At 64.9% G+C, this 82738-nt stretch carries 79 protein-coding genes and 1 tRNA gene; 43 read left to right on the top strand and 37 right to left on the bottom strand.

Annotated elements, in window-relative coordinates:
• Positions 1-294: 294 nt before the first annotated feature.
• Together HYH07_RS00005 and HYH07_RS00010 are read right to left on the bottom strand one after the other, a co-directional pair.
• The gene (locus tag HYH07_RS00005) at positions 295-1488 is read right to left on the bottom strand and encodes an acetate/propionate family kinase (protein WP_220000522.1); all 1194 of its coding nucleotides are present in this window, start codon (positions 1486-1488) and stop codon (positions 295-297) included.
• 7 nt (positions 1489-1495) lie between these two features.
• Positions 1496-3910, bottom strand: a complete 2415-nt coding sequence (locus HYH07_RS00010) for a phosphoketolase (protein ID WP_220000874.1) — start codon at positions 3908-3910, stop codon at positions 1496-1498.
• Between the two features lie 209 nt (positions 3911-4119).
• Between HYH07_RS00010 and HYH07_RS00015 the strand changes: the two genes are divergently transcribed.
• From HYH07_RS00015 to HYH07_RS00025, 3 genes are all read left to right on the top strand, one after another.
• A complete protein-coding gene (locus HYH07_RS00015; protein WP_220000523.1) occupies positions 4120-5283 on the top strand; it encodes a PA0069 family radical SAM protein in 1164 nt (387 codons plus the stop codon).
• An 83-nt stretch (positions 5284-5366) separates the two neighbouring features.
• Positions 5367-6140 (top strand): ribonuclease HII, encoded by a 774-nt coding sequence (locus HYH07_RS00020; RefSeq protein WP_220000524.1) that lies wholly within the window; start codon positions 5367-5369, stop codon positions 6138-6140.
• A gap of 99 nt (positions 6141-6239) precedes the next feature.
• Positions 6240-7748 (top strand): glycosyltransferase family 39 protein, encoded by a 1509-nt coding sequence (locus tag HYH07_RS00025; RefSeq protein WP_220000525.1) that lies wholly within the window; start codon positions 6240-6242, stop codon positions 7746-7748.
• Positions 7749-7889: 141 nt separating this feature from the next.
• On the opposite strand, the gene HYH07_RS00030 is transcribed toward HYH07_RS00025, so the two are convergent.
• The gene (locus HYH07_RS00030; protein ID WP_220000526.1) at positions 7890-8702 is read right to left on the bottom strand and encodes a uracil-DNA glycosylase family protein; all 813 of its coding nucleotides are present in this window, start codon (positions 8700-8702) and stop codon (positions 7890-7892) included.
• A 136-nt stretch (positions 8703-8838) separates the two neighbouring features.
• Between HYH07_RS00030 and HYH07_RS00035 the strand changes: the two genes are divergently transcribed.
• From HYH07_RS00035 to HYH07_RS00045, 3 genes are all read left to right on the top strand, one after another.
• Complete coding sequence (locus HYH07_RS00035; protein ID WP_057757162.1) at positions 8839-10500, top strand: electron transfer flavoprotein-ubiquinone oxidoreductase; 1662 nt, start codon at positions 8839-8841, stop codon at positions 10498-10500.
• 308 nt (positions 10501-10808) lie between these two features.
• Positions 10809-12605 carry a tetratricopeptide repeat protein gene (locus tag HYH07_RS00040; RefSeq protein ID WP_220000527.1) on the top strand — a complete coding sequence of 599 codons (1797 nt, stop codon included), beginning with the start codon at positions 10809-10811 and terminating at the stop codon, positions 12603-12605.
• Between the two features lie 87 nt (positions 12606-12692).
• A complete protein-coding gene (locus HYH07_RS00045; RefSeq protein WP_220000528.1) occupies positions 12693-13577 on the top strand; it encodes a 4-(cytidine 5'-diphospho)-2-C-methyl-D-erythritol kinase in 885 nt (294 codons plus the stop codon).
• A 134-nt stretch (positions 13578-13711) separates the two neighbouring features.
• Here HYH07_RS00045 and HYH07_RS00050 read toward each other — a convergent pair whose 3' ends face one another.
• The 4 genes from HYH07_RS00050 to HYH07_RS00065 all read right to left on the bottom strand — a co-directional run bounded on the left by HYH07_RS00050 (position 13712) and on the right by HYH07_RS00065 (position 17809).
• A complete protein-coding gene (locus HYH07_RS00050) occupies positions 13712-14581 on the bottom strand; it encodes an alpha/beta fold hydrolase (protein WP_220000529.1) in 870 nt (289 codons plus the stop codon).
• 134 nt (positions 14582-14715) lie between these two features.
• Positions 14716-15978 carry a beta-ketoacyl-ACP synthase II gene (gene fabF / locus HYH07_RS00055; RefSeq protein ID WP_220000530.1) on the bottom strand — a complete coding sequence of 421 codons (1263 nt, stop codon included), beginning with the start codon at positions 15976-15978 and terminating at the stop codon, positions 14716-14718.
• 1 nt (position 15979) lies between these two features.
• Positions 15980-16495, bottom strand: a complete 516-nt coding sequence (locus tag HYH07_RS00060) for a helix-turn-helix domain-containing protein (protein ID WP_220000531.1) — start codon at positions 16493-16495, stop codon at positions 15980-15982.
• Between the two features lie 306 nt (positions 16496-16801).
• Positions 16802-17809, bottom strand: a complete 1008-nt coding sequence (locus HYH07_RS00065; RefSeq protein WP_220000532.1) for a polyprenyl synthetase family protein — start codon at positions 17807-17809, stop codon at positions 16802-16804.
• A gap of 132 nt (positions 17810-17941) precedes the next feature.
• On the opposite strand from HYH07_RS00065, the gene HYH07_RS00070 reads away from it, so the two are divergent.
• The 6 genes from HYH07_RS00070 to glyS all read left to right on the top strand — a co-directional run bounded on the left by HYH07_RS00070 (position 17942) and on the right by glyS (position 23611).
• On the top strand, positions 17942-18169 hold the full coding sequence (locus tag HYH07_RS00070) for a DUF2007 domain-containing protein (RefSeq protein WP_220000533.1): 228 nt from the start codon (positions 17942-17944) through the stop codon (positions 18167-18169).
• The gene (locus HYH07_RS00075) at positions 18162-18929 is read left to right on the top strand and encodes a tRNA1(Val) (adenine(37)-N6)-methyltransferase (RefSeq protein ID WP_220000534.1); all 768 of its coding nucleotides are present in this window, start codon (positions 18162-18164) and stop codon (positions 18927-18929) included. Before HYH07_RS00070 ends, HYH07_RS00075 begins: the two co-directional genes overlap by 8 nt.
• A 216-nt stretch (positions 18930-19145) precedes the next feature.
• Positions 19146-20054 (top strand): S49 family peptidase, encoded by a 909-nt coding sequence (locus HYH07_RS00080; protein WP_220000535.1) that lies wholly within the window; start codon positions 19146-19148, stop codon positions 20052-20054.
• Positions 20055-20158: 104 nt separating this feature from the next.
• Positions 20159-20350 (top strand): hypothetical protein, encoded by a 192-nt coding sequence (locus HYH07_RS00085; protein WP_220000536.1) that lies wholly within the window; start codon positions 20159-20161, stop codon positions 20348-20350.
• Positions 20351-20576: 226 nt separating this feature from the next.
• Positions 20577-21512 carry a glycine--tRNA ligase subunit alpha gene (locus HYH07_RS00090; RefSeq protein WP_220000537.1) on the top strand — a complete coding sequence of 312 codons (936 nt, stop codon included), beginning with the start codon at positions 20577-20579 and terminating at the stop codon, positions 21510-21512.
• Entirely contained in the window at positions 21512-23611 is a 2100-nt protein-coding gene (gene glyS / locus HYH07_RS00095; RefSeq protein ID WP_220000538.1) for a glycine--tRNA ligase subunit beta, read from the top strand. The genes HYH07_RS00090 and glyS overlap by 1 nt, the downstream gene beginning before the upstream one ends.
• Positions 23612-23956: 345 nt before the next feature.
• Here the strand turns inward: glyS and HYH07_RS00100 are convergent, their stop codons facing one another.
• Positions 23957-24310: a DUF1236 domain-containing protein gene (locus tag HYH07_RS00100; protein ID WP_220000539.1), complete on the bottom strand. Its 354-nt coding sequence runs from the start codon at positions 24308-24310 to the stop codon at positions 23957-23959.
• A gap of 221 nt (positions 24311-24531) precedes the next feature.
• On the opposite strand from HYH07_RS00100, the gene HYH07_RS00105 reads away from it, so the two are divergent.
• From HYH07_RS00105 to HYH07_RS00115, 3 genes are all read left to right on the top strand, one after another.
• Positions 24532-24687, top strand: a complete 156-nt coding sequence (locus tag HYH07_RS00105; RefSeq protein WP_083514732.1) for a DUF3096 domain-containing protein — start codon at positions 24532-24534, stop codon at positions 24685-24687.
• Positions 24688-24800: 113 nt separating this feature from the next.
• A complete protein-coding gene (gene ppdK, locus HYH07_RS00110; protein WP_220000540.1) occupies positions 24801-27680 on the top strand; it encodes a pyruvate, phosphate dikinase in 2880 nt (959 codons plus the stop codon).
• Positions 27681-28228: 548 nt separating this feature from the next.
• Complete coding sequence (locus HYH07_RS00115) at positions 28229-29689, top strand: cell wall hydrolase (RefSeq protein ID WP_220000541.1); 1461 nt, start codon at positions 28229-28231, stop codon at positions 29687-29689.
• A gap of 181 nt (positions 29690-29870) precedes the next feature.
• Here the strand turns inward: HYH07_RS00115 and nadC are convergent, their stop codons facing one another.
• From nadC to nadA, 3 genes are all read right to left on the bottom strand, one after another.
• Entirely contained in the window at positions 29871-30749 is an 879-nt protein-coding gene (gene nadC / locus HYH07_RS00120) for a carboxylating nicotinate-nucleotide diphosphorylase (RefSeq protein WP_220000542.1), read from the bottom strand.
• Positions 30750-30760: 11 nt separating this feature from the next.
• On the bottom strand, positions 30761-32371 hold the full coding sequence (locus HYH07_RS00125) for an L-aspartate oxidase (RefSeq protein WP_220000543.1): 1611 nt from the start codon (positions 32369-32371) through the stop codon (positions 30761-30763).
• 153 nt (positions 32372-32524) lie between these two features.
• Positions 32525-33628, bottom strand: a complete 1104-nt coding sequence (gene nadA / locus HYH07_RS00130) for a quinolinate synthase NadA (protein WP_220000544.1) — start codon at positions 33626-33628, stop codon at positions 32525-32527.
• A gap of 341 nt (positions 33629-33969) precedes the next feature.
• On the opposite strand from nadA, the gene HYH07_RS00135 reads away from it, so the two are divergent.
• From HYH07_RS00135 to HYH07_RS00165, 7 genes are all read left to right on the top strand, one after another.
• Complete coding sequence (locus HYH07_RS00135; RefSeq protein WP_220000545.1) at positions 33970-35220, top strand: MFS transporter; 1251 nt, start codon at positions 33970-33972, stop codon at positions 35218-35220.
• A gap of 42 nt (positions 35221-35262) precedes the next feature.
• A complete protein-coding gene (locus HYH07_RS00140; RefSeq protein WP_220000546.1) occupies positions 35263-36249 on the top strand; it encodes an MDR family oxidoreductase in 987 nt (328 codons plus the stop codon).
• A 113-nt stretch (positions 36250-36362) separates the two neighbouring features.
• Complete coding sequence (locus HYH07_RS00145; RefSeq protein ID WP_220000547.1) at positions 36363-36977, top strand: hypothetical protein; 615 nt, start codon at positions 36363-36365, stop codon at positions 36975-36977.
• A 163-nt stretch (positions 36978-37140) separates the two neighbouring features.
• Positions 37141-37401 carry a DUF6894 family protein gene (locus HYH07_RS00150; RefSeq protein WP_220000548.1) on the top strand — a complete coding sequence of 87 codons (261 nt, stop codon included), beginning with the start codon at positions 37141-37143 and terminating at the stop codon, positions 37399-37401.
• Between the two features lie 283 nt (positions 37402-37684).
• The gene (locus HYH07_RS00155; RefSeq protein ID WP_220000549.1) at positions 37685-39415 is read left to right on the top strand and encodes a methyl-accepting chemotaxis protein; all 1731 of its coding nucleotides are present in this window, start codon (positions 37685-37687) and stop codon (positions 39413-39415) included.
• Positions 39416-39558: 143 nt separating this feature from the next.
• Positions 39559-41265: a methyl-accepting chemotaxis protein gene (locus HYH07_RS00160; RefSeq protein ID WP_220000550.1), complete on the top strand. Its 1707-nt coding sequence runs from the start codon at positions 39559-39561 to the stop codon at positions 41263-41265.
• 323 nt (positions 41266-41588) lie between these two features.
• The gene (locus tag HYH07_RS00165; protein WP_220000875.1) at positions 41589-43277 is read left to right on the top strand and encodes a methyl-accepting chemotaxis protein; all 1689 of its coding nucleotides are present in this window, start codon (positions 41589-41591) and stop codon (positions 43275-43277) included.
• A gap of 60 nt (positions 43278-43337) precedes the next feature.
• Here the strand turns inward: HYH07_RS00165 and HYH07_RS00170 are convergent, their stop codons facing one another.
• The 6 genes from HYH07_RS00170 to HYH07_RS00195 all read right to left on the bottom strand — a co-directional run bounded on the left by HYH07_RS00170 (position 43338) and on the right by HYH07_RS00195 (position 50077).
• A complete protein-coding gene (locus HYH07_RS00170; protein WP_220000551.1) occupies positions 43338-46046 on the bottom strand; it encodes a DUF2339 domain-containing protein in 2709 nt (902 codons plus the stop codon).
• Between the two features lie 47 nt (positions 46047-46093).
• Positions 46094-47056, bottom strand: a complete 963-nt coding sequence (locus HYH07_RS00175) for an NrtR DNA-binding winged helix domain-containing protein (RefSeq protein ID WP_220000552.1) — start codon at positions 47054-47056, stop codon at positions 46094-46096.
• Positions 47057-47285: 229 nt separating this feature from the next.
• Complete coding sequence (locus HYH07_RS00180; protein ID WP_220000553.1) at positions 47286-47792, bottom strand: tyrosine phosphatase family protein; 507 nt, start codon at positions 47790-47792, stop codon at positions 47286-47288.
• Positions 47793-47967: 175 nt separating this feature from the next.
• Positions 47968-48582: a YfbR-like 5'-deoxynucleotidase gene (locus tag HYH07_RS00185; protein ID WP_220000554.1), complete on the bottom strand. Its 615-nt coding sequence runs from the start codon at positions 48580-48582 to the stop codon at positions 47968-47970.
• Entirely contained in the window at positions 48579-49205 is a 627-nt protein-coding gene (locus tag HYH07_RS00190; protein WP_220000555.1) for a DNA-3-methyladenine glycosylase I, read from the bottom strand. Before HYH07_RS00190 ends, HYH07_RS00185 begins: the two co-directional genes overlap by 4 nt.
• The gene (locus HYH07_RS00195; RefSeq protein ID WP_220000556.1) at positions 49202-50077 is read right to left on the bottom strand and encodes a folate-binding protein YgfZ; all 876 of its coding nucleotides are present in this window, start codon (positions 50075-50077) and stop codon (positions 49202-49204) included. The genes HYH07_RS00190 and HYH07_RS00195 overlap by 4 nt, the downstream gene beginning before the upstream one ends.
• Positions 50078-50173: 96 nt before the next feature.
• Between HYH07_RS00195 and HYH07_RS00200 the strand changes: the two genes are divergently transcribed.
• The 5 genes from HYH07_RS00200 to HYH07_RS00220 all read left to right on the top strand — a co-directional run bounded on the left by HYH07_RS00200 (position 50174) and on the right by HYH07_RS00220 (position 54277).
• The gene (locus HYH07_RS00200) at positions 50174-51508 is read left to right on the top strand and encodes a dihydroorotase (protein WP_220000557.1); all 1335 of its coding nucleotides are present in this window, start codon (positions 50174-50176) and stop codon (positions 51506-51508) included.
• Positions 51509-51678: 170 nt separating this feature from the next.
• Entirely contained in the window at positions 51679-52554 is an 876-nt protein-coding gene (locus tag HYH07_RS00205) for a sulfurtransferase (protein WP_220000558.1), read from the top strand.
• Between the two features lie 90 nt (positions 52555-52644).
• Positions 52645-53334: an RNA polymerase sigma factor gene (locus tag HYH07_RS00210; RefSeq protein ID WP_220000559.1), complete on the top strand. Its 690-nt coding sequence runs from the start codon at positions 52645-52647 to the stop codon at positions 53332-53334.
• Between the two features lie 84 nt (positions 53335-53418).
• Positions 53419-53952, top strand: a complete 534-nt coding sequence (locus HYH07_RS00215; protein ID WP_220000560.1) for a DUF4142 domain-containing protein — start codon at positions 53419-53421, stop codon at positions 53950-53952.
• A 13-nt stretch (positions 53953-53965) separates the two neighbouring features.
• Positions 53966-54277 (top strand): cupredoxin family copper-binding protein, encoded by a 312-nt coding sequence (locus HYH07_RS00220; RefSeq protein WP_220000561.1) that lies wholly within the window; start codon positions 53966-53968, stop codon positions 54275-54277.
• A 41-nt stretch (positions 54278-54318) separates the two neighbouring features.
• Here HYH07_RS00220 and HYH07_RS00225 read toward each other — a convergent pair whose 3' ends face one another.
• The 4 genes from HYH07_RS00225 to HYH07_RS00240 form a co-directional block, all read right to left on the bottom strand.
• Complete coding sequence (locus tag HYH07_RS00225; protein WP_057757219.1) at positions 54319-54585, bottom strand: hypothetical protein; 267 nt, start codon at positions 54583-54585, stop codon at positions 54319-54321.
• A 170-nt stretch (positions 54586-54755) separates the two neighbouring features.
• Complete coding sequence (locus tag HYH07_RS00230; RefSeq protein ID WP_220000562.1) at positions 54756-55133, bottom strand: TIGR02301 family protein; 378 nt, start codon at positions 55131-55133, stop codon at positions 54756-54758.
• 19 nt (positions 55134-55152) lie between these two features.
• Positions 55153-55614 carry an NUDIX hydrolase gene (locus tag HYH07_RS00235; RefSeq protein ID WP_220000563.1) on the bottom strand — a complete coding sequence of 154 codons (462 nt, stop codon included), beginning with the start codon at positions 55612-55614 and terminating at the stop codon, positions 55153-55155.
• Between the two features lie 16 nt (positions 55615-55630).
• Positions 55631-56128 (bottom strand): hypothetical protein, encoded by a 498-nt coding sequence (locus HYH07_RS00240; RefSeq protein ID WP_057757225.1) that lies wholly within the window; start codon positions 56126-56128, stop codon positions 55631-55633.
• 61 nt (positions 56129-56189) lie between these two features.
• Here HYH07_RS00240 and HYH07_RS00245 point away from each other — a divergent pair, with 61 nt between their 5' ends.
• Entirely contained in the window at positions 56190-56954 is a 765-nt protein-coding gene (locus HYH07_RS00245) for an SOS response-associated peptidase (RefSeq protein WP_220000564.1), read from the top strand.
• 119 nt (positions 56955-57073) lie between these two features.
• On the opposite strand, the gene HYH07_RS00250 is transcribed toward HYH07_RS00245, so the two are convergent.
• A complete protein-coding gene (locus tag HYH07_RS00250; RefSeq protein WP_128962227.1) occupies positions 57074-57490 on the bottom strand; it encodes a Tautomerase enzyme in 417 nt (138 codons plus the stop codon).
• Between the two features lie 105 nt (positions 57491-57595).
• Between HYH07_RS00250 and HYH07_RS00255 the strand changes: the two genes are divergently transcribed.
• Positions 57596-58156, top strand: coding sequence for a TetR family transcriptional regulator (locus tag HYH07_RS00255; RefSeq protein ID WP_220000565.1), 561 nt, complete (start codon positions 57596-57598; stop codon positions 58154-58156).
• 139 nt (positions 58157-58295) lie between these two features.
• Here the strand turns inward: HYH07_RS00255 and HYH07_RS00260 are convergent, their stop codons facing one another.
• The 6 genes from HYH07_RS00260 to HYH07_RS00285 all read right to left on the bottom strand — a co-directional run bounded on the left by HYH07_RS00260 (position 58296) and on the right by HYH07_RS00285 (position 64002).
• Positions 58296-59489 (bottom strand): CaiB/BaiF CoA-transferase family protein, encoded by a 1194-nt coding sequence (locus tag HYH07_RS00260; protein WP_220000566.1) that lies wholly within the window; start codon positions 59487-59489, stop codon positions 58296-58298.
• A 35-nt stretch (positions 59490-59524) separates the two neighbouring features.
• Positions 59525-60454 carry a glycine/sarcosine/betaine reductase selenoprotein B family protein gene (locus tag HYH07_RS00265; protein ID WP_220000567.1) on the bottom strand — a complete coding sequence of 310 codons (930 nt, stop codon included), beginning with the start codon at positions 60452-60454 and terminating at the stop codon, positions 59525-59527.
• Positions 60455-60536: 82 nt separating this feature from the next.
• Entirely contained in the window at positions 60537-61118 is a 582-nt protein-coding gene (locus HYH07_RS00270) for an NUDIX domain-containing protein (protein ID WP_220000568.1), read from the bottom strand.
• A 9-nt stretch (positions 61119-61127) separates the two neighbouring features.
• Positions 61128-61559, bottom strand: coding sequence for a GNAT family acetyltransferase (locus HYH07_RS00275; protein WP_220000569.1), 432 nt, complete (start codon positions 61557-61559; stop codon positions 61128-61130).
• Between the two features lie 2 nt (positions 61560-61561).
• A complete protein-coding gene (locus tag HYH07_RS00280; protein ID WP_220000876.1) occupies positions 61562-62989 on the bottom strand; it encodes an FAD-binding oxidoreductase in 1428 nt (475 codons plus the stop codon).
• Between the two features lie 23 nt (positions 62990-63012).
• A complete protein-coding gene (locus HYH07_RS00285) occupies positions 63013-64002 on the bottom strand; it encodes an L-threonylcarbamoyladenylate synthase (RefSeq protein ID WP_220000570.1) in 990 nt (329 codons plus the stop codon).
• 68 nt (positions 64003-64070) lie between these two features.
• Between HYH07_RS00285 and HYH07_RS00290 the strand changes: the two genes are divergently transcribed.
• A tRNA-Pro gene (locus HYH07_RS00290) sits at positions 64071-64147 on the top strand.
• 186 nt (positions 64148-64333) lie between these two features.
• On the opposite strand, the gene HYH07_RS00295 is transcribed toward HYH07_RS00290, so the two are convergent.
• A complete protein-coding gene (locus tag HYH07_RS00295; protein ID WP_220000571.1) occupies positions 64334-64660 on the bottom strand; it encodes a hypothetical protein in 327 nt (108 codons plus the stop codon).
• 212 nt (positions 64661-64872) lie between these two features.
• Complete coding sequence (locus HYH07_RS00300) at positions 64873-65097, bottom strand: hypothetical protein (RefSeq protein ID WP_220000572.1); 225 nt, start codon at positions 65095-65097, stop codon at positions 64873-64875.
• 270 nt (positions 65098-65367) lie between these two features.
• On the opposite strand from HYH07_RS00300, the gene HYH07_RS00305 reads away from it, so the two are divergent.
• The 6 genes from HYH07_RS00305 to HYH07_RS00330 all read left to right on the top strand — a co-directional run bounded on the left by HYH07_RS00305 (position 65368) and on the right by HYH07_RS00330 (position 70130).
• Positions 65368-66327 (top strand): N-carbamoyl-D-amino-acid hydrolase, encoded by a 960-nt coding sequence (locus HYH07_RS00305; RefSeq protein ID WP_220000573.1) that lies wholly within the window; start codon positions 65368-65370, stop codon positions 66325-66327.
• A gap of 275 nt (positions 66328-66602) precedes the next feature.
• A complete protein-coding gene (locus HYH07_RS00310; RefSeq protein WP_228749132.1) occupies positions 66603-67157 on the top strand; it encodes a TetR/AcrR family transcriptional regulator in 555 nt (184 codons plus the stop codon).
• A 69-nt stretch (positions 67158-67226) separates the two neighbouring features.
• Positions 67227-68420: an MFS transporter gene (locus HYH07_RS00315; RefSeq protein ID WP_220000575.1), complete on the top strand. Its 1194-nt coding sequence runs from the start codon at positions 67227-67229 to the stop codon at positions 68418-68420.
• A 141-nt stretch (positions 68421-68561) separates the two neighbouring features.
• Positions 68562-68981 carry a DUF4118 domain-containing protein gene (locus HYH07_RS00320; protein WP_220000576.1) on the top strand — a complete coding sequence of 140 codons (420 nt, stop codon included), beginning with the start codon at positions 68562-68564 and terminating at the stop codon, positions 68979-68981.
• Between the two features lie 134 nt (positions 68982-69115).
• A complete protein-coding gene (locus HYH07_RS00325) occupies positions 69116-69313 on the top strand; it encodes a hypothetical protein (protein WP_220000877.1) in 198 nt (65 codons plus the stop codon).
• A 604-nt stretch (positions 69314-69917) separates the two neighbouring features.
• The gene (locus tag HYH07_RS00330; protein WP_057753734.1) at positions 69918-70130 is read left to right on the top strand and encodes a hypothetical protein; all 213 of its coding nucleotides are present in this window, start codon (positions 69918-69920) and stop codon (positions 70128-70130) included.
• A 143-nt stretch (positions 70131-70273) separates the two neighbouring features.
• On the opposite strand, the gene HYH07_RS00335 is transcribed toward HYH07_RS00330, so the two are convergent.
• Positions 70274-71107, bottom strand: a complete 834-nt coding sequence (locus HYH07_RS00335) for a universal stress protein (RefSeq protein WP_220000577.1) — start codon at positions 71105-71107, stop codon at positions 70274-70276.
• 212 nt (positions 71108-71319) lie between these two features.
• Between HYH07_RS00335 and HYH07_RS00340 the strand changes: the two genes are divergently transcribed.
• Together HYH07_RS00340 and HYH07_RS00345 are read left to right on the top strand one after the other, a co-directional pair.
• Positions 71320-72867 (top strand): Do family serine endopeptidase, encoded by a 1548-nt coding sequence (locus HYH07_RS00340; RefSeq protein ID WP_220000578.1) that lies wholly within the window; start codon positions 71320-71322, stop codon positions 72865-72867.
• A 276-nt stretch (positions 72868-73143) separates the two neighbouring features.
• Complete coding sequence (locus HYH07_RS00345; RefSeq protein WP_220000579.1) at positions 73144-73506, top strand: hypothetical protein; 363 nt, start codon at positions 73144-73146, stop codon at positions 73504-73506.
• Positions 73507-73518: 12 nt separating this feature from the next.
• On the opposite strand, the gene HYH07_RS00350 is transcribed toward HYH07_RS00345, so the two are convergent.
• Both HYH07_RS00350 and HYH07_RS00355 read right to left on the bottom strand, forming a co-directional pair.
• Positions 73519-73785, bottom strand: coding sequence for a DUF6496 domain-containing protein (locus HYH07_RS00350; RefSeq protein WP_220000580.1), 267 nt, complete (start codon positions 73783-73785; stop codon positions 73519-73521).
• Positions 73786-73860: 75 nt separating this feature from the next.
• Positions 73861-74073: a DUF3072 domain-containing protein gene (locus HYH07_RS00355; RefSeq protein ID WP_220000581.1), complete on the bottom strand. Its 213-nt coding sequence runs from the start codon at positions 74071-74073 to the stop codon at positions 73861-73863.
• Positions 74074-74187: 114 nt separating this feature from the next.
• Here HYH07_RS00355 and HYH07_RS00360 point away from each other — a divergent pair, with 114 nt between their 5' ends.
• The 4 genes from HYH07_RS00360 to HYH07_RS00375 all read left to right on the top strand — a co-directional run bounded on the left by HYH07_RS00360 (position 74188) and on the right by HYH07_RS00375 (position 75514).
• Entirely contained in the window at positions 74188-74397 is a 210-nt protein-coding gene (locus HYH07_RS00360; RefSeq protein ID WP_220000582.1) for a hypothetical protein, read from the top strand.
• A gap of 24 nt (positions 74398-74421) precedes the next feature.
• Positions 74422-74631 carry a hypothetical protein gene (locus HYH07_RS00365; RefSeq protein WP_220000583.1) on the top strand — a complete coding sequence of 70 codons (210 nt, stop codon included), beginning with the start codon at positions 74422-74424 and terminating at the stop codon, positions 74629-74631.
• Positions 74632-74665: 34 nt separating this feature from the next.
• On the top strand, positions 74666-74866 hold the full coding sequence (locus tag HYH07_RS00370) for a hypothetical protein (RefSeq protein ID WP_220000584.1): 201 nt from the start codon (positions 74666-74668) through the stop codon (positions 74864-74866).
• An 87-nt stretch (positions 74867-74953) separates the two neighbouring features.
• On the top strand, positions 74954-75514 hold the full coding sequence (locus tag HYH07_RS00375; RefSeq protein WP_220000585.1) for a type 1 glutamine amidotransferase domain-containing protein: 561 nt from the start codon (positions 74954-74956) through the stop codon (positions 75512-75514).
• Between the two features lie 65 nt (positions 75515-75579).
• Here the strand turns inward: HYH07_RS00375 and HYH07_RS00380 are convergent, their stop codons facing one another.
• On the bottom strand, positions 75580-75816 hold the full coding sequence (locus HYH07_RS00380) for a hypothetical protein (protein WP_057753714.1): 237 nt from the start codon (positions 75814-75816) through the stop codon (positions 75580-75582).
• Positions 75817-75912: 96 nt separating this feature from the next.
• On the bottom strand, positions 75913-76269 hold the full coding sequence (locus tag HYH07_RS00385; RefSeq protein WP_228749134.1) for a hypothetical protein: 357 nt from the start codon (positions 76267-76269) through the stop codon (positions 75913-75915).
• Positions 76270-76325: 56 nt separating this feature from the next.
• On the opposite strand from HYH07_RS00385, the gene HYH07_RS00390 reads away from it, so the two are divergent.
• The gene (locus HYH07_RS00390) at positions 76326-76547 is read left to right on the top strand and encodes a hypothetical protein (RefSeq protein WP_220000586.1); all 222 of its coding nucleotides are present in this window, start codon (positions 76326-76328) and stop codon (positions 76545-76547) included.
• On the opposite strand, the gene HYH07_RS00395 is transcribed toward HYH07_RS00390, so the two are convergent.
• Positions 76544-78037, bottom strand: coding sequence for an HWE histidine kinase domain-containing protein (locus HYH07_RS00395; RefSeq protein ID WP_220000587.1), 1494 nt, complete (start codon positions 78035-78037; stop codon positions 76544-76546). The two genes, HYH07_RS00390 and HYH07_RS00395, sit on opposite strands and share 4 nt — an antisense overlap.
• A gap of 14 nt (positions 78038-78051) precedes the next feature.
• Positions 78052-82738 (bottom strand): HAMP domain-containing protein (locus tag HYH07_RS00400; protein WP_228749135.1); only part of this gene is annotated, 4687 nt, incomplete at its 5' end.

An 82738-nucleotide genomic window follows, 5' to 3' on the forward strand; every position in this document is an offset into this window, starting at 1 on the left:
GCCGGATGTCTCGGCGAGCGAAGTCTCGTAGGGTGGGCAAAGGCGCACTTGCGCCGTGCCCACCACTGTCCGGTATCATAAAAAGTGGTGGGCACGCTTCGCTTTGCCCACTCTACGATAGTGTCCCCACGGCTTGCAGCACCGCGACACAATGCCGTGCGATCGTCAGTTCCTCGTTGCTCGGTATCACGAAGACAGCGACAGTCTCGTAGGGTGGGCAAAGGCGCACTTGCGCCGTGCCCACCACCTGTCCGGTATCATAAAGGGTGGTGGGCACGCTTCGCTTTGCCCACCCTACGATACTGTCCCCACGGCTTGCAGCACGGCAACGCAATGCCGTGCGATCGTCAGTTCTTCGTTGGTCGGGATGACGAAGACAGCGACAGCACTGTCCTCCGCATTGATCCGCTCGCGGCCCTTGTCATTCGCCGCTGCATCGATGCGCACGCCGAGCCAGGCGAGCCGCTCGCCGATGGCGCTGCGGATTTCATTCGCATGCTCGCCAATACCGCCGGTGAAGAGGAGGCCGTCCAGGCCTCCCAGCGTGTTGGCCATGACAGCGATCTCCTGCGCTGCGCGGAAGCTGAAGAGATCGACCGCCTCGCGCGCGGACGCCTCGCTGCTCGCCAGCAGCGTCCGCATATCCGCGGAGAGGCCGGAGACGCCCAGCAGCCCTGACTCGTGATAGAGCAGATGCTGTAGATCTTCGCTCGTCATCTTCTCATGCTGGAGAAAATAAAGCAGCACGCCTGGATCGATCGCCCCGCAGCGGGTGCCCATCACGAGACCATCGAGCGGTGTCAGTCCCATTGTGGTGTCGACGCCGCGGCCCTCGCGCATGGCGCAAAGGCTCGCGCCATTGCCGAGATGGGCGATGACGACGCGCTTCGTGGCGAGTTGCGGCGCGATCTCGGCGAGCCGGCCTGCGACATATTCGAATGAGAGCCCGTGGAAGCCGTAGCGCCGCAGGCCTTGCACCTCGTAGCGCTTCGGGATCGCGAAGCGATTCATTGGCGGCGTCATGCCGTGATGAAAGGCGGTGTCGAAACAGGCGATCTGCGTCAGCGCAGGCCGGATCGTTCTGACCGGGTGGACCGGTGCGAGGCACCGCGGCTGATGCAGCGGCGCCAGCGGCGTCAGCGCCTCCAGCTTGGCGTAGACCTCGTCAGTCAATTCGACCGGGCCTGAATATTCCGGGCCACCATGAACGATGCGGTGACCGACCGCGCGCAGGCGGTGATGACCGAAGCGGTCCTCGACGAAAGCGAGCACGTCGGCGAACAGATGGCCGCCGTCGGCATCCGTCGCCTCCCGCTGCGTCTCGAACAGGGCCTCGCCCGATGGGCTCTTGGCCACCAGCCGCGGCTTCGCCTCGTGCTCGTCAAGCAGGCCCTTGCAGAGCAGGGCAGGTTCACTGCCCGAGATCTCGAACAGGCCGAACTTGATGCTCGACGAGCCCGCATTGAGGACGAGGACCGCGTCCGCCATGGCGCCGTCAATCGCCGGCTTCGGCCGGCGTGGTGCCGCCGGCACTGTTCTGCCAGACCCATCCTTGAATGTCCGGCATGTCCTCGCCGTGCTCGCGTACGTAACGCGAATGCTCGATCAGCTTGTCGCGAAACTGTTGTTTGACCTGTGCGGCTTTGGTCGACAGGCCTGGCACACGCTCGATCGCCTCGATGGCGAGGTGGTAGCGGTCGAGTTCGTTGAGCACGACCATGTCGAACGGCGTCGTGGTGGTGCCTTCCTCGGCAAAGCCGCGCACATGCAGGCCGGCGTGGTTGGTGCGGTTATAGGTGAGGCGGTGGATCAGGTGGGGATAGCCGTGATAGGCGAAGATGACGGGCTTGTCCTTTGTGAACAGGCTGTCGAAATCGCGATCGGACAGGCCATGCGGATGCTGCTCCCTGGGTTGCAGCGTCATGAGGTCGACGACGTTGACGACGCGGATCCTTAACTCCGGCAGCGCCTTGCGCAGCAGGTCGACGGCGGCGAGCGTCTCCAGGGTCGGCACATCGCCGGCGCAGGCCATCACCACGTCGGGTTCGCTGTTCGCGTCCTCGTTGCCGGCCCAGGTCCAGATGCCGATGCCGGCATCACAATGAGTCGCGGCCTCCTGCATCGACAGCCATTGCGGCGCCGGCTGTTTGCCGGCGACGATGACGTTGATGCGGTTATAGGTGCGCAGGCAATGATCGGCGATCCAAAGCAGCGTGTTGGCGTCGGGCGGGAAATAGATGCGGACGATGTCGGCCTTCTTGTTGGCGACGAGATCGACGAAACCCGGGTCCTGGTGGCTGAAGCCGTTGTGGTCCTGGCGCCAGACATGCGAGGTCAGGAGATAGTTCAGCGAGGCGATCGGTCGTCGCCATGGCAGGTGCCGCGTCACCTTCAGCCATTTGGCGTGCTGGTTGAACATGGAGTCCACGATGTGGATGAAGGCCTCGTAGCAGGAGAAGAAGCCGTGCCGTCCGGTCAGCAGATAGCCTTCGAGCCAGCCCTGGCAGAGGTGCTCGCTCAAGACCTCCATCACGCGGCCGTCCTGTGCCAGATGCACATCGTAAGGCTCGATCGGCTCCATCCAGACCCGTTCGGTCGCATCGAACACGGCATCGAGCCGGTTTGATGCGGTCTCGTCAGGACCCATGATGCGGAAATTGCGCTCCCCGGCGTTGAGGCGGATGACGTCGCGCAGGAACTTGCCAAGCTCGCGTGTGGCTTCGCTTGTCACGCCGCCGGGCCGCGGCACCTCGACGGCAAAGCTGCGGAAGTCGGGCAGCTTCAGCTCCTTCTTGAGCAGCCCGCCATTGGCGTGCGGGTTGGCGCCCATGCGTCTGTTACCTTGGGGCGCGAGGGCCTGAAGCTCGGGAATGAGCGCGCCGCTCGCGTCGAACAGCTGGTCCGGCTCGTAGCTGCGCATCCAGTCTTCGAGAATCTTCAAGTGAGCGGGGTTCTCGCGGCAGTTCGCGACGGGCACCTGATGCGCGCGCCAAAAGCCTTCGACCTTTTTCCCGTCAACCTCCTTCGGGCCGGTCCAGCCCTTCGGGCTGCGCAGCACGATCATCGGCCAGCGTGGCCGCTCCACGCTCGCACGCCCGTCGCGGGCGTGCTGCTGGATCGAGCGGATGCTGGCGATCGCGACGTCGAGCGCATCGGCCATCACCCGGTGCATCAGTTTGGGATCGTCGCCTGCGACGAACAGCGGTTCATGGCCGAACCCGCGGAACAGATCGCGGATCTCGCTGTCGGGCATCCGGCCGAGCACTGTTGGACCCGCGATCTTGTAGCCGTTGAGGTGCAGGATCGGCAGCACGGCGCCATCATGTGCGGGATTGAGGAACTTGTTGGAATGCCAGGACGCTGCCAGTGGGCCGGTCTCGGCCTCACCGTCGCCGACGACGCAGGCAACGATCAGGTCAGGATTGTCGAAGGCAGCGCCATAGGCGTGCACCAGCGCGTAGCCGAGCTCGCCGCCTTCGTGGATCGAGCCCGGCGTTTCCGGCGCGGCATGGCTAGGGATGCCGCCGGGGAAGGAGAATTGCCTGAACAGTTTTCGCAGTCCGTCCGCATCGCGCGGGATGTCAGGATAGACCTCGCTGTAGCTGCCTTCGAGATAAGTGTTCGCCACCATGCCCGGGCCGCCATGGCCGGGACCGCAGACATAGAGCACGCTCAGGTCCAGCGCGCGGATGACGCGGTTGAGGTGCGCATAGATGAAGTTCAGCCCCGGCGTCGTGCCCCAATGGCCGAGCAGGCGCGGCTTGATGTGCTCGGGCCGGAGCGGCTCGCGCAGCAGCGGGTTATCCAACAGGTAGATTTGCCCGACGGAGAGATAGTTGGCCGCACGCCAGTAGCGATCGAGGAGATCGAGGTCGCTGCTTGCAGCGGACTGATGTTGTTGAAATGTCATGATCATGCCGACCTTCGCCCGGGATCGTCATCAACCGGGTTCCGGCGAGATCGATCCTTCCGCCGCATCAAACGGGATCGAGGTCACGCGGTGTTGCGTGAGGTCAAGGGACCGCGCGCGAAGTTTGGGCAGCCTACTGTGCATGGGGTTGTTTTCCCGTTTTCGATTCTTGTTCTTGATTTGTTCCTTTGGCGTGCTATCTTGAATGCATGAGTCCAGCTTCTTCTTCTGCTCTCAAGCACCCGCCGGTCACGGCGCCCTCCGAGCCGGCGGGTGCGCCTTCTGACTTTCCTGAACTGGCGGTCGCCATCGACCGCCAGCGCAGGCGGGGGCGGGGCGCCCAGTCCAACGCCAGTGGCCGCTATGAGGCCGAGGCGCGCGTCGCCTTCGACGATGGCTGGCAGAGCCTGGACGATCTGCCGCCGTTCAAGACCATTGTCGGCGTCGACACCTCGCGCAAGGTGATCACCCGCAACGACTCGCCCGACATCGGCTTCGACCGTTCAATCAATCCCTATCGCGGCTGCGAGCATGGCTGCGTCTATTGCTTCGCGCGGCCGACGCACGCCTATCTCGGCCTGTCGCCGGGGCTCGACTTCGAGTCAAAGCTGTTCGCCAAGCCCGAGGCGCCTGTTCTGCTCGAGAAGGAGCTCGCGGCCGCAGGCTACGAGCCGCGGATGATCGCGATCGGCACCAACACCGATCCCTACCAGCCGATCGAGCGCGAGCGCAAAATCATGCGCGGCATTCTGGAGGTGCTGGAGCGCACCGGCCATCCCGTCGGCATCGTCACCAAGTCAGCGCTGGTCGTGCGCGACATCGACATTCTCGCCCGCATGGCCAAGCGCAACCTTGCCAAGGTCGCGATCTCGGTGACCTCGCTCGACCCGAAGCTCGCACGGACCATGGAGCCGCGCGCCTCGACGCCGCCGAAGCGGCTGGAGGCGCTGAAGCAGCTCTCGGAGGCCGGCATCCCCACCACGGTGATGGTCGCGCCCGTGATCCCCGCCCTGAACGATTCCGAGATCGAGCGCATCCTCGACGCCGCGGCGCATGCCGGTGTCAAGGAAGCCTCCTACGTTTTGCTGCGGCTGCCGCTGGAGGTGCGCGATCTCTTCCGCGAATGGCTGATGGCGAATTATCCGGACCGCTATCGCCACGTCTTCACCCTGATCCGCGACATGCGCGGCGGCCGCGACTACGATTCGAAATGGGGCGAGCGGATGAAGGGCACAGGCCCGATGGCCTGGACCATCGGCCGCCGCTTCGAGATCGCCTGCGACCGGCTTGGGCTGAACAAGCGCCGCTCGAAGCTGACGACGGATCATTTTACCAAGCCGAAGCAGAACGGCGAGCAGCTCAGCCTGTTCTGAGGCGGAAGGGGCGGCGCTGAATAACGGGAATTGCGCGGAGTTCCCGGTTGCGCCGGCGAGCCGGCTTGCGCACGATCCCGGCCATGATTCGGGACAAGTCCGCCAAGAAGCCAGTCAAGGATGCGCCAGAAAAGGCCCCTGAGAAGAAGGCTGCGCCTGTCAAGGCAAGTTTCCGCCGCGAGCGCGCGCTGATCAAGCGGGGCATCTGGCCGGTCGCGGGCTGCGACGAGGCCGGCCGCGGGCCGCTCGCCGGCCCCGTGGTCGCGGCTGCGGTGATCCTGGATCCTGATCGCATCCCGCGCGGCATCGACGATTCCAAGCGCCTGACGGCGGAAGAGCGCGAAAAATTGTTCGACAGGATCTGCGCCACCGCGCAGGTCTCCGTCGCCGTCGCTTCGCCCGCGCGGATCGACCGCGACAACATTCTGCGCGCCTCGCTGTGGGCGCTGAAGCGCGCGGTGGTCGCGTTGCCCGAGGCTCCGAAGCTCGTCTTCGTCGACGGCCGTGATCGCCTCGACACGGCTTGCGACTGCGAAGCGGTGATCGGCGGTGACGGCATCGTGCTCTCGATTGCGGCGGCCTCCATCGTCGCCAAGGTGACCCGCGACCGGCTGATGTGCGCGCTGGCGCAGGATTGCCCCGGCTACGGCTTCGAGCAGCACAAGGGCTATGCCGTGCCCGAGCATCTCGACGCGCTCGACCGTCTCGGCCCCACCATCCACCACCGCAGCTTCTTCGCCCCCGTCGTCGCCGCCCGCGCCAAGCACATGCCCTGGACCGTCGAGCCGGTGCAGGATCTGTTCTCCGTCGCCGAGGTTGCGACCGCAGTTGAAATCGATGCTTCAGCGGGCCTCTAGCGCAGACCGAAGTTGCCACGACGCGTGGCGCGCTTTATCAAAACAGCTGTGAGCGAATAGGGCCGGCTGGACGGGTTGGCTGCATCTTGCGGGCGTTGCATGCGGTTTACCTCCCTGGTCATCGAGCTCATTCGCGCCCGGCCGCGGTTGATCGTCTGGATTGCCGTGCTGCTGCAGGCCACGATGTGGCTGCTGGTGGCGCTGCTGTTCTACCGCAGCCCGCCCGGCAATCTTGCGACCCTGCTGGCCTTTGGCCGCGAATATCAGGTTGGCACTGATCTCGGCCCGCCGCTGTCGCTCTGGCTCGCCGACATCGCCTATCGCGCCGCAGGCGGCCATGTCTTCGGCGTCTACGTCCTTGCCGAGCTCTGCGAGATCGCGACCTTCATTGCGCTGTATCATCTGGCGCGGGCCGTGATTGGCAGCCAGCAGGCGGTGCTCGCCGTGCTGCTGACCATGACGGTGCTGGCCTTCTCCTCGTCCGCGCTCGACTTCGGCCCCCTGGTCCTCGCCCGGCCGCTCTGGGCGCTGCTGCTGCTGCATTCCTGGCAGATCATCGGCCAGCGTCGCGGCAATGCCTGGTTCGCCTGGTCGATCGAGGCGGGCCTTCTGCTGCTGACCACGCCGGCTGCGATCTTCCTGCTTGCGCTGCTCGTCATCTTCGCGCTCTCGACCGCCGGCGGCCGCCGGACCTTGCGCGCGCTCGATCCGCTGTTCGCGCTCCTCGTCGTCGCCGTGCTGGCGCTGCCCTATGCGGTCTGGCTCATGCGCGCCCAAACGCTGGCGCTGCCGGCCTTGCCGCAAACGGCCGACCTCGGCGGCCGTGCGATCCACGCCGCCTGGCTGCTCGGTGGGCTGGTGTTTGGCGCGATCGCGGTGCCGGTGCTGAGCTTCCTCAACACACCCCTGTTCGCCGGCAAGAGCGAGGAGGCGCCGATCATCTACCGCCCGCCGGTCGAGCCGCTCGCTCGCAACTTCGTCTATTTCTTTGCACTCGCGCCGGCGCTGGGGGCGGTCCTGATCTCCGGCCTGTTCGGGTTCGAGACGGTCGTCGGCGGCGCCGGCGTCGTGCTGGTCATGTCGGGCCTCGCCATGGTCGTCATGGCGGGCGATCTCATCGCCATGCGCCGCGCGCGGATGTTGCGCACGGTATGGGCGGCGGCCGTCATCGCCCCTGCCGCCGGCGTCGTGCTGGCCGTGCTGTTTCTGCCCTGGATCGGCACCGGCGAGATCGCGACCTCGATGCCGGCGCACGCGATCTCGGATTTCTTCGACGAGAGCTTTGCCCGCCGCACCAACCATCGCCTGCGCGCGGTCGCCGGCGAGACGCAGCTTGCAAGCCTGATCACGCTGCATTCCGGCCGGCCGCATCTCTTCATCGATGCCCGTCCTGCGCGCACACCGTGGATGTCACAGGCAAAATTCAGCGAGAGCGGCGGCGTCGTGGTCTGGCGTGCGTCCGATACTGGCGGCACCCCGCCGCCCGAAATTCTCGCGCGCTTCCCCGGCATCGTGCCCGAAGTGCCGCGTGCCTTTGAATGGCTGGTCAACGGCCGTCAGGGATTGCTGCGCATCGGCTGGGCGATCGTGCGGCCGAAGGGGGCATAAACAGGCGTCATTCCGGGGCGCGGCGAAGCCGCGAGCTATGGTGCGCAATTGCGCACCTGAGAATCCATTCATCCATTTGCTCTGCCGCTCCATGGATTCCGGGTTCTCGCTTCGCAAGCCCCGGAAAGACGGCGTTTGTGGTTAGGCCGGTCCCTGCGCCAACGCCTTCGCAATCGCCCGCAGATCCTGCCAGGCCAGCCGCTTGTACGACGGCGAGCGCAACAGATAGGCCGGGTGGAAAGTCGGCAGCGCGCGGATGGTGCGTTGGCCGGTGTCGTAATCGAACCAGCGCCCGCGCGTGCGCATGATGCCCTCACGGGTCGAGAGCAGTGTCTGCGTCGAGGGATTGCCGAGCGTCACCAGCACATCCGGGTTCACCAGCTCGATATGGCGCTGGATGAAGGGCAGGCACACTTGCGTCTCCTGCGGTGTCGGCGTGCGATTGCCCGGCGGTCGCCAGGGGATGACGTTGGTGATGTAGGCCGTGCTGCGGTTCAGTCCTATTGCGCCTATCATCAAATCGAGCAGCTTGCCGCTGCGCCCCACGAACGGCAGTCCCTCGATGTCCTCGTCGCGGCCCGGGGCCTCGCCGACGAACATGATGCGCGCCTGCGGATTGCCGTCTGCGAAGACCAGCCGTGTCGCCGTGTGCTTGAGCGCGCAGCCTTCGAAGTTTTGCATCAGCTCGCGCAGGGCCTCGAGCGTCGGCGCCGTGCGTGCGGCCTCGCGCGCCGAGGCGATCGCAACGTCGGGCGCCGGTGCGGCCTCGCCGCGCATCACCGCAGGCGCGGCGACAGGCCGCGGCGCTTCGGTCAGCACCGTGCGAGGGGCGGGCGGCGGGGCGTCTAATTCCGCCAGACGGTCGATCGGTTCCTCTGCGAGCGCGCAATCGACACCGGCCTCCAGATAGAAGGCGAGCAGTTCACGGACGGTGGGTGCGGGCTCGGGGATCATTGGGAAAGTCAGACTATTAGTTCATCTTAAGGCGCCTTGCATCCCAGCGGAACGCATTTCCGTGGTTGTCCTACCCGGAAAAATCGGAAACAAGGGGGCGCAAATGACAAGGAACCGTCTCAAGGGCTGAGATCAGATGAGCATCGAAGAACTTCCCCCGCGCGAATCCATGGAATTCGACGTCGTCATCGTCGGCGCCGGCCCCTCGGGCCTGGCCGCAGCGATCCGGCTGAAGCAGCTCAACGCCGATCTCAACATCGTCATCGTGGAGAAGGGCTCCGAGGTCGGCGCGCATATTCTCTCCGGCGCCGTGATCGATCCGGCCGGGCTCGACAAGCTGATCCCCGACTGGCGCGAGGATTCGGATTGTCCGCTGAAGACGCAGGTGAAGGACGACCGCTTCTACTGGATGACGACCGGCGGTGCGATCAAGCTGCCGAACTTCATGATGCCGCCGCTGATGGACAATCATCACTGCTATATCGGCTCACTCGGCAATGTCTGCCGCTGGCTGGCGCGCAAGGCGGAGGCGCTCGGCGTCGAGATCTATCCGGGCTTTGCCGCCGCCGAAGTGCTCTACGACGACAAGGGCGCGGTGAAGGGCATCGCCACTGGCGACATGGGCATCGGCCGCGACGGCAAGCCAAAGGACTCCTTCACCCGCGGCATGGAACTGCTCGGCAAGTACACGCTGTTCGCCGAAGGCGCGCGCGGCAGCCTGACCAAGCAGCTCATCAACAAGTTCGCGCTTGATGCCAAGAGTGAGCCGCCGAAATTCGGTATCGGCCTGAAGGAAGTCTGGCAGATCGATCCCGCCAAGCATCAGAAGGGCCTGATCCAGCATTCGTTCGGCTGGCCGCTCGACCTGAAGACCGGCGGCGGCTCCTTCCTCTATCATTACGACGACAATCTCGTCGCGGTCGGCTTCGTCGTGCATCTGAACTACGAAGATCCCTATCTGTCGCCGTTCGACGAATTCCAGCGCTTCAAGACTCATCCCTCGATCCGCGGCACGTTCGAGGGCGCCAAGCGTCTTGCCTATGGCGCGCGTGCCATCACCGAGGGCGGCTATCAGTCGGTGCCGAGGCTGACCTTCCCCGGCGGCGCGCTGGTCGGCTGCGCGGCCGGCTTCGTCAACGTGCCGCGCATCAAGGGCGTGCACAATGCGATGGGCACCGGCATGCTGGCGGCCGAACATGTCGCGGCGGCGCTCGCGGCGGATCGTGCCAATGACGAGGTCGTCGACTACGAGAACGCCTGGCGGTCCTCATCGGTCGGCAAGGACCTGTTCCTGGTCCGCAACGTCAAGCCGCTGTGGTCGAAGTTCGGCACTGTCCTGGGCGTCGCGCTGGGCGGCTTCGACATGTGGTGCAACACGCTGTTCGGCACCTCGCTGTTCGGCACGCAGTCCCATGCCAAGCCCGATCGCGCGACACTCGATCCGGCCCGGCAGCACGCGCCGAAGAACTATCCGAAGCCGGACGGCAAGATCTCGTTCGACAAGCTGTCCTCGGTGTTCCTGTCCAACACCAACCATGAAGAGGACCAGCCGGTCCATCTGAAGGTGGCCGACATGAACCTGCAGAAGACCTCCGAGCACGACGTCTTCGCCGGTCCCTCGAATCGCTATTGTCCGGCCGGCGTCTACGAGTGGGTCGAGGAGGGTTCGGGTCCGCGCTTCCAGATCAACGCCCAGAACTGCGTCCACTGCAAAACCTGCGACGTGAAGGACCCCAACGGCAACATCACCTGGGTTCCCCCGGAGGGTGGCGGCGGCCCGAACTACGAGGCGATGTAAGAGCGGCGTCGGGTCACCAAGCGTGATCCGGCGCAGGTTCGCCGTGAGGACCCGGCTGCGGCTCCCGGCCGCGGCCACGATAAGGCCATAGTACCGTCGTCTTGGGGCTCTCTTGACGGTCACTTGAACCGTTACTTGGCCGATTTGGGGCGTGCGGAGGGGATCGCCCGGTCCGAATCCTTGCGGTGAGGCGCCAAAAGCGGCATTGTCCCGACCCGACGGTTCCGGGTCACATGTCGCCGGCCGCGTTCGCGCGCGAGACGGCCTTTGCTTTAAACCCAGGCACTACCAACTCAAGGCGAGCCCTGATGTTTTCAAATCGTTTCAACCGCTGGACTGCTGCTGCCATCGTTCTTGCCGGCTCCGCGATCGTGGCGGTCCCCGGCGCGGTGCTGGCGCAGACGCCGGATCATCCGGCCGACACGGCGGCGCAGTTTCCGACCCGAAACGATCTGAAATCGCTCACCACCGCCGGCAGCTATCTCGCCGCCCGCCACGCCAGCGTCGAGCGCGATGCGACCTCGGCTGCCGCCTTCTATCGCTCTGCGCTGCGGACCGACCCAAAGAACAACGAGCTGCTCGACCGCGCCTTCATCTCCTCGGTCGACGACGGCGACATCGACGAAGCGGTCAAGCTCGCCGAACGCATCCTCACCATCGACAAGACCAATCGCGTCGCGCGCCTCGTGGTCGGCGTGCATGACCTGAAGTTGAAGAAATATCCGAGCGCGCAGAGCAACATCAACCAGTCGATTCGCGGACCGATCACCGATCTCGTCGCGACGCTGCTCTCGGGCTGGGCCGCCTATGGTGCAGGCGATGCCAAGGCGGCGGTTGCCACCATCGACAAGCTGGCGGGCCCGGAATGGTATCCGCTGTTCAAGGACCTGCACACCGGCATGATCCTCGAGAACGCCGGCAAGGAAAAGGAGGCGGGCGTCCGCTTCGAGCGCGCCTACAAGCTCGACGATTCCATGCTGCGCGTGACCGAAGCCTATGCGCGCTGGCTGTCGCGCAACAAGGACGCGGCCTCGGCGACCGCGATCTATGAGGCCTTCGACAAGAAGCTCGCCCGTCATCCGCTGATCGTGGAAGGTCTGCGCGAGACCAGGGCCGGCAAGAAGCTGCCGTCGCTGGTCGATTCCGCGCAGGCCGGCGCAGCCGAGGCGCTCTACGGTATCGGCGCCACCCTGACCCGCCGCGGCGGTGAGGATCTGGCGCTGGTCTATCTCCAGCTCGCGCTCTATCTGCAGCCCAGTCATCCCCTGGCCCTGCTCTCGCTCGCCGATCTCTATGAATCGGTGAAGCGGCCGCAGATGGCGATAAAGATCTATGAGCGTGTGCCGTCGTCCTCGCCGCTCAAGCGCAACGCGCAGATCCAGCTCGCCATTGACCTGGATTCCGCCGACCGCAGCGACGAGGCGATCAAGATCCTCAAGGGCGTGACGGCCGAGGACCCCAAGGATCTCGAAGCCATCATGGCGCTCGGCAATCTCCAGCGTGGCCGCAAGAAGTTCGGCGACTGCGGCGCGACCTATTCGCAAGGCATCGACGTGCTGCCGGCAGGCAACGACAAGGCCAACAGCGTCTGGTACTATTATCGCGGCATCTGCGAGGAGCGCTCCAAGCAGTGGGGCAAGGCCGAAGCCGACATGAAGAAGGCGCTCGAGCTGCAGCCTGACCAGCCGCATGTCCTCAATTATCTCGGCTATTCCTGGATCGACCAGGGCGTGAACCTCGACGAAGGCATGAAGATGATCAAGCGTGCCGTCGAGCAGCGTCCCGACGACGGCTACATCGTCGACTCCCTTGGCTGGGCCTATTACCGTATCGGCAACTACGAAGAGGCGGTGAAGAACCTCGAGCGCGCGATCGATCTCAAGCCCGAGGATCCCACCATCAACGACCATCTCGGCGACGCCTATTGGCGCGTCGGCCGCACGCTGGAAGCCAAATTCCAGTGGGCGCATGCCCGCGACCTCAAGCCCGAGCCGGACGATCTGCCGAAGATCGAAGCCAAGATCGCCAACGGCATGACCGAGGACAATTCGAACTCTTCAGCCGCGCAAGCGGACAAGAAGAAAGACGACGGCAAGGGCGGCTAGGCTGCGCATGATCCGGAAAAGTGTACTTGCGGTTTTCCGACCCAGATCATGCGCACAACGAATGAAGTGAGTGGGGGCGTATCGCCGATGCCGGCGTTGATTGAAGAAGGGCGCGCGAAGGTCAACTTGAGCCTTCGCGTGGTCGGCCGTCGTGCTGACGGCTATCATGATCTCGAAAGCGTGGTTGCGTTTGCGGATTGTGCCGACCGGCTGACTCTGGAGCCGGGCGACGAACTCACGCTCGCCACCACAGGGCCACTCGCAGCGGCCTGCGGCGAGACCTCAGACAATCTCGTGTTCAAGGCCGCCAAGCTGCTGGCCGATGCCGTGCCGAATTTGAAGCTCGGCGCCTTCGCGCTCGACAAGGTCTTGCCGGTTGCAGCCGGTATCGGCGGCGGCTCGGCGGATGCCGCGGCGGCGCTGCGCCTGCTCGCGCGTCTCAACGATCTGTCGCTCGACGATCCCCGCCTGCAGGCGGTCGCGCTGGCGACCGGCGCCGATGTGCCGGTGTGCCTGCTCTCGCGCGCCTGCGACATGACCGGCGTCGGCGAGCAACTGCTGCCGCTGGCGTTGCCCAGCATGCCCTGCGTGATGGTCAATCCACGCGTGCCGGTTGCGACCAAGGACGTGTTCAAGGAATTGGGACTGCGCAACGGCGAATTGCTGGTCGGCGCGACCGCTGTGCTCGAAGCGCCGGCCTGGCCGGAGGCGGGCGCGTCGATTGCGGATTGGGTCAAGGTTCTTGAAACGGTCCCCAACAATCTCGAGGCTCCTGCGCTCCGCATCGAGCCTGTCATTGGCGAGGTGCTGGGCGCTTTGCGCGCTTCCGCCGGCGTCAAGCTGGCGCGCATGTCCGGCTCGGGCGCGACGTGCTTTGCGATCTATGGCGCGGCAGCCGACGCGCATGCCGCCGCAGAGAAGATCCGCAGCGATCACCCCGGCTGGTGGGTGCATGCGGGGACGTTGAGCTAGGTATTTCCTCCGCGACGGTCCCGTAGACGGTCTCGTAGCGTGGGCAAAGGTGCGATAGCGCCGTGCCCACGATCTCTCGCCAATTGCGACAGGTGGTGGGCACGCTATGCTTTGCCCACCCTACGGCAGCGGAGCTAGTCGATGCTCTCAAGCCCAAGAAATTTCCGAATCTCACCCAGCACCTCGTCCGGCTTGTCGTGCTGCAACCAGTGCCCGGCGCCGGCGATGGTCTCGATCCGCGCCTGCTGGAAGTAGCGCTCCAGGCCCGCCGACCGCGCGCCTGCCAGGAAGCTTTCGCCGGCGTTCAGCAGCAACGTCGGACAGGCGATGCGCGACCACAGCGCGATGTGATCGTCCGGCCAGAGCCGGTGCGGTGCGCTGGCCCGCTGATAGGGATCGAATTTCCAGCTATAGGTGCCGTCCTCGTTCTGTCGCGCGCCGTGCGTCGCGAGATGCAGCGCGAGGTCGCGGGAGAGGCGCTTGTTGTGAAGCACCATCTGCGCGGCCGCGTCCTCGAGCGTCGCATAGCGGCGCGGGGTGCGGTCGTGCAGCCTGTCGAGCTGGCCGACCCATTTGCCAATGCGCTCATGCGTCGGAGCTTTCGGCGAATCCGGCAGCATCGTCACGCCGTCGAGCACGACGAGCTTGTCGACCAGTTCGGGGAACGATCCCGAGAAGATCAGGCTCACCATGCCGCCCATCGAATGGCCGATCAGTGTCACGCGAGGCGCTGCGATGCTGCGGACGAGCTGGACGAGATCGTAGACATATTCGGTCAGCGCGTAGCTGCCGCCTCTGGTCCAGTCGGAATCGCCGTGGCCGCGTAAATCGGGCGCGATCACATGGAAGTGCGGGTGCAGCGAGCGCGCGATGGCGTCCCAGCTCCGGCAATGATCGCGGCCGCCATGAACCAGAATAAGCGGCGGCGCGCCCGCGTTGCCCCAATCGGCACAATGCAGCCGCAGGCCGTGAGATTCGTAGAAGCGGCTTTGCGGGTCGAGCATCGGGTCGCGATCCCCTGGACTGACGGCAGATGCCCTGAACTAGCCTGCTGCCGGGCATTCGACAAGCAATCGCTCACGTTCGCTTCGGTATCGTTCCGTCGCCAGGCGGCTGATGCGCCGAGCTCCCGCGCCCGCTAGCCCATATGGCGGAAGATCGCGCTGGCGTTGACTCCACCGAAGCCAAAGCCGTTCGTGATCGCGTGCTGCATCGGTAGCGGACGTGCAGCACCGGCAACGATATCGATCCCTCCCGCGCCCGTATCCGGGTTTTCGAAATTGAGCGTCGGCGGTGCGACCTGGTCGCGCAGGGCAAGCACGGTGAAGATCGCCTCCAGTCCGCCGGCGGCGCCGAGCAGATGGCCGGTGGCCGATTTGGTCGCGCTGACGGCGATGGATTTGTTGCGGCCGAACAGCGCGCCGATGGCCCCGAGTTCGCTCTCGTCGCCGGCGGGCGTCGAGGTCGCATGCGCGTTGAGATGCTGCAGATCGCCGGGCGCAAGGTTCGCCTGCCGGAGCGCGATCTCCATGGCGCGGCGGGCGCCGTCGCCATCCGGTGGACCCGACGTCATGTGATAGGCATCGGCGGTGGTGCCATATCCAACAAGCTCGGCGATCGGCGTCGCGCCGCGCGCCAGCGCATGTTCCAGCTCCTCGATCACCAGGATGCCGGCGCCTTCACCCATGACAAAACCGTCGCGGTCACGATCGAACGGACGCGAGGCGCGTGTGGGTTGGTCGTTGAAGGCGCTCGACAGCGCGCGAGCTGCCGCAAAGCCGCCGAGGCTGACGATATCGATGCAGGCTTCGGCGCCGCCGCAGATCGCGACATCGGCATCGCCCGCGCGGATCATGCGCGCTGCGTCGCCGATCGCCTGCACGCCGGCGGCACACGCCGTGACGGGCGTGCCCAGCGCGCCCTTGTAGCCGTATTTGATCGAAACGTGGCCGGCTGCGAGGTTGGCAAGGAATGAGGGGATCGTGAATGGCGACAGCCGACGCGCGCCGCGTTGCTCGGTGATGCGCACCGCTTCCGCCATCGCGGGAAAACCGCCGACTCCGGAGCCGATGATCGTTGCGGTCCGCTCCAGCGACGCCACATCCTGCGGTGCCCATTTGGCCTGCGCGACCGCTTCCGCGGCGGCGAGCAGCGCGAACAGGATGAAGCGATCCATCTTGCGCTGGTCCTTTGGCGCAGCGGCTTTCGCCGGATCGAAGCCCCCTTCGGCGTCATCGGCCTTGTCGGGCACGAGCCCGGCAATGCGCGCGGGCAATGCCTGCGACCATTGCGGCAGCGGGCGCAGCCCGCTTTGCCCCGCGAGCAGCCGGCGCCAGGATATCTCGACACCACAGCCGAGCGGCGACACCGCCCCCATTCCCGTCACGACGATACGAGGCATGTCAGTCTCCAGCCGGCGCGAGGTCCGGATTCATGGCTTTGAGCGAGCTAAGCCGCCGCCGCATCAGGCGGCTCGCGGCAGGACCCGCGATCACCACGGCATTGGCGAGCGTGATCGGCTGCCGATCGGTCGCATCGACCACGACCGGATCGAGCGGCCGACAATCGTCGCGGGTCGCCAGCAGGATGGATTCGCCCTTCGGCGCGAGATGCTTGTTCCCCCAGGCGAGCAGCGTCGCGATCACGGGAAAGAAATCTCGTGCCTTGTCGGTCAGCACATATTCGTAACGTGGCGGCCGCTCCTGGTAGCGACGACGGACGAACATGCCGGTCTTGGTGAGATGGGCGAGGCGCCGCGACAGGATGTTCGGCGCAATGGAGAGATTGCGCTCGAACTCGTCAAACCGCGTCGAGCCCTGCAAGGCATCGCGCAGGATCAGGATGCTCCACCATTCGCCAACCGTCTCCACGGCGCGGCCGACCGGGCATTCCTGGAGGGAAGGGGATTTGGGCTGCATGGCGGGGAAGCTAGGGGAGTAACTTGCAAAATGCAAGTGACTGGTCAACAATGATGGATCTGGGTGAACGGCCGAGATTGCGAAGACGGTGTTGATGCAGCGAGCACAGATGCATCACCGTCACCCTGAGGTGCGAGCCGCGGTGCGCAGCAGCGCGAGCGAGCCTCGAAGGGCGACGGGCCGGATGCATCCGGGCCGCGCATCCTTCGAGGCTCCCCATGAGACGCGTTGCGTCCCATGCCTCGCGCCTCAGGATGACGAGGCTAACAGTGGTGCCGCGGCGATAAGAGCGTCAGCCCGCCGTGCCTAATGCGACCGTGCCAAACAGAACGCCACCACTTGCTCCAGCGCGCTCTTCATCGGCGACGACGGGAACAGCGCGAGTGCGTCCACCGCCATGGCGCCGTAGTGCTGGGCGCGGCTCAGCGTGTCCTCGAGCGCGCGGTGCTTGTTCATCAGGCCGATGGCGTGATCGAGGTCGGAATCGCTGATCTCGCCGCGCTCGAGCGCCTTGATCCAGAAAGCGCGCTCGGTGTCGTTGCCGCGGCGGAAGGCGAGCACGACGGGCAGGGTGATCTTGCCCTCGCGGAAATCGTCGCCGGTGTTCTTGCCGAGCTTGGCACTCTTGCCGCCATAGTCGAGCACGTCGTCGACGAGCTGGAAGGCGATGCCGAGATTCATGCCGACCGAGCGGCAGGCGGTCTGCTCCGCCTTCGGGCGGTTGGCGATCACGGGGCCGACCTCGCAGGCCGCCGCGAACAGCTCGGCGGTCTTGCCGCGGATCACGGCGAGATATTCGTCCTCGGTGGTCGCGGTGTTCTTGGCGGCCGCAAGCTGCATCACCTCGCCCTCGGCGATGGTGGCCGCGGCAGCAGACAGGATGTCGAGGGCGCGCAGCGAACCGACCTCGACCATCATCCGGAAGGCCTGGCCGAGCAGAAAGTCGCCGACCAAGACGCTCGCCTCATTGCCCCAGAGCATGCGCGCCGACAGCTTGCCGCGGCGCATCTCGCTCTCGTCCACGACGTCGTCGTGGAGCAGCGTGGCCGTGTGCATGAACTCGACGGAGGCAGCTAACTTGATGTGGCCGTCGCCGGTGTAGCCGGCGAGGTTGGCCATGGCGAGCGTCAGCATCGGCCGCAACCGCTTGCCGCCGGAGGAGATCAGGTGGTTGGCAACCTCCGGGATCATGGTCACGTCAGACCCGGTCCGCGACAGGATCGTGGCGTTGACGCGCTCCATGTCAGGGGCGACAAGGGCAACCAGCTCTTCGATCGACGCGCCGGGGGTTTCGAAAGGTACGATGACGGCCACGCCGGTCTCCAATATTTGCCCCGGAGGGGCTATTCTGATGGAAAGACAATAGAAACTGGACGGGGATGCGGCAAGGCCTGTGGAACCATTGACATTTGCCGCCTTGACCCCTTTCAGCCCAGGAGGCTCGTATTGCGTGAATTGGTTCGGACCAACGATATCGTGCTGGTGTCGGCGATCGGCGCGCTGCTCGACGGCGCCAACATCCATCATCTGGTGCTGGACCAGAACATGAGCATCATCGAGGGCTCGCTTGGCGTCCTGCCCAGGCGGATCCTGGTCCATGACGACGATGCCAGCGAAGCCCGGCAATTGCTGACCGACGCCGGCCTCAGCCACGAACTGCGCGGCGATGATTGACGTCGTCACAGATCTCACCGAGGACGCCTTTCTCGGCGGCCAGCTGCTGCTCAAGCAGAAGCGAACCGGCCACCGGGCAGGGCATGACGCCATTCTGCTTGCGGCTGCGACGGAGGCCCGTGAAGGCGACCGTGTGGTCGATCTCGGTGCCGGCATCGGTACGGCTGGCCTCGCGCTGGCCCGGCGCGTTGGCGGCATCAATCTTTGCCTCGTCGAGATCGATCCGGAACTCGCCGCGCTCGCGCGCGCCAATGCGGCCGCGAATGCGATTGCCGCCGAGGTGACCGTGCTCGACGTCACTGCGGACGCGCAGGCGTTTGCAGCACATGGGCTCGCGCCTGACAGCGCCGATTGCGTGTTGATGAACCCGCCCTTCAACGATCCCGCGCGGCACCGCGGCTCGCCGGACCAGGCGCGTCACACGGCGCATGTCGCGACCGACGAGACGCTGCAGGCCTGGGTGCATGCGGCGCGGCGTATCCTTCGATCGAACGGTGTGCTCACCCTGATCTGGCGCGCTGACGGAATCGCAGATGCCTTGGCAGCGCTGTCACGCGGTTTCGGCAGCCTGTCGATCCTGCCGGTTCATGGCGAAGCGGGACGTCCTGCGATCCGCGTCCTGGTGCGCGCAGTCAAGGGCGGCCGAGCGCCGACGCGATTGCTGCCGGGCCTCATGCTTAATGATGAGTCACGCGTGCCTAAAAAAGAGGTGCGGAATATTCTGGAAGGGAGAGCGGTCCTGCCGCTGGCAGAGCCGTGACGGCTTACTGGGGAAGCGATTCCGACTGCTGTTCCGGCTGGGACGTAAAGCGAATCGCCGTAAAGAGCGCGCCCATCAGCATCAACAGCAGATAAATCTTCATGTCGTTCCCTCCGCTGCCTCATTGCAGCTTCCCAATCGGGATTCTGCAAAACACGTTCCAGGCACTAGCAATGACAGTCACGTGATAAATAAAGGTTAACCAGAGGTGACGGCATGGCCGAACAATTGAACGATCGCGAGAATTCCGGCCTGGCCGACAAGCTCATGCAATATCTGCCGGCGCGCTTCCGCCCCGGTGCTGCGGTCGTGCCGGTGGTGCGGCTGTCGGGTGTCATCGGCGCGGTGACGCCGCTGCGTCCGGGCATGACGCTGGCGGGCGTCGCCCGGGTGCTGGAGCGGGCGTTTTCATACCGGAACGCCAGGGCGGTCGCGCTTGTGATCAATTCGCCCGGCGGCTCGCCGGTGCAGTCGCGCCAGATCTATCTGCGCATCAAGCAGCTCGCGGCGGAGAAGAAACTGCCTGTGCTGGTGTTCGTCGAGGACGTCGCGGCTTCCGGCGGCTACATGATCGCCTGCGCCGGCGACGAGATCTTCTGTGATCCGTCCTCGATCCTGGGATCGATCGGCGTGGTCGGCGGCAGCTTTGGTTTTCAGGAGGCGATCAAGCGGCTCGGTATCGAGCGGCGTCTCTATACGGCCGGCGCCCACAAGGCGATGCTCGACCCATTTCTCCCCGAAAACCCTGATGACGTCGCCAAGCTGAAGGCACTCCAGCGCGAGATCCACCAGATCTTCATCGCACTGGTGAAGGAGAGCCGTGGTACCAGACTCAAGGGCGCGGACGACACCCTGTTCACCGGTGAGTACTGGGCCGGCGAGACGTCGGTCGCGCTCGGGCTCGCCGATGGCATCGGCGATATCCGCTCAATTCTTCGTGCCCGCTATGGCGAGAAGGTTCTCACCCCCGTGATCGCGCAGCCGACCGGGCTTCTGTCCGGCCTGTTGGGGCGGAAATCGCCCGGCGCGGGCCAGCTTTCGGCCATGGAATCACTAGCCGGGCTGCCGGACGAGCTGATCTCGGCAGTCGAGACGCGGGCGATTTGGGCGAAATTCGGGTTCTAAGTCCGGCTCCCCCGCGCCATTTGGTCCGTGCTGAGCCAATTGCGGCGCAGCCCGGACTGCGCGAGAATGCGTGTGGGGGTTGAGCACGACACAAGGATCGACCGATGCCGCCGTTCGTCGCATTCGCGGGCGTCCTGGGTGGGCTTGCCGTGGTCCGCTGGGCCTACAAGACCGCACTCAGGATCAACGAAGAGCTGGAGGAGATGCGCCTGTCGCGCGTCGCTGAAGCCGCCCAGATGGGGAATATCCAGACACTGAAGCGTGACCCCGTGACGGGAGCGTATCGGCCGGGGTAGCTTTTTCCACGCGCAAGGTGCCGTAGGCAAAGCGAAGCGTGCCCACCACCGCGCCGTAATCCGGGAAAGATGGTGGGCACGGCGAAAGCGCGCCTTTGCCCACCCTACGGCATCTCTCCAGGGCAGTCGTTAAGCCCGAATCCGCCCCCCTTTGCCTTGATTCCCATCCCCACCGTCGATACGGTCCCGCGCGATTCAAAACCCCCCGCGAGAGCCTGATCTGACGATGGACGCCTCATTGCCCGCCCATATGCGCCCGGACCGCTCATTCCAGGGCCTGATCCTGGCCCTGCAGCGCTATTGGGCGGACTACGGCTGCGTGATCCTGCAGCCCTACGACATGGAAGTCGGCGCCGGCACCTTCCATCCCGGGACGACCCTGCGCGCGCTTGGCCCGCGGCCGTGGAACGCCGCCTATGTGCAGCCCTCGCGCCGGCCCAAGGACGGCCGTTACGGCGAGAACCCGAACCGTCTCCAGCACTATTACCAGTTCCAGGTGATCCTCAAGCCGTCGCCGCCGAACCTTCAGGAGCTGTACCTGAAGTCGCTCGCGGCCATCGGCATCGATTCCGCCATCCATGACATCCGTTTCGTTGAGGACGATTGGGAGAGCCCGACGCTGGGCGCCTGGGGCCTCGGCTGGGAGTGCTGGTGCGATGGCATGGAAGTCAGCCAGTTCACCTATTTCCAGCAGGTCGCGGGCGTCGAATGCGCGCCGGTCGCGGGCGAGCTGACCTACGGCCTCGAACGTCTCGCCTGTTATCTGCAGGGCGTCGACCGCATCATGGACCTGAACTTCAATGGCCGCGAAGGCCCCGAGAAGGTCAGCTATCGCGATGTGTTCTTCCAGGCCGAGCAGGAATATTCGCGGCACAATTTCGAACATGCCGACACCGCGATGCTGTTCGAGCAGTTCAAGATGGCCGAAGCGGCCTGCAGGAAATACCTCGAGGCCGGCTGGAAAGACGGCAAGCGCGAGGCTCATCTGATGGCGCTGCCGGCTTATGACCAGTGCATCAAGGCGAGCCATGTCTTCAACCTGCTCGATGCGCGCGGTGTGATTTCAGTGACGGAGCGGCAGAGCTACATCTTCCGGGTGCGCGAGTTGGCGAAAGCCTGCGGCGAAGCCTGGGTCCACACCGAAGCCGGTGGAGCGGCCTGATGCCCGAACTTTTGCTTGAACTGTTCTCGGAAGAAATCCCGGCGCGCATGCAGGCCAAGGCGGCCGATGATCTGCGCCGCCTGGTCACCGACAAGCTCGTCGCCGAAGGCCTGGTCTACGAAGGCGCGAAAGCTTTCGCGACGCCGCGCCGTCTTGCGCTCACCGTGCACGGCATCCCGGCGCGCCAGCCTGACCTGAAGACCGAGCGCCGCGGCCCGAAAGTCGGTGCGCCCGATGCGGCCGTGCAGGGCTTTTTGAAGGCGACCGGGCTGAAATCGCTGGACGAAGCCAAGATCCAGCGCGATCCCAAGGGTGATTTCTACATCGGATTGATCGAGAAGCCCGGCCGCGACGCCATCGACGTGCTCGCGGAAATCCTGCCCGTCATCATCAGAACCTTCCCCTGGCCGAAGTCGATGCGCTGGGGCGCGCGCTCGGCCAAGCCAGGCTCGCTGAGCTGGGTGCGTCCGCTGCACGCGATCACCGCGACCTTCGGCCTCGAGACCGAAGAGCCCGATGTCGTGAAATTCGAGGTCGATGGCATCGAAGCCGGACAGACCACCTATGGTCATCGCTTCCTCGCGCCGTCGGCTATTTCCGTTCGCCGCTTCGAGGACTACGAAGCCAAGCTCCTCGATGCGAAGGTCGTGCTCGACCCCGACAGGCGCAAGGACGCGATCCTGACCGACGCCAAGCAGCTGGCCTTCGCGCAAGGGTTCGAGCTCGTCGAGGACCAGACCCTGCTCGACGAGGTCTCAGGCCTCGTCGAATGGCCGGTCGTGCTGATGGGTTCGTTCGAGCCGGAGTTCCTGAAGACTCCGGATGAAGTGATCCGCGCGACGATCCGCAACAACCAGAAGTGCTTCGTGGTGCGCGACCCCAAGACGGGCAAGCTCGCGAGCAAGTTCATTTTGGTCGCCAATATTGAGGCGACCGACGGCGGCAAGATCATCATCGGCGGCAACGAGCGCGTGATCCGCGCGCGCCTGTCCGATGCGAAATTCTTCTATGAGACCGACCTTAGGACCAAGCTCGAGGATCGGCTGCCGAAGTTCGAGCAGATCGTGTTCCACGAGAAGCTCGGGACGCAGGCGGAGCGCATCAAGCGCATCGAGCGCCTCGCCGCCGAGATCGCGCCGCTGGTCGGCGCAGATGTTGCCAAGGCCACGCGTGCGGCGCATTTGGCGAAGGCGGATCTGCTGACGGAAGTCGTCGGCGAGTTCCCTGAGGTGCAGGGCCTGATGGGCAAATACTACGCGCTGGCGCAGGGCGAGGATGCGTCCGTCGCGGCGGCTTGCGAGGAGCACTACAAGCCACAGGGGCCTGCGGACAGTGTGCCGACCGATCCGGTCAGCATCGCGGCCGCGCTCGCTGACAAGCTCGATACGCTCGTCGGCTTCTGGGCGATCGATGAGAAGCCGACGGGATCGAAGGACCCCTATGCGCTGCGGAGAGCAGCACTGGGTGTTATCAGGTTGATCGCCGAGAACGCGCTGCGCCTGTCGCTGCTCAAGGTGGCAGCGTCCGCGCTCGCCGGCTTGTCGGTGAAGCCCGCCGATGCGGAGAAGCTCCCGAGCGATCTGCTCGCCTTCTTCGCCGATCGCCTGAAGGTCCAGCTCCGTGAGCAGGGCGCGCGTCACGATCTCGTCGACGCCGTGTTCGCGCTCGGCGGCCAGGATGATCTCTTGATGATCGTCCGCCGCGTCGATGCGCTCGGCAAGCTCCTTGACACCGACGACGGCAAGAACCTGCTCGCCGGCACCAAGCGTGCCAGCAACATCCTTTCGATCGAGGAGAAGAAGGACAAGCGCACTTTCGACGGCGCGCCGGATGCTGCGCTCTACAGCCTCGCAGAGGAGAAGGCGCTGGCAAAAGCGATCGGCGAGGTGAAGACGGAAGCAAGTGCCGCCGTCGCCAAGGAAGATTTTGCCGCCGCAATGAGCGCGATGGCCAAGCTTCGTCCGCCGGTCGATGCGTTCTTCGACAAGGTGCGCGTCAACGACGACGATGCCAAGGTACGCGAGAACCGCCTGAAACTGCTGAACGAGATCCGCAGCGCCACGCGCGCCGTGGCGGATTTCTCGAAGATCCAGGATTGAGGCGCGCCACAACAACGGCGCCATTCCGGGGCGCGCGTAGCGCGAGCCCGGAATCCATCGTGCCGCGCGCGACGTTCGAGAAATGGATTCCGGGCTCGCGCCAAGTGGCGCACCCCGGAATGACGGGACAGAAAATGCCCCGCCCGGCGGGGGGAAGACCGGGCGGGGCCTGATGTCCGATTACACTGCTCGCGCCAGCCTGATTGATGCCGCGCGCCGGACATCTAGTTGAACAGCAAGATTCCTAAAGCGCGATGAGATTGGGTTGAATCGTCATCGCGCTTCAGCTCTTTGTTTGAGCATGATCTTTTCGGAAAACCGCTTCACACTTTTCCGGATCATGCTTTAGTCCATCACCTCGACGATGCGCCGCGAGCGCGGCTCGACCAGCACCGTCTCGCCGTTCACGACGGTGTAGCGATACGTCGTCGCGCCGAAACGTTGCGGCACGTCATAATAAGTGATGCCGGTTTCGGGTAGGGTGGCACCGACCACGACGCGATCGGGAATATGGAAGGCCGGCACACGTTGCTCGACGACATAGTCACGGAACGCCGGCCGTTGCTCGACCGCAATCGTCGGGCTTTCCTCAACCACCACGGGTGCGCGTCCCACTGTGATCCCGGTTTGCGCCTGCGCCGCGATGGGCGCGCTGAGCGCGGCGCCAAGCACTGCGAGGGCGAGAATCCTGTTTCGCATGGGCAACTCCTTCGAATTGACTTCGGCCCGCGCCAATGACGCGACCGCTTGCCAATGCTGCGCCGCGCGCGATGTTCCGGAAAAAGCCTGCCGCATACGCGGCAATTTCGGGCAGTTTTTGCGAAGCCGGGAACCTGTATCGAGCCCCGCGCGTCTCTACGGGCGCAACCGGGTCCGCTATGATCGGCCGCGATTCGCCTCACCCCACGGAAAGATAATTCATGCACCTCACCGTCGCCCACATCTCGCCGCTCCTGTCGCTGCTTGCGGGCGTTCTCATCCTGGTCATGCCGCGCCTGCTCAACTTCATCGTGGCGATTTTTCTCATCCTCAATGGTGCGATCGGGCTCGGTTTGCTGAAGTGGCTCCATCTCTAGGCCTTCATTTTCTCTAGGCCTTCATTTTCCGGAACTCTTCGACTTGCGCGGGCCTGCTCAAAGTGGTGTAAGGCGCGCGATTTCCCATTCCTCTCGAAGGTTGTGTGCAAGCTATGGCCAAAGCCGCCTCGAAGCCTAAGAAACTCCCAGCGAAATCAAAGCCTTCCGTCAAGGCGAAAGCCGCGCCGGCGGCCCGCAAGGCGCTCCCCAAGAGTTCTGTGAAGAGCGCCCCGAAGCCGGTCGCCAAGGTTGCGGCCAAGCCGGCCGCTAAGGCTGCGGCCAAGTCGGCCAAAAGCGCGCCGGCAAAGGTCCCGGCCAACAAATGGGTCTTCACCTTCGGCGACGGCAAGGCCGAAGGCCGGACGGAGATGCGCGACCTGCTCGGTGGCAAGGGCGCGAACCTCGCCGAGATGGCCAATCTCGGCCTGCCGGTGCCTCCGGGCTTCACCATCCCGACCTCGGTCTGCACCTATTTCTACGCCCACGACAAAACCTATCCGAAGGAGCTGCAGTCGCAGGTTGAGAAGGCGCTCGACTATGTCGGCAAATTGACGGGCAAGGTGTTCGGCGATACCAAGAACCCGCTGCTGGTCTCCGTACGTTCCGGCGCGCGCGCTTCGATGCCGGGCATGATGGACACCGTGCTCAATCTCGGCCTCAACGACCAGACGGTCGAAGCGCTGGCGGAGCTCTCCGGCGACCGCCGCTTCGCCTACGACAGCTATCGCCGCTTCATCACCATGTATTCCGACGTGGTGCTCGGCTTCGAGCATCATCACTTCGAGGAAATCCTCGACACCTTCAAGGACAGCCAGGGCTACACGCTCGATACCGACCTCACCGCCGAAGACTGGGTCGACCTGGTCGGCAAGTACAAGGACGCGGTCGCGCGCGAGACCGGCAAGGACTTTCCGCAGGATCCGCATGACCAGCTCTGGGGCGCGGTCGGCGCCGTGTTTTCGTCCTGGATGAATGCGCGCGCGGTGACCTACCGCAAGCTGCACGATATCCCTGAGTCGTGGGGCACCGCGGTCAACGTGCAGGCCATGGTGTTCGGCAACATGGGCGAGACCTCGGCAACCGGCGTTGCCTTCACCCGCAATCCCTCGACCGGCGAGAGCAAGCTCTACGGCGAGTTCCTCATCAATGCGCAAGGCGAGGACGTGGTGGCGGGCATCCGCACGCCGCAGGACATCACCGAGGAAGCGCGCAAGGAGTCAGGTTCCGACAAGGCGTCGATGGAAGCGGCGATGCCTGAGGCCTTCAAGGAGCTGACGCGGATCTACACGCTGCTCGAGAAGCACTACCGTGACATGCAGGACATGGAGTTCACGGTCGAGCAGGGCAAGCTGTGGATGCTGCAGACCCGCAGCGGCAAGCGCACGGCGAAGGCTGCGCTCCGCATCGCGGTCGAGCTTGCCAATGAGGGCCTGATCACAAAGAAGGAGGCGGTGACGCGGATCGATCCCGCCTCGCTCGACCAGCTCTTGCATCCGACCATCGATCCGAACGCCAAGCGCGACGTGATCGCGACCGGCCTGCCGGCTTCGCCAGGGGCTGCCTCCGGCGAGATCGTGTTCTCGTCGGATGAAGCGGCCAAGCTTCAGGGCGACGGGCGCAAGGTCATTCTGGTCCGTATCGAGACCAGCCCGGAAGACATCCACGGCATGCACGCCGCCGAAGGGATCTTGACCACGCGCGGCGGCATGACCTCGCACGCGGCGGTCGTTGCGCGCGGCATGGGCAAGCCCTGCGTCTCCGGCTGCGGTACCATCCGCGTCGATTACGGCCGCGGCACCATGAGCATCGGCTCGCGCACCTTCAAGGCCGGTGACGTCATCACCATCGACGGCTCGCTTGGCCAGGTGCTGGCCGGCCGCATGCCGATGATCGAGCCGGAACTGTCCGGCGAGTTCGGCACATTGATGAACTGGGCCGACCAGGTCCGCAAGATCGGCGTCCGCGTCAACGGCGACACGCCCGACGACGCTCGCACCGCGATCAAGTTCGGCGCCGAAGGCATCGGCCTCTGCCGCACCGAGCACATGTTCTTCGAGGAGACCCGCATCCGCACCGTGCGCGAGATGATCCTCTCCGAGGACGAGCAGTCGCGCCGGGCCGCGCTGGCAAAGCTGTTGCCGATGCAACGCGCCGACTTCGTTGAGCTGTTCGAGATCATGAAGGGCCTGCCCGTCACGATCCGTCTGCTGGACCCGCCGCTGCACGAGTTCCTGCCGCATACCCATGCCGAGGTCGAGGAAGTGGCGCGCGCCATGAACACCGATCCGCGGCGTCTGGCCGACCGTGCGCGCGAGCTGTCGGAGTTCAATCCGATGCTCGGGTTCCGCGGCTGCCGCATCGCGATCGCCTATCCTGAGATCGCCGAGATGCAGGCCCGCGCGATCTTCGAGGCGGCGGTCGAGGCCGAGAAGCGCACCGGCAAGGCCGTCGGCCTCGAGGTGATGGTGCCGCTGATCGCGACCAAGGCCGAACTCGACCTGGTCAAGGCCCGCATCGATGCCACCGCGAAGTCGGTCATGCGTGAGACCAATACCAAGATCGCCTATCAGGTCGGCACCATGATCGAGCTGCCGCGCGCCTGTCTGCTCGCGGAAGAGATCGCCGAAAGCGCCGAGTTCTTCTCGTTTGGCACCAACGACCTGACGCAGACGACCTACGGCATCAGCCGCGACGACGCGGCGAGCTTCCTCGGTCCCTACGTCGCCAAGGGCATTCTTTCGATCGATCCCTTCATCTCGCTAGACCAGCAAGGCGTCGGCGAGCTGGTCAAGATCGGCGTCACGCGCGGCCGCAAGACGCGGGCGAAGCTCAAGGTGGGCATCTGCGGCGAGCACGGCGGCGATCCCGCTTCCGTCGCCTTCTGCCACAATGTCGGTCTCGACTACGTGTCCTGCTCGCCGTATCGCGTGCCGATCGCGCGGCTCGCGGCGGCCCAGGCCGCGCTCGGCAAGGCGATTGCGAGCCAGGCGTAAGACGAACTGAGAGCGTGATTGTGAAGAGGCGGAGCCAAGGCTCCGCCTCTTTTCATTTCGTGCCTGGCTCTCTCCCCCCGTCATTGCGAGCGAAGCGAAGCAATCCAGGCCACACACTTGCTGTCATCGCCCGGCCAGTGCGCAATTGCGCACCAGGACCGGGCGATCCAGTACGCCGAGACGTCCGTTGTATGCGGATAGGCCGCGGCGTACTGGATGCCCCGCCTTCGCGGGGCATGACACCGACGATGTGGAGGCGTTTCGCAAAAATACTGACAACCGAACTCACCACACGTCCCGTATTGGTACGCGCCAGCAAGAGTTCCTTCACCATTCGCATTGACCGATCGTTTACCGTTTCTCGCGACGCGGCCTTTACCAACACATCGCATCGCTCCGTGAAAACACCTGACGCCGCTTGAGTGTGCCTTGTGCGCAACGCGGATTAACGCCCCGGCAACCTAAATTAGATACTCACGATAAGGATCGAATTGCACGGATGTACTGAGTTCGATCAGGACGGGCGTAAGCGTAGCGTGAGCGTATCGATGTCAGTGTTGCGTAACCATCCGAAGGGTGCGCGGTTCGCATCCTTCGGACTCGGTCTCTGCATCTTCGCATTGATGCCGAGAGAGATCGGATATCAAGACATAGGCTCGCTGCTGGCGCGTCAGCCCGGCGTCGCCGAGCGCTGGCAGAAGCAGGTGTTCTCTGCCGCCTCGTCCATTCAGCTTGCCACTTACAGTTTCTCGCGCCCGATCGGCACGTCGGCGCCGCAGAGCGCGATGGTTCGTCTCGCCAGCCTCGACGGCCGCGATGTCACAGGTTCCATTTCGCGCAATCCGGTGCTGCAGGCGCCGGCGCGTTACCAGGCCTCCGACTTTCCCAAGGTTGATCGCGCGCTGAAAGGCGATCGTCTCGCCATCGTGACACCTGCGCCAGTACCTCAGCCGGCTGCTCCGGCCGTGACGCCCGCGCAGCAGGATCCCGCGACCTCGAACAGCTCCGTGTTCGGTGCCAAAACCGCCGAGCTGCGCGCCGTGCAGCCGCAGGCGATGTCGCCGGAGTCAGCGGCCGCGCTCGATCCCGAGCTTCAGGAGGCGATGCGTGCGCCGCCGTTGGCTCAATATACAAGTCCGCCGAAAGCCGATGACAACGCGCTGTCCTTCGCGGCGCAGCCGCTCAACGGGCTGAAGCAGGCGACATCGGCAGCTCCGCCGCGCGATCCCTTCAGCGTCAAGACCTCGAACCTGTTCTTCGGCAGCTCTTCGTTGGGCGGTAACCTCGAGAGCATCGAGAGCTGGCAGCCTGGCGCCGAGCCGCTGATCGTGATGCCCGACCCCGATATGAAGCTGGCCTCGCTGTCGCCGCCGAACGAGGACGCCGCCAGCATCACCGAGAGCGGCGAGAGCATCGCGCCGAAGGGTGAGGTCAACGCCGACAACCAGCGCGCCAAATCTCCGGCCGAGCGGCTGGCGCTCGACGAGAAATCACGCGCGAAGTCGGAGAAATGCCTCGCCGAAGCCGTTTATTTCGAATCCCGCGGGGAGGCCGTGCGCGGCCAGATCGCGGTCGCGCAAGTGGTGATGAACCGCGTATTCTCAGGCAAATATCCCGATACAGTGTGCGGCGTGGTCTATCAGAACAAGTACCGCCACTTCGCCTGCCAGTTCACCTTCGCCTGCGACAACAATCCCGATGTGATCCGCGAGCCCGAGATGTGGGAGCGCGCCAAGAAGATTTCGAAGGCCATGCTCGACGGCCAGATCTGGCTGCCTGAAGTGGGCAAATCGACGCATTACCACGCCTATTGGGTGCGTCCGTCCTGGGTCGCCGAGATGAAGAAGATGTACAAAACCGGCGTGCACACTTTCTATCGGCCGCGCAATTGGGGCGATGGAGCTGAGGAGCCGAGCTGGGGCACGCCGGCGCAGACCGCCGCGCTCTCGGCCGAGCTCGCGCAGGCGGCCAAGAGCTCCGCCGAGATGGGCGTGACGGAGCGGCGCTAACCTCTTCACCTCGCCGCTTGCGCGACTGCGCTCCCTCGCCCCGCTTGCGGGGAGAGGGTTGGGGTGAGGGGGACTCTCCACGAGCCCAGCTGCCACCGACCTTGCCGAGACTCCCCTCACCCAGAATCCGCGCTACGCGCGCATTCCGGCCTCTCCCCGCACGCGGGGAGAGGCGAAGGCCTCACATCTCGATATCCAGCGCGCAGTCGAAATTCGGCGCCGAATGCGTCAGGGCGCCTGACGAGGCGTAATCGACACCGGTCGCCGCGATCGCCGCAATCGAGTCCAGCGTGACACCGCCCGAGGCTTCCAGCTCCAGGCGGCCTTCCGTCATTCGCACAGCCTCGCGCAGCGTGGCGATGTCCATGTTGTCGAGCAGTACCGCATCGGCCAGATCAGTGACGAGCACGTCGCGCAGCTGTGCGAGCGTATCCACCTCGATCTCGATCTTGACGAGATGGCCGGCATGCGCACGAGCGCGTTCCAGCACCGGCCGGATGCCGCCGGCAACCGCGATGTGGTTGTCCTTGATCAGGATGGCATCGTCCAGGCCGTAACGGTGGTTGAAGCCGCCGCCGCAACGCACCGCGTATTTCTCCAGCGCCCGCAATCCGGGCGTGGTCTTCCGCGTGCAGCAGATGCGCATCTTCGTGCCCTCGGCGCGCGCGACGTAGTCGGCCGTGAGCGTGGCCACGCCGGACAGGCGGCCGACGAAGTTCAGTGCAGTCCGTTCCGCGGTGAGGATCGCGCGCGCCGGGCCGGAGATCGTCAACACCTGCTGCCCGTCCGCGACGCGCGCGGCGTCGCGGACATGTGCGCGGACCTCGATATCGGGCGAGAGCTTTTGCAGCGTCGCCAGCGCCAGCGGCAGGCCGGCGATGACACCGGACTGTCGTGCAACCAGCACGGCCTGCGCCTTGGTCGCTTCCGGGATCGTCGCGAGCGAAGTGATGTCGCCGGCGCGGCCGAGATCTTCGTCGAGTGCGCGATGCACGGCGTCATCGATGGCGAGCGGAGACAGGAAGGCGTCGGGATAGAGCAGGGAGGTTGGGGTGATCATGACAAGCTCCGTCAGGCGATGATGGATTGCGCGGTGCGCGGCGTTGATTGCGCGCTCAGCCCGTCGGCGATCTCATGCGCTTGGGCGAGTGTCGTCATCGTTCTCTGCGCCAGCGCGGGCGCCTCCTCGGGATGGTCCGAGCGGAAGTGCGCGCCGCGACTCTCGCGCCGGCTCCAGGCCGCGGACGCCACGAGCAGGGCCGCTGTCGCCATGTGGCGGACTGCGATGCTTGTTGCCGAGCGCTCGAGCCCTGCAAAACTGCGCACGGCTTCTGCCAGCCCGTCGCGTTCGCGGATCACGCCGACATGCGTGGTCATCATCGCGCGCAACCGCTTCACGGCGCTTGCATCCGGCGCGCCGCTGCGTGGCGTCACCAGTGCTTCGGGGAGGCGGGCAGGTGAGGGGATCGCCCGGCCGGCGATGTCGTCGGCGATGCGCGCGGCATAGACCACGGCTTCCAGCAGCGAATTCGACGCAAGCCGGTTGGCGCCATGCATGCCGGTGGACGAGACTTCGCCGCCGGCCCAGAGCCCGTCGATCGAGCTGCGGCCGCGTGCATCGACCGCGACGCCGCCCATGTGATAGTGCACGGCCGGCGCGATCGGGATGATTTGCGTTGCCGGGTCGATGCCGGCGGCGATGCAGCTTGCATGCACCGTCGGAAATTTGTCGGCGAAGCGGGCGCCCAGCGCTTGCCGCGCATCGAGGAAGGCGCCGCGTCCCGCCGCGATCTCGGCAAACACGCCGCGGGCCACGATGTCGCGCGGCGCGAGTTCGGCGAGGGGATGCTGCGCGAGCATGAAGCGATCGCCCTCGCTGTTGATCAAGGTCGCGCCTTCGCCGCGCAGAGCCTCGGTCGCGAGCGGTGCCGGGTCCCGGCCAACCATGATCGCCGTCGGGTGGAATTGCACGAATTCCGGATCGGCGATCACGGCGCCGGCGCGCGCCACGATCGCAAGGCCCGATCCACTGGCCTCGGCCGGATTGGTGGTGACGGCATAGAGATGGCCGATGCCGCCGGTCGCGAGCACGACCGCGCGCGAGGCCATCATCACGGGCCTTGCCGCAAAGTTGCCGGCCTCGCGCAATTGAAGGCCGGTGACGGCGCCATCCTCGGTGAGCAGCGCTTCGGCGACAAAACCTTCGATCAGCCGGATCGATGGCGTGCGGCGCACGGCTTCGCTCAGTGCCGCGATGATCGCTGCGCCCGCGCCATCGCCGCGCACGTGCACGATCCGCCGCGCCGAATGCGCGGCCTCGCGTCCCACCGCGAGCCGGCCTTCGAGATCGCGGTCGAACGGCACGCCATAGGCGAGCAGATCGTGGATCCGCAAGCCGGCCTCGCGGGCGATGCCGAGCGCGACCGTTTCATCGACGATGCCGCCGCCGACCGCGACCGTATCCGCAGCATGCGTTTCGGGACTGTCGCCGTCGGCGACCGCAGCTGCGATGCCGCCTTGCGCCCATGCGGACGATGCCCCTTGTCCGAGCGGCGCCGCCGAGATCAGCGTCACCGGTCGCGGCGCGAGTTTCAATGCGCAGAACAATCCGGCGAGCCCGCCGCCGACGATGACCACGTCATCCGTCGAGCGGGTAAGGTTGTAGATGTTGTTTGTTGTCATGATTCTCTCCAAGTTCTCAGCCGTCGTCCGGCGAACGCCGGGACCCATACTCCGCGGCAGGTCGTCTTGCTGGGGTGTTCGACGTCTTCCTTCGTCAAACATCTCCCTGTGGTTATGGGTCCCGGCGTTCGCCGGGACGACACGTGGGTGTTGCTAATTCCTCAGATTGATCATCCGCTCGACCGAACGCCGCGCCCGCGCGGCAAGCGCCGGATCGATCGTGACTTCCTCGCCAAGCGTCAGCAGGCTCTCCAGGATGTTGGACAGCGTGATACGCTTCATGTGCGGGCAGAGATTGCAGGGACGCAGCATCTCCACGTCAGGCAGCTCGGCGCGGACATTGTCAGCCATCGAGCATTCCGTGATCATCACGAGGCGCTTCGGTCGTCGCTCGCGCACCCAATTGATCATGTGCGCGGTCGAGCCGGTGAAGTCGGCTTCCGCCAGCACATCCGGCGGACATTCGGGATGCGCGATGATCTGCACCGAGGGATCGGCGTCGCGGAAGGCGCGCAGTTCCTCGCCGGTGAAGCGCTCATGCACCTCGCATGCGCCCTTCCAGGCGATGATCTTCACATCCGTCTTCGAAGCCACGTATGTTGCGAGATAGCGGTCGGGCAGGAAGATCACGCTCGGTGCGTTCAGGCTCTCGACCACCTGCACCGCGTTCGACGAGGTGCAGCAGATGTCGACCTCGGCCTTCACTTCCGCCGACGTGTTGACATAGGCAACGACAGGCACGCCGGGAAATTTTTCGCGGAGCAGGCGCACGTCGGCGCCGGTGATGCTGGCAGCGAGCGAGCAGCCCGCGCGTGCGTCAGGGATCAGCACTGTCTTGTCCGGATTGAGCAGCTTCGAGGTCTCCGCCATGAAGTGCACTCCGCACTGGACGATGACGTCGGCCTTCACCTTGGTGGCCTCGACGGCGAGCTGCAGCGAATCGCCGCCGATGTCGGCGACGCCGTGAAAGATCTCCGGCGCTTGATAGTTGTGCGCGAGGATCACCGCGTTGCGTTCGCGCTTGAGCTGGTTGATCGCGTGGATCGTCGGCGCCATCAGCGGCCACTCGATCGGCGGGATCACATGCTTGACGCGCTCGTAGATCGGCGCGGTGGCGCGCTCGACCTCGCTGGTCCATTCCAGCGACGGCCGCGGCAGCGTTGGCTGGGATCGTGCCGGCGCTGACGGCGTGGAGGTGGCTTGGCCCTGCGGCCGGTTGGCGAAATCATCTGGGCCGTAAATTTCAGCAATCGGCATCGAAGCCTCCCATGCTTGTCATTTATGCTCAATATGAGTATATATAGAGCCCGAGAAATCCGGCCGAGAGGGCCGGTGGTTTTGCCAGATTTCAGATATACTCAATCTGAGTAAATCAAGGATAACACGCTCTCCGGAGCGCCGCCAGATCCCAGCCGCACACATTCCCGTTAAGTCGCCCGAACCCGCGCCGGAGGAGGTCGCGACGAAACGCAATGCTCGCGCAAAAGCCCTCCGTGGAACGCAAGCATTTTTGACTTTCGATTTTCATGCATCTGCATTAAACGGCGGAGATGCGGTCGCCGATTAGCGGATCGCCAACGCCGGATGAGGGAACAACCATGTCGACACAAGCGGGCGAATTCGCTCCCTCTCGTTCCTCTCACTGGCGCACCCCGGCCGTCATCATCCTCTGCGGCTGTGCGATCGGCATGCTCGGTTTCGGCCCACGCTCGGCGCTGGGCTTCTTCGTGCAGCCGATGAGCCACGAATTCGCCTGGGGCCGCGACGTGTTCGGCCTTGCGATCGCCGTGCAGAATCTGTTGTGGGGATTGGGCCAGCCGTTCGCCGGCGCGGTCGCCGATCGCTTCGGCCTGTTCCGCGTGATGTGCGTGGGCGCGCTGCTCTATGCCGGTGGTCTCCTGCTGATGCGCTATTCGTCAACGCCGATGTCGCTCAACATCGGCGCGGGTGTGATGGTCGGCTTCGGCCTCGCCGGCTGCTCGTTCAATCTGGTGCTGTCGGCGTTCACGAAACTATTGCCGGCTGAAAAGCGCGGCCTGGCGCTCGGCGCCGGCACCGCGGCGGGCTCGCTCGGCCAGTTCCTGTTCGCACCTGTTGGCGTCGCGCTGATCGACAATTTCGGCTGGCAAGAGGCGCTCACCGTGTTCGGCTTCCTGATGCTGCTGATCATCCCGCTGTCGCTGGCGATCTCGACGCCGCCGGTCGCAACCACGGCCAGCTCAGCGCCTGCGGATGAGCAGACCATCACCCGCGCGCTCGCCGAGGCTTTCGGCCATCGCTCCTATGTGCTGCTGGTCCTCGGCTTCTTCACCTGCGGCTTCCAGCTTGCCTTCATCACCGTGCATCTGCCGGCGTTCCTGGTCGATCGCGGCGTCTCGACGCAAACCGGCGGCTGGGTGATTGCGGCGATCGGCCTGTTCAACATCATGGGCTCGCTCAGCGTCGGCTATCTCCAGAACAGTCTGCCCAAGCGCTACATCCTCTCGGCCATCTATTTCACCCGCGCGCTCGCGACGCTTGCCTTCATCTCGTTCCCGATCACGCCGTTCTCGGCGATCGCATTCGGTGCAATCTCCGGCCTCACCTGGCTGTCGACGGTGCCGCCGACCTCGGCGCTGGTGGCGCTGATGTTCGGCACGCGCTGGCTGGCCACGCTCTATGGCTTTGCCTTCGTCAGCCACCAGGTCGGCGGCTTCCTCGGCGTCTGGTTAGGCGGCATCGTGTTCGAGAAATTCGGGTCCTACACGCCGATCTGGTGGCTCTCGATCCTGTTTGGCGTGCTCTCAGCGCTGATCAATCTCCCGATCGTGGAGAAGCCGGTTCAGCGAGCGGTTGCGCAGCCTGCCTGATCGGCTAAACATCCCGGTCAAACAAGTCAGGGAGTTCAAGCCGTGGCCACATTCAAGGCGATCAGGATCGACAAGGCCGACAAGGGCACCACCGCGCAGCTCACGCAGTTCGACGAAGCCGAGCTGATGGAGGGCGACGTCACCGTCCGCGTCGAATACTCGACGCTGAACTACAAGGACGGCCTCGCGCTGACAGGCAAGGCACCGGTGGTGCGCCGCTTCCCGATGATCGCCGGGATCGATTTCGCCGGCACGGTCGAGTCCTCGTCCCATCCGCAATGGAAGGCGGGCGACAAGGTCGTTTGCACCGGCTGGGGCATGGGCGAGACCCATCTCGGCGCCTATGCCGAGAAGGCACGCGTGAAAGGTGACTGGCTGGTTGCTCTGCCGCAGGGCCTGTCGGCGCGCGATGCCATGGCGATCGGCACCGCCGGCTTCACCGCGATGCTGTCGGTGCTGGCGCTGGAGAAGCACGGCCTGTCGCCCAAGAGTGGCCCTGTGGTCGTGACCGGCGCGGCAGGCGGCGTTGGCTCGGTCGCCATCGCCGTGCTGTCCCGGCTCGGCTACCACGTCATCGCCTCGACTGGCCGCGCCTCCGAGGCCGATTACCTGAAGAGCCTCGGCGCCGCCGAGGTGATCGGCCGCAACGAATTGTCGGGTCCGGCAAAGCCCCTCGCCAAGGAGCGCTGGGCAGGCGGCGTCGATAGCGTCGGCTCGACCACACTGGCGAACCTGTTGTCGATGACCAGGTATGGCGGCGCCATCGCCGCCTGCGGTCTTGCAGCCGGCATGGACCTGCCGTCTTCTGTTGCACCCTTCATTTTGCGCGGAGTGTGCCTTCTCGGCATCGATTCCGTGATGTGCCCGATTGAGCCGCGAAAAGCCGCCTGGCAACGCCTCGCCTCCGACCTTGATCGGACAAAACTCTCTGAAATCACGACAGAAATTCCACTCGACGAAGTTCCGGAATGGGGCGCGAAAATCCTGGCCGGTCAGGTCCGCGGCCGCATCGTGGTAAAAATTGTCTAACGGCGTTCAGACTTTACCAACCAAGCTGCTTCAATGTCGCCATGGTTAGTATGGTAAGCAGCGGGTAAAGAGATAAAGGCATCGCCCGCTGCGGGGTCGGTTCGGAGTAGAGCATGCTTGCGCGTATTGTGTTGGGGGCTGTCACGGCAGTCGTGACGTTTGCGCCGGCCATCGCCTTGGCCGGGAGTATGAACGCCGACGAGGCGCGCCGCTTCGTCGCCGGCAAGGTCTTCGCCTTCACCTGTTTCGACGGCACCCGCGGTGCAGGCCGGATTCTCGACGATCTCGGCGCCGCCGGCGCGGTGCAGTTCTCGGGCTCGGGTCCGGTGCGCCATCTTCGCCTGCCGGGCAACACGCTCCAGATCCGGGGCCAGAACGTCTGCGCATCGATCAAGGGCATTCCGTTCGAGCCTTGTTTCAACCTGGAAAAGACCGACGATCGCAGCTTCCGCGGCTCGGTCTCCGGCATGGGCTTCGCCTATTGCGACTTCCATCACCAGGGCGGCAACCAGATGCTGATGGCGCGCGCGGTTGCGCGTCCCCGCTCGCTGCGGGCGCCCGAGCACACCGGTTCGATCAATGCTCCGAGCACCGAAGTCGCCGCGCGCGTCGAGACGCCGCGGGTCGAGAGCAGCCGGATCGAGCCTGTGAAGTCGGAAGCGAAGTCCGAGCCGAAGTCGGAATCGAAGAACGAAGGTCCGCTGGAGCTGCGCCGCTCGACCGAGTGATGTCAAGCGCAGCCTGCGCTCACTTTACCTGCCTTTGACGAAAGCATAACACAGCGAAGCCGTGGCGCCGTAATCATACGGCCCGCGGTTTTTATGCCTTGGTAGCGACTGTCGCCCCAGCCTGCGGAACGGCCGGGAGCCGGCCCTACGCAAGAGTTCATCAATGTCGCTGTATTTCTTTCGCATCAGCTCTGGCCAATATTCCGGCGCCGCTGATCAGCCGTACGAGTTCGAGGATCATGCTGCGGCCTGGACCGAGATGGCCGAGGTGTGCGCCAATCTGCTCGGCAGCATCGCCCGCAATCTGAAGCCGAACGCGAAGTGGAGCATGGAGCTGCTCGACGAGAACAAGAAGCAGGTCTTTCGCGTCAGCCTGGTCAGCGAGGCCATCTCCTGCAGCGATAAGAGTGCAGACAGGCGTTGACGAAAGCGGTATCTGCAAATCCGGAAAGCGCCGGCGCGCCTGTGTGAGCGTTCCCGTCGAGAGAGCCAAGGACGGGGCGCAACGCCGACCAGCGCGTGTGATTAACTTGTTAAGCGCGCGCTATCTGCTTATTTTACCGGCCTTTTGATCGAAATCCCGTATTTGCCCGGAACGTGCTGTTAACCAAATCGGAACAACAGGCGCTCATTTTTTTGGCAAGGGCGATCAACGCCGAGGGCGGCCGACAATGACTTGGCTGCGCATTCCCCGAGGAAGCGTGGCCATGCTTGGCCTCATTCAGAATTTGCGGATCGGGACCAAGCTGGCGATCGCATCGGCGCTCGGCATCTTGCTGCTCCTTTCCATGATGGCGAGCCAGATCGTCGGAAACGGCAATGTGCGCCGTACCAACCAGGCCGCGCTCGTGCAGCTGGAGCTGGCCCGCGATGCGGTGGAAGCCAAGCTTGCGGTGCGAAGCATGCAGCTCGCCGTGCGGGACATCCGGCTCGGCAATAGTACAGCCGAGCTGAAGAAAGCCGGCGATGCCCTGGTCGAACGCCTGGGCACGCTGACCAAAGTCACCGATGCGATGTTGAAACTCTCGCTCGTGCCGGAGAACCGGGCGCGGATGGAGAAGCTCAAGACGCTCGGCGTCGATTACCTCAATGCGGGCCAGCGGGTCGCGACGGTCCGCGGCGAGGCCATCGCCGCGGCTTCGGACGCCGCCCGGGTGGCGCAGCTCGTCGAAGAAGGCGCGCGCCTCACCCGTGAGGGGACGCTGCCGATCGCAGGCGAGATGGATCAGGTCACCAATCAGATCGCCGATCTGGCAAAGCACAAGAGCGAGGAAGACATCGCCATCTCCGTGCACGAGATGGCGATGAGCGAGCAGATCGGAATGATCGTCGGCGCCTGTGTCGTGCAGGTGCTGATCGGCTCATGGCTGATGTCATTTCTGACCATCGCGCGGCCGATCCGCGCGCTCACCGTGGCCATGGACAAGCTCGCCGGTGGTGACTTTTCCGTCGTGCTGCCGGGTCTCGGCCGCAAGGACGAGGTCGGCGGCGTTGCAGCGGCTGTCGAGAAATTCAAGATCGTCTCCGAGCAGAAGGCTCGCGAAGAAGCCGAAGCCAGGATCAGGCAGGACCAGGCCGCAGCCGTTCAGCGCAAGGCGGAGATGCATAAGCTTGCCGACAGCTTCGAATCCGCGATTGGCGAGATCGTCGAGACCGTATCCTCGGCCGCGACCGAGCTCGAAGCGTCGGCCTCGACGCTGACCTCGACGGCCGAGCGCGGCCAAGGGCTCGCCACCATGGTGGCTGCGGCCTCCGAAGAGGCTTCCACCAACGTCCAGTCGGTGGCTTCCGCAACCGAGGAGCTGTCGTCCTCGATCACCGAGATCAGCCGCCAGGTGCAGGAATCGGCGCGGGTGGCGAGCGAGGCCGTCGGCCAGGCCCGCACCACGACCGATCGTGTCGGCGAGCTCTCCAAGGCCGCGACGCGCATCGGCGACGTGGTCGAGCTGATCAACACCATCGCGGGCCAGACCAACCTCCTGGCGCTCAATGCGACGATCGAGGCCGCACGCGCCGGCGAGGCCGGCCGCGGCTTTGCGGTGGTCGCGTCCGAGGTGAAGGCGCTGGCCGAGCAGACCGCGAAGGCGACCGGCGAGATCGGCCAGCAGATCGCCGGCATCCAGGCGGCGACCGAGCATTCGGTCGGCGCGATCAAGGAGATCAGCGACACGATCGAGAAACTGTCGGAGATCTCCTCGACCATCGCGGCCGCCGTCGAGGAGCAGGGCGCCGCGACGCAGGAGATCTCCCGCAACGTGCAGCAGGCGGCTCAAGGCACCCATCAGGTATCGGCCAACATCACCGACGTGCAGCGCGGCGCGAGCGAGACCGGCTCAGCCTCCGCGCAGGTGCTGTCGGCCGCACAGATGCTGTCCGGTGACAGCGATCGCCTCAAGCTCGAGGTGGGAAAATTCTTGGCCACGGTGCGGGCGGCCTGATTCAGCCGTTCCTGCGTGCGCTCGCGTAAAGATATGCGAGTAGGGCTACCCAAGCCCGTGGTTCTACGTGGTTCCATTTTAACGCTCTGGGAATCCTTCGGCGTGATGCTTTATGGCGATTTAAGCACCATCGAAAGCTCCCAATGCATTTCCTGGGTCGATTCCGCATCCTCACCAAGATCCTTGGCATCGTTGCGCTGCTCTGCGCGATTTCCGCGTGCATCGCCTGGATCGGCGTATCTGCGCTGGCGGAGCTGAGCAGCAAGGCCGACTTGATGGCGCGTTCGGCACAGCGCGCCCTGATGGCGGCGCGCGCGAACCAGAACGTGATCGCGCTCAACCGGGCCGAATTCCGCAGCGCGCTCGATCCACGCGACCAGAACCGTCTCGCGGCGCGAGAGGTGATCGACGCCCAGCTCAAACAGTACAAGGAACGCTTCGACTTCGTCAGCGAAACGAACGACGAGCAGGCCAAGGTGATGCTTCCCGCGGTCCGCGAGGCGTTTGCTGCGTACAAGAGCCAGCTCGATGCGACCATGAGCGTTGTCGAAGCCGAGAAATCAGGCAAGCTCAGCGAGAGCACCGACAGGCTGCGCGACGCTGCTCTGAAGAGCGGGATCTCTGCCGAGGACCTTCAGGCCAAGATGCTAGCGGTTTCAGATCGCCTGAACCTGCGCGTTGAGGAGCGGAGCAAGGAAGCGCACCAGCAATATGAAGCGACATCGCGGCTGCTGATCATTCTTGCAGCTGCCGGTGTCATCGTCGGTGGCCTGGTCGGTTTCCTGCTCGGCCAGTTCGGCATCGCACGTCCGATCCGCGCCATTGTCGAACTGCTCCAGGAGCTTGCCGCGGGTAACTACGACGTCGAAGTGCGCGGCCTCGATCGCAGGGACGAGGTCGGGGAGGTCGCCAAGACTGCGGAAGTGTTCCGCGAGAACGGCCTGGCCAAGATCCAGATGGAAGCCGAGCAGAAGGAAGCCGAGAAGCGCAGCGCGGCGCAACGTCGTCAGGACATGATGCAGCTCGCCGACCAGTTCGAGAGCGCGGTCGGCGAGGTGATCGAGACCGTGAGCTCGGCCTCGACCGAGCTCGAGACGTCTGCGACGACGCTGACCTCCACCGCCGAGCATGCGCAGCAGCTCGCGACCGTCGTGGCCTCGGCCTCCGAGGAAGCGTCCACCAACGTCCAGTCGGTGGCTTCCGCAACCGAGGAGCTGTCGTCCTCGATCACCGAGATCAGCCGCCAGGTGCAGGAATCGGCGCGGGTGGCGAGCGAGGCCGTCGGCCAGGCCCGCACCACGACCGATCGTGTCGGCGAGCTCTCCAAGGCCGCGACGCGCATCGGCGACGTGGTCGAGCTGATCAACACCATCGCGGGCCAGACCAACCTCCTGGCGCTCAATGCGACGATCGAGGCCGCACGCGCCGGCGAGGCCGGCCGCGGCTTTGCGGTGGTCGCGTCCGAGGTGAAGGCGCTGGCCGAGCAGACCGCGAAGGCGACCGGCGAGATCGGCCAGCAGATCGCCGGCATCCAGGCGGCGACCGAGCATTCGGTCGGCGCGATCAAGGAGATCAGCGACACGATCGAGAAACTGTCGGAGATCTCCTCGACCATCGCGGCCGCCGTCGAGGAGCAGGGCGCCGCGACGCAGGAGATCTCCCGCAACGTGCAGCAGGCGGCTGAAGGCACCCATCAGGTATCGGCGAACATCACCCAGGTGCACCGCGGCGCGAGCAAGACCGGCTCAGCCTCCGCGCAGGTGCTGTCGGCGGCGCAGTCGCTGTGTGGCGACAGCAACCGTCTCAAGCTCGAGGTCGGTAAGTTCTTAGGGAGCGTTCGCGCGGCCTGAACAAGGTCGGCGCGGCCCTCTCGATCAACGACGTAGCGGTCGCTGCGGTCGTTTGCATTCAGGGTTGCATCGGCTGCAGCGGAGCAAAGTCGCGCGACGGGATGTTCGCGTTGCTGCAACAAATGGTTGTAGAAGAAATAACGGCCGCATTGTCACATCCGTAGTTTCACGTAGGCCTCTGTTAACGGCTACTTGCAACTATGTGCGCAATCTTGCCGGGTAGGAACCAGCCAGCATTGATGGAATGACTCCGTCCTGCCGTCCGCCGTGACGGTCGTGGCGCAGATGACGTGTGGGTTTAGGTCTCATCGGGATTTGTCATGATGTCGAAATTGTCGATCGTCTTCAAGCTTCTGACCGTTCTGTCGGTCCTCGTGCTGTCGCTTGCCGGCGTCGGCGTCGTGGCCATCGGCACAATGCAGAACATCAACTCCCATACCGTCGAGATCGCGGAGAGCTGGCTGCCGAGCGTCCGTGCGCTGGGTTCGATGCGGGCCGACATCAACGAGCTGCGCGTCGCGCTGCGCCTGCACTTGATGCAGGACAGCGTAGAAGGCAAGGAGGCGGCCGAGAAGCGTCTCGCCTCGCTGCGTGAGCGCATCGAGAAGACCCGAAAGATCTATGAGCCGCTGATCACATCAGCCGAGGAGCGCGCCATTTACGGGCAATGGACCACGGCGTGGGGCGAGTATCTGAACGGCGTGCAGGACGTGATGGCGCTGTCGCGCAAGAGCCCGGGCAAGTTCCCGACTGAGGCCAACGAGATGTTGCAGACCAAGGTCGCGAAGATGGCCCAGGCGGCCGATCCGCTGCTTCAGAAGGGCATTGAGCTGAACAATCACGGCGCCGAGCTGGAAACGAAGCAGGCGGCCGACAGCTACGCCACCATCTTCCGCGTGCTGGTCGGCATCATCATTGCCTCGGTCGCGATCGCGATCGGCGCGGCCTATTATCTCGTGCGCGACGTGTCGCGCGGCATTGCCTCGATCATCAAGCCGATGCAGTCGCTCGGTGAGGGCGACCTCTCGGCCGAGGTGCCGCACCGCGGCGAGAAGACCGAGATCGGATCGATGGCGGACGCGCTGCAGATCTTCAAGGAGGCGCTGATCGCCAAGCGCGCGGCGGACGAGGCCGCGAGGCTCGACGCCGAGGCCAAGATCGAGCGTGGCCGCCGCGTTGACGCCATCACCCGCAAGTTCGAAGCCATGATCGGCGAGGTCGTTGGGACCGTGTCGTCGGCGTCGACCGAGCTCGAAGCCTCCGCTTCGACGCTGACCAACACCGCCCAGCGCGGGCAGGAACTGGCGACCGTCGTCGCCGCGGCATCCGAAGAAGCATCCACCAACGTGCAGGCTGTAGCATCCGCTTCCGAGGAGCTGTCATCCTCCATCACCGAGATCAGCCGCCGCGTGCAGGACTCGGCGCGGATGGCGGCGGAGGCCGTCGAGCAGGCGTCGCGGACCAACGAGCGCGTCAACGAGCTGTCGCAGGCGGCCGCCCGCATCGGCGACGTGGTCGAGCTGATCAACACCATCGCGGGCCAGACCAATCTGCTGGCGCTGAACGCCACCATCGAGGCGGCGCGCGCGGGCGAGGCCGGCCGCGGCTTTGCCGTCGTCGCCTCCGAGGTGAAGGCGCTGGCCGAGCAAACCGCGAAGGCGACCGGCGAGATCGGGGCGCAGGTCGCAGGTATCCAGGCCGCAACGCAGGAATCCGTCAGCGCCATCCAGGAAATTGGCGGCACCATCGAGCGGCTGTCGGAAGTGTCGGCGGCGATTGCCGCCGCGATCGAGGAGCAGGGCGCGGCGACGCAGGAGATCTCGCGCAACGTTCAGCAGGCCTCGGTTGGCACCCAGGAGGTCTCCTCGAACATCACGGATGTGCAGCGCGGGGCGATCGAGACCGGCTCGGCCTCAGCCGAAGTACTGTCGGCGGCGAAGTCGCTCGCGACCGACAGCACACGTCTCAGGGTCGAGGTCGCGCAGTTCCTGGAGTCGGTCCGCGCCGCTTAAAAAAAAGGTCGAAGCTGTCTTCACCTCTCCCGTAGGGAGAGGTGAAGACCTCGACCTCCGTTATGTGCTCGCCTGCGGAGCCGGCGGTGGCATTGCCTGTCGCCGGAACAGGATGCGCTGGTAGAGCCAGCCGATCGCGACCAGCACGATGCCGAGGCCCATGAACGACAGCGCACGGTAGACGCCCGTCAGCGTCGACATGTCGATGACGAAGGCCTTCAGGATCGTCAGCGCGATGACGGCGGCGGACGCCAGCCGCGCCCGTTCCGAGTTGGCGAGAATGCCGATGCCGAGCAGCACCACGCCGAAGGCGAGCCAGCCGATCGAATAGGTGTATTGCTCGGCTCCCGTGGTCTCGCCGCTGGTCAGGAACGGGCCGTGATAGAAGCGGCGGATCTCCAGCGTCAGATAGACAAGCGCAAACACCAGCGCGGCCCCCGCGAGCGTGTTCGCATAGATCTTGCCCCGCGCGCCGACGACCGCGTAGGCGAGCAGCAGCATCAGCACCGCGGGCAGCGCATAACCGAGCAGCAGCAGGTTGAACACGGCGCCGCCGACATCAATGTGCCACAGCAGCGGATTCTCCAGGAACAGCAGGCCGAACACGCTGATGCAGCCGGCGATCGCCGTCAGCACGATGGCGCCGACATTGTGCACGATAGATTGGCTGCGCAGCCGCAACCGCTCCAGTCCGATCGCCATCGCCAGCGCCACGCAGACCTGAAGGGCGGCCTCTAACAGCGAGGGCGATGCGATCATGTCTCCGCCGGTCGCGAAGTGGCGCACCTCCATGAAGGCGAGCAGCGTGGTGAACAGGATCGCGGCCGCTTCCACCATGCGCAGCGGCGCATCGTCGCCCCTGCGGCGCAGGTAGTGGCTCGCGGCCCAGAACGAGGCGGCCGGCAGGCCATAGCCCCACAGCAGCCAGTTGAAGACCGGCGTGGTGCCGACGGCATCGCCGACGATGCGCGGATCATAGAGGATGCGCGCGGTGACGATGCCGGCGAAGATCGCGGCGAGCCAACGCAGGAACGGGATCGGCCGCTGCAGCGCAATCCAGGCGGTGCCGAGCGACATCAACGCCAGCGCGATGGTGAGCCAGCCCTTCTCCAGCGCGAAGGTCAGCGCCAGCGCGAGCGCGCCGAGCGTGCCGGTCGCGAACAGCGCCGTCGAAATCGCAAGGCCCGGCCGGGTTTCCCGGCGGGTCAGTAGTTCCGTCGCAGCCCCGAAGGCAGCTGCCAGCAGCACGGCGAGGATCGCGAACGGGATCGAGCGGTCGAGATGGGCGATGCGGGCGTAGAGCGCGATGAGGATCGCGATTGGCGTCGCGACACCTGCTGCCGACCACACCACGGGAATGATTGCCGAATGCGAGCGGCCTTGCGCGAAGAAGCCGGCGACGCCGAAGCTGGCGGCGAAGATCGCGGCCATCACCAGATGTTGCGTCACCGCGCTGTCGGTCGCGTTCGGCGTGATACCGGGCATCGGGCCGCCCGGCAGCACCAGCATGTCAGGATTGGCGCGTACCGCCCATTCGGCGAACACGATGAACACCGTTGCGGCCGCAGCGCCCAGCGCGCCGACGGCGGCCTCTGCGCGCCAGGTGACGAACAGCGTGGCCGCAACGAGCAATGTGTAGGCGATAAGCGCGAGGTCAGCATGCGCGCTCGACAACACGATCAACATCGCGCCGAACAAATAGGCACCGAGCGCGCTCGAGGAGACCGGCTCGATCTGTCCGGCTTCGATATCAGGGCCGAACATGAAGCCGCAGACCACGAGCAGTGCTGCGAGCACGAAGCCTGACATCACGTGGAACGCATGCGGCGCGACGTGCAGGTCACCGGTATCGAGGCCCGGGAAAATCCAGAGCACGGCGAAGACGATCGTCGTCACCGCGAGCCAGCGCCATAGCCTGATGCGGGCGAGGCCAAAGCTCGCGGCGGTGACGATGGCAAGATAGATGTACAGCGCCCAATAGTCCGGCTTGCCGCTGGAGACCAGCACTGGCGTTGCGAAGGCGCCGACGACGCCGAGGCCCGCGAGCGCCGGACCGTGCAGCAATGCTGCCGCGAGCGTGGCCATCGCCACGATACCGAGCAGCACGAAAGCGGTGGCCGGCACGAGGAAGCCATAGAGCGCATAGGCCGCATAGACGGTCGCGAACGCCACCGCCGTTCCAGCCGCGGTGAGGATCGCGGGGATGTTGGCGATCGGCAGCGCTGCAATGCTCGAAATGCTCTCCTTGCGCCGCGTCCATTCGCCGGCACCCAGCAGCGCGGCCGCGAACAATCCGCCCAGGAATACCCGCACGCCGGGGCCGACAAGGCCGGCCTCGATCGAATAGCGCACCATGAAGAAGCCGCCGAGCGCGAGCGCCAGGCCGCCGATCCACACCACCCACCGGGTGCCGAGCCGTTCCTCCAAGCCCGGGGCGGGCGCGGGCAGCGGCGGCGGCGCGCCGGCTGCGGGGCTGGCTTCAGGACTTGCTTCGAGCGGCGGCGGCGCAGCCTCTTCGGTGACGAGCGGCGGCCCCGTCTCGGCTTCCGGCGCAAGCGGCGGCGGCTCCGCCGCACTTGTCGCAGGCGCGCTCGCCTGCTCCTGCACGGGCAGCGGTGGCGGCTGGATCTGCCGCTGCGCCTGCATTGCTGCCTCCAGCGAGCCCAGCCGACGGCGCAGCTCGGCCGCCTGGTTCGACGCTTTCAGCGCGATCAGGAACGCGGCGATTGCAATCATCACGGCAAAGACGTCGAACGGGGCGTCGAACATGGGGTCTCCTGGCAATCGGCGGGCAGGGGCCGACAGCAATCCTTGATCTAGCGCCGGGAGCGTACGCGCAAGCCTGGCGCCGGCCGTTCCTGGAGCACGTCGCGGCGGAAGCGATAGAGCGCCGCCGGTCTTCCGCCCGTCTGTGTCGACATCACGCCGGTTGGTTCGACCAGCGCCTCGGTTTCGACCAGACGACGAAAATTCTGCTTGTGCAGGTGCCGGCCGGAGATCGCCTCCACCGTATACTGCAACTCCGTGAGTGTGAACTCGGCGGGCAAAAGTTCAAACACCACGGGGCGATACTTCAGCTTTGCCCGCAGCCTGGCGATCGCGGTGGCAAGAATCCGGCGGTGGTCGAAGCGCATGGACGTGCCGAGCGCGGGCAGGGACTTGCGCGCCAGCGCCGCGGGCCGGCCGTCGCGCCGCGCTTCCTCGACGAGGCCGGCCTCGTAGAGCAGCTCGTAGCGGTCGAGCACGCGCTCCTCGTCCCAGGCCGCGCCGTCGAGGCCGAAATAGAACCGCACGCGATCCTTGCGCGGCAATGCGCGCGTCGTCTCGGGCGTCTCCTCCTCGGCCCATGCCGTCAGCGCCGGGATGATGTCACGGGCGATGATCGCCGGCGGTGCCTCGCGCCGGTCTTCCCAAGGGAAGAAGCGATACCAGGGCTCGAAGCTCGCGGCATGCGCAGCTCCCTCGGCGGTGCGCGTCAGCGCGAGATAGCCGATCGACACCATATGCGCGCCGGTATGGCCGGCCTCGGCATGACGGCCGCGATCGCCAAACGTGTAGAGCTGCTCGACATAGCCGAGCCGCAGGCCCGCCTGTTCCTCGACCCAGGCACGCAGGCCGATCTCGAAGGTGCGATGGCTTGGCGCATCGAACGGACCGAACGGCAGCCCTGCGAGCCCGTCGGCGCCGCGCGCGGTCAACACCAGCGGTTCGTGGTCCTCGATCGCGACGATCGCGGCGGTCAGGCCGATCTCGATCGGCGTCAGCAGCTTGTCACTCATGCGGCTGAAGTCGCGGCTGTTGTGAGGAAGGTATGCCGATTGATTGGGGCGGTCTCGCCGCGAACTCGCTGTAACCTCTCCCGCTTGCGGGAGAGGTCGGCGCGTAGCGCCGGGTGAGGGTTTTCTCCTCTAGGGGACTGTCCCGTTATGGAGACACCCTCTCCCCAACCCTCTCCCGCAAGCGGGAGAGGGAGCCCAGTCCCGTCACGGCTGCTATTCGACTCCCGCCTCATTCGAGCTCGATCACGAAGGGGCGGCCTTCGACCAGCATCTCGCCCGGACCCATCTCGTCGAGGGCGCGCAGCATGCGGCCGTTGCGGCCGAGCGCGCGGTCGGCGAGGCTGACGATGCGGCGGTTCGGCGAGGCGATCGGGGAGGCCGCACGGATCTTCTTCGCAATCTCGATCTCGTCGCGATCAGGATTGAGCGCGCAGACGGCGGCGAACGCGCTCGCCGTGGAGCGGCTGATGCCGGCATAGCAATGCACCACCAGCGGCGCAGCCCGATCCCAGCCGCGCACGAAATTCAGCACCTGTTCGATATGCGCCTCCGACGGTGCGACAAAGCCGTCCATCTCCTCGGTGATGTCGTCCATCGACACCTTGAGATGATTGGCCGGAAGCACCGACACCGGCCGCGCCACCTGCTCGACATTGGCCATCACGGTCAGCACATGGCTGGCCCCAGTGCGGCGAACGGTTTCGGGAAGCGCAGCGAGCGAGCAGACGTGGATCATGGCGGACCTTTTAATTGATTATAGCGAGCGCTCGTAGGGTGGGCAAAGGCGCATCGCGCCGTGCCCACCACCTCGCAGTTGCGCATCTCATTCGGTTTGGTGGGCACGCGGAGCCTGTCATCGGGCGCGCATTCGCGCGACCCGGTGGCTTTGCCTACCCTACGAAGGGATGATGCTACGCGAACACCGCCCCAAACCGTTCCAGAAACTGCTTCTCGGCCCGCGCCGCCGTCCAGGGCGTCAGATAGTCGCGCCTGATATTGTCGGAAAGGCCGGGATCCTTGCCGAACAGCCGCTTCGCCTCGCTTTCGCTGAAGCCGGCAAGCTCGGTCGCCTCGAGGTAAGCCGCGCCGCGATCGGCGGCCTTGATCGCCAGCGTGATCTCCTCGGGCAGCACCGGCGGCAGGCCGAAGCGGATGTGGATGGCGCCGAGCAGGCGCTTCTCCACCGCCCTGTAATGGCCGTCGAGCACCGCCTTGAACGGCGAGATCATGTCGCCGATGACATATTCAGGGGCGTCGTGCAGCAGCGCGGCGAGCCGGATGCGCTGGTCAGCGCGCGGCATCTCGTGCCGCAGCACGGTCTCCACCAGCAGGGTGTGCTGGGCGACCGAGAAGATATGCGCGCCGACGGTCTGTCCGTTCCAGCGCGCAACGCGCGCCAGCCCATGGGCGATGTCGGCGATTTCGACATCGAGCGGGGAGGGATCGAGCAGGTCGAGCCGCCGGCCCGACAGCATGCGCTGCCAGGCGCGGGATTCGGATGCGCGCGCGGTCTTCCTGGCCGTCATTTGGTCTTGAGGCGCGGCTTGCGCTGCATCTTGCTGCAGGTCGCGTGGCAATGGCAGTCGACGAGATGGTCGTTGACCATCCCGGTCGCCTGCATGAAGGCATAGACGATAGTGGGGCCGACGAATTTGAAGCCGCGCGAGGACAGCTCCTTGGAGATCTGCATCGACAGCGGTGTCGACGCCGGGACGCTTGCCGTGGTCTTGAAATTATTGACCTTGGGCCGGCCGTCCATGAAGTCCCAGAGGAATTTGGAGAAGCCCGGGCCCTTCTCCATGATGTCGAGGTACGCCTTCGCGCTCAGGATGGTGCCTTCGATCTTGGCCTTGTTCCGCACGATGCCGACATCGTTCATCAGCGCATGCACCTTCCTGTCGGTGTAGCGTGCGATCTTCTCCGGCTGGAAATCGTCGAAGGCTTTGCGGAAATTGTCGCGCTTGCGCAGGATCGTGATCCAGGACAGACCGGCCTGAAAGCCGTCGAGGATCAGCTTTTCATAGAGCGCACGGTCGTCATATTCAGGCACGCCCCATTCGGTGTCGTGATAGGCGACATAGAGCGGGTCTTCGCCCGGCCAGGGGCAGCGGGTCTTTCCGTCGGGATGCAGGCGGGGAGCGCGGCTCATGCAATGGGCTGCTTTGCGGGAATGCGAACGACGTCGGGTTCTGCCAACCTCACGGCGAGCCCGCCAGCGGTGAGCGGCTGGCCGGCATCGAGCGCATCGGCAACGCGGTCGATCCGCACCAGCGCAATGCCCTTGCCCTTCGCCGATGAGCCCATGGTGCCGACGGATTTGTCGCCGGCCATGACAGTGACGCCGACTTCCGGGGCGGAGTCCTCGATCAGCACCTTCACGCTGCGGGTGCGTGCCGTGCCGCGATGCTGCATGCGCGAGACGACCTCCTGGCCGACATAGCAGCCCTTGTCGAAATCGACGCCGGAAAGGCGATCCATGTTGGTCTCGTGCGGGAACGCATCGCTGTACATGAAATCGAGCCCGCCGCGCGGCACGCCCACCGCGATCCGGTGCGCCTCGTATTCGCCGGCATCGACCAGCTCCGCACCGATCAGGTCGGAGAGCTTCTGCTTGAGATCTTCGGGGATCAGGATGCGCGTGCCGAGCTCGGCATTGCGTGGGTCGGCAAAGGCGAGGTCCGGTTGCGTTGCAGGCTGGCCCTCCCAGGCCGCGAGCACGCCGAGATCGAGGATCTCCACCGTGACCTTGGCGCGCAGCTTGTAGAATTTCAGCTTGGTGGCGAGGGTGTCTGCCAGCGGCTTCGGGCAGTCGATCAGGAACCCGCCGCCATGGCCGCCAGGGGCTTCCGTGATCAGGAAATCCACGATGATCTTGCCCTGCGGCGTCAGCAGCGCGCCGAATCGGCCCAGGCCCGGCTTGAGCTTGTCGACATCGGTGGTGATGAGGCCGTTGAGGAAGTTGCGTGCGTCCTCGCCCGCGACCTTGATCACGCCCCGGTCGGGAAGAAACGCTGATTTCATGTGAAAATCTCTTGCGACATGGTGCTCCGGAACGTAAGCCCGCAAGGCATAAACGACAAGACCTCGGGCCCTGCGCTTGGGGATGAGAGAGGCCCCATGACCCAGCGATTCGATGTGATCCTCAAGGGCGGCACCGTCGTCAACCAGGACGGCGAAGGCGTTCGCGATATCGGTATCATCAATGGCCGCATCGCCGAGCTGGGTCCGCTGTCGCAGGGCTCGGCGGCGGAGGTGATCGACTGCAAGGGCCTGCACATCCTGCCCGGCGTGATGGACACGCAGGTGCATTTCCGTGAACCCGGGCTGGAGCACAAGGAAAATCTCGAATCGGGCTCGCGCAGCGCCGTGATGGGTGGCGTCACCGCCGTGTTCGAGATGCCGAACACCTCGCCGCTCACGGTGACCGAGGTCACCTTCTCCGACAAGGTGAAGCGTGCCCATCATCGCATGCATTGCGATTTTGCTTTCTTCATCGGCGGCACCCGCGAGAACGTGCAGGACCTGCCGGTGCTCGAGCGTGCCCCGGGCTGCGCCGGCGTGAAGGTGTTCATCGGCTCCTCGACCGGCGCGCTGCTGGTGGAGGATGACGAGAGCCTGCGCCGCATCTTCCAGGTGATCCGTCGCCGTGCGGCGTTCCATGCCGAGGACGAGTACCGCCTCAACGACCGCAAGTCGCTCCGCATCGAGGGCGATGCGCGCTCGCATCCGGTCTGGCGCGACGAGACTGCGGCGCTGATGGCGACGCAGCGCCTGGTCAAGCTCGCGCACGAGACGGGAAAGCGCATCCACGTGCTGCACATCTCGACCAAGGAAGAGATCGAGTTCCTGCGCGACCACAAGGACGTCGCCTCCTGTGAGGCGACGCCGCATCATCTGACGCTGGTCGCACCCGAATGCTACGAGCGGCTCGGCACGCTGGCGCAGATGAACCCGCCGGTGCGATCAGCCGATCATCGCGCCGGCATCTGGCGCGGCATCGAGCAGGGCATCATCGACGTGCTCGGCTCCGACCACGCCCCGCATACGCTGGAAGAAAAGCAGAAGACCTACCCGGCCTCGCCCTCCGGCATGACCGGCGTGCAGACGCTGGTGCCGCTGATGCTCGATCATGTCAATGCCGGCCGGCTTTCTCTTGCGCGCTTCGTCGATCTCACCAGCGCCGGCCCGGCGCGCCTTTACAACATGGCTTGCAAGGGCCGCATCGCCGCCGGCTACGACGCCGACTTCACGGTGGTGGACCTCAAGCGCAGCGAAACCATCACCAGCAAATGGGTGGCGTCGAAGGCCGGCTGGACCCCCTATGACGGCGTCCGCGTGACGGGGTGGCCCGTCGGCACGTTCGTCCGCGGCAAGCGCGTGATGTGGCAGGGCGAGCTCGTGACGCCGTCGCAGGGCGAGGCGGTGCGGTTTCTGGAGACGCTGAAGCAGTAGGAGCAAGATTAGCTTCCTGCACCGCTGTCATGCCCCGGCCTGTCCGGGGCATCCAGTACGCCGCGGCGATAGTTGTCTGACACGGCTGCGGCCTCTGGAATACTGGATTGCCCGCTTTCGCGGGCAATGACAGTGTGCCACGAAGCGCCAGTTTAGATTGGGAGAGCGCAATGTCCCAACCCACCGCCCTCATCACCACCGAGCAACTTGCCGCCATCCTCGGCGACCCCAACCTCCGCATCTACGACTGCACGACCTATCTGGAGCCCGCACCCTCAGGCAGCGACGTGCCCTATCGCGCGGTGCCCGGCGACAAGACCTTTGCCGCGGGCCACGTCCCGGGTGCCGATTATCTCGACCTGCAAGGCGAATTTTCGGATGCTTCCACGCGGCAATTCTTCATGATGCCCGAGGTTGCCCAGCTCGAAGCCGCCTTCGGTCGCCACGGCGCCGACGCAGGCAAAACGATCGTGCTCTACAGCGTCGGCACCATGATGTGGTCGACGCGGTTCTGGTGGATGCTGCGGTCCCTTGGCGTCGATGCGCACGTGCTCGACGGCGGTTTTGACAAATGGAAGGACGAGGGGCAACCGGTCGAGACAGGTGCGCCGAAGGGTTATCCGGCGACGACCTTCAAGGCCGCGCCGCGCGCCGGCTTCTTCGTCGGCAAAAATTTTGTGAAGGCGCACATCGGCGATCCCGCGACTGTCACCGTCAATGCGCTCGGGCCGCAATTCCATAAAGGCCTCGAGCCGAGCCGCTACGGCCGGCCCGGCCGCGTGCCCGGCAGCGTCAACGTGTCGGCTGCAACCCTCGTCAATGCCGACAAGACGCTGACCTCGCTCGCCGATGCCGAAGCCAAATTCACCGCGGCCGGCGTCACGCCAGACAAGAACGTGATCCTCTATTGCGGCGGCGGCATCTCGGCAACGATCGACCTATTGATGCTGACGCAGCTCGGCTACGACAAGCTGACGCTGTATGATGCCTCCATGGGCGAATGGGCGAGGGACGCGTCGCTGCCGATTGAGACGGATCAGGGGTGAATCTTGCCCTCCAGTAGAGGGTAAGAAATCGGGAACCTTTGCTGCCCGCTTGCATCCAATATCCGGAACCAACGGAGACAGGTGATCGCCATGCAACGGACCGCTGCCGGCCTGTCCGCCGGCCTCAGGCTATTGGAAGCCGAGCTGATCGACCGGGCGCGGAGCCGGGACGAGGCCGCGCTCCGCGAGATCATGCAGGCCAATAACCGCAGGCTTTACCGTCTCGCGCGCGGCATCCTGCGCAGCGACAGCGAAGCCGAGGACGTGGTGCAGGAGACCTATGTCCGCGCTTTCACCCATCTCGATCGATTCAAGGGCGAGTCCGCGCTGTCGACCTGGCTGTCCCGCATCGCCATCAACGAAGCCCTTGGCCGGGCGCGTAGCGCCAGGCCGCATGTCGAGCTCGGCGCAGTGCCGGAAGAGGCGCTCGAGGCGCAGATCATCAAATTCCCCGTTTCTCCCGCAGGCGATCCGGAAAGGACCATGGCCCAACGTGAAATCCAGCGCGTCGTCGAGCGCGCCATCGACGAATTGCCTGATGTCTTCCGCATGGTCTTCGTCGCTCGCGTCATGGAGGGCATGACCATCGAGGAGACCGCCGATCTGCTCGGCGTGAAGCCCGAGACCGTGAAGACGCGGCTGCACCGCGCCCGTACCATGCTGCGCGAGAATGTCGAGAAGGAGATCGGTCCCGTGATGATGGACGCGTTCCCGTTCGCCGGCTGGCGCTGCGAGCACCTGACGGAGGCAGTGCTCGAGCGCCTCGGTATCGGCGGCTGATTCTTTTGGGAACGTTTGCGCAGAACGCCCATCCAATTCCTGTGAAGCAACGCCGGCAAACCGGCCGCACAGGAGTGTCAGACCATGTTCATTCGTTGGAGCGCGGCGATCGCCGCTACCATTCTGTTGTCCAGCCCCGTGCTGATGCACGCTGTGCGAGCCGCCGAAAAGCTCACCGATCCGCAGATCGCCCATATCGCCTACACCGCGGGCGTGATCGACATCAACGCGGCCAAGCAGGCGCGGAAGAAGGCCAAGAATAAAGACGTCAAGGCATTTGCCGAGGACATGCTGCGCGACCACGAGGCGGTCAACAAGCAAGCGCTCGCGCTGGTCAAGAAGCTGAACGTCACGCCCGAAGATAACGACACCAGCAAGGCACTGTCGAAGCAGGCAAGCGACAAGCTGGCCGAGCTCGACAAGCTGGATGGCGCTGCCTTCGACAAGGCCTATGTCGCCAACGAGGTTGCCTATCACAAGACGGTCAATGGCGCGCTGGAGACGCAGCTCATTCCATCCGCCAGCAATGCCGAATTGAAGAGCTTGCTGCAGACCGGCCTGAAGATCTTTCAGGGCCATCAGCAGCACGCCGAGCACGTCGCGTCGGAACTGAAATAGGGAGCGTGCGACGATGTCGGGACGACTGTCTTCGATTGCCCTTGTTTTCGCGGTGATGGCCGTTCCTGCAAAGGCCGCAACGATCGAGATCACGATGGGGAATCTCGTGATCTCACCGGCTGAGGTGTCGGCGAAGGTCGGCGACACCATCACATGGATCAACAAGGACATCTTCGCCCACACCGCCACCGCGCAGAACGGCGATTTCGACGTGACACTGCCGCCGAACAAGTCGGCGACGTCAGTTCTGAAGAAGGCGGGAACGGTCGACTATTACTGCCGCTATCATCCCAACATGAAAGCGACGCTCAAGATCGAGCCTTGATGAAACCCTGCCTTGAGGCCGGGTCCTGTTCGAACGGGAGCTTACTGCCGGGCGAGGCTGACCGAGAACTCGCCATTGCGGATGCGGGCGGGAAAACCCTCGACGAATTTCGCTACCGCGTCCTCGCCATAGGTGCCGACGAGCTCGGCAAGCGCCGCGAACAGGCTTGCTTGCGCCAGGCAATCGCCATCGACGCCGTCATGGCGCGCTTCGGCCCAGGCCTCGTTCAGATAGCTCAGGGCGGCCTGCTTCTGCTCATGGTCGGGCAGCGGCGCGCGGGCAGGGGCGTAGGAAATCGGCTGGCTCATGAAACTCGATCAGGGCTGGGGCGCGATCCACGGCGATGCGCTGTGTGAGAGGTGTAGCACGCACATTAACGACCGCTAGGCCACATCTTTAAGAACGGTTAACGGCTGTGAACAAAGTCGATGACAGGGTTCCAGTCACTGTCATTCCGGGTTCGCGACGAATCGAGGACTCAGTTCGCGTAGCGCGCCGTCAGATCCCGCGAGATCTTCGAGCCTTCGTCGATGTAACGACGAATCGCCACCGTCGCCGCCGGCGTGCAGCTTCGGTAGGTCTGCTGGAAGCCGTTATAGCCGCGGTTGAAGGCGGCGATCATGCGGGTGCGCCGCTCGCCGGCGGGGGTTTCGGCATCGATCAGCGCCTGCATCTCGCTCCGCCATTTGTTGCCCTCGTTGGCGCCGCAGATGCCGCGAAGATAATGCAGGCCGCCCAGGATCTCGGCCAGCCGCTGCAAATCGCCGTCGAACGGCGCTGCCACGTCCTGGGCCCGGGCGGGCACGGACGCGCAGGCGAGGATCAGGGCAAAAATGGCCAGAAATCGCGGGAACATTGGCGGGCTGTATGCCCCCTCAGAGCTGATGACGCAAGGCGGGCGGTCGGGGGCTGATCAGGCGCGCGGCGGACTGGATGATCTCCTCCAGCCCCCCGGTCAGCTTGAGGTCGCTGAGGCTGCCAAGCGTATCAGGGACGATCCACCGGAAATCGTCGAGCTCGTCGTTCAGGGTGGGTTCCCGCGCCAGCCAGCGGGCGGCAAAGGACAGGATCAGGTAATGGCCGGCACCGGGTGCGGCCGGCAGCACCTCGCGCCAGCCGGCAAGGCTGACGATCTCGATGGCGAGCCCGGTTTCCTCGTCGACCTCACGTTTCACGGCCTGATGCAGCGATTCGCCGAATTCGACCCGGCCGCCTGGCAGCGAATAGAAGCCCTTGGCGGGGGACCGGGCGCGGCGGGTCAGCAGCACCTTGCCCTCGCGGAAAATCGCGGCGCTGACGGCAATCTGGGGATGGGTGGGCTGGACGAGCGTGGCCATATCTTCAAGACTTGGCCTAGTTCGCCATGATGGTATCGACGTCGGCTTCCGCGCCGCCGTTGATGATGCCGCCGCAGGCAGCGATCAGCGGCTTGACCCAGGCGGTCGCCTGCTCGGCCAGGCGAACGCGGGTTGAGTCCTTCTCGACCTCGCGCATGGCCGAGCCGACTGCTGTCAGGATCGAGGTCATGGTGTCGGTGATGTGGTCGAACTGGGCGCGCACGGACGGTTCGGCCTTCTCATACGCCTCGATGGCGAGATCCCGCGCCTTGAAATTCGACGCCGTGAAATGCTCGGCATAGGACAGCGGCGACCAGGTCAGAAAATCCTCGGCGCATTCAGGCATGTCCGGGATCATCTCCAGGAGCATCACGGCTTCATTGAAATGGTTGAGATAGTCGGTGGCAAGCCCGGTCCGCGGGTTGATATTGGCCAGGCGCAGCCGTTCGGCCCAGGCCACGGCCTCGGGGCCCGTCTGTGCGCGCATCGCGGGTTGGGAGGCCATTGAGCTCATCGGCCGCAGTGTTAACGTTCGGGGTTAAAAGGACATCAACGGACCCTATATTGGCGCAAGGATGTGTGGACGCTTTGTCATAACTTCGGCCCCAGCGGCCTTGCGGCAACTGTTTGGCTATATCGAGCAGCCGAATTTCCCTCCCCGGTACAATGTCGCCCCGACGCAACCTGTTCCGGTCGTCCTGGTCGAGAATGGGGCGCGCCATTTCCGCCTGATGCGCTGGGGCCTGCTGCCGGGCTGGGTCAAGGATCCCAAGGGCTTTACGCTTCTGATCAACGCCCGCTCCGAGACGGTGCTGGAAAAGCCCGCGTTCAAAAAGGCGATTCGCCGGCGCCGCGGCCTGATCCCGGCTGATGGCTATTACGAATGGAAAGCGGAGGGCGGCCGCAAGCAGCCGTTTTTCATCCATCACGCCGACGGTGCGCCGCTCGGTTTCGCCGCCGTGTTCGAGACCTGGCTCGGGCCGAACGGTGAGGAGCTCGACACGGTCGCGATCGTGACGGCCGCCGCCGGCGAAGATTTGGCCGCGCTACATGATCGCGTGCCCGTCACCATCAGCCCGCGCGATTTCGAGCGCTGGCTCGATTGCCGCGGTGACGAGATCGACGCGATCCTGCCGCTGATGACGGCGCCACGCGTTGGCGAATTCGCCTGGCACCCGGTCTCCACCCGCGTCAACCGCGTCGCCAATGACGACGAGCAGCTGCCGTTGCCGATCAGCGCGGAGGAGATGGCGGCAGAAGCGGAGGCGGCGAAGCCGAAGAAGGTCGTGAGGAAGGTCGCTGCTGCGTCATCAGATGACGGGCAGGGCTCGTTGTTCTAGGCGACGGTGCCGTGGGTGGGTTAGCGCAGCGTAACCCACCAACTTCGTTCGGCGTGCGCGGAATCATGGTGGGTTACGCCTTCGGCTGACCCACCCTACAAAACCTGTACTCGCTCGCTTCAAGCCGCAGCGACCGCCGATCCGAGCGCGGCATTGCTGAACGCCTCGCCGCCGATGCCCCAGCCGCCATCCACGGCGTAGCTGACATTGGCGAAGATGTGCTCGCGCTTGATGCGTCCCTCGGCGGCCTTCTCGATGATGGCAGTTCCCTCGGAGATCCAGGCGTCCTTCAGCTCCTGCGTCGGCAGCACGAAGGACGGCACCTTGAGCTCGAACACGGCGATGTCCGCGGGCTTGCCGCCGGAATAGGTGCGCCGCTTCGGCACCACGGTCACCTCGCCGATGACGTTCGGCGTCATGAAGCGGTTGCCGGTGAGGCCGTGCAGGCGCAGCAGCAGTTCGGTCAGCTTGCCGAACGCCTCGGCTTCCCCTGATGGCGTCAGCGCGCCTTCGGGAACGATGATCTGGATAGGCATAAAGAGGTCTCCCTTTGAACCGTCAGATAACGGTCGTTATATAAAACATAACGATCGTTATCTCGTCAAGCCTAATATAACGATCGCTATTGAGAGGTGACGGCGATGGCACGACGGAAGAAGAGCGATGGAGACGCACGCACGCGGCTGGCGGACGCGGTCGGGCGCGGCTTCCGCACCGGTGGATTCGGCGGCGCCGGCGTGGACGCGCTCGCAAAGGGCGCGGGCCTCACGTCGGGGGCGTTCTACGCCCATTTCGAGTCCAAGGCGGATGCGTTCCGGCTCGCGGTCGCGGACGGGCTCGCCTTCCTGCGCGGAGGCATCGCCCAGTTTCAGGCGCAATATGGCAGCGGCTGGCGTGATCCTTTCATCGATTTCTATCTGGGTGAGCGGATGGAGGTCGGTCTCGATGAAGCCTGCGCGCTGCCGAGCTTTTCCTCCGATGTCGCGCGCGCGGACGCGGCCACGCGCGCCGTCTACCAGGGTGAGCTGGAGCGTCTCGCGGACCTCGTTGCACAAGGTTTTCGCGGCACGCATGCGCGGCAGCGCGCGCTGGCACTGCTGGCGATCCTGACGGGCGCGGCCGACATGGCCCGCGCAGTGAAGGACGATGCCGTCAGGCGCGAGATTCTCGCCGCCGCCAAGATCGCGGCGAAGGCGATCTAACTTGGTTCGCAGGCGCGTGCGGTCGATCTCGATGCAGTAGGGTGGGCAAAGCGCAAGCGTGCCCACGCGTTTTTCGTGACCGAGAGGGGTCGTGGGCACGGCGCAAGGGCGCCTTTGCCCACCCTACGGCAGCGGAGTTCTACACGATCTCCCGCGCCCTCAGCGCTGCGATCTCCGCCGCGTCGAATCCGAGCTCGCCCAGCACCGCATCCGTATCCGCGCCGAGCTCCGGCGCCATCCGATCGAGTTTGCCGCCGCCATGGGCGAGCTTGAAGCCGCTGCCGGCAAAGCGCAGGCGGCCATAGGGCGTGTCCAGCTCCTGGATCGCGCCGCGCGCCTTGATCTGCGGGTGGTCGATCACCTCCTCGATCTTCCAGATGCTGGCGCAGGGTGCGCCGGCATCCTCGAGGATCGTCTCCCATTCGCGCGCGGGTTTTGCCGCCAGCGCCTCTTCGATGATGGCCCGCAGTGCCGGTTCGTTCTCGTTGCGGGAAAACCAGTCGGCAAAGCGCGGATCGCTCAACGTATCCTCGCGGCCGAGCGTGCTCATCAGCGCGCGGTACTGCTTCTCATTATTGACTGCGAGCAGGATGTAGCCGTCGCCCGCCTTGAAAAGGTTCGCGGTGGTCTTGCGGCTGACCGCCTGGTTGCCGGAAAGCTGCTGGCGATGGCCGGCGACCGACCAGTCCGCGATTTGCCCCGACAGAAACGCCAGCGTCGCCTCCAGCATGGAGACGTCGACGAGCTGGCCCTTGCCGGTGCGGTCGCGCTGGTACAGCGCGCTCGACACGGCAAATGCGGCCGTTGCGCCCGAGAGCACGTCGCACACCGCAAAGCCGGCGCGCGTCGGGCCCGTCGAGGGGTGGCCGGTGATCGCCATGATGCCCGACAGCGCCTGCATCTTGCCGTCATAGCCGGGCCGCAGACGATCCGGGCCGGTCTGGCCGAAGCCTGACACCGCGCAATAGATCAGTTTTGGATTGATCGCCGACAGCGCCTCGTAGCCGATGCCGAGCTTGTCCATCACGCCCGGGCGGAAGTTTTCCATGACGACGTCGACTGTGGCGGCAAGCTTCCTCACGATCGCGATCGCGTCAGGCTTTTGCAAGTCGAGCGTCAGGCTGCGCTTGTTGCCGTTGATGGCCTGGAACGCCGGGGCAAGCCCGCGCTCGGCCCATTCGCGGGACAGCGGCGTGCGGCGCATGTCCTCGCCCTCGCGCCGCTCGACCTTGATGACGTCGGCGCCCAGCAGCGCGAGCTGGTAGCTCGCATAGGGCCCGGCCAGCACTTGCGTGAAATCCAGGATCTTCACGCCCTCGAACGGTCGCGTCACGTCTCTCTCCAGATGGTTATTGTTATTGGAAGACGTCAGGCGGCGCGGTTGCCGCGCGCGATCTCCTTCTGCTTGTCGAATTCGGCGCGGCGGCGCGCCAGCTCCTCCGGTGACAGCTGCGCGACGTTGTTGTAGTCGAGCTTCCAGGAGGCGTCCTCGCTCCAGCGCAGCGGCGACTGCATCGTGGTTTGCGGCCCGCTCGCGGCCTCCAGCAGCGTAAGCGCCAGCTCCAGCGTCTGTGCCTGCGAGCCGACGTCATGCGGCATGCCGGCGGAGTTGCCGAGCGGGAAGTCGCTGAACAGAAAGCGCGGCACGGCCGCGTGCTCGATGATGTCCTTGGCACAGCCCATGATCACGGTCGCAATGCCATTGGCCTCGAGATGCCGCGCCACCAGCGCGGTGGTCTGGTGGCAGACCGGGCAGTTCGGCACCAGCACCGCGACGTCGACCGCATCAGCGAGGCAGCGCGCCAGGATCTCCGGCGCGTCGGTGTCGAGCGTGACGCGATGGCTGCGATTGGTCGGCGCGCCAAAAAAGCGCGGGCTCACCTCGCCGATGCGGCCGGCGGCTTGCGCCTTCAACAATTGCGGCAGTGGAAACCAGGTGCCGTTGTCCGTCGCCGTGGTGTGCTTGCGGTCGTAGCCGATATGGGAGATGCGCAGGTCGTGCTGCTTCGACGTGTCACCGTCATAGACCTGGTAAAACTTCGCGCTGCCATTATAGGCCGCGCCGGGCCCCTGGTCGCCCTTGGCGGGATCAAAGGGCGCCGCCGTGGTGATGATGGTGACACGCGACTGCGCCAGCGGCTTCTTCAGCTTCTGGAGCGGCGCTGTGGTGTAATGCGCCCAGCGATATGGCGTGGTGTAGCCGATCGCGCTGTAATAATCCCGCGTGCGCTGCATATAGGGGATCGGGGAATCGTAATCGGGCGCAAAGCCGAATTCATCGTCGCGCGGAGCGGACATGGGCGCGTCTCCTGGTTCTTCGTTGGCGCCAGACTAGAGGTAGTTTTCGGGTTGCTCAAGCGGAGCGAGGTGAATAGCGCACCTACCGAAAAATATTCAGTGCCGCGTATTGCAGCAGCATGATCGCCTTGCCGTCGATGATCCTGCCGTCTGCGATCATCGCCAGCGCCTCATCGATGCCGAGCTCCAGCACCTCGATGTCCTCGCCCTCATGCTCGATGCCGCCGCCGTCGCTGACCCGCATATGCGGCTCGTACTCGGCGACGAAGAAATGCAGCTTCTCGGTGATGGCACCAGGGCTCATGAAGGCTTCGAACACCTTTTCCACGTGGTGCAGGCGATAGCCGGTTTCTTCCTCGGCCTCGGCGCGGATGCGGGCTTCGGGCTCGGCATTGTCAAGCACGCCGGCGGCCGCTTCGATCAGCAGATCATCATGGCCGCGAATGAAGGCCGGCAGGCGGAATTGGCGCACCAGGATCACGCTACGTTGCGCGCGATTGTAAGGCAGGATGGCGGCGGCGTTGTCGCGCTCATAGGTCTCGCGCTTCTGTGTCTGCCATTCGCCATTGGCGCGCCGGTAATCGAACGTGGTGCTCTTCAGCGTGGTCCAGCCGTCCGAGAGCACGCGGACGTCCTTGATGCGGACGCGGTCGGAAATAGTCATGATTGCCTTTCAGTGTTCGCGGCCGTCGAGCCACTTCTGGAACATCATCGACGTCGATTCCTCGAACGCCAGCGATTGGTAGAACGCACTCGCCTGCGCATTCTCGCGGCGGACCAGGAGCTGGAGCTTTGCGATGCCGGCCGCGCGCAGCCAGTCCTCGGCCGCCGTCATGATGGCGCGGCCATAGCCGCGCTTGCGTGCGTCAGGATCGACCGCGACGTAATAGACCCAGCCGCGATGGCCGTCATGGCCAACCATGACGGTCGCCACGATCGCGCCGGCGTCGCGGCCAACGAGCACCGTCGAGTTTTCTCGCCGCCGCGCCAGCGCGATATCGGCATGCGGATCGTTCCAGGGGCGCGTCAGGCCGCAGCGCTGCCACAGCGCCACCACCGGCTCGACATTGCTATCGTCGATCGGATCGATCTTGAGAGCGGACATGCCTACAGTACCTTGCCCGGATTCATGATGCCCAGCGGATCGAGCATCGCCTTGATCGACCTCATCAGCTCGATCGCGGTCTTGTCTTTCACCTCGGGCAGCTCGTCACGCTTGAGCACGCCAATGCCGTGCTCGGCCGAGATCGAGCCGCCCATGCGCAGCACGATCTCGAACACCACGGCGTTCATCTCATGCCAGCGCGCGAGAAAGTCAGCGGTGTTGGCGCCGATGGGCTGGCTGACATTGTAATGCAGATTGCCGTCGCCGAGATGGCCGAACGGCACCGGCCGCGCGCCGGGGATCAGCTTGACCACCGCGGCATTGGCTTGCTCGATGAAATCAGGCACCGCGGCGACGGGAACGGAGATGTCGTGCTTGATCGAGCCGCCCTCCGGTTTCTGTGCCGCCGACATCTCCTCGCGCAGTTTCCAGAAGGCGTTGCGTTGGGTCAGGTTGGCCGCGATCACGGCGTCGTCGACGATCTCCTCTTCCATGGCGCGGCCGAGGATCGTCTCCAGCGGCGTGCGGGCGTCGTCGCTCGGCGAGGACAATTCCATCAGCACGTACCAGGGGTGCTTCTCTGCGAGAGGATCGCGCACGTCGATGCCGTGGCGGACCGAGAAATCGACCGCCATCTCCGACAGCAGCTCAAAGCTCGTCAGCGCATTCGCGGCCTCGCTCTGCGCGATCGTCAAAAGCTTGAGCGCTGTCGCCGGCGATTTCAGCCCGACATAGGCGGTCTCGATCGCCCGCGGCTTCGGAAACAGTTTTAGCGTCGCCGCGGTGATGATGCCGAGCGTGCCTTCCGCGCCGATGAACAGATTGTGCAGATTGTAGCCGGTATTGTCCTTCTTCAGCTTCGAGAGCACGTTGAGCACGCGCCCGTCGGCGAGCACGACCTCAAGCCCCAGCGCCATCTCGCGCGCGACGCCATAGGCGAGCGCGGCGGTGCCGCCGGCATTGGTCGAGAGATTGCCGCCGATGGTGCAGCTGCCTTCCGCGCCCAGCGACAGCGGAAACAGGCGCTCGAAATCGGCGGCCTTCGCTTGCGCGATCTGCAAGATCACGCCGGCCTCACATGTCATGGTGTTGGAGGCGGTGTCGACCTCACGGATCTTGTCCAGCCGCCGCAGCGACACCACGACCTCGCCGTTGTGCGGCGTCTGCCCGCCGACCAGCCCGGTATTGCCGCCCTGCGGCACCAGCGCGATTCTGTGCTCGGAGGCGAGCTTGCAGATCGCGGACACTTCCGCCGTCGAGCCCGGGCGCAGCACCAGCGGCGAGCGGCCGTGGAACAGGTTGCGCTCCTCGGTGACGTAGGCCTCGATATCACTGGGATCGGTGATGGCATGACGATCCCCGACGATCTTGCGAAATTGGTCGATCAGCTCGGGCGCAAGCGGTGGAGTGGCGGATTGGTTGATGTTCATTTCGTCTTCTTTCATTCCGCGTTCTAGCGCGCAACTGCCGCGCGCCGCAGCCGGTCATTGATCGCTTCGCCCAAGCCTTCTTCCGGAATCGGCATCACGGCAATCGCCTTCGGCGCCTTCGCATCTAGGCTGCGAAGATAGCCGAACAGATTGGCCGCGGCTTCATCGAGATCAGCGGTGGACGACAAATTCATGACTGCAGCAGCAGCCTCCATACCAGGCAGGCGCGCGGGGCCAAATGCCAGCAGCGCCTCGCCGGGCGCCACGTCTCGTGCGTGAAGCCGCACCGTCGCGCGCGGCGCGTAATGCGAGGCCAGCATGCCCGGCGCCAGCGGCTGGCTGTCGTCGCTGTCGGCCTCCACAGGCGGCCGCGCCAGCGGCGCGCCGAGCACGGCCTCGATCCTCTCGCGCGAGAGTCCACCGGGGCGGAGCAGCATCGGCGCCTCAAAGCAGCCAACAATCGTCGATTCGACGCCGACCGCAACAGGCCCGCCGTCGATGATCAGGTCGATCCGTCCCGCAAGATCGCTCTCGACATGGGCCGCCAGCGTCGGCGAGACGTGACCGGAGATATTTGCGGACGGTGCCACCACCGCGCCGCCAAAGGCGCGCAGGATGGCTTCCGCCACCGGATGGGCGGGAATGCGGATCGCGACGGTGTCGAGGCCGGCGGTGGCCAGATCGGCCACGGGGCAGTGCTCGGTCTTCGGCACCACCAGCGTCAGCGGTCCCGGCCAGAACGCCTCCGCAAGCCTGATCGCGCGCGCATCGAACCGGCCGATCCGCCGTGCCGCCGCGAGGTCGGGGACATGGGCGATCAGCGGATTGAATGCCGGCCGGCCCTTGGCGCTGTAGATGTGAGCGACCGCCGTGGCATTGGCGGCGTCGGCGCCGAGCCCATAGACCGTCTCGGTCGGAAACGCGACCAGCCCGCCGGCGGCAAGCCGCCGGGCGGCGGCTTGTGCACCGGCCTCGCCGGCCGGCAAAATCAGCGTTTCAAGACCCGTTTTCACAGGGACAAAATTCCTCTTACCGGCCGCTTGCGGTGCGCCAAACCCGACGCTATAAGCCGGCCTCTTGTCGGAGTGTGGCTCAGCCCGGTAGAGCACTGCGTTCGGGACGCAGGGGTCGCAGGTTCGAATCCTGCCACTCCGACCATTCTTCCAAAAGTTGGCGTTTTTCAAAGGCTTGGCGGACCGGCCGCCAGCGCCTCCGGGGCCCTTTTTGCAACGATTTTGAAGGCGGGTCCACGGCCGATTTGGCTGGGCAGAGGGGGCTGCCGGAGCAGCATGGCTTGCCACTTGCCGGCACCCGCGCTCCGGCGTCGCGAGCCAGGTCAGAGGCCTACCGCCGCGCCACCAGCACGCCCAGCAGAAACGCCACCATCAGCGATGGCAGCGGGGCCTCGCGCACCATGCCGCGAACGATGTCGGACCAGTGCTGCTCGGGGACGAGCCCTGGCGACCTGATCCGGGCCGTCGGCGCGATGCCCCACTGTGACGCGAGCTCGGCGATCTCGCTTGAGGCCAGACGCGCGCCGTCACGCACGCGGAAGATCGCGGCCTCCGCGCGCTCGCGCGGCGCGAGCAGCATCACGGTTGCGACCGCCGTGCGCAGCGTCATCTCGCCAAAACCTTGCAGCCTCACCGACTCCTCGGGTTCGGATATCATGCAAAAATCCTCACAGCGCGAAGTGGCGCGCGATGGTGAAGGCCGCCGTCGCGCACAGCACCAGCGTGGAAACCGCGCCGGCCACGCCACGCGCGAAATGGGCTCGCGTCAGATGCCTGGACATGATTTTGCTCCATGCTTCCCCATGCAAATGGCGGGGCGGAGCGTTGGTTCCGCGCGCTGTGCCGAATTTGTCCTGCGCGCCGGGGCGGTTACTTCCGCAGCAATTCCCGCAACGCCGCCGTCGCCTCGGCGCAGCGGATATCGTCGATCTCCCTGGACAGGCTGAGCGCGCTCGCTTTCAGCTCTTCCACCTTCCAGCTTTCGGGATGCTGGCTCTCGAGCTGGCTGAGCCGCTTGTTCAGATCGTCCAATTTGGATTGAAGCTGCCCGATGCTGGCGGCTCCATTCACGTTCCAAACGCGTTGTGCACGCATCGTCATTCCCCTGACTTGTCTCACGGTGTTGTGAGCAGGGTTCGTGGCCGCAATGGGCGTTTCTTTTGTCCGGTCTTAGATCGTTGGGAACCGTTGCAGATAGGCAACGAAAGTTGCTGGAATGCCTGATTGCGCCGAAATTCCTTGCCGCGTCAGATCGAACAGGCGCGGAATGTGCATACGCCCGGCTGGAGGAGCCCGGCTGGATATGCGCGACTGGATATTTGCGGCGGGGCTCGGGAAAACCGGTGAGCGAATGAGGGCAAACGCGTGGCGAGATTTTTGACCGTTGCAGCCGGCCAGCTTGGTCCGATCGCCAGACGCGAGACTCGGACCGAGGTCGTGGCGCGGCTGATGGCGTTGATGCGCCAGGCCAAGGCCAATGGCTGCGATCTGATCGTCTATCCCGAGCTCGCGCTGACCACGTTCTTTCCGCGCTGGTATTTTGAGGATCAGTCCGAGATCGACAGCTTCTTTGAACGCGAGATGCCGGGGCCGGAGACGCAAGCGCTGTTCGATCTCGCGCGCGAGAGCGGCATCGGCTTTTGTCTCGGCTATGCGGAGCTCGCGGTCGAGGCCGGTCGCGTCCATCGCTACAACACGTCGATCCTCGTCGACAAAAGCGGCGCGACGCTTGCGAAGTACCGCAAGGTCCATCTGCCCGGTCATGCCGAGCATGAGCCCTGGCGCAAGTTTCAGCATCTGGAGAAGCGCTATTTCGAGCCCGGCTCCGGCTTCGGCGTCACCACCGCCTTCGGCGGTAGGATGGGAATGGCCATCTGCAACGATCGCCGCTGGAGCGAGACCTACCGGGTGATGGGCCTGCAGGGCGTCGAGATGGTGATGATCGGCTACAACACGCCGGTGCACAATCCGCCGGCGCCGGAGCACGACGATCTCTCGCTGTTCCACAATCATCTGGTGATGCAATCGGGCGCATACCAGAACGGCACCTTCGTGGTCGGCGTCGCCAAGGCCGGCGTTGAGGAGGGCGTCGATCATATCGGCGGCAGCTGCATCATCGCGCCATCAGGCGAGATCATCGCGCGATGCACCACCAAGGGCGACGAGCTCGCGCTCGCCCGCTGCGATCTCGATCTCTGCAACTCCTACAAGCGCACCACCTTCAATTTCGATGTTCACCGCCAGCCGCGGGCATACGGGATGATCGTGGAACGAAAGGGCGTGACGACCATGGCTGACGGGACGCCGGTGAAGCCGAAGGGGTGATCGCTCTCGCCTTCGTCATTCCGGGTCGTTGCGCAGCATCGAGTCTCGTAAGGTGGGCAAAGCGAAAGCGTGCCCACCTTTCGTCTCCGCATTCGCGAAAGATGGTGGGCACGGCGTTTCGCGCCTTTGCCCACCCTACGAGAGCCAGGGACCACCAATCACGGCCAATTGTCTTTATTTGGAAACGATCATTCCCTATTATCCCGCAAATGCAAAAGGTCGCCCGAAGATCCGAGCCATCAGCCCATCCCCCCGGTCGGCCCCGGGAGTTCGACATGGACACCGCGCTGGACGGCGCCATCAGGGTGTTTTGCGAGCGCGGTTATCATGCGACCTCGATCGGAGAGCTGACGGCGGCCATGCGGCTGGCGACCGGGAGCGTCTACAAGGCGTTTCGCGACAAGCATGCCGTCTTCCTTGCCGCCTTCGAGCGCTACGTCGCGGTGCGGAGCGAGCAGACCCGCAGCGCGGCCGCGCGCGGCACCAATGGCCGCGAGCGGGTGCGCAACGTGCTGCACTCCTATGTCGAGCACTCGCAAGGCGCAGAGGGGCGACGCGGCTGCATCGTGGTCGGCAGCGCGGTCGAGCTGTCGGCGGTCGATCCGGTGATGCGTGCGCGCGTCACGACGCAGCTCAAGACCAACGAAAGCTTCATCGCCGGCCTCATTCGCGAGGGCCAGGCCGACGGCTCGATCCCTGATCATGTCGACGCCGACGATACCGCGCGGCTGATGATCTGCATGACGCAGGGGCTGCGCGTCGCCGGCAAGGCGCGCCTGCCGCTCGACGGCGGGCGCCTGGTCGGCGTCGCGCTGAAGCTGCTTGCCTGAGATATTGCCGCATTAGGAAATGAACGTTTCCTATATGGAATCGTCTATGGAAGTCCTGGAGAGTTTGGAATGACGATGAATGCCACGATCGAGACCGCGCCCGAGCCGGATGCGGTGTCACAACGACTGACCTTCGTGCTTGCCGCGGCCTGTGGCATGGTCGCCGCCAATATCTATTATGCCCAGCCGCTGATCGCCCCGATCAGCGCCGCGCTCGGGCTGTCGCATGCGGCGGCCGGCCTGATCGTGACCATGACGCAGATCGGCTATGGCACGGGCTTGCTGTTTATCGTCCCGCTTGGTGATCTCGTCGAGAACCGCACCTTGATCTGCACCGTCATCGCGCTCGGTGCGGCGGCGCTGGTGGCGGCCGGCTTTGCCACCCACGCGCTGCCGTTCCTGATCGCGGCGCTGTTCATCGGCCTCGGCTCGGTCGCGGTGCAGATCATCATTCCCTATGCCGCTCATATGGCGCCGGAAGCCATTCGCGGCAGGGTCGTCGGCAACGTCTCGACCGGATTGATGCTCGGCATCATGCTGGCGCGGCCGGCCTCGAGCTTCGTCACCGCGGCGCTGTCCTGGCATGCGGTGTTCTTCTGCTCGGCGGCATTGATGATCGCGCTCATCGTCGTGCTTCGCCTCACCCTGCCGCGGCGCAGGCCGGTGGCGCGGATGCATTACGGCGCGTTGCTGCTGTCGATGCCGCATCTGGTGCGGACGATGCCGCTGCTGCGGCGCCGCGCGCTCTACCAGGCCGGCCTGTTCGGCGCCTTCGCCCTGTTCTGGACGGTCGTGCCGCTCCAGCTTGCCGGCCAATTCGGCTTCACCCAGAGCGGCATCGCGCTGTTTGCGCTCGCCGGCGTGTCAGGCGTGTTCGCGGCGCCGATCGCGGGGCGGCTCGCCGATCACGGCCACAGCCGCATCGCCACGCTTGCGGCGATGCTGTTCGTCGCCCTCGGCTTCCTCGTCACGCATGTCGGCGCGGCCGGATCGATGCTCAACCTCGCCTGTTTGGTCGTCGCCGCGATCGCGATCGATTTCGGCGTGCAGGGCAATGTCGTGCTGGGCTTCCGCGCCATCTTCGTGCTCGGACACGAGCACCGCAGTCGCCTCAACGGCCTCTATATGGCGACGTTCTTCGCCGCCGGTGCGGCCGGATCCGCGGTCGGCGCCTGGGCCTTCGCGCAAGGCGGCTGGACGCTGGCCTCGGCCATTGGCCTTGCACTGCCGGTCGCGAGCCTGATCTATGCCACGACCGAGTAGCGGTACGATTGTGTGACGCAGCCAGCCGTTTACCAGCCTCGGATGGTCGGGCCTAGGCGCCCAATTTGCGCCTCGCAGATTCCCTGCAGCTGTAGTACTTTGGTCGCAAGCGGCCTGGTTAAGGGCGGCGGGGGAGGCCCTATGAGGCGTGCGGGACTGGTTGGCGTACCGCGAGTACGGCCATGGTCGTGGCAGGCGTTTCTGCTCGGACTTATTGCGGTCGCGGTGTCGGCTGCGCTTCAAGCTATCTGCGTCGCGCTCGGCGCAAAACTCTATTTCGCGACGTTCCTGCCCAGCCTGTTCGTGCTCGGTCTCGTTGCCGGTGCGCCGGCGGCCATCTTCGCAGCTCTGCTCACCGTTCCACTGGTCTGGTGGGCATTCATGCCGCCGGTCTTCGAGATCTCGCCGCTGACCGCTGCCGACGCGGATTCCATCAACCTGTTCTTCCTGCTTGCCGTACTCCTGATCGGCCTTGCCGATCTCTGCCGCAAGGCCATGGCCATCATCAGCCGTGGCGGGTTGAAGTCGCCGGGCGAGAGCGCGGCAACGAATTCTCAATAGAGGGTGATGCGCGATCAGGCCGTTGCGCGCGCGCAACAGTCCGGCAACCATCCATGCAGCCGGATCGCGCCGCTAACTTTTCGAAAAAGATTTGGCCGCAATTTCTCCCGCGGGAATACGAGGGAGTTTTCGTCATGAACGGGCACGCCATTTTCGAGAACGTGCGCCGCTATCGCGGCATCGCATCGCTGTATCGCCAGACCGCGGCGTTTCGTCCGAGCCAGCGCTGGTCGCTGTTGGAGCAGGCCAGCGAGTGGGAAGCCCGCGCGCTGTCGGAACTGGAAGCCTATTTCGCCGCGCGGGCCGATTTCGCCACGCCGCGCGCCGCCTGATCGTTAACCATCGCCGGCTGCATGCCGGCAGGATACGTGGGCCATACGGAGTTACGGCGTCGGCCCGGCATGCTAGCCATTCGCCGACCAATTCCATCACGACGACCGGGCGCGCGATGACCACCTTCAACCAAATCTTCACCACAGAGCGTCTGCTCCAGATCATCGTCATTCTGGCGGCGACGATCGCCATGAAGCTGATGGGCTGAAGGCGGCACCATCGCTTGCCGAAATCGGGTCCTTCGGGCAGATCGCTCCGCCTCTCTGCACATTCCGTCGCCGAAGGGGTGGAGACGGAGGCGCAGCGCCCCATCGTGAAGGCGAGGCCTGCGAGGAAATGCAGGGCTATCTCATCGGGCGGCTGGAACCGATCGAACGCTATTTCGATTTGATCGGCGTCAATCTCGAGCGCCGGCGTTACGCCTAAAAGTATGACGAATGCCGCACTCGGTTTCGCTGACAGGAACCAATGTGCGTCTGCACATTTCCTTCGAGTCCACGGAGGTTAATTGGGCTGGCGCACGCAGAAAATGTTTTGCACAATCGCCATCGACCTGACGCAAATCAGGGCAATAAGCCCGGTGTAAATGCGAGGGAGGGTATCATGGAGAACGTACGTCGCTACCGCGCGCTGGCGTCCCTCTGTCGCCAGCAGGCTGCCTATCGGCCGCTGCAGAACTGGCAGCTGCTCGGTCAGGCCGAACATTTCGAACATCTCGCCGAGATCGCGCTGAAAGCGCATTTCGAGGCGTGCAATGCGCAGCGCGAAGACGACGCGATCGCCGCCGCGGCATGGGAGACGTCGGCTGCGGCGTGATGTCAGCCGTTTGCATCTTCGCGGAAGCGGAATGCATTTTGATTGAATCGACATAATCCATAAACTGCGAACACCTCCCCCCGCTGGTCCCCGGTGGGGAGAGGTGCTCTGAGGTAGCCGATCGAACCCAACGTCATCATGCTCTAATGTGACATCAGCGTAGGGACGGTCATGGCTTCCAGCATGGCGCGCGTGACGCCGCCGAGAAAGCGCTCCTGCAAGCGGGAATGGCCGTAGCCACCCATCACCAGCAGATCGAGGTTTTCGTCGGCTGCCAGCGACAGGATGGTCGGCTGGATATCGGCCCGTGTAGCCGACAGACTGATCGTGCGGGCCGAGAGGCCGCGCCGTCCGAGGTGCTTGGCCAGATTGTTCGCCGAGGCGTCGGGGGCGGTGTCGCCCTCGTTGATCGCAATGATCGCGATCTGCTCGGCGCGCGCGAGGAATGTAGCTGCATCGCGGAGCGCACGCGCCGCGACGCGGCTGCCGTCCCAGCAGATGCCGATCCGCTTCGCCTTGAAGGCCCCGCGAAAGGTGTATGGCAGGAACAGCACCGGACCACCGGCCTGGAACAGAATCTCGCGCGGGACCTCGTTGTCGAACGTCACGTGCTCGGGATCCGGTTGAAGCACGATGCTAAGGTCGTGCAGCCGCGCCATCTCGCCGAGTGAACCGGCTGCATCCACCGGAATCGCGCCGAGCGGGTGGCAGGTGCAGGAGATATCGGCGTTGCCCGCTTCGCTCCTGAAGACGGCAAGCGCGGCTTCGGCCCGCTCGACCGCGCGTTCGCGTTCCATCTCGAACACGGCCGCCACGGCAGCACCGCCCTCCATCACGTAGGCCGTGGTACTTGCGACATAGCCGACCGCGACCGCATCCACATGGGCATTGAGGCTGGCTGCGAGCGAGATCGAGCCGTCAATCACGGCGCGCATCGGTCGTTCGGTCGGGATGTGGACGAGAATGTCTTTGTACATGGCGGCGTCTCCGATGGACATCATCCGATGGACGAAGTGTTTCACCGCCAGCAGGGCTCGCGTTGAGCTGCATCAAATCTGCGGCGAGGATGGTGCCCTGCGGCCGCCCGCCGCACTTTCTTTGCCAAGAATTAATCGCGTGGACGGGACGCCGTAAGGTGACGATGTCCATGTTGGGTGCAAGGCGACTTACCCAACATGGACATTTCGACATGATCGATCGCGTCAATTCCGACACCACCAGGACCCCCACAATTTTGAGGCCCCGCCGGCTCGCGCTGCTTGGCACCGTGGCCGCGCTGGGCGTGGCCGTGCTGGCGGCTTCTCCCGTTTCAACGCCGTTCGGCGTGTCCTCCCTGATTTCGCCTGCGCAGGCCGCTGAAAGCGCCGCAACGCCGCAGGGCTTCGGCGACCTCGTCAGCAAGGTCAAGCCGGCCGTCATTTCGGTGCGGGTGAAAATCGACCAGGACAACGACAAGAGCGCGATGCTGCAACAGAACCGGATGGATCAGGACGAAGAGTCCCCGTTCGACCAGTTCTCGCAGCAGTTCGGCTTCCGCGGCCCCGGCGGCATGAACGGCATGCCGCACCAGCGGCACCAGATGGTCACCGGCGAGGGCTCTGGCTTCTTCATCTCGGCCGACGGCTATGCCGTGACCAACAACCATGTCGTCGACCACGCCCAATCCGTTCAGGTGACGATGGACGACGGCACGATCTACACCGCGAAGGTGGTCGGCACCGATCCGAAGACCGATCTCGCGCTGATCAAGGTCGACGGCAACAAGGACTTTCCATTCGCGAAATTCTCCGACCAGAAGCCGCGGATCGGCGACTGGGTGGTCGCGGTCGGCAATCCGTTCGGCCTCGGCGGCACCGTGACGGCCGGCATCGTCTCGGCCAGCGGTCGCGACATCGGCAACGGCCCGTATGACGACTTCATCCAGATCGATGCGCCGATCAACAAGGGCAATTCCGGCGGTCCGGCCTTCGACATGAACGGCAACGTCATTGGCGTGAATACTGCGATCTACTCGCCCTCGGGCGGATCGGTCGGCATCGGCTTCGACATTCCGGCCTCGACCGCAAAGCTCGTCGTCGCGCAGCTCAAGGACAAGGGCGCCGTCACCCGCGGCTGGCTCGGCGTCCAGGTGCAGCCGGTGACCGCGGAGATCGCCGACAGCCTCGGCCTGAAGGCGGCACGCGGCGCGATCGTCGACAATCCGCAGGATGGCAGCCCGGCGGCAAAGGCCGGCATCGAGGCGGGCGACGTCATCACCGCGGTGAATGGCACCGCGATCAAGGATTCGCGCGATCTCGCCCGCACCATCGCCACCCTGGCGCCGGGTACGTCCGTGAAGCTCGACGTCGTCCACAAGGGTGACAGCAAGACGGTGACGCTCGCCCTCGGCGAGCTGCCGAACGAGCGGCAGGCCAAAGCAGGCAATCAGTCCGATGACGGCAAGACCCAGCAGACCCCCGGCACGCCGCGTCTCGGCCTCAGCCTGGCGCCATCAGGCGAAGTCCAGGGGGCCGGGCAGAAGGGCGTCGTGGTCACCGAAGTCGATCCGCAGGGACCGGCCGCGCAGCGTGGCATCCAGACCGGCGACGTCATCCTCAATGTCGGCGGCAAGGCTGTTTCCAACGTCGCGGAGGTCCGCTCCGAGCTGGCGCAAGCCAAATCATCAGGCAAGAACAGCGTGCTGTTGCAGGTGAAGAGTGCGGAGGCGACCCGGTTCGTCGCGGTGCCGCTCGCCTGATCTCGCGAGCCTGACGGCAAATTCAAAAGGCGGCCTTTCGGGCCGCCTTTTTCGTGCGCGCCTCTCGAGATACCCACAGGCCGACGATAACATTCTCGTTAACGGCAGCAATGATGACGGGTTCGTCCGAAAAAGCCGCGTTCGCTGGTCAGACTTCGCCAATACTGTTGCGCTTAGGCGGCAATGAAGCCGCAGAGGCAAGTTGCAGGAGTGGAACTTCGGACGTCCGGCTGTTTTGTTGGAACCGGCCGATGTCCGTATTTGATCGGTGCCGACATGGATCGATTGAAGCTCTCGCTGAAGCTCGGGCTGCTCGTCGCGCCCTTCCTGCTGTCGACCGGAAGCGCCTTGGGACGCGATGACGGTCGCTTCACCGACTCGCCGCTCAAACCCTGGTTCGACAGTTTGCGCAGCCATCTTGGTCCGTGCTGCTCGGATGCCGACGGCGTTGCCGTGGCCGATCCCGATTGGGACTCGCATAATGGTCACTACCGGGTGAGGCTCGACGGAGAATGGGTCGATGTCCCCGACGAAGCCGTGATCACCGAGCCAAATCGCGCCGGCCGCACCATGGTCTGGCCGGTCAAGACGGTGTTCGGCGTTTCGATCCGCTGCTTCATGCCCGGGAGCATGATCTGACGGCGGCCAGCGTCACCGCCTGGAGGATTTGCGCTTCGAGCTCTTCTTGCTCGTCTTTTTCTTGGACGTCTTTCGCTTCGACGCCTTCTTCGGCACCTTCTTGCCTTTCTTGCGCGCTTTCGACAGGCCGATCGCAATCGCCTGCTTGCGGCTCTTTACTCGTCCGCCGCGACCGCCGCGTCCGCTCTTGGCGGTGCCTTTCTTGTAGCGCCGCATCTCGCTCTCGACATCGCTGCCGGAGCTACGTGAATAGCGGCGCTTCTTTGCCTTGCGTGCCATCAGCTCTCTCCCATGGCTCTGCAAGAGAACAGGAGTGCTGACCCAATGTTCCAAAAGCGCCCGGCGACAGACCCTTCAGAAAGAGTTCGCGAGCTCGATCTCTGCCTCCAGGATCTGGATGCGGCGTGCGGCTTCGGCAAAGGACAGATCGCGATCGTATTGCGCGGGCTGGTAGGCCTCCTCGCTCAGCCGCTTGAGCCGCAGCCCCTGCGCCCGGGTCATCTGCTCCATCAGAAAAGCCTTGGCGTTCGGAAAAGTCTTGGCGTCGTATTTACCCTGAACCTGCATCTTGCTCTCCATCCTGAATTCGTGGCTTGACTATATGTTCTTATTTTGTTCTAACAAGCCATGGACAACAGAATTAATGAAATTCGACGTAAAATCAGCGCCTTGAGGCTGGAGATGGCGGATGTCGAGGCGTCCGTGCGCGATCTCGTCAATCGCGACCGCGATTGCAGCGAACGGGCGAGAGCGCAGATCGAGCTGCGCCGGAAGATCAACCTGCTGATCAGCGAATGGAAGGCCGCGGGCGGCGGCGAGGTGTTGCCGGACATCCGCCACCGGGTGCGTCTGCGTCCGCTGAAGAACGAGAACAGGCCGGTACGCCGCTGAGGCGCTGGTGAAGGGAGGCTGGCCGTGGAGGAAGACCCGGACACCTACCGGATTCTGAGACTGCGCGCCGAGATCCTCGAATTGGGCTCCGCCATCCGGCAATTGCAGCGGGAAGGCCTCGACGACGCCGCCGCCCAGATCCTGATCGCGCGCAAGCGGGCCCGGCTCGATCAACTCGTGAAGACGAGCTCCGCAGTCCGTCCCCTTAACATCCCTGACATCCGACGCAGCTAAAGCGGTCGCGCGACGCGACAAGCGGAGTTCGTCCATGCCGGATGCCGAAATGGCCGCCTTGCTGCAGGCGGTGCTCGATGAAGTCTGCGCAGGCGTACCCGCGTGGGACACGACGACGCGCGAGCGCGTTGCGATGCGATTGCGTGCAACCGCACGCCAGGACCGCTGCTCATTCGAGGATCTGAAGCGGGCTGGGCGGGACGCGCTGACCCGCGCGCCGACGATGTGGCGGTGAGGGACGTCCCGATGTGAATGCGGTTTCAGGAACGATCGCACCGCGCCTGATTTGACTGCGACCACCCCGAAACAGAAGGAGTGTTCCATGGAGCTCAGCGGCAAGACCATTGCGATTCTCGCCACCCATGGCTTCGAGCAGTCGGAACTGGAGGTGCCGCGCGACCGTCTGAAGAAAGCCGGCGCGACGGTTCACGTGATCTCGCTCGCGGAAGGGGAGATCAAGGGCTGGGACATGAAGGATTGGGGCCGGCCGGTGAAGGTCGACAAGACACTCGATCAGGCCGTCAGCACCGACTACGACGCAATCGTTCTGCCCGGCGGGCAGATCAATCCCGACCTCCTGCGCGTGCAGCCAAAGGCGCTGGCCTTCATCAAGGAGATCTTCAACGCCAAGAAGGTCGTCGCTGCCGTCTGCCATGCGCCTTGGCTGCTGATCGAGACCGGCATCGCCAAGGGCCGCAAGATGACGTCCTACAAATCGATCAAGACCGACGTGATCAACGCCGGCGCGTTGTGGGAAGATTCGCAAGTGGTGGTCGACCAGGGCGTGATCACGTCGCGCAATCCCGGCGACCTCGAAGCCTTCAGTGCCAAGATCATCGAAGAGATCAAGGAAGGGCGCCATAGCCAACGCAGTGCAGCGTGAGCGCACTCACGCGCAACGAGAAGCCCCGCGTCGCCGCGGGGCTTCTTATTGCCGTAAGCCCGCGCTTACTTGCTCTGGCCGTTCTGGGGCGCGGTCATGCTGCCACCATGATCGCTGCCGGGGCCAGAACCGCCCTGGCCTGACGGATCGGGCGGAACGGTCTTCTTCATGTTCGCTCCCGTGGTGGTCTGCGACATGGAGGAGGAGTGATGCTTCTTGTGCGACTTGGCCTGCGCAGCGAACGGCGCGGCGGCAAGGCCGGTGGCCAGCATCACGGCAAGAGCGAGCTTGATCGTCTTCATGTAAGGGAACTCCCTGAGTTGAATTGACGCAGGAGCCAACCGCCATTTGCCGCAGGAGTTCCGAAGAATATTCGTCGCGCGCGTTTCGCGCCTGCCTCAAGTTTCCTTGTCCTCGTTGAGAATGAATACGACGCCGGTCAACGAGGCGCCGATTGCAAAGGTCGTCACCATCGTTGCAACAAACACCAGGGCCGCCGCACGCCCGCCATGGTTCAGCAATTCCGCAACCGCAGGATTGGCCAGAATGAGTGCGAGCGTGAACATCAGGCCGAGTGCAGCGCCCATCATCGCATGGGTCATCAGCTTTATCACGCCGGTGGGAGAGATCAAACTTGGGGATCTGTTTGGCGACTTTTTTGCGCGCATGAAACTGCCGATCGATCTGGCATGCAAACGCGGGCCGTCACGACGCGGTTCCATTGCGCATAAAGGATTTGTCATCATCCGCTTCATCCGGCGTTCATGCCGGCCTTGCCAGGATGTAGGCCATCAACACGGGAACATCAGCTATGGGTAAGGTGGTCTTTCTCTATCGATCGCTGGCCTACCGTAACGCGGCGGCCGACATATTGCGCAAGGCGCGCAAGCTGCCGCGTGGTGCAGACCGCAGCGCGGCCCTTCGCTACGCGAAGGCGCTGCGCGATCTCGCGCAAACGGAAGCCTGGCTCGAAGGGCGCATCGCCGATGAACCGCGGTCGATATCGCGGCTGAAGGTCGCCGCGTCGCGTTAACCCGACGCGCGCTGAAGCTCGGGAGAGCTGTTGGTCTCGAACTTGTCCTGCGCCGCCGCTGTCGCCGCACTCTTGTGCGTCAAGGGGACTTCGAGACGGCACAGCAGGCCCTCCGAACGCCAATCGAATTGCGCCTGTCCGCCAAGCTGGGATTCGACGCTGGCGAGCAGGCTTCTTGTTCCGAAGCCGCGCGATTTCGGCGTCCTGACCAGCGGCCCGCCGGTCTCGTCCCACGTCAGGATGAGGAGGTCGTTGTCGGCCTGCCAGCTGATCGCGAGCCGCCCAGACCGCGTCGAGAGCGCGCCATACTTGGCCGAGTTGGTGAAGAGCTCATGCAGCGCCAGGGCCAGCGTCTGCGCAGTGGCCGGCACCAATTGCACTTCGGGACCGGCCAGCTTGATCTGTCCGCCGAGCGAGTAGGGCGCCAGCTCCTCCTCGATCAGCTTGGAGAGCTCGGCGCCCTGCCAGCTCGACAAGGAGAGGATGGTGTGCACGCGCGCGAGCGCATTGATGCGTCCCTCCACGGCATTGACGTAAGCCTTGACCTCGTCGGCGCGGGTGAGGCGCACGATCGACTGCGCCAGCGCCAGCGCGTTCTTGGCGCGGTGATCGACCTCGCGCGCCAGCAAGTTCTGGCGTTCCTCGGCCCGTTTGCGTTCGGTGATATCGACGGTGACGCCGCTCACCCGCACGACGCGACCGCTCGCATCCGCGGATGCGGCCGCCGTGCCGACGCACCAGCGCACCTCGCCGTCGGGCCGAACGATGCGGAATTCGGTCTCATAGGCGCGCGTTCCTTTGTTGAATTCGGCGATGGCCTTGCGCAGCTGATCGACGTCGTCTGGATGCAAGAGTGCCTGAACGTTGACCGGGTTGACTTCGAAGTTCTCGGGGCTCACGCCAAAGATGCGATATTGCCCGTCGTCCCACATCCAGTCGCCGCTGAGCCAATCCCAATCCCAGGATCCCATCTTGCCGGCGGCGATCGCCATGGTGCGTCGCTCTTCGCTCTCGCGCAGCTTTGCGGTCGAATTCTCCAGCTCGGCCGTACGGGCGCGGACGCGATCCTCGAGATCCTGGTTCAGCCGTTCGAGCTCGCGCGTCTTGCGATAGAGCTCGGCAAACACCTTGACCTTGGCGCGCAGCACTTCCGGGATGACAGGCACGGGCACGTAGTCGACCGCGCCCATCTCGTAGCCGCGCAGGCGGTCGATGTCGCTGACCTGAATGGCCGAGATGAAGATCATCGCGGTCTTCTGGAAGCGCGGATGCTCGCGGATCATGGCGGCGAGCTCGAAGCCGTCGAGCTCGGGCATGCAGACGTCGACCAGAATCACCGCGATCTCGGTCTTGAGCAGCACCTCCAGCGCCTCCCGGCCGGACGAGGCGACCACGAGATTCTCACCGAGCTCCTTCAGGATCACCTCATAGGCGAGCAGCTTGGCCGGCTGGTCGTCGACGAGGAGGATGTTGACCTTTTCGTGGTCCATTCTCGGATCCAAACTCAACGGTGCAGCCACATGCGGATCGCAAGCAGCAATTGGTCGGTGTTGACTGGCTTTGCGAGATAATCGGAGGCTCCTGCCTCCAGGCATTTCTCGCGATCGCCCTTCATCGCCTTCGCTGTCAGCGCGATGATCGGCAGGCGCAGGAAGGCCGGGTTCTCCCGGATCACGCCGATGGTCTGATAGCCATCCATCTGCGGCATCATGATGTCCATCAGCACGATGGCGATCTCCGGGTTGGATTCGACCAGCGCCACCGCCTCGCGCCCGGTGGTCGCCGTCAGCACCTTCATGCCGCGCCGTTCCAGCACGCTCGACAGCGCGAAGATGTTACGGGCGTCGTCGTCGACCAGCAGCGCGGTCTTGCCGATCAGGTCCTCGTCGGAACTGTTGAGCTTCTCCAGCATGCGCTGCTTCTCGACCGGCAGCTCGGTGATCACGCGGTGCAGGAACAGCGCGGTTTCATCGAGCAGACGTTCGGGCGATTCCACGCCCTTGACCACGATGCTGCGCGCCATGGTGTGGAGTTCCGCATCTTCCTCGGCCGAGAGCTCGCGGCCGGTGAATACGACGACGGGAACGTTCGACAGCGCCTCGTCGCGCCGGATCTGGTCCAGCACCTCGAAGCCGCTCATGTCCGGCAGACGGAGGTCGAGCACCACACAGTCGCAAGGGGCCTCGCGGAGCATCGAAAGCGCGCCGGCACCGGTGTCGGTGGTCACGATCTCGATGTCGTCGTGGTGCAGCAGCTCGCGGATCGACAGCTGCTCGGCCTCGTTGTCCTCGACGATCAGGAGTCGTTTGCGCCTGGGACGCGCATATTCCTTGATCTGCGTCAGCGCTGCGGCAACGCCCTCGGTCGTCGTCGGCTTGTTGACGAAGGAGAAGGCGCCGCGTGCCAGCGCATGCTGGCGGTCCTCGTCGAGCGTGATGATCTGCACCGGGATGTGGCGCGTCAGCGGATTGTGCTTGAGCTGGCTCAGCACCGTCCATCCGAGCATGTCGGGCAGGAACACGTCGAGCGAAACGGCGCTCGGTTGATACTGCTTCGCAAGTTCAAGCGCCTCGGCTCCGCGCGCGGCGACCAGAACCTTGAAACCCTTGTCCCGCGCCAGGTCGACCAGAATCCGCGCATAATGCGGGTCGTCCTCCACGATCAGGAGGATGCTGTCGCCGGGCTCGATATTGAGGCGGTCGTCGGGCAGCTGCTCGATGGCCCGCTGTTGCTCCGGCGCGGCCGGCTGGAGCGCCGGCGGCTGGTTGTATTGTTGCGCTGCTGGCGCGCGCGGTGCCTGCGTCGGGCCAGAATATTTCAGCGGCAGATACAGCGTGAAGGTCGAGCCCTTGCCCGGTGAGCTACGCAGGTGGATTTCGCCGCCGAGCAGGCTCGCGAGCTCGCGGCTGATGGCAAGGCCAAGACCGGTGCCGCCATATTTGCGGCTGGTGCCGGCGTCCGCCTGCTGGAATGCCTCGAAGATCAGCTTCTGCTTCTCCAGGGGGATGCCGATGCCGGTGTCGGAGACCTCGAAAGCGATCACGGCCGGTGCCGAGTTCAGCACCGGGTGATCGGCGCCCCAGCCGCCGAGCGCGCCGGCGACCTTGAGCCGCACTTCGCCTTCAGCGGTGAACTTGAAGGCGTTGGAGAGCAGGTTCTTCAGCACCTGCTGCAGGCGCTTGGAGTCGGTGACGATGCTGCGGGCGAGGTTCGGATCGACGTCGATCTTGAACGACAGGTTGCGGTTCTCCGCCTCGTGCCGGAACGGCCGCCCGACCGTCTCGAGTAGGTTGGCCGTGAGGATTTCCTCGGCATCGACAGTCACCGTACCCGACTCGATCTTGGAGAGATCGAGAATGTCGCTGATGAGGTTGAGCAGGTCGGTGCCGGCGCCGTGGATGGTGCGGGCGAATTCGACCTGTTTGGGCGAGAGGTTGCCGTCCGGGTTGTCGGTGAGCTGCTGTCCCAGGATCAGGATAGAGTTCAGCGGCGTGCGCAGCTCGTGGCTCATATTGGCCAGGAATTCCGACTTGTACTTCGAGGTCAGCGCGAGCTCGGTCGCCTTTTCCTCGAGCGCGCGGCGGGCCTGCTCGATCTCCTGGTTCTTGCGCTCGACCTCGACGTTGCGCTCGGCGAGCTGCTGCGCCTTCTGCTCGAGCTGGTCGTTGGTCTGCTGCAATTCGCGCTGTTGCGTCTGCAGCTCGCCGGCGAGCTGCTGCGACTGCTTGAGCAGACCCTCGGTCTGCATCGTCGCTTCGATCGAGTTGAGCACGATGCCGATGGAGTCGGTGAGCTGCTCCAGGAAAGTCATCTGCGAGGTCGTGAACGAGGTCAGCGAGGCGAGCTCGATCACCGCCTTGACCTGGCCCTCGAACAGCACCGGCAGCACCACGAGGTTCTTCGGCGCGACGCGCAGCAGCGCCGAGTTGATCGGCACCACGTCGGCGGGGATGTCGGAAACCAGGCGTGGACGCCGGTCGACGGCGCACTGGCCGATCAGGCCGTCGCCGAACTGCAGCACGCGCTGATAGGGATAGACGCCATCGCCGGCATAGGAGGCGAGCAGCAGCAGCTGCGGGCTGTCTTCGTTCTCGACCTGGTAGATCACGCCGGTGTGCGCGTTCACCAGCGGCGACAGCTCGGTCAGCAGCAACCGGCCGACGGTGGCGAGATCGCGCTGACCCTGCAGCATATTGGTGAACTTGGCGAGGTTGGTCTTGAGCCAGTCCTGCTCGGTGTTCAGCTCCGTCGTGAGACGGAGGTTGGTGATCATGGTGTTGATGTTGTCCTTCAACTCCGCGACCTCGCCGCGGGCGTCGACCTGGATCGATCGCGTCAGATCGCCCTTGGTCACGGCGGTCGCCACTTCCGCGATCGCGCGCACCTGGGAGGTGAGGTTGGCCGCGAGCAGGTTGACGTTGCCGGTCAGATCCTTCCAGGTGCCGGCCGCGCCGGGCACGTCGGCCTGACCGCCGAGACGGCCTTCGACGCCGACTTCGCGCGCCACCGACGTCACCTGGTCGGCGAAGGTCGCCAGCGTCTCGGTCATGTTGTTGATGGTGTCGGCCAGCGCCGCAACCTCGCCCTTCGACTTCACGGTGAGGTTCTGCTTGAGGTCGCCATTGGCGACCGCGGTCACCACCTTGACGATGCCGCGGACCTGCTCGGTCAGGTTCGCCGCCATGAAGTTGACGGTGTCGGTGAGGTCCTTCCACGTGCCGGCGACGCCGGGCACCTGGGCCTGACCGCCGAGCTCGCCCTCGGTGCCGACCTCGCGCGCCACGCGCGTCACTTCGCCGGCAAACGCGTTGAGCTGGTCCACCATGGTGTTGATGGTGTTTTTCAGCTCGAGGATTTCGCCCTTCACGTCCACGGTGATCTTGCGCGACAGGTCGCCGCGGGCCACGGCGGTGGTGACCTCGGCGATGTTGCGGACCTGCGTCGTGAGGTTCGCCGCCAGCAGGTTGACGTTGTCGGTGAGGTCCTTCCAGGTGCCGCCGACGCCGGGCACGACGGCCTGACCGCCGAGCCGGCCTTCGGTGCCGACCTCGCGCGCGACGCGCGTCACTTCGGCGGCGAAGGAGCGGAGCTGCTCCACCATGGTGTTGAGGGTATCCTTCAGCAGCAGGATCTCGCCGCGGACGTCCACCGTGATCTTCTTGGAAAGGTCGCCGCCGGCGATCGCGGTCGCGACCTCGGCGATGTTGCGCACCTGCGCCGTCAGGTTCGAGGCCATGAAGTTGACGTTGTCGGTGAGGTCCTTCCAGGTGCCGGCAACACCGGGCACCTCGGCCTGGCCGCCGAGCTTGCCTTCGGTGCCGACCTCGCGCGCGACGCGCGTCACTTCGCCGGCGAAGCCGTTGAGCTGGTCCACCATGGTGTTGATGGTGTTCTTCAGCTCGAGGATTTCGCCCTTCACGTCAACGGTGATCTTGCGGGACAAGTCGCCGCGCGCCACGGCCGTAGTCACTTCGGCGATGTTGCGGACCTGGGCGGTGAGGTTGCCCGCCATCGAGTTCACGGAGTCCGTCAGGTCCTTCCAGGTGCCGGCGACGCCGGGCACGTTGGCCTGGCCGCCGAGACGGCCTTCGGTACCGACCTCGCGCGCCACGCGCGTCACCTCGCCCGCGAAGCGGTTGAGCTGGTCGACCATGGTGTTGAGCGTGTCCTTCAGCTGAAGGATTTCGCCGCGCACGTCCACCGTGATCTTGCGCGACAGGTCGCCGCCGGCGATGGCGGTCGCGACCTCGGCGATGTTGCGGACCTGGGCGGTGAGGTTGCCGGCCATCGAGTTGACGTTGTCGGTGAGGTCCTTCCAGGTGCCGGCCACACCAGGCACTTGCGCCTGACCGCCGAGCTTGCCTTCGGTGCCGACCTCGCGCGCGACGCGGGTGACTTCGCCGGCGAAGGCGTTGAGCTGGTCCACCATGGTGTTCAGCGTTTCCTTCAGCTGAAGGATTTCGCCCGACACGTTCACCGTGATCTTCTTCGACAGATCGCCCTTGGCGACCGCGGTCGCGACTTCGGCGATGTTGCGGACCTGGCCGGTCAGGTTCGAGGCCATCGAGTTGACCGAGTCCGTCAGGTCCTTCCAGGTACCGGCGACACCGCGCACCTGGGCCTGGCCGCCGAGCTTGCCTTCGGTGCCGACCTCGCGCGCCACGCGCGTCACTTCGCCGGCGAAGGCGTTG

The organism is Bradyrhizobium sp. BR 10261 (assembly GCF_019455395.1).
In the GTDB taxonomy this organism is placed as follows: domain Bacteria; phylum Pseudomonadota; class Alphaproteobacteria; order Rhizobiales; family Xanthobacteraceae; genus Bradyrhizobium; species Bradyrhizobium manausense.

Bases quoted from the DNA above. Each gene is read 5' to 3' on its own strand.
- HYH07_RS00395 (WP_220000587.1), bottom strand. From the start codon at position 78,037: ATGGACCACGAAAAGGTCAACATCCTCCTCGTCGACGACCAGCCGGCC.
- HYH07_RS00325 (WP_220000877.1), top strand. From the start codon at position 69,116: ATGAACGGGCACGCCATTTTCGAGAACGTGCGCCGCTATCGCGGCATC.
- HYH07_RS00265 (WP_220000567.1), bottom strand. From the start codon at position 60,454: ATGTCCGCTCCGCGCGACGATGAATTCGGCTTTGCGCCCGATTACGAT.
- HYH07_RS00330 (WP_057753734.1), top strand. From the start codon at position 69,918: ATGGAGAACGTACGTCGCTACCGCGCGCTGGCGTCCCTCTGTCGCCAG.
- HYH07_RS00165 (WP_220000875.1), top strand. From the start codon at position 41,589: ATGTCGAAATTGTCGATCGTCTTCAAGCTTCTGACCGTTCTGTCGGTC.
- HYH07_RS00015 (WP_220000523.1), top strand. From the start codon at position 4,120: ATGAGTCCAGCTTCTTCTTCTGCTCTCAAGCACCCGCCGGTCACGGCG.
- HYH07_RS00270 (WP_220000568.1), bottom strand. From the start codon at position 61,118: ATGACTATTTCCGACCGCGTCCGCATCAAGGACGTCCGCGTGCTCTCG.
- HYH07_RS00195 (WP_220000556.1), bottom strand. From the start codon at position 50,077: ATGAAATCAGCGTTTCTTCCCGACCGGGGCGTGATCAAGGTCGCGGGC.
- glyS (WP_220000538.1), top strand. From the start codon at position 21,512: ATGCCCGAACTTTTGCTTGAACTGTTCTCGGAAGAAATCCCGGCGCGC.
- HYH07_RS00080 (WP_220000535.1), top strand. From the start codon at position 19,146: ATGGCCGAACAATTGAACGATCGCGAGAATTCCGGCCTGGCCGACAAG.
- HYH07_RS00135 (WP_220000545.1), top strand. From the start codon at position 33,970: ATGTCGACACAAGCGGGCGAATTCGCTCCCTCTCGTTCCTCTCACTGG.
- HYH07_RS00160 (WP_220000550.1), top strand. From the start codon at position 39,559: ATGCATTTCCTGGGTCGATTCCGCATCCTCACCAAGATCCTTGGCATC.
- HYH07_RS00245 (WP_220000564.1), top strand. From the start codon at position 56,190: ATGTGTGGACGCTTTGTCATAACTTCGGCCCCAGCGGCCTTGCGGCAA.
- HYH07_RS00355 (WP_220000581.1), bottom strand. From the start codon at position 74,073: ATGCAGGTTCAGGGTAAATACGACGCCAAGACTTTTCCGAACGCCAAG.
- HYH07_RS00370 (WP_220000584.1), top strand. From the start codon at position 74,666: ATGCCGGATGCCGAAATGGCCGCCTTGCTGCAGGCGGTGCTCGATGAA.
- HYH07_RS00180 (WP_220000553.1), bottom strand. From the start codon at position 47,792: ATGATCCACGTCTGCTCGCTCGCTGCGCTTCCCGAAACCGTTCGCCGC.
- HYH07_RS00025 (WP_220000525.1), top strand. From the start codon at position 6,240: ATGCGGTTTACCTCCCTGGTCATCGAGCTCATTCGCGCCCGGCCGCGG.
- HYH07_RS00385 (WP_228749134.1), bottom strand. From the start codon at position 76,269: ATGAAGCGGATGATGACAAATCCTTTATGCGCAATGGAACCGCGTCGT.
- HYH07_RS00250 (WP_128962227.1), bottom strand. From the start codon at position 57,490: ATGCCTATCCAGATCATCGTTCCCGAAGGCGCGCTGACGCCATCAGGG.
- HYH07_RS00205 (WP_220000558.1), top strand. From the start codon at position 51,679: ATGTCCCAACCCACCGCCCTCATCACCACCGAGCAACTTGCCGCCATC.
- HYH07_RS00125 (WP_220000543.1), bottom strand. From the start codon at position 32,371: ATGACAACAAACAACATCTACAACCTTACCCGCTCGACGGATGACGTG.
- HYH07_RS00360 (WP_220000582.1), top strand. From the start codon at position 74,188: ATGGCGGATGTCGAGGCGTCCGTGCGCGATCTCGTCAATCGCGACCGC.
- HYH07_RS00390 (WP_220000586.1), top strand. From the start codon at position 76,326: ATGGGTAAGGTGGTCTTTCTCTATCGATCGCTGGCCTACCGTAACGCG.
- HYH07_RS00185 (WP_220000554.1), bottom strand. From the start codon at position 48,582: ATGACGGCCAGGAAGACCGCGCGCGCATCCGAATCCCGCGCCTGGCAG.
- HYH07_RS00175 (WP_220000552.1), bottom strand. From the start codon at position 47,056: ATGAGTGACAAGCTGCTGACGCCGATCGAGATCGGCCTGACCGCCGCG.
- HYH07_RS00345 (WP_220000579.1), top strand. From the start codon at position 73,144: ATGGATCGATTGAAGCTCTCGCTGAAGCTCGGGCTGCTCGTCGCGCCC.
- HYH07_RS00090 (WP_220000537.1), top strand. From the start codon at position 20,577: ATGGACGCCTCATTGCCCGCCCATATGCGCCCGGACCGCTCATTCCAG.
- HYH07_RS00085 (WP_220000536.1), top strand. From the start codon at position 20,159: ATGCCGCCGTTCGTCGCATTCGCGGGCGTCCTGGGTGGGCTTGCCGTG.
- HYH07_RS00295 (WP_220000571.1), bottom strand. From the start codon at position 64,660: ATGATATCCGAACCCGAGGAGTCGGTGAGGCTGCAAGGTTTTGGCGAG.
- HYH07_RS00005 (WP_220000522.1), bottom strand. From the start codon at position 1,488: ATGGCGGACGCGGTCCTCGTCCTCAATGCGGGCTCGTCGAGCATCAAG.
- HYH07_RS00215 (WP_220000560.1), top strand. From the start codon at position 53,419: ATGTTCATTCGTTGGAGCGCGGCGATCGCCGCTACCATTCTGTTGTCC.
- HYH07_RS00040 (WP_220000527.1), top strand. From the start codon at position 10,809: ATGTTTTCAAATCGTTTCAACCGCTGGACTGCTGCTGCCATCGTTCTT.
- HYH07_RS00045 (WP_220000528.1), top strand. From the start codon at position 12,693: ATGCCGGCGTTGATTGAAGAAGGGCGCGCGAAGGTCAACTTGAGCCTT.
- HYH07_RS00155 (WP_220000549.1), top strand. From the start codon at position 37,685: ATGCTTGGCCTCATTCAGAATTTGCGGATCGGGACCAAGCTGGCGATC.
- HYH07_RS00035 (WP_057757162.1), top strand. From the start codon at position 8,839: ATGAGCATCGAAGAACTTCCCCCGCGCGAATCCATGGAATTCGACGTC.
- HYH07_RS00280 (WP_220000876.1), bottom strand. From the start codon at position 62,989: ATGAACATCAACCAATCCGCCACTCCACCGCTTGCGCCCGAGCTGATC.
- HYH07_RS00050 (WP_220000529.1), bottom strand. From the start codon at position 14,581: ATGCTCGACCCGCAAAGCCGCTTCTACGAATCTCACGGCCTGCGGCTG.
- nadC (WP_220000542.1), bottom strand. From the start codon at position 30,749: ATGATCACCCCAACCTCCCTGCTCTATCCCGACGCCTTCCTGTCTCCG.
- nadA (WP_220000544.1), bottom strand. From the start codon at position 33,628: ATGCCGATTGCTGAAATTTACGGCCCAGATGATTTCGCCAACCGGCCG.
- HYH07_RS00310 (WP_228749132.1), top strand. From the start codon at position 66,603: ATGGACACCGCGCTGGACGGCGCCATCAGGGTGTTTTGCGAGCGCGGT.
- HYH07_RS00335 (WP_220000577.1), bottom strand. From the start codon at position 71,107: ATGTACAAAGACATTCTCGTCCACATCCCGACCGAACGACCGATGCGC.
- HYH07_RS00350 (WP_220000580.1), bottom strand. From the start codon at position 73,785: ATGGCACGCAAGGCAAAGAAGCGCCGCTATTCACGTAGCTCCGGCAGC.
- HYH07_RS00315 (WP_220000575.1), top strand. From the start codon at position 67,227: ATGACGATGAATGCCACGATCGAGACCGCGCCCGAGCCGGATGCGGTG.
- HYH07_RS00320 (WP_220000576.1), top strand. From the start codon at position 68,562: ATGAGGCGTGCGGGACTGGTTGGCGTACCGCGAGTACGGCCATGGTCG.
- HYH07_RS00300 (WP_220000572.1), bottom strand. From the start codon at position 65,097: ATGCGTGCACAACGCGTTTGGAACGTGAATGGAGCCGCCAGCATCGGG.
- HYH07_RS00220 (WP_220000561.1), top strand. From the start codon at position 53,966: ATGTCGGGACGACTGTCTTCGATTGCCCTTGTTTTCGCGGTGATGGCC.
- HYH07_RS00255 (WP_220000565.1), top strand. From the start codon at position 57,596: ATGGCACGACGGAAGAAGAGCGATGGAGACGCACGCACGCGGCTGGCG.
- HYH07_RS00170 (WP_220000551.1), bottom strand. From the start codon at position 46,046: ATGTTCGACGCCCCGTTCGACGTCTTTGCCGTGATGATTGCAATCGCC.
- HYH07_RS00340 (WP_220000578.1), top strand. From the start codon at position 71,320: ATGATCGATCGCGTCAATTCCGACACCACCAGGACCCCCACAATTTTG.
- HYH07_RS00060 (WP_220000531.1), bottom strand. From the start codon at position 16,495: ATGCAGCCCAAATCCCCTTCCCTCCAGGAATGCCCGGTCGGCCGCGCC.
- HYH07_RS00105 (WP_083514732.1), top strand. From the start codon at position 24,532: ATGCACCTCACCGTCGCCCACATCTCGCCGCTCCTGTCGCTGCTTGCG.
- HYH07_RS00030 (WP_220000526.1), bottom strand. From the start codon at position 8,702: ATGATCCCCGAGCCCGCACCCACCGTCCGTGAACTGCTCGCCTTCTAT.
- fabF (WP_220000530.1), bottom strand. From the start codon at position 15,978: ATGCCTCGTATCGTCGTGACGGGAATGGGGGCGGTGTCGCCGCTCGGC.
- HYH07_RS00275 (WP_220000569.1), bottom strand. From the start codon at position 61,559: ATGTCCGCTCTCAAGATCGATCCGATCGACGATAGCAATGTCGAGCCG.
- HYH07_RS00380 (WP_057753714.1), bottom strand. From the start codon at position 75,816: ATGAAGACGATCAAGCTCGCTCTTGCCGTGATGCTGGCCACCGGCCTT.
- HYH07_RS00115 (WP_220000541.1), top strand. From the start codon at position 28,229: ATGTCAGTGTTGCGTAACCATCCGAAGGGTGCGCGGTTCGCATCCTTC.
- HYH07_RS00235 (WP_220000563.1), bottom strand. From the start codon at position 55,614: ATGGCCACGCTCGTCCAGCCCACCCATCCCCAGATTGCCGTCAGCGCC.
- HYH07_RS00200 (WP_220000557.1), top strand. From the start codon at position 50,174: ATGACCCAGCGATTCGATGTGATCCTCAAGGGCGGCACCGTCGTCAAC.
- HYH07_RS00190 (WP_220000555.1), bottom strand. From the start codon at position 49,205: ATGAGCCGCGCTCCCCGCCTGCATCCCGACGGAAAGACCCGCTGCCCC.
- HYH07_RS00150 (WP_220000548.1), top strand. From the start codon at position 37,141: ATGTCGCTGTATTTCTTTCGCATCAGCTCTGGCCAATATTCCGGCGCC.
- HYH07_RS00100 (WP_220000539.1), bottom strand. From the start codon at position 24,310: ATGCGAAACAGGATTCTCGCCCTCGCAGTGCTTGGCGCCGCGCTCAGC.
- HYH07_RS00210 (WP_220000559.1), top strand. From the start codon at position 52,645: ATGCAACGGACCGCTGCCGGCCTGTCCGCCGGCCTCAGGCTATTGGAA.
- HYH07_RS00230 (WP_220000562.1), bottom strand. From the start codon at position 55,133: ATGTTCCCGCGATTTCTGGCCATTTTTGCCCTGATCCTCGCCTGCGCG.
- HYH07_RS00375 (WP_220000585.1), top strand. From the start codon at position 74,954: ATGGAGCTCAGCGGCAAGACCATTGCGATTCTCGCCACCCATGGCTTC.
- HYH07_RS00145 (WP_220000547.1), top strand. From the start codon at position 36,363: ATGCTTGCGCGTATTGTGTTGGGGGCTGTCACGGCAGTCGTGACGTTT.
- HYH07_RS00075 (WP_220000534.1), top strand. From the start codon at position 18,162: ATGATTGACGTCGTCACAGATCTCACCGAGGACGCCTTTCTCGGCGGC.
- HYH07_RS00010 (WP_220000874.1), bottom strand. From the start codon at position 3,910: ATGACATTTCAACAACATCAGTCCGCTGCAAGCAGCGACCTCGATCTC.
- HYH07_RS00225 (WP_057757219.1), bottom strand. From the start codon at position 54,585: ATGAGCCAGCCGATTTCCTACGCCCCTGCCCGCGCGCCGCTGCCCGAC.
- HYH07_RS00020 (WP_220000524.1), top strand. From the start codon at position 5,367: ATGATTCGGGACAAGTCCGCCAAGAAGCCAGTCAAGGATGCGCCAGAA.
- HYH07_RS00240 (WP_057757225.1), bottom strand. From the start codon at position 56,128: ATGAGCTCAATGGCCTCCCAACCCGCGATGCGCGCACAGACGGGCCCC.
- ppdK (WP_220000540.1), top strand. From the start codon at position 24,801: ATGGCCAAAGCCGCCTCGAAGCCTAAGAAACTCCCAGCGAAATCAAAG.